The sequence below is a fragment of the Nocardia sp. CDC159 genome (assembly GCF_023740735.1).
GTDB lineage: Bacteria > Actinomycetota > Actinomycetes > Mycobacteriales > Mycobacteriaceae > Nocardia > Nocardia pulmonis.
Genome location: NZ_JAMRXH010000009.1, coordinates 35,470 through 150,466, shown reverse-complemented (window position 1 = coordinate 150,466; position 114,997 = coordinate 35,470). Strand labels below are relative to the sequence as shown.

Sequence of the window (114,997 nt, the reverse complement as noted above, 5' to 3'; positions counted from 1 at the left end):
GGCTGGACTCGCGCCGCTGCGCGGCGATCGCCTTGCGGGCCATCAGGAGATCTCGCATGTCGGCCTTCGCGATCTCTTCGGATGTCTGCCTTGCGCGGTCGGACGCGGAGGCCGCGGCCTGCACGTTCTTCCAGCGTTGTTCGCGTTCCTGTTCGCGAATCCGTTCGGCGAGTTCGCGTTCGGCCTTGAGCTCGTCTTCCGACAGCGCCTCGGTGAGCGCCGGGTCGAACTGGAACGCCATGCGACCACGGGCCTTCTCGACCCGCCTCGCCAGCTGCGTGACCTCGTCTCCCATAGGGTTTTCGATGGTCACCTCGACCACCGCCCGGTGAGATGCGGTGGCACACACGTGATCACGGGTGGAAACGACACAGGACATTAATAGTCGATTCGACCCGCAAGCGAAACTGTAGATTTGCCGAAATGCGTGTCGCGTCGGCGTGGCGTGCACGACACGCCGGCTGCGGCAACTCTAAATCGGCTGACCAGCAGGACAATTCGCCGGTTTTGCGACTTTCGGCTAAGCGGCCGCGGCCGAGACCAGTCTGCGCCGCACCGATTCCGGATCGGCCACGTCCACCACGAGCCGGGTGAAGTCGGATCCGGACAAATCGATGCGGACCGCGCGGCCGTCGAACAGGGTGTCCCAGAACTCCTTGCGCCCCTTGCCGCGGAAGGTGCCCGCGGCGATCACACCCGGGAAGAAGGTGCCGGGGGTCCGCAGCCACGGCGGACGCCGATCGACCTCGGCGGGCGCCACGGCGGTGACCTCGGACAGATCGAAGCTGAGCTGCTCGCGCAGCCCCAGGAACCGATGCGCGCCGAGTACGTGCACCGTCACGGTGGTCCCGGAGACCTCGAATTCGACCATCGTCCACACCTCACTACCGCCGAGAACGCGTACTCGATCAACAGTGCCGAGCGACCCTGGCCGCAGCCTGTGCCGTTCCTATGATTTCTCGCTGAGTTTTCACAGGTTGGCCTCGGCCCGCTCCGCTCGCGGCATGATCGTGTAGCTGAACGAGACCACGAAGTCGATGATCAGCACCACGGTCCACGGCCACATCACCCGCAGCAGCGGCGCGGCCCGATCGACATCGCCGACCAGCAGCGTGAACACGCCCAGCACACCGGCCGCGATGAGATACGCCGCCAGGTGGCGCACCCATTGGCGACGCTCGTGGGCGGCGTGGGCGCGTCCGGCCCGGGGCGGCCGCACCGGTTCCGGCCCACCGGCGAACCGGTGGGCGAAGCGCCGATCGGCCCAGGTGATCATCCGATGCCCGAAGGCGATCGAGATGCCCAGGTAGATGGCGGCCAGGCCGTGCGTGAACGAGGCGTGCCCACCCCCGCGCAGATCGATCACCGCCGCCGCCAGCAGCACCACGTCCACCAGGGGAACACTCACCAGCAGGGCCGCGCTCAGCGCGCGGGCCCGCGTCAGATAGCGCATGGCCAGCCCGGCCAGCAGCAGCACCCAGAAGCCGATCTCACACCCGATGATCAGGGCGATCATATGCCCACCTTCTTTTTAATACGACTGTGTTTAAACCAAACTAACACGAGTGTGCGAAAATAACCGCATGCCCAAGATCGTCGACCACGACGCCCGCCGCCGCGAGCTCGCCGAGGCGGTGTGGCGGGTCATCGCCCGCGACGGCGTCGATGCGGTGTCCATCCGGGCCGTCGCGGCCGCGGCCGGGTGGTCCACCGGAGCGCTGCGGTACTACTTCACGACCCGCGCCGAACTGCTGGCCTTCGCCTGCGAGCAGGTCATCGACCGGGTCACCGAGCGCATCGAGGGGATGGACCGGATCGACAACGTCCCCGAGTGGGTGCGGGCGGTGCTGCGCGAGACCATGCCGCTGGACGAGCGGCGTCATATCGAGGCCTCGATCGCGTTCTCGTTCGTGGCGCTGGGTCTGGCCGATCCGGAACTGGCGCGGGTGCAGCGGCGGCAGTTCACCTCCATGCGCGCGCTGTGCGAGCGGGTGGTCGAACTGCTGACCGGCCCCGACGCCGACCGTGAACGCCTCGCGGCGCGGCTGCACGCCCTGGTCGACGGCCTCAGTCTGCAGGGACTGGCGGGTTTCAGCACCCCCGAGCAGATGGGCGCCGAACTCGACGCCTACCTCGACGACATCACCGAATAGGATCTTCACCATGCGGCCAGGCCCACGGCTCTCCGGATTCCTCGCATTCACAATCCTTCTCGCGGTCGCGATCGGGACGGCCTGGGCCTTACAGCCGCACGGGCACCGACCGGAGTCCGCGCCGCGCGAGGTGTTCAGCGCCGCTCGCGCGCTGCGGGTGGTGGAAGCCATTGCCGCCCGGCCGCATCCGGTCGGGACGGCCGAACACGACCGGGTCCGCGACCATCTCGTCGCCGAGCTGCGAAAGCTGGGACTGGACACCGAGATTCGCTCGGGCGTGGGCACGTATCCGAGCGTCATCCAGCGGGAGGTGCTCGGCGTCGGCCGGGTCGACAATATCGTCGCCCGCATTCCCGGCACCGCGTCCACGGGCACGGTCTACCTTGCCGCGCACTACGATTCGGTGCCCTCGGGACCGGGCGCGAACGACGACGGTGTGGGTGTCGCGACCGTGCTGGAGGCGGTGCGCGCGCTGCGCGAGAGCGGACGAACCCTGCACAACGACGTCGTGGTGCTGCTCACCGACGGTGAGGAGATCGGCCTGCTCGGGGCCGAGGCGTTCGTCACCGCGGGCGGCTACGACCGGGCGGGCGTGGTGATCAATCACGAGGCGCGCGGAGCGGGCGGCCCACCGCTGCTGTGGCGCGTCAGCCATCCCGACGGTCCGCTGATCGACGCCGTCGCCGCCGCGCCGCATCCGAATACCGATTCGCTGTCGACCACCCTGGCCGGGGCCGGGACCGGGAGCAATACCGATTTCGCCGCGCTGGAACCGGGCGGGCTGCGGGTGCTGGACTGGGCCTATACCGGGCGAAGCGCCTACTACCACAACGTCTTCGACGATCCGGCCCATGTGGACCCGGCGACCGTGCAGCAGCTGGGCGCCAACACCCTGGCCCTGATCGGCGAGTTCGGCGACCGAGACCTGGCCGCGGGCGGCGGCGGCGACCGGGCGTACTTCCAGCTGCCGTTCGGGATGCTGGTGGTGCTGCCGGTCTGGGTGATGGCGGCGCTCGCGATCGTCGCCGTCATCGCCACGGGCTGGACGATTTTCCAGGTCCGCCGCAGCGGAGAGACCACCCTGGCTCGGGTCTTCGGCTCGGCCGCGACGGCTCTCGTCACCGTCCCGCTCGCGATGGCCGCGTGCTACGGGCTGTGGGAGGCGGTGCTGGTGGTCCGCCCGGAGTACCGCCCGCTGTTCGTCGACCCGTATCGGCCGCAGCTGTACTACGCGGCCGCGCTCGTGCTCTGCGCCGCCGTCACGGTGGCGTGGTACGCGCTGGCGCGCAGGCTGTTCGGCGCGACCGCCGCCGCGGTCGGGGCGCTGACCGGTGTGGTGCTGGCAGCCGCGCTGGCCGCGGCGCTCGCCCCGGCAGCGTCCCAGCTGCTGGTGATTCCCGCGGTCGCGGCGGCCCTGGGCGTGGCGCTCACCTTCGTGACTCCGACGCCGTGGCGGCTGCCGCTGCTGACCGTATCCCTGGTCCCCGCGGCGGTTTTCGCGGGCGCCAATATCTGGCCGATGCTGCAGGCCGGAATCGCGGGCGCACCCTTCGTGGTCGCCCCCGTAGTGGTGTTACTCGGCGCGCCGATCCTGACGACGCTCACCCACGCCTGGCCCCGCCGCCGCACCGCGCTGATCCCCCTGACCGGACTGGTCCTCACGATCGCGCTCGCCGCCGCCGGTACCGCCGTCGACCGCTTCGACGAGCACCACCCGCAGACGATCCAACTGGCCTACGCCCTGGACGCCGACCGCGGTGCCGCCCAGTGGATCTCCCGTACCCCACCCGACCGCTTCACCGACCCCCTCGTCCACCCCGGCCCCCTCGATCCCGCACTGACCACCCTGTGGCCCACCGCGACCGCCAACGGCCCCGCCCCCGCCGAGCGACTCACACCACCGACCGCCGAAATCCTCTCCGACACCACCGATTCCGGGAATCGGACCGTACGCCTGCGGCTGACCTCCCGACGCGGAGCCACCAGCATCGGCCTCTACTACGACACCCCGCCCACCGCCCTGCGCGCCGCGGGCCGCGACCTGACCCCCGTCCCCACCAAGGGCTTCCAATTCTCCGCTCCCCCACCCCAGGGCCTCGAGGTCGAAATCACCGCCCCCGCCGGCCCCCTCACCCTCCGCGTGGCCGACCACAGCTGGCTACTCGACTGCGACCTCCCCCCACTCCGAAACCGCCCCGCCGACATCTTCTTCCGCCAGGACAGCACCTGCGTGGTCCTCACCTCCGTCCGCGGGCTGTAGCGCGGCGGGCTCAGGCGGTGCGGCGGGCCGCGCGCAGGGCCGCCAGTTCGTCGGCGCGTGGGTTGTCGGCGTCGGTGGACGCGGGGAAATCGAAGATGTGGACGGTGTGGGTAGGGGCGGTGTAGCGGGGCCACCCCGGGGTGCCTTCGGTGGCGAAGCGGACCCAGGCGGCGTGGGTTTCGTCGGCCAGCGGCTGGGGTGGGGTGGGGCCGGTGAGGGTGTGGGCGGCGGCAATTTGGTCGAAGACGAAGGGGACTTCGATGACATGGCAGGCTCGGAGGCCGGGAATTGCCGAGGGCCAGGCGAATTCGTAGGCGTAGGCGGGGGTCGCGGCCGGGGCTTCGGCCAGGCGGGTCACGTCGTCGCGAAAGACCGCGTCGGTGACGACGGCGGCGAACAGGTCGGCCGCGGTGGCGTCGGGGCGGTTGGCGCGGTAGACGTCGAGGACCGCGGGGTGCAGGCCGAAGCGGGGCAGGATCACCGGCAGGCTGTCGTCGGTGACGGCGGCCGCGACTCCGGTGGGGACGGTGAAGAAGCGCCACTCGTCGGCCGTCCAGCCGACCAGCAGCGGGACCCGATCCGGCTGGGCGGCAACGACATCCACGGGACGGCCGGTGAGCAGCTCACCGTCGATCACCGGATAGAAGCTGAGCGTGCCCAGGCCGTTGCGTACCACCGACGCACCCCAGCGCTCGGGATCCGGTTTCATCATGAGCTTCAGCGCGATCGAGTTCTGGCCTGTCAGCAGCTCTTGCGCGCTCAGTCGACCGAACGCCTCGGCGGTGAACTCGATGCCGAGCCGCTGCGCCAGCGCCCCGCCGAGCCGCCGCGCGTCCACGGCATCACAGACCGCGGAACCATTGCCGCTCTGCACGATCGCCCGCGCGAACAACCCGCGCGCGGCCGGTGCGGCGAGCAGGTTCACCACGCTCATCCCGCCCGCCGACTCACCGAAGACCGTCACATTGTCCGGGTCCCCACCGAAGGCCGCGATGTTCTCCCGCACCCAACCCAGCGCGAAGATCTGGTCGTGCAGACCGCGATTGAGTGGCGCGCCCGGCACCGCGGCGAAACCCGCCGCACCGAGCCGATAGTTGATCGACACCACCACCACGCCATCGCGCGCGAAGGCCGTGCCGTCGTAGATCGCCCGCGCATTGGAGCCGCGGGTGAACGCCCCGCCGTGGATCCACACCATCACCGGCAACCCCGACCCACCCGGATCGGGCGTCCACACATTCACATTCAGATACTCGTCGCCGGGAATGCCGTCGCTGCCGATCAGCGCGTGGATGGGCGGCGGATAGGGCGCCTGCACACAGGTCGGCCCGTGCGCGTTCGCCTCGCGCACCCCGTCCCATTCCGGAGCGGGTCGCGGCAGCTCCCACCGCGCCGGGCCCACCGGGGCGGCCGCATAGGGGATGCCGAGAAAGACACCCACCCCATCCCGGACGAACCCACGGACCTTGCCACTCGTGACCGACACGATCGGTTCCATGCTCACTCCTCGATTATGCGGGGCGGCGCGCGGCGTACCAGTCGAGCAGTTCGGGATCGTCCACCGCGCCGCGCGCCACCACGGTCGCCGGATCGGCGCCCTGCAGCAGGCGTTTGATCGGCACCTCCAGCCGTTTGCCGGTGCGGGTGTGCGGAATTCCGGGCGCCGCGATGATCTCGTCGGGCACATGGCGCGGCGAGACCTGCGCCCGGATGGCCTCGGCAATGCGGTCCCGCAATTGCGCATCGAGTTCGACACCGTCGGCGAGCACGACGAACATCGGCATCCAGTACCCGCCGTCGGGCTGCTCGACGCCGACCACCAGCGCCTCGGCGATCTCGGGGAGCTGTTCCACCGCCTGATGAATATCGGCCGATCCCATCCGGATGCCGTGCCGGTTCAGCGTGGCGTCGGAGCGGCCGTGCACGACGATGCTCCCGCGCTCGGTGACCGTGATCCAGTCCCCGTGCCGCCAGATCCCGGGAAACATCTCGAAATACGCGGCGCGATATCGGCTTCCGTCCGGATCGTTCCAGAACCGCACCGGCATGGACGGCATCGGCCGGGTGATCACCAGTTCGCCCACCGCACCCCGCACGCCGTGCCCCGACTCGTCGAATGCCTCGACGGCGGCGCCCAGATACGGCACGGACAGCTCTCCCGGCCACACCGGCGCCGTCGGCGCGGCGCCCGCGAAGGCCGACACCACATCGGTACCACCGCTGATCGAGGCGACCTGAACGCGCTCACCCACATTGTCGGCCAACCACAGCGACGACGCGGCCGGCAGCGTCGATCCGGTGATGCCGACCGTCCGCAATCGGCTCAAATCGAACTCCTTGCGCGGCACAGTATTCGCCTTGATACAGCCCAGCACATACCCCGGGCTGGTCCCCAGCACAGTGGTTCCGGTGCGAGCCGCCAGTTCCCACAGCGCGTCCGGCCGCGGCCAGCCCGGACTGCCGTCGTAGCAGACGATGGTCGCCCCGGCCAGCAGGCCCGCGATCTGGAAGTTCCACATCATCCAGCTCGGGCTGGTGTACCAGAAGAACGTATCCGGCGGTCCGATATCCAACTGCAGCGCAACGGCTTTCAGATGCTCCAGCAGCACTCCGCCGTGCCCGTGCACGATGCCCTTGGGCAGCCCGGTGGTTCCGGAGGAGAACAGCACCCACAGCGGATGGTCGAAAACCACCGGCACACCGGTCGGCACACCGCCGCCCGCACTGGCCGTCTCCCAGGAGATGGCATCGGCGACCTCGGCACTGACCCGCGACACCACGACGGTGGCCCGCAGGCCCGGCAATCCGGCGCGCAGGGCCGCGATATCGCCACACCTGCCGTGCGTGCGCCCGCCGTAGCGGTAGCCGTCCGCGGTCACCAGCACCACCGGATCCAGCTGCCCCAGCCGATCCAGCGCCGCCCGCGCCGAATAGTCCTGCCCGCAGGCACTCCACACCGCACCCAGGCTCGCGGTGGCGAGGAAGGCGATCACCGCCTCCGGGATGTTCGGCAGATATCCCACCACCCGATCCCCCGGCCGCACCCCGAGTTCCCGCAGGGTCCGCGCGAAGGCGGCAACACGCCCGAGCAACTCCGTCCAGGACAGCTCGCCGAGGCCGCCGTCTTCGCTCGCGTACAGCACCGCGGGCCGGTCCGCGCGCGCCCGGCTCACCACCCGATCCACATAGTTCAGCCGCGCGTCGGGAAACCATTGCGCCCCGGGCATTTCGGCGCTCGCCAGCACCGGCCCCGGGATCGGGCCGAAGCCGAAGTACTCCCACAGCGCACCCCAGAATCCGGCCGAATCCGTGATCGACCACCGCCAGAGCTGATGGTAATCCGCGAATTCGCGCCCGGTCCGCGCCGTCACCGCCGCCGTGAAGGACGTCAGCTGCGCGTCGGCGATATCCTCGGCCGTGGGCTCCCATTGCGGTCGCGTCATCGGGCCGTCCAACCGCCGTCCATCACGTACGAGGCGCCGGTCACCATCGCGGCGGGCTCGGACACCAGCCAGCCGACCAGCGCCGCAACCTCTTCCGGCTCGATGAGCCGCTTGATGGCACTCTCGGTCAGCAGCACCTTCTCCACCACCTCCCGTTCGGGAATGCCGTGCGTGCGGGCCTGATCGGCGATCTGGCTGTCCACCAGCGGCGTTCGCACATAGCCCGGATTGACGCAGTTGCTGGTGACCCCATGCGGGGCGCCCTCGAGGGCGGTCACCTTCGAAAGCCCCTCCAGCGCATGCTTGGCCGTCACATACGCGACCTTGTACTGCGAGGCGCGCAGGCCGTGCACCGAGGAGATGTTGACGATCCGGCCGTATCCCCGCTCGTACATATGCGGTAGCGCCGCGCGCACCAGTAGGAACGGGGCCTCCACCATCAGCGCGAGCATGGTGCGGAACTGCTCCGGCGCGAAGGACTCGATCGGCGAAACGCTCTGCACCCCGGCGTTGTTCACCAGAATGTCGGCCTTGAGCCGCAACCCCTCCAGCGCCTCGACGTCGAGCAGATCCACCGCCCACGCCGTCGCGCCGATCTCCTCGGCCAGCGCCTTGGCGGCGACCTCGTCGATATCGGCCACGGTCACCGCCGCGCCCCGAGCGGCCAGTTCCCGGGCGCACGCCGCCCCGATACCGCTCGCCCCGCCGGTCACCAGCGCCGAACGTCCGGACAGTGCACTCACCGCGCGTTCACCTCCACCTGCTCCTCCCGCGCGCGCTCATCCGCGCGGTCCACCGAATCCAGTTCCAGCCCACGGGTTTCGCGGGCGAATGCGACCGCGATCGCGGTGACCACCGCGGCCGCGGCCAGGTACCACGCGATGGGCACCGACGACCCGTACGATTCCAGCAGCCGCACCGCGATGATCGGCGCCAGCGATCCGGCCACGATCGAGGTCACCTGATAGCCCAGTGACACACCGGAATACCGCATCCGGGTCGGGAACATCTCGGCCATGATGGCGGGCTGCGGCGCGTACATGAAGGCGTGGAACACCAGGCCGACGATGATCGCGAGCAGGATCACCACATTGTTGCGGCTGTCCATCATGGGGAAGGCGAAGAAGCCCCAGGACGCGGCCGCCACTGTGCCGACGAGATAGACCGGCCGCCGCCCGATGCGATCACTCAGCCGCCCGACCAGCGGAATCACCAGGAAGTGCACCGCATGCGCGATCAGCAGCCACCACAGGATGGACTTGGTGTCCATCTTCACGTGCACCTTCAGATAGGTGATGGAGAAGGTGACCACCAGGTAGTACATGATGTTCTCGGCGAACCGCAGCCCCATGGCGGTGAAAACCCCACGCGGATAACGCTTCAGCACCTCCACGACGCTGAACGAGGTCGCCGCGACCTGCTCGGCCTCGCGCTGGGCCGCGACGAAGATCGGCGCGTCGGTGACCTTGGTCCGCACGTAGTACCCCACCAGCACGACCACCGCCGAGAGCCAGAACGCCACGCGCCAGCCCCAACTCAGGAACGCCGCCTCCGGCAGCGTGGAGGTCAGCACCAGCAGCACCATGGTGGCGAGCAGATTGCCCATCGGCACCCCGGCCTGCGGCCAACTCGCCCAGAACGCCCGTCGTCGCGCGGGACTGTGCTCGGCCACCAGCAGCACCGCCCCGCCCCACTCGCCGCCGACGGCGAAGCCCTGGATGAAGCGCAGGATCACCAGCAGCGTCGGCGCCAAGTAGCCGACCTGCTGGAAGGTCGGCAGGCAGCCCATCAAAAACGTTGCGGCACCGACCAATACGAGACTGAACTGCAGCAGCTTCTTGCGGCCGTACTTGTCGCCGAAGTGCCCGAACACCACCCCACCCAGCGGGCGCGCGGCGAAGCCGACCGCATAGGTGACGAACGCGGCGAGAATCGCGTCCAGATCGCTGGATCCCTTGGCGAAGAACACCTTGCTGAACACCAGGGTGGCGGCGGTGCCGTAGAGGAAGAATTCGTACCACTCGACGACCGTCCCGGCCATGGAGGCCGCCACGACCCTGCGCAGGCCGCTCGGCACCCCCTCGGCAGCGCGATCGGTCGGCGGTACTGCACTGGACGCCATGGAAACTGCTCCTTTACGACCTCGGCCACATCGTCACGTCGACTGTGATGGCCAACACATCACACGGTCAGAACGAGTATTGATGCAGATACCAACGCCCGCAATGCCCAGATGCGCAGGGCATATCTGCAAGAATGCAGATGTGTCCGATCCGACCCGCCGACCCAGCGCGGACGATCTGCTCGTGCTGCTCGCGGTGGGCCGCTCGGGCCGATTCATCTCGGCGGCCGAGGAACTCGGCATCAACCACACCACCATCTCCCGGCGCATCGCCGCACTCGAACAGGCACTGGGCGGGCGCGTGCTCACCCGGGTCACCGGCGGCTGGGAGCTGACCGACCTGGGCCGCACGGCGCTGGCGGCCGCCGAGGCCGTCGAATCGGCGGTGCGCTCACTGGGCGGCGACACCGGCGGCGAGCGCACTCTCGAAGGCGTGGTGCGCATTTCGGCCACCGACGGCTTCAGCGCCTATATCGCCGCCCCGGCCGCCGCCCGGGTGCGGCGCCGCCATCCACGCATCGCGGTGGAGATCGTGGCGGCGACCCGGCGCGCCTCCACTCAGCGCTCCGGTGTGGATCTCGAGGTCGTGGTCGGCGAGCCGAAGGTGCTGCGGGCGCGGGCGATGCGGCTGGGCGACTACTGCCTGGGCCTGTACGGCTCCCGCGATTACCTTGCCGCGCATGGCATTCCGAGCGCGGTCGACGAGTTGGCGACTCACCCGCTGGTGTACTTCGTCGAATCGATGCTGCAGGTCGACGATCTGGACCTGGCCACGAACTTCGCGCCGATGATGCGCGAATCCGTCTCCTCCACCAATGTTTTCGTCCACGTCGAGGCGACCCGCGCCGCGGCCGGGCTGGGACTGCTGCCGTGCTTCATGGCCGACCGCCATGCCGATCTGGTCCGGGTGCTGCCGGACGAGGTGGCCGTCCGACTGACCTACTGGCTGGTGGCACGCGGTGAAACGCTGCGGCGACCGGAGGTGGCCACGGTGGTCGACGCCATCCAGGCCACGGTGCACGAACAGCGCGACGCCCTGCTGGGCAGCAGCCGCTAACGCAAAACAGTCAGCATAACCGCTGATCAAAGCCATGCGTGCCGCACATCACATGGACTTGGGCAAATTTCTAGCAACAATTATTCGACGCCGACCGATAGGCATTCCGAGCGCAGCAGCACGCGCTCGCCCTGCGGCTCCTGGCCGCTCGAGCGAAAGGTCGACAACATGCGAAGGATTCGGGGACTTTCCGTATTGGGCATCGCACTGGCGATTCTGGCCCCGCTGGGCATCTCCGTGCTCGGGTCCGGGGCGACGGCATCGGCCGCCTTCACCCCCGCGGCCTTCGACTTCTGGGTCGATTCCCCGAGCATGGGACCGATCAAGACCCGGATCCTGCGCGCCGCCGACGGCAATACCGATCGCGTCGTCTACGCCCTGGACGGTATGCGCGCCCGCCAGGATCTCAACGGCTGGGAGATCGAGACCAATGTGGCCGACGCCATGGCCGCGTGGAATATCAATGTCGTGATGCCGGTCGGCGGCCAGTCCAGCTTCTACGCCGACTGGAACGCCCCCAGCTCGTTCTTCGGCGAACCGGCCGGTTCGGGCTCCTCCAGCGGTTCGGCCGGACCGGGTAAGAGCTACCGCTACGACTGGGAGACCTTCCTGACCCGGGACCTGCGCTACGCCCTGCGCGACCGGCTCGGCTTCCGCGCCGACCGCAACGGCGTCTTCGGCCTGTCGATGGGCGGCAGCGCCGCGCTGACGCTGGCCGCCTACCACCCGGATCAGTTCAGCTTCGCCGGGTCCTACTCCGGCTACCTCAATATCTCCGCCCCCGCGATGCGCGAGGCCATACGCGCCGCGATGGTCGACGCGGGCGGCTACAACGTGGATTCCATGGCCCCGCCGTGGGGCCCGCAGTGGCTGCGCATGGACCCGTTCGTCTTCGCCCCGCAGCTGATCGCCAACAACACCCGCCTGTGGGTGTCCGCGGCCAGCGGCCGCCCCGGCGCGGGCGATCCGCCCTCGGGCGACACGGTCAACGGCATGGTCCTCGAGGCCCTGGCACTGGCCAACACTCGCGCCTTCCAGGCCCGCATGGCCAGTCTCGGCGGCGGCAATGTGGTCTACGACTTCCCCGAATACGGCATCCACGCCTGGAACACCTGGCAGGACGAGGCGTATCGGATGCTGCCGGATCTGTCGGCCAATATCGGCTGAGCCGCGGCGTGATTCGAGCGCGGCCGGGCTGCCTCACCCTCGCGGGCGAACCGGCAGCTCGGCCATTCCGCGGATGAGGAAGCTGGGCTGCCAGCGCGGGATGAAGTCCGAATCGGCCAGGGTCAGGTCCGGGAAGCGTTGCAGCAGAGCCGAAAACGCGATTTGGGCCTCCAACCGGGCCAGCGGCGCGCCCACGCAGAAGTGAATGCCGTGGCCGAAGGCCAGATGTCCGGTGGCATCGGCGGTGACGTCGAGGCGATCGGGCCTGGCGTAGCGGGATTCGTCGCGATTGGCGGCGGTCAGCACGACATAGACCAGTTCTCCGGCCGGGATCTCGGTGTCGCCGACGCGGGTCGGCTCGGTGGTGTAGCGCGCGGTGGCCCAGCCGACCGGCCCGACATAGCGCAGGAACTCCTCCACCGCCGCCGGGATCAGGTCCGGATCGGCGCGCAGGGTCTCCCATTGCGCTCGGTCGCTCAGCAATGCGTGCACGCCGTTGGCGATCAGATTCACCGTCGTCTCGTGCCCGGCGACCAGCAGCAGAAATGCCATGGCCACCAGTTCCTCGGCGGTGAGCTGATCGCCCTCGTCGCTGACCTGCACCAGGCCCGACAGCAGATCCTCGCCGGGCCGCATCCGCTTGTCCGCCACCAGATCTCGCAGATACCGCGACATCTCCGCCGAGGCTCGTTGACGCTGCGGGACATCGGCCGCACCGCCCAGCAGAATCTTGGTCCACGCCTGAAATTCGGCCCGGTCGGCGAACGGCACCCCGAGTAGTTCGCAGATGACCGTGACCGGCAGTGGGGTCGCGAACTCCGCCAACAGATCCACCACCTCGTGCCGCGCCATCTCGTCGAGCAGGCCCGCCGTGATCTGCTCGATTCGGGGCCGCAACGCCGCCACCCGGCGCGGGGTGAACGCCTTGTTGACCAGCTTGCGCAGCCGGGTGTGGTCGGGTGGATCGCTGTTGAGCATATGCGCGGCGAGCGTGTCGGCATTCGAGTCCTCGGTGAGATCCGGATTCTTGCGCCGGAAGACCTCGAACATCCCCTCGACATCCTTGTGCAGCCGCGGATCGGCCAGTGCCGCACGGGCTTCGGCGTATCCGATGACCACCCACGCCGAGACGGAATTCTTGAACCGGGCCGCCAGCACCGGCCCGCGGGCGCGCCAGCGTTCGTAGTAGCTGTCTGGATCGTCGTGAAAATCGTCGCCGACGAACTCGATTCGATCCACGGCCTCCGTCTCGACCAATGTCGCACCCCTTCACGGCCGCCCCGACGGCGAACCTCCGAGATCCACGCTACCGAAGCCGCCGACGGGCGGGAGTCCTCGTCGCGTGCTCGCGTGGATGCCGGTGAACATGGCGGGGACGAGGCGCTCGAGGCGTCGCCGCGCGACACGCTCGTCGGCGGCGGTGAGCGCCACATGATGAACCACCCCGACGAGTGCCTCCGCCAGGACCTCGGGTGCGGCCGCCGGTTCGATCCGGCCCAACGATCGTTCGGCGGAAAGGTATGCGGCCGCGGCACTTTCGAAGGCGTCCAGTCCCGCGGTCGCCTCCCCCAGCACCTCGCGCACGCGATCGGTGAGCTCCGGGCGGGCGACCAGCAGCCGGGTCGAGGCCATCACGGTCGTCAGGGGCACCGCCAGCACCGCGGCGAGCAATGTCTCGATCACCTCCCCCGTACCCGCCCGCTGCGGCAGGCCCGCGACCTCGGCCGAGATCACGAAGGCCCGATCGACGGCAAAGGCCGCCAGAAAGCCGTCGAGATCGGTGAAGTGGGCGTACAGCAGCCCCGTCGCCACCCCGGCCGCACCGGTGATCGCGCGGCCACCGAGCCGGCCGGGCCCGTCGCGCAGGATCACTCGCTCGGCGGCCGCGAACAGCTGCTGCCGGACCTCGGGGATCGCGACACCTCTGGGCATGGAGCGAGTTTAGCGGCCCCTATCGGGTCAACACGGGGTTGACGATAGTTTGAGCATGCGCTCATACTCGTTCTCGAGCAATCGCTCATACCGACAGGAGCTCAGATGAGGACCAAGCAGAGGCGTGCGATCGTCTCGGGTGCGGGGATTGCCGGGCTGGCGACCGCGCTGCGGCTGTACCGGGCCGGATGGGATGTGCTCGTGGTCGAGCGCGCATCATCCCGACGCAGCGGCGGATATCTGGTGAACATCAACGGGTTCGGCTACGATGCGGCCGAAAAGCTCTGCATCCTGCCGCATTTGGCCGCCCAAGACATCGGCTGGTTCACCACGATCCTGGTGCGGGCCGATGGGAGCGAGAAGTTCACCGTCCCGGTCGAAATCGCCCGGGCCGCCGTGGGCTCGCGGATGGTGTCGGTCTTTCGCGGCGACGTGGAAACGGCGCTATACGAGCAAGTTTCACCGCTGGTGCCGATCCGGTTCGGCACGGTGGTCGAGGCGGTCGAGCAGACTCCCGACGTCGTCCGCGTGCGGCTGAGCGACGGCGGCGACGAATACGCCGAGCTCCTGATCGGCGCGGACGGGTTGCACTCGGGGGTACGCAGGCTGGTGTTCGGGCCCGATGCCGGGCTACGAAAGGATCTGCGGCACATGGTCGGCGCGTTTCCGCTGCGGCGGGTGCCCGACGGCGTGCCGATGCTCGCGGGTACCACATTCATCGGTCCCGGACGCACTGCCGCGGTGATCAATGTGGGACCGGAGCGCTCCTCGGCCTTCTTCACCTATCGCACCACCGATCCCGCGGCGGAGCTGGCGCGCGGGCCGATCGCGGCACTCGGTGGGGTCTTCGGCGATCTGGGCGGCGGCGTGCGTGATGCGCTGGCCCAGCTCGCAATGGATTCCGGCGCGGCCTACTTCGACTCCGTATCCCAGATCGTGACGGACCGCTGGAGCGACGGACGGATCGTGCTGGTCGGCGACGCCGCGTGGTGTGTGACCCCCTTCGCCGGATATGGGGTCGCGCTGGCGTTGGCGGGCGCCGATCGGCTCGGCGACGCCCTCACCCGGCACGGCCACGATATCGCCGCCGCATTGGCGTCCTGGGAGTCCGCCCTGCGCCCGGAGGTTCGCAAGCGCCAGGCCGCCGCCCATCGGGGTGCGGCGCGCTTCGCCCCGGCCACCGAATTCCAGGTGCGGATGAACGAGCTGACGATGCGGGCGATCGGGCTGCCAATCCTGCGCGGTGCCGTGGGGTGGGCGATCGCGCGCGCGAACCGTTGACTGCGAAATGCGGCGCGGCCGAGGGTGAACCGAGCATGATGGCGCCGTGGCATCCTCTCCGAATCGCGTCGACCCCTCCCCCGCGCTGACCTACGGGTCCTACCTCGCCCTCGACGAGGTGCTCGGCGCCCAGCATCCCCGCTCGGACGAGCACGACGAGATGCTGTTCATCGTCATCCACCAGGTGTACGAACTGTGGTTCAAGCAGTTGCTGCACGAGGCGGGCCAGCTGCAGCGCGCACTCGAGGCCGGCGATACGCCCCATTCGCTGCACACGCTGCGCCGGATCCTGACCATTCTCAAGGTCGTGGTGGCCCAGATCGACGTCCTCGAGACCATGACCCCGCGCCAGTTCACCAGCTTCCGGGATCGGCTGGACGCGGCCAGCGGCTTCCAGTCCGCCCAGTTCCGGGAGCTCGAGGCCGTGCTCGGCCGCCGCGACGAGCGCGCGTACGCGCACTATCCGTCCGGCAGTGCGGGCCGCGAGCGGATCCGGGCGGCGATGGCTCGGCCCTCGCTGTACGACTCGTTCCTGCGGTATCTCGCCCTGCAGGGCTATCCGATTCCGGCCGATCGACTGGACCGGGACGTGCGGATCGCGAGCGAACCGTCGGTCGAGATTCAGGATGTGCTCCATACCGTCTACACCGACGACCGCGGCGCCGCCCAGGTCGCCGAGCGGCTGGTCGACCTCGACGAGGGGCTGCAGGAGTGGCGGTACCGCCACGTCATGATGGTGCGCCGCACCATCGGCGACAAGCCCGGAACCGGCGGCTCCTCCGGGGCGGAGTATCTGCGCGCCAGCCTGTTCCGCCCGGTGTTCGCCGATCTCTGGGCGCTCCGGAGCCGCCTGTGATCACCGTCGAGGACGTACGCGAACATCCGAACGCCCTGGCGCGGCACTACTCTCGCTTCCGGGTCGGCGAGCGGCTGCTGCTGACCGGGCATTCGCATCAGGCGTGGCCGGATGTGGCGCTGCGGGGTCAGCTCGCGGCCTTCGACGACGCGGCCGACGCGGTGGACGCGAAATGGGACCGCGCGCAGGCCCGCGCCGAGGCGGTACGGGCCGGATTCCGCGCGCTGCTGGGCGATCCCGGCGCGGAACTCGCCCTCGGCGCCAACACCCACGAATTGGTGGTGCGCTTTCTGTCCACCATCGATCTGCCGCATCGCCCGCGCCTGGTGACCACCGGCGGTGAATTCCACAGCATCCGAAGGCAATTGGACCGCCTCGCCGAGGAGGGCGTGGAGCTGGTGCGGGTGCCGCCGGAGCCGGTGGAGACCCTGGCCGCGCGACTGGGTGAGGCCGTCGACGGGCGTACCGGCGCGGTGCTGGTGTCGTCGGTGCTGTTCGAGACCGCGCGCATCGTGCCCGGCCTCGGCGATCTGGCCGCGGTATGCGCCTGGCGCGGAGTGGAGTTGCTGGTGGACGCCTATCACGCCCTCGGTGTCGTGCCGATGTCGGTGCCCGCCGAGGGGCTGGACGCGGCGTGGGTGGTCGGCGGCGGTTACAAGTATCTGCAACTGGGCGAGGGCAATTGCTTCCTGCGCATCCCGCCGCAGGCGCTCGAGGCGCGGCCGGTGATCACCGGTTGGTTCGCCGAATTCGGCGCACTGGCCGCCGAACGCGGTGACGAACGGGTGCGCTACGCGTCGGGAGCGGACCGATTCGCCGGCGCCACTTACGATCCCACGAGCCATTACCGGGCGAGCGAGGTGTTCCGGTTCTTCGAAGAACACCACCTCGCCCCCGAATTGCTGCGCCGAATTTCCCTGCACCAGAACGAATTACTGGCGCGGCTGTTCGACAAACTGGACGCACCGCCCGCACTGATCGATCGCGACCGGGCCGCGCCCCGCTCGGCCTTCGGCGGATTCCTCGCTCTACGTTCACCACTGGCCGCCGAGCTGTGCCGGGAATTGGCGGTGCGCGGTGTCGCCGCCGACAGCCGGGGCGAGTATTTACGGTTGGGGCCCGCGCCTTATTTGTCCGATTATCAATTGACGGCGGCGATGTCGGCCCTCGGCGAAATTGTTCATTCTCGGGACCATTCGCCGAAATCTGAGTAACGTCGGATCGGAAAGTATTACCGCCGAGAACAACCCGATTCGATCACCTGTTTCGAGGGAGACGCGTCATGCGGAAGTTCATCACCCGGTCGGCACTTGCCGCCGTCGCCGGATCATTGTTCGCCGCCGTCGCCGCCGGTTCCGGCCCCGCCGCCGCGGGCCCGGGCCCGGATGCGTTCGCCCCACTGATCACCGTCGGCGCCTACGAACGCGGCGGGGCGATCACCTGCGCCGGATATCTCGATGTCATCGGTGACGTATTTCCGGGCCAGCAGCCCGGTCCCGCGATGATCCTGCTGCAGAGCCATTTCGCCGGGATCAGCCCGCGCTGCCTGGTCAGCGGCACCGTCGCCTGGACCAATCTCGACACCGGCGCAACGGGTTCCAAGAGCTGGGACCTGTCCGGCTGGGACGGGCCCGCCGCGCCCACGGCGGTCTATTTCGATCCGGGCCGGGGCCGGATCAGCTTCACGGTCGACTCGGTGACATGGTGCGTACCGAGTCGCGGTGAGATGAAGGTGTGAGGCGGGATTCGAATTCGGCGAATGCCGGAATCGGCCCGGTCGCATCGAATGGCACGGCGAACGGCTTCATCGCATTGCCGAACAGGCAGCGATCGCCGCACAGATGAATCGGAATCGCCAGCAGCGCCCATTCGAATCCGAAGACCGCGATCCACAGGCCCGTCACCACGGCCTGGGTCACGAAGCTGTGCATCGCGTTGTAGAGCAGGTAACAGATCTTCGGCACCGCCGCGGTGCGGCGCTGGGCGATCATTCCGGGGAGGTAGCCCACGACGTCGATGTAGGCGAACAGGATCAGCGCCGGAACCCACCGCACCTGGTCGAGATGTACCACGAACAACGTCACGCACACCGCCAGCGCGACCGCGTATTCCAGGCGATACAGCCGGAAGGTGGCGGGAGTTTCGAAACGGTTGCAGGCGTCCATGACCGCCAGTGTCGACCCCGACGCTGACAACGCGCTGAAACGGGTGTGACGGCCGGTCCGGCCGCCACACCCGCGTCCGTCAGTGCTCGTGCAGCGGCGTGTTCTGCAGCCGGTCGAATTCCTCCTTCGTCATCTCCTCCGGCGACTGCTCGCGCGGCATGCGCAACTGGGGCGAGGCGGTGCCGATGTCACCGCCGTCGAATACCAGTGACGCCCAGTTGTTCTGGGCACGCAGCGTGCCGTAGCCGTCGTCGTTGTTGACGTCGGCGCGCACGGTACCGCTGTTGATGCCGCCGCTGCAGTTCCAGTCGATCGGCTTGTCGGCGCCGTTGGCGGTGCGCCTGCGCGAGTTGTCCGGGCAGAAGTACACCGTCTTCCACTTGGCCGCGGTCTGGCCGAGACCGCTGCCCTCGTTCAGCGCGGATTCGTTGAGGGCGGCCGGGTTCACGCTGGAATAGCCGAAGTCCGCACCACCGGCGGCGAGCGGCACACCCGAGAACTGGAAGCTGTAGTTCATCACGCTCAGGTAGTTCGGCTTGTAGTTCACGTGATCGGTGCCGCCGTGTCTCAGGCCCAGGTTGTGCCCGAGTTCGTGGATGAACGTGCCGACATTGTGGTCGTCACCGGCGTTCCACCCGCACTTCGGGCCGAGCGAGACCACGAAGGTGTCGGCCGGAATGCCCAGCGAGATACCGCTCGAGCAGCCGTTGTTGTAGGAATCCGCCCAGATCATGTAGTGGAAGATCCGCGACCGGTTGCGGTTGAAGTTGCTGCCCTTGATGCGGTCGACCTCGGTGTCCACCGGCGACAGGTTGTTGTCGTAGGGAACCTGATTGCCGCCGCCCAGGTTGTACTTCGCGCCGCGGGCGTTGCCCGCGTCCAGATGGATCGCGATGCCCTGCCTGCCATCCGGATTGGCGACCGGGGCCGCGGCGAAGACATCGACGATGCGGTCCAGGGCCGGCCCGCTCGGCAGACGTCCGTTCATGTAGTCCATCTCGACGAAGATGTCCTTGTGCCGCGGATTCGCGCCCATGGCGGGCAGATCCACATCGATCCTGCCGTCGCCGTTGGCGTCGTAGCCCTTCAGCTCCCAGTCGTCGGCCAGACCGTCCCCGTCGCTGTCGGCGAGGGCGGCGGGCTGCGGCTGCGGTTCGGCCACCGAGGTCGCGGGTGTGAGCGCCACCCCGAACCCGGACAGCAGCGCCACACAGGCGACGAGTGATTTTCGATACGTTGACACAGCGAACTCCTCCGGGCCGCAGGGATACACGGCCCTTCCAAGCGGAAAAAGTGGGTTGGGGCTGTCATTCAACAACAACCGACCGCCCGTTCGCTTGCGCTACACTCGCTGTTATGCGTTGCGCCCCAACGTATCCCGGCCGTGCCGTCGAAAACGTCACCCAGTAGGGGGATCAGCGAGGGTGAAGGACGCCCGCCGGGAACCCCCACCCCATAACCGTCGCCCCGAGAACTGCGGGCGGGTACGACGGCTAACGACCCTCGCGCGCAACCGATCTGGTGAACAGGAGCTCGGGAACGGGGACAGCTGTGGGTGGACGAACGACGCGTATCGCGGTGCTGGTGATCACGACGGTGATCGCCCTGCTCGGCCCCGCCGTCTCGGCGGCGCGGGCCGACTCCGGCGGCCTGAAACGCTGCGAGGTGAGCGACGGGCGGTCACCGCAGACCGCGACGCCGGAGGAGGTCGGGCTGGATTCGGCCGCACTGCGCCGGGCCATCGCCTTCGCCGCCGATCCGACCCGGTTGACCGTGCGGGTGTTCCGCAACAACTGCCTGATCGCCTCCGGCCCGGACAGCGACCGCTACGCCCGGCTGGCCTGGAACATGTGGAGCAGCACCAAGAGCGTGGTCTCGCTGCTGACCGGCATCGCGGCCGACGAGGGCAGGCTGCGCATCGACGATCCGATCGATGCCTATCTGCCGCCCGGACTCGGCGATGCGGCCCACCGCGCCATCACCGTGCGCAGCCTGCTCACCGAGACCTCGGGCATGCAGGTGGCGGTCGCCTCGGAGGGCATCACCGGTCTGGCGCAACTGGATCCGAATGTGGTGGCCCAGGCCATGGCCATGCCGATCCGGTATCCGCAGGGCACGGTCTGGCAGTACAGCCAGCGCGCGATCGATCTGCTCGCGGCCGTCGTGCAGCGCGCGGTGGGCGCCGACCTGCAGGACTACGCGCAGCGGAAACTCTTCGCGCCATTGGGAATTCCGCGCAGCGACTGGTACTGGGGTCGCGATCGCAGCGGAAACACCTACGGCTACGCCCATCTGATGCTGCCAGCCGACGACTTCGTCAAGCTCGGGCTGCTGATCGCCAATCGCGGCAGCTGGCATGGCATCCGGGTCGTCTCGGCCGAATATCTGGGCGAGGCGTCGCGCCCGACCGCGACCAACCCCTGCTACGGCTTCCTCCTCGTGGTCAACGGCCCCGGATGTGGCGTGCACTTTCCCGGACTACCGCCGGACGCGGTGCAGATGTCGGGCATGATGCGCCAGGACAATTTCATCGTGCCCAGCCTGGGCCTGCTGGTCAGCTGGACCGGCATCACCGTGCCTGGCAGTGCGCTCAGCTTCCCGCACGAGGTCCTGCGCGGCATCGAGGCGGCCTTCCTGGAACCGCGTCTGCCCGATCCGGGACCCTATGTGCAGCAACCGGACATCAGTCTGGCCGATCCGATGATCTCCAACCCGGACGCGACGCTAGCCGCCCTGGGCATCGGCCCCAACGCCTACCCCGGCTGCGGGCCGCTGACCTGCCTGGGCAAACCGCTCGCCCCGCCGTTCGGCGACTGGCCGCCCGGCTGCTTCATCGTCGGCTGCGTCGGTTCCGATCCGGCCACCCCCGGCATCCGGTAGGAACTCCGCCCGGATCCGGCGCCGGTACTCCGCGATGTACCCGCTGTAAGCCACCAGGACCGCCGCCGCGGGCAGGCCCAGTACGGCAGCGATCAGCGGCATCAACGATGCCAAGGGTCTCCTCCTAGTTCGAGTGGGCCTCACGGCTATAACCACGACCGCCCGCCGCAAACATGGGAAGTTCTACAGACCGAGGCAGAACAGCGCCGAACCGGTGCTCAACAGGCAGTTGAACGGGTTCGGCACCGCATCGAACGCAGAGAGGACCGGGGTTGCCGGGGCGGGCGCCTCGGCCCGCGCGGGCACGGCGGCCGTGCCGAGCAGGGCCACGCCCAGGGCGGTGCACATGCCGAAGGTGACGAGACGACGGGCGCCCATCGCGATCTCCTCTCCAGTTCGTACCGCGGACCGTGTCTCCGGATTACCCGGCCGGGCCGGGATCATTCACCGTGATCGCGGCGCACCCCCTACTGCTTCCGCACCGCTCGAGTGCGTGATCGTTCTCCGCTCGAATGCGCAGATTCGCTCAGCGCCGATCACCGTGCCGATTAATCGAGTTGCGATGTAATACAGACCTTTTCATGCCACTTGGGCATCGCTTCGGCTATCCAATCGCGCAATCGCTCGCCCGTTTTCCGCTCGTTTCCGCTACACCCCTTACCTGAAAGCCGCAGCACCGTAACGGAATTGATCCGAACAAACCCGAGCGGCTTGTAGTCTGATTCGCGCCCGACCCTCCTCGTCTCTCGGAGGTGCACCTTGCGAAAACTACTCTCTCCCTTCGTATTCGGCGCGATTGCGAGCATGGCCATCTTCGGCCTGCCCGGGACCGCCCTCGCCGACGACCCACCGGCCCTCGACCACGCCGTGGAGCGGACGGTCACCGATATCGTGCCGATACCGGTGGAGGCCAAGCCCGATCCGGGGGGCACCTTCGTCCTGCACCCGGGTGCGGTGATCCGCGCCGAACACCAGGCCAAGCAGGTCGCGGAATATCTGGCCGGACTGCTGCGCCCCGCCACCGGCTTCCGCATTCCGGTCGTGGACCGCCACGACCGGGGCAAGTCCGGTATCACCCTGCAGCTCGGCGACGCCGGTCCGCGCTTCGGCAACGAGGGCTACAAGCTCAGCGTGAATCGCAAGGAGATCACGCTGACGGCCAACACCACCGACGGCCTGTTCCTCGGCGTGCAGTCGCTGCGCCAGCTGTTCCCCGCGGCGATCAACAAGACCACCAAGCAGAATCAGAAGTGGGTCGTCGCGGGCGGCACGGTGATCGACAAGCCGCGCTACGCCCGGCGCGGCGCGATGCTCGACGTGGCCCGGCACTTCTTCAAACCCGACCAGGTCAAGCGCTATATCGATCAGATCGCCCAGTACAAGATCAATACGCTGCACCTGCACCTGACCGACGACCAGGGCTGGCGCATCGAGATCAAGAGCTGGCCGAAGCTGGCCGAGATCGGCGGCAAGACCGCGGTCGGCGGCGATCCGGGTGGCTACTACACCCAGGAGGAGTACCGCGACATCGTGAACTACGCGGCATCGCGGCACATCACGGTCGTGCCCGAGGTGGATATGCCCGGCCACGTCAACGCCGCCCAGGCTTCCTACGGCGAATTGAACTGCGACGGCATCCCCAAGCCGCCGCGCACCGATATCGAGGTGGGCTACAGCTCGCTGTGCATCTCGAGTCCGACCACCTACAAATTCGTCGAGGATGTGATCCGGGAGCTGGCGGCCCTGACCCCCGGACCGTATCTGAACATCGGCGGCGACGAGGCGCACGCCACCCCGCGCGAGGACTACATCGCCTTCTTCAAGAAGGTCATGCCGATGCTGCAAACCTACGACAAGAAGATGACCGGCTGGCACAACTTCGTGATCGCCGAACCGCCCGCCTCGGCCATTCCGCAGTATTGGGATCCCGCCCGCAGCAATGCGGACGTGGTCGCGGCCGCGCAGCGCGGTAACAAGATCCTGATGTCCCCGGCCAACAAGGCCTACCTGGACATGAAGTACAACCCCGAGACCCCGCTGGGCCTGAAGTGGGCCGGATATGTCGAGGTGAAGGATTCCTACGACTGGGACCCGGCCACCTTCCTGCAGGGCCTGTCGGAGAAGCACATCGCGGGCGTGGAGGCGCCCCTGTGGTCGGAAACCCTGCGCACCAGCGCGGATATCGAATTCATGGCATTCCCGCGGCTGCCGGGCATTGCCGAAATCGGGTGGTCCCCGGCATCGACCCACAATTGGGACAACTATCGGACGCGCCTGGCGAAGCAGAGTCCGATCTGGTCGGTGCAGGGCATCAATTTCTACCGCTCACCACAGGTGGACTGGAAGTAGTCCACCCCGCCCGGAGAAACGGCCAGCAAATGAGGGGCTGACCGACATTCCCTCGCCCCGGCGCACCGCGCCGGGGCGAGGGCCTGCCGGGGCGAGGGTCACGGATTGAACGTACAGACCAGTTCGGGCGAAGCGATCGGATCCAGCGCTCGCAACACGATCGAGGTCACCCGCGGCGAGTACCCCATGTCGTTGTGCGTGGAGACGTCGATCGGACAGCCGTCCTGCAGCAGGATGTTGTGCACGGTCGCGCCCGGTCCCGCGGTCAGATACGTCGCGTAGTACGGCGAACTCGTCTCGTCGTATTGGGTCGCGATGACCGTGTACTCGACCCCGGGAACGGTGTCGCCATCGGCGTTCAACGCCGTGAGATAGTCCGAGCCGGGGAGCTGTTCGAGACCGGCGGGGCCGATGAGCTCATCGATCAGCGGGATGACACCGGTACCGAGGTTCTGCTGGGCCACGAGGACGAGGCTGCCGATTCCGCTCAGCGTGGTGCCGTGATTGGTGGCGCCGAAGGTGATGATCTTCTCGACCTTGTTCTTCGCGGGATCGTTCGGATCGGCGCCACCACCGTCCTTCAGATACTGGCGCGCGAGCAGTCCGCCCTGCGAATGCCCGATCATGTCCACCTTGTCGGCGCCGGTCGCCGCGAGTACCCGCTCGACGAAGGCGCCCAGCTGGCGCGCGGATTCCGCGATCGGGCCGATCGCGCCGATCCAGGGCTTGACGAGCCCGGGACCGGGGACGTCCGGGCGGCCGTAGTTCAGGGCGAAGACACAGTAACCGGCCTGTGCCAGTTGCGGAGACAGGCGCGAGAAGCTGCCCAGGGAGCTGTTCCACGTGCCGTGCAACAGGATGACCGGTCGCGGGTGTGCCGCCGTCGGCTTGCAGGTCCAGTCGTTCGCCCCCTGCGGCGCGAGATCGGTATCCCGCAGCATTCCGTAGGTGATCCAGGCGGCGATCCCGTTGTCGAGGACCGGCCCGTAACCGACGGTGTCCGAGGCATGCGAGGCGATCGCCGGGACCGGCTCCGCCGCGGCGACCCCGCCGGACATCGAGCTCAGCGATACGAGGGCCGTCGCGACCAGCGTTGCGGATCCCCAGCGGACCATCGTCCACTCCCTTCGCAATGTCAGGTTGGCAACCAACGAGACATCGCCGCCGTCGGGGAAGCAACCAGGTCAACGCCGACTGTCTCGCCCTTACACAAGGTTCCGAACCGCACTAACCGAGATCTGGTTATCTTTCAGTAACCTACACCCGGCCGCGGTATCCGCAAGGGCGACATCCCCCCTCCTCGCCGGTCTCCGCCGGATCAGTCCTCGTCCAGCCAGGCGAGCAGTTCCGCGTCGTCGGCCCCGAGAGGCGGTGGGGCCGTGCGATATCGGGCGGGCGTCTCGGACAGGCCGATCGGATTGGCCACCAGATCGCCCGCGACCCGCGGCCGCAATCCGAGCCGGTCGGCCAGCGCGAACGCCCCGGCCAGATCGTTGACCGGACCGCAGGGCACACCCGCCGGGGTGAGCAGTTCATACCATTCGTCCGCGGTCCTGGTACCGAGCGCCTCGGTGAGCCGGGCCCGCAGCACGTCCGCGTGCGCGACCCGACTCGGATTGTCGGCGAACCGGTCGTCGTCCAGCAGATCGTCCGCCTCGAGCACCCGGCACAGCGCCGCGAATTGGCCGTCGGTGCCCACGGCCAGGGCCAGCGGACGGTCGGCGGTCTCGAACACCTCGTACGGTGCGATGGAGGGATGCCGATTGCCCATGATGCCGGGCACCACCCCCGCCATCGTGTAGCCCGCACTCTGATTCACCATGCCCGACAGCAGGCTCGACAGCAGATTCACCTCGACGTGCTGCCCGCGGCCGGTGGCCTCGCGGTATCGCAGCGCCGCCAGGATGCCGACCGACGCGTGCAGTCCGGCCAGCACGTCCACCACCGCGACGCCGACCTTGGTGGGTTCGCCGGGCCGTGGGCCGGTGATGCTCATCAGTCCGCCCACCGCCTGCAGCAGCAGGTCGTAACCCGGCAGCGCGGCGCCCGCCGCGGTGCCGAAGGCCGAGATCGAGCAGTACACCACGCCCGGATTGCCCGCCCGCACCTGCTCGTAGGACAGGCCGAATTTCGCCATGACCCCGGGTCGGAAGTTCTCGACCACGATATCGGCGCGCCGGGCCAGTTCCCGGGCCCGGCGCTGGTCCTCGACATCGCCCAGATCCAATGTCAGCGAGCGCTTGTTGCGATTGACCGATCGGAAATAGGTGGCCTGTCCGTCGGCGAACGGCGGGCCCCACGCTCGGGTGTCGTCCCCGCCGCCCGGCCGCTCGACCTTGATCACCCGCGCACCCAGATCGGCCAGCAGCATCGTGGCGTACGGCGCGGCCAGCACCCTGCTGAAATCGGCCACCAGCAGACCCGCCAGCGCCGATCCGCCATCGGGTTCGGTCACCGCACACCACCACCTTTTCCATCCGTAGGGAAATATTCGATGACAAACAGTCAACCAGCGTCTGCCCGAATGTCACGGGAGGTTTGCCACCACCCGGTAGACCTCAGGGTACGGCCGGACAGTCGGCTGTCCATGCGCGATGGTCCCGCACCCGGAGGACCATCGAAACAACTGTGTGCGTTGAGGATTGACCCCACACCCCGCGGGTATGGCCTCGGCGAAGGCAGCGTTCGCGCCTTCGATGCCCAGCACGGGCGAGAAGTAGCGGTTCAGGAGGACAGCGTGATCGACAACACCAACACCGCGCAGGAGTCGGGCAACACCCAGAATCCGGTCGTCTGGCCGGACCCCAGCCCGCTCAGCTCCTGGTGGGACGCCGTCATGCGCGGCGAGGGCGCGGCCAAACAGCGTGTGGCACAGACCACCCGATAATCATCGCCCCGGGCGGTCGGCTCGGTCCGCCTCGTCGAGTGCGGCCCGCACCAGAGACCTTGCCGCCCAGACCATCACCTCCGTCGCCGCCTCCGGCTCGAGCCCGGTCACATCGCGCGTGGTGACCATGGCCTCGACCCCACAGACCAGCACCACGGCATTGACGAGGCGGTCGAGTTCGGCGGGGGCGAGCCGATCCGACAGCGGGGCCAGCGCACGGCGTACCAACCGCAACCGGGTGGTACCGCGCACCGGTACCCGCTCCGGCTCGGCCTTGGCGGCCTGCTCGAACCAACGATCCAGGATGGCCCGCAGCGAGGCCCGCCACAGCGCCTCGTCGGCGAACTGGGTACGCGCCACGGAACGGATCACGGTCTCGAGCCGATCGAGCGGATCATCGGACAGGTGCAGCGCCGCCGGATCGAACTTCTCCCGAAACGCCTGCTCGCGGATGGCCACATCGCTGTAGAGCGACTGCGGATTCGGGAAATACCGATAGGCGGTGGCGGGCGATACTCGCGCCGCCTCGGCCACCTCGGCGATCGACGGGGACCGCCCGTCGCGCAGCAGCGCGATCGCCGCGTTGATCAATGCCTCTCGCGTGCGCTGCTTCTGATTCTGCCGCCCGCTGGTGAGGAATTCGTCGCGACGTGCCACGCTCATCGCACCAGGGTAGACAACTCCCGCCCCGCGCTACGGCCGCGGAATATTGCGCAGGTTGGTGCGCGCCAGCTCGATCATCTTGCCCACGCCGCCGTCGAGGACCGTGCGTCCCGCGGCCAGCGCGAAGCCGCGGACCTGGGCGGCGGTGATCTTGGGCGGGATGGACAGCGCGTTCGGATCGGTGATCAGCTCGATCAGCGCGGGTCCCGGACGGCCGAGGGCGGCGGTGAGCGCATCACGGATCTCGGTCGGCTTCTCCACCCGCACCGACGGGATGCCGCAGCCCGCGGCGATGGCGCTGAAATCCACTGCGGGATGGTCGGTTCCGAAGTCCGGGTAGCCGTCCACCAGCATCTCCAGCTTGACCATGCCCAGCGAGGCGTTGTTGAAGACCACGATCTTGACCGGCAGGTCGTAGAGCGCCACGGTCAGCAGATCACCCATCAGCATCGACAGACCGCCGTCGCCGGAGATGCTCACCACCTGGCGGTCGGGATGGGCCAGCTGCGCGCCGATCGCATGCGGCAGGGCGTTGGCCATACTGCCGTGCCGGAACGAACCGATCACGCGGCGGCGGCCGTTGGGCGTGAGATACCTTGCGGCCCAGACATTTCCCATGCCGGTGTCGACGGTGAAAATCGCATCCTCGGCGGCGACGTCGTCCAGGATCGCGGCCGCGTACTCCGGGTGGATGGGCGTGCGGTGCTCGATTTTGCTGGTGTAGGCGTCCACCACGCGCTGCAGGCCGCGCTCGTGCTCGCGCAGCATTCGGTCCAGGAACGAGCGGTCGGTGCGCTCGCGCAGGCGCGGCAGCAGCGCGCGCACGGTCGCGCCGACGTCGCCGTGCACGGCCAGGTCCAGCGGGGTGTGCCTGCCGAGCCGGGCCGGGTCGATATCGATCTGAACGGTGCGGGCCTGCGGCAGGAAGTCATCGTAGGGAAAGTCGGTGCCCAGCAGGACGATTCGATCCGCGTCCTGCATGGCGTCGTAGCAGGCGCCGTAGCCGAGCAGCCCGCTCATGCCCACGTCGAATGGATTGTCGTACTGGATCCACTCCTTACCACCCAGCGAATGGCCAACGGGCGCGGCCAATTTCGCGGCCAGCGCCATCACCTCGTCGTGTGCGTCGCGGCAGCCCGCCCCGCAGAACAGCATGACCTTCTCGGATGCGTCGAGCAGCCCGGCCAGTTCGGCGACGGTGTGCTCCGGCGGCACCACCGGCGAGGGCTGGGCGAGCGGCACCACGGCCGGTTCGGCATTGGGTGCGGTGCGCGCGGCGACGTCACCGGGCAGGGCCAGCACCGCCACCCCGCCGCGGCCGACCGCGGTCTGCATGGCGATGGTCAGCAGCCGCGGCATCTGCTCGGGCTGGGAGATCAGCTCGCAGTAATGGCTGCATTCGACGAACAGCCGCTCCGGGTGGGTCTCCTGGAAGTAGCCGGTGCCGATCTCCTTCGAGGGAATGTGCGAGGCGATGGCCAGCACCGGCGCGCCGCTGCGATGGGCGTCGTAGAGGCCGTTGATCAGATGCAGATTGCCGGGTCCGCAGCTGCCCGCGCAGACCGCGAGCCGCCCGCTGACCTGGGCCTCGGCCGCGGCGGCGAAGGCGGCGGTCTCCTCGTGCCGGACATGCACCCAGTCGATGCCGTCGGTGCGGCGGATGGCATCGACGATCGGATTGAGGCTGTCGCCCACCACGCCGTAGACCCGTCGCACCCCGGCCCGCTGTAAGGTCCGCACCAACTGCTCGGCAACCGTGGTCATATGCACTCCTTTCATCCAGAAACGATCTTGACCGATTCGGCGGGCCGGAAACGTGGCCTTCCTCGCCCGTTTGCCCAGGGGGCGCTCGGGTAGCCGATCTGCGACGCGTACATCTCGGAGGGAGGCATTCGTGCAGATCGGATACAAGCTCGCCGCGGAGGCGTTCGGGCCCGGCGACCTGATCCGGCAGGCCGAGCTGGCCGAGCGAGCCGGTTTCGACTTCGTGGAGATCAGCGACCACTATCACCCCTGGCTGGACAACCAGGGTCATTCGCCGTTCGCGTGGACGGTGCTGGGCGCGATCGCGGCCCGCACCGAACGCATCGGCTTGGCCACGGGCGTCACCTGCCCGACGGTCCGCTACCACCCGGCGATCATCGCGCAGGCGGCGGCGACGCTGGCGCTGATATCCGGGGGCCGCTTCACGCTGGGTGTCGGATCCGGTGAGCGGCTCAACGAGCATGTGGTCGGACCCGGATTCCCGGAGTCGGTGCAGGGCAGGCACGAACTGCTGCGTGAGGCCCTGGAGATCATCCGGCTGCTCTGGCAGGGCGGCTACCGATCGTACGAGGGCAAACATCTGAAGCTCTCCGATGCCCGGGTCTTCGACCTGCCCGATGAGCTCCCGGTGATCGCGGTAGCCGCGGGCGGGGAGCAAGCCGCGCGGCTGGCGGCCGAGTTGGGCGACGGCCTGTTCGCCACCGAACCACGCGCCGATCTGGTCGAGACCTATCAGCGGGGCGGCGGCAAGGGGCCGCGCTATGCCGAGGTGCCGGTGGCCTGGGCGCCGGACGAACACACCGCGGCGCGGGCCGCGCTCGAGACCTCCCGCTGGGCGCTGACCGGATGGAAGGTCATGAGCGAGCTACCGAATCCGGTGAACTTCGCCGCGGCCTCGAAGACCGTGCGGGAGGACGATATTCGCGAGCAGTTCACCTGCGGCAGCGATCCGTCCGCGTATGTCGAGGCGGTGCGCAAGTACACCGACGCGGGCTATGACCACGTGGTACTGCAGAACGCCGGGCCGGATCCGGAGGGGTTCATCGAGTTCTTCCGGAACGATCTCGCGGCTCGTCTGCGGCAGTGACCCCGGCGTCCGCGCGCCGCGCGGACAGGGTGAGCGCGCGAATCATGCCGAGGCCGAACACGATCGGCACCACGGCCAGCAGCAACACCGGCGCGATGCCGTCGCCGACGAGCTGAGTGAAGTTCCGCACGATCACGGCGAGCGCGCCGGTGAGCGCGATCAGCGCGCCGAGCGGGGCCAGGAGGGTGTGCCACAGCCGCCGATCGTGACCGGTCCGCCGGAAGAAGACCAGGACGGCCAGGCAGACCAGCAGCAGCATCGCGAGAATGCCGAGGGTGCCCGCCCAGGACAGCCACAGATACACATCCAGCGGGCCGATCCGCAGCACCGCGGCGCTCAGCAGGATGGCGGCGGTGAGCCCGGTCGTCACCAGCGACGCCCGCCCCGGCGAGCCGTGCCGGGGGTGCACGGCCGCCAGCGCCTCGGGCGCGACCGACTGTGCGCCGAGCGACCACAGATAACGCGCGACCACGTTGTGTACCGAGAGCACTCCGGCGAAATAGCTGGTGACCAGCAACACCTGCAGCACATCGCGCATCGCCGGGGCGACGAAGCCCGCCGCCAGATCCAGATACATGCCCGTCGGATCGGCCTCGGCGACCTCGAGCACCCGGTCGGTCCCCACCCCCACCGCCGTGGCCCAGGCGGAGAACGCGTACAGCGTGCCGATCAGACCCAACGCCAGGAAGGTGGCGCGCGGGATCGTGCGATCGGGATCGCGTGCCTCACCGCGGAATACGACCGTGGCTTCGAAGCCGGTGAAGGTGAGGAATGCGAGCATGAGCCCGAACCCCGGGGCGTGCGCGCCGGTGGTGGCCGCGAGCGGTGACAGCGACGCCAGGCTCAGCCCGTCGTGCCCGCCGCGCGCCACGATCGCCAGATCGACGAGCAGCACGCTCGCCGCCTCCACCACCAGGGCCACCCCGAGCACCCGACCGCCGATCTCGATATTGCGGTAGCCCAGCAGCCCCACGATGACGCCGAACGCGGACGCCCACAGCCAGGGCGAACCGCCGTGGCCGGTCCAGCGCTCGACCAGCTGCACCACGACCTGACCCACATAGCTGAGGGCGCTGCCGAGCATGGCGGTGTAGGCGACCACGGCCACGAACGCGGTCCCGATCCCGGGCAGCTCCCCCAGGCCCGCCCGGACATAGGAATAGAAGGCCCCGGCGTTCTCGACGTAGCGGGTCATCGTCGTGAACCCGACGGCGAACAGCATCAGTACGGCCCCCGCCACCAGGAAGTACAGCGGCGCCCCCACCGACCCGCTGCTCGAGAACAGCACCGGTGTCAACGCGACCACCGCACCCAACGGCGCCGCCGCCGCGGTCACCATGAAGACGATCGACCCGACACCCAGCGTCCCCCGTAACGCCTCCCCCGAAGAGCTGTTGCCACCCACGCTGTCACCTACTGCCCGGACCGACGAATCCCCTGGCAGAACCCTGCGCAGAGCGAGCATCAGCGTAACGACCCCAGCCGATGACGCAACCGGAAGGTCGGTTTGCCGGTCAGGGTCGCACGACCCGCCTCTCGTCCCACACCGGCTCCGACGACTCGTACACCGAGCCGTCGCCGCCGAAGACCAGGAACCGATCGAAGTCGCGGGCGAACCAGCGATCGTGGGTCACCGCGAGCACCGTGCCCTCGAATTCGGCGAGGGCGCGCTGCAGCGCCTCTGCCGAAACCAGATCGAGGTTGTCGGTCGGCTCGTCGAGCAGCAGCAGCGTCGCACCGCCGAGTTCGAGCAGCAGGATCTGGAAGCGGGCCTGCTGCCCGCCGGACAGCGAATCGAAGCTCTGCTCCGCCGCGCCCGCCAGCTCGTAGCGGGCCAGCACGCGCGAGGCCTCCTCGCGCGGCAGTCCCGATCGATGTTCGTCGCCGTGATGCAGGATCGACAGCAGGGTGCGACCCGCGAGATCCGGACGCCCGTGCGCCTGCGCGAACCACCCCGGCCGCACCCGCGCCCCCAATCGCGCCGTGCCCGAATGCGATACGGGCTCGACGGGCAGATCTCCGACCGGTTCGTGTTCCGGTTCCGGCGCGGTGCCGCCCGCGGCGAGCAACCGTAGGAAATGGGATTTGCCCGAGCCGTTGGAACCCAGCACGGCCACCCGGTCGCCGAACCACACCTCGAGATCGAACGGCCGCATCAGCCCGGTCAGTTCCACGCCCTCGCACACCACGGCCCGTTTACCAGTCCGCCCGCCGGGCAATCGCATCGATACCTGCTGCCGCAGCGGCTGCGCCTGCGGCGGTCCGGCCTGTTCGAACCGGTCCAGTCGGGTCTGGGCGGCGCGGTAGCGCGAGGCCATATCCGAGTTGTAGGCGGCCTTCTGTTTGTACATCAGGACCAGCGCACGCAGTTTGGCGCGCTCGTCGTCCCAGCGCCGCCGCAGTTCGTCGAGCCGCTCGAAGCGGTCGGCTCGCGCCCGATGGTAGGTGTCGAAGCCGCCCGCGTGCACCCAGGCGGTATTGCCCGCCGCGCCGCGTTCGATCGTGACGATGGCACGGGCGGTGCGCGCCAGCAGCTCGCGGTCGTGACTCACGTAGAGCACGCTCTTCGGCGTTTCGACCAGGCGATCCTCCAGCCAGCGCTTACCCGGCACATCGAGGAAGTTGTCCGGTTCGTCGAGCAGCAGCACCTGGTCGGGCCCGCGCAGCAGCGCCTCCAGCACCAGACGCTTCTGCTCCCCGCCCGACAGCGTTCGCACCGGCCGGTTCCGGCACCGATCGAAGGGCAGACCCAGCGCTTCCACGGCGCAGACGTCCCACAGCACCTCGGCCTCGTATCCCCCGGCGTCGCCCCATTCGGAAAGGGCTGTCGCATAGGCCATCTGGGCGGCGGTGTCGTCACGCTCGCGCAGGGCCGCCTGCGCCGCGTCCAGCGCCGCGGCGGCCCGGCGCACCCGCGGCGCAGCCACCGACAGCAGCAGATCCCGCACGTCGGCGCCCGCCCGGTCGATGAACTGCCGCATCACCCCCAGGCCGCCGCTGCGGGTCACCGCGCCCCCGTGCGGGTCGATCTCTCCCGCGATCATGCGCAACAGCGTCGTCTTACCCGATCCGTTGGCCCCGACGAGCGCGACCTTCGCCCCCTCACCCACCCGAAACGTGATCTCGTCCAACAGAACTCGACCGTCCGGAAGCACAAAGGAGACCGCGTTCAGATCGATGTGCCCCATGGGGCGAATGTATCCCCGCCGCGCCGGAGAAGTCTCGTCATTTTCCGGGGCCGTCGGTCACCGGACCTCGACGCCCTTCTCCCCGAAGGGCTGACAGCGATACGGAGGCGGCGCAGCCATAAAAAACCGCCCCCGTGGGAGCGGCTGTGCGAGGAACCTGTTGAAACTGTGGTCGGTCCGCATCTCCCTGATGCGGACCCGACGCGCCGAACTCCTCGAGCTCAGTGCACCTTGCGAGCGACCTTGCCCGCCTTCAGGCACGAGGTGCAGACCTGCAGCTTCTTCGGCGTCCCATCGACGACCGTGCGGATCGACTGGAGGTTCGGGTAGAACTTGCGAGACGTGCGGCCCTTGACGCGCCGGTGCTGCGCGCGGACACCCAGACGCGCCACCTGACGGCCGAAGCTGGGCCCCTTGCCGCATTGATCGCAGTGCTTAGACATCATCTCTCCGTATCGTGGTGAAAACTCTTACAAGCCCTCGGGCTCAGGAGGCGTCCGGCCGTCGACGTTCCTACCTCCAGCCTTACCGATCCTAACGTAGGACCATGGCCACCCCGACCACACCCCGGTCGAACAGCCAGCCGGAGGATCTTACTACGCGCCCGCCGGGCAACCTAAAGCGGCCCGCTGACCTGCGGCGATAGCGAGGGCGCCCGCTCGGCTAGGATCTCTGGCCGTGGCCGACGATCCGAGCAGAGTGCTGTTCTCCGCATCCCCCGATTACTTCCGAGCGGCGGAGCAGGACCTGCTCGAGCTCTTCGGCGCGGACCGGCGCCCCGAGATCCGCCGCCTCGCCCCGGACCTGGGCCGGGTGTCGGCCCCCGGCCTGCGCCTCGACGAGCTGGCACACGCCTGCCGGACCCGGCCGCTGCCGTTCATTCGGCATCTGACCACCGAGCGGGCCGAGTTGCCGGTCGCGATCGCCGCGGACCTCGACGCCGTCGGGGCGCACATCCGGCGGGTCGCCACCGAACTCGGCGTCGGCGAGCTGGCCGTCCAGGTGTGGACCACCGGCTCCAATCCGCTGCCCTACGGTACCGCGGATCTGGCTCGCCACAGCATGAAAGTCCTGGCGGAGCTGGGCATTTCGAGCGGCCGAGCGAATATGTCGCACACCCTGTCGCTGTGCGTGGTCGCCGACGGCCTGCTGATCGGGGCGGCCGCGACCGTCGATCAGCTCAGCGACTGGCCCGGCGGGCGGATCCGACTGGCCCGGCACGCGGATCAGATCTCGCGGGCGGAGTTCAAGCTGGAGGAGGCCTTCCAGATCTTGGACATCACCGCACCGGAGAACGGGACGGCCCTCGACCTCGGGGCGAGTCCGGGCGGCTGGACGAAGGTGCTGCGCCGGTACGGCCTCGAGGTGTGGGCCGTCGACCCGGCCGATCTGGACCCCCGGCTGGCCCGCGACCGCGGCGTGCGGCATCTGCGGATGACCGCGGGCGAGTTCTTCCGGCAGCACCGCCGGGAGTTCGATGTGGTGGTCGACGATATGAAGATGGCCCCCGAGCTGTCCTGCAAGATCATGAACGATGCCGCCCGCGCGCTGCGCCCCGGCGGGCTGGCCATCGTCACCCTGAAGCTGTCGCCCAACAAGCCCACCCGAACCGTCCGCCACTGTCTCGACCTGCTCGACGGCAAGTACCGGCTGATCGCCGCCCGACAGCTGCAGCACAACCGCCACGAGGTGACCGTGGTCGCGCAACGCCGCCGCCGCTCGAATTAGGCTGGCTCACCGCGGGTCTCCGATATGCGAGCGGAGGGTTTCACCCGTGCCGCCATGCGCACCCAAAACCGTCGGCGCGCGGCCGTAGTCAGAACTCGAAGACCGAAACGCTGCGATCCCCCATCGCGCAGGCATTGGGATAGGTCTGCCGATAGCGCACGCTCGTACCGTTCCAGGTGCCGTCCGCCGCAATGGTGACCGGGTTGTAGTCCTGCGTGCACACCCGCAACGGCGGCCCCTGCAATGTGGTGAAATCCCCACCCGCCGCGCCCAGTTCGTCACAGGCCGCCCCCGCCTTCGGATGCGTCCCCCAGACCACCGGCGCACACAGCAGCAACACCACCCGCTGACTGGCCGCGCTCTCCAGCGAATCCCCGCCCGCCACGGTCAACACCAGCACCGAGGGCCGCGCTCCGGGCTCCGCCCGTACCACCCCCGCCGACGCCGCCACCGCCGCCAGCACCACACCCACCACCCCCGCGACGCGAATTCGAACACCCATCCGTCGACCTCCTCGCCGATCGCCGTGGACAACGTTCTTCCGGTCCCGGTCGCCAAGTCGTTCTTCAGTCGTGCGTGAGTTCGACAATAGCCGCGCGGGTGGGCAGATCACGGTGGTTACCCCGGCAACACGAAGCTCGGCCCGGCAGCGGTGCGGCCAGGACTTCGGCCGCCTCTCGTTTCTCGTGCCTGACCATTCTGCTGGATGCGTTGACGATCACCCCCGCCGAGGGCATAGCGGGGTTGTACGCCCCGGCCGTGCCCGTTGCCGAGGATGCGCCCCTACTCGATCGGGTGCTGGCCCGCACCGGTCGCGATCCGGCCTGGACTCACTACTGACCCCGGCTCGACCCTCCGGACTTCGGGCGCGCGTCCTCGGGCAGGTCGATCCATTCCAGCGCCCATCGGTTCAGCTCGAGCAGCACCTCGCTCAGCGACGCGCCCTTGTCGGTGAGCCGGTACTCGACGCGGACCGGTGTGGTGGGGTGGACGAGGCGTTCGATCAGACCCTCGGCCTCGAGGTCCTTCAGTCGTTGCGACAGCAGTTTGTCGGTCATGCCCGGAACCGCCGCGGAGATGTCGCGAAACCGGGTCGCGCCCGCGCGGATCGAGCGCAGCACGACCGCCGCCCAGCGGCGGCTGAGCACGTCCGTCGCGGCCGCGTAGTACGGGCAGTACAGGTCCAGCTGTTCCTCGTCGGCGGGACGAGCGCTCGGCTCCACCTCGTCAGGATCCCGCAGTCGGTTTCGGCGGCTCACCACTTGACTCACTTCTTCCCGTCACGACGGAAGTTACTATCGACATGATAGCGCCAACGTGCCGCGGGACGGTGTGCCGGCTCAGCCGAGCAGCAGGTTCGCGGACAGCCAGACCGTGCCCGGGTTGAGCCGATCGGGATACCGGGCCAGCATGCTGTCGAAGAATTCTCGCGGGCCGGGCTTGTCGGCGAGCAGGCCGATGGCGTCGCGCAGGTAGCGCCGGGTGTCGTCGAGGGCGGTCGGGTCGTCGGGCAACGCCTTGTTCTTGTGGCCCGCGACCACGATCCGGGGCTCGAGTGCGGCGATCGTATCGATGGCGAGCAACCAGGCCTCGAGTCCGCCGTTGCCGCCTTCGGCAAGGTATTGATGCACGCCGTTGTAGGCGACGTCGCCCGCGACGACCAGGCCCATCGAGGGCACGTACAGCGCGGTGGAGTCGTCGGTGTCGCTGTGGCCCGCCCGCACCGCGTGCAGCCGGTGGCCCTCGAGTTCGAAACCGTCGGCGCCGACCGGTTGGGCGATCACCGGGGTTTCGGGGAGCTGGCCGGGAAACCACCTATCCCACATCTGTTCCCGGGCCGGGCCCGCCGCCGCGCGCATGCGGGCGATGGTTCCCTCGGTGGCGACGACCACGACGCCGGGGAAGCGTTCCACCAGGGTGGGTGCGGCGAACCAGTGATCGCCGTGACCGTGGGTGATGTAGATGTGGGTGAGTCGCTTTCCGGACTGCTCGATCCAGTCGCCGATTCGTTGCGCCTGATCGACGGTGAAGGGCGGGTCGACCAGAACGGCGTCGCGCTGTCCGGTGATGAGCGTGGTGGTCAACGGCGACCACATCATCGGGGTCCCGTCGGGCAAGTGCATGCCCGCGATCGGGATCGGATCGGAAACGACAGTCCGATAAGACAAACCGGTGGCCGCGTTCACGGGAGCGGATGTGGTCATGACCAATTCCTTTCCAGGCGTGTGGATTCAGGCTTCGGATGGGCGGAGGTGTTCGCGGAACCCCGTGGACCTCTGTTCGATCGGCCATAACGCTCCTCCTCCCTCGAATCCTCCGAACTACTATCCAATGGCTTGCTACTATCCTAAAGTTAGTAGCTTGAGGCCACCACAGACTGTGAAAGTGCACACAGCCCGCCCCGCCGGCGCGAGCGAGTGCATACTGAAACGATATCAACTATCTATTGGATAGCCTTCGCCCAGCGACCGAGTGTTCAGGAAGGTGGGAACGACATGGACCTAGGGCTGACGGGCAAGACCGCCGTTGTGGCCGACAAAGCCACCAATCTGCTCGGCGCCGACATCGTGCTCGACGGCGGCACCCTCAAATCCATCTGACCCCGGCCGATCCGCCGGACCAAGGAGTCTCCTCATGGCCACGAACACAGCCTTCGCCGATACGGTGACCCGATTTCGGGAGGCCTTCGCCGCACGCGACGTCGAAACGATGGTCGGCCTGCTGGCACCGGATTTCGAACTGTACTCACCGGTCGAGTCGAAGCCCTACCGCGGGCGAGCGGCCGCGGGAACGGTGTTCACCACGCTCATCGATACTTTCGACCACTACCACTACATGGGCGAATTATCCGGCGTCACCTGGGATTCCGGCCCGGCCACCGTGCGCGCCCTGCTCTTTCGAGCCCTGGTCGACAACTCGCCGACGCACGGGATTTCGCTGCTGCAACTCGACGACGACGATCGAATCGCCGTCATCACCATTATGAGTCGTCCGGGGAGCGCCGTCGCCGCCTTGGAACAGGTGCGCACTCGCATCCAGCCCCGGCTTCCGAGAAAACTGTGACAGCGCCCGCGGGCTGCGACACCCGCGACGTGCTGTCGCTGGCGCTTTCCGGTTGATCGAGGGCAGAAGGTCTACAGCTCGGCGAGAAATGCCACGGCGGACTTGGTTTCGGCGGCGCCGATGCGTTCGTAGAGCCGCACCGCCTCGCGCAGCTCGGCCATGGCGGTGCCGCGGTCGCCGAGGCCCACCCGACATCGCGCGGAGCCTTCCAGGGCTCGTGCCTGCTCGATCGAACTCCGCACGCGACGGGCCAACCGTAGCGCCTCGTGATAGGTGGACAGGGCTCGGCGGAGATCGCCGGAGGTCGTCAACAACGCACCGATGCGGTTGAGCGACTCGATCTCACCGGCTCGGTGGTCGATATCCCGGCACATCGTCAAAGCCCGCCGCAGCAGCGCTTCGGCGCCCGAGTGATCCCCGGTCAGATATCGCACCCAGCCGAGGTTGCCGACCGTCTCGGCCATACCGACGCGGTTGCCGATCGTGTCGTAGATCGTCTGCGCCTGCCGGATGAGGTCCTCCGCGGCCTCGAAGTCTCCCTCCAGATACCGCACCCTGCCCAGGTTGTTGAGCGTCGACGCCACGCCGAATCGGTTGATGCCGATCTCCCGGAAGATCGCCAATGCCTGCTGCATCAGCTCGGCGGCGGCCGGGTAATCGCCGGTCACGTGCCGAATCCAACCCAGGACATTCAGGATGAACGCCTCACCCGGACGGTTACCCATATCCAGATAGGTCGCCAGCACCGGCTGGAGAAGGTTGATTGCCGCCGGATAGTCGTCGGTCACGATGTGCAGCGCCGCCCAGAGGATGTGGACGACGGCCTCGTCGGATCGATGGCCCGTCTCCCGATGGATCGACGCCGCCCGCCGCAGCGCATCGGCCGCGGACGGGTACTGACCGCTGTGGGTGTATACCGTTCCCAGAACGCTGAGGGCGAAGGCTTCCCCGGCACGGTTGCCGATGTCCTGATAAATCGTCAGCGCCTGCTGCACGAGTTCGACCGCGACGGAGTCGTCGCCGGTGAGATGTCCGAGCCAGCCCAGCAGGTAGAGAGCGAAGGCCTCACCATGTCGGTCGCCGAGCGTCCGAAAGGTCGTCAGCGCCCGCTCCAGCACATCGGCCGCCAGCGTGTGATCACCGGAGAGGAAGCGTGTCCACACCAGGATGCGCAGGGCGAACGCGTGTGTGGCAGCGTCGATGTCGCCGTGCGTGTCCAGTACCTGCTGCAACAGGTCGGCCGCGACGGAGCAGTCGTCGGTGAGGTAATCCGCCGAGCCCAGATCCATCGGCATGAGTATCGTGTCGCTGGCGTCGCCGACGATCTCCCGGGTGTGTCGGCCACCGGCCCCGCGCCGAAGATAGGGGGCGGCGATCTGCCAGGGACCGTGCAGCTCCAGCTCACCGGTGAGCGCCTTGGTCAGATCGAGAACGCGGGACAGTTGATTGTCCGACGCGGCGAATTTCAGACAGGCCAGCAGATTGGCTCGCTCCGCGCGCATCCACGCGAGCGCGGAGGTCAGCGTCGAAACGTCCGGTGCCGCGGCGGGCAAGGCATCGGACTGTGCCGAACGCGTGGCGGCACGGGCGGTGCCCAGGTAGTAGTCGAAGAGCCGATCGACGGCCCGGGTGCGATCGTCGACCGGATCGCCCTCGGCCAGGGTGCGGGCGTATTCGCGCAGTAGATCGTGTAACCGGTAGCGGCCCTGCGTGGTTTCGTCGATCAGGTGGTCGGTGTAGAGGGCTTCCAGGGCTCGGCGTGCCTGGGAAAGCGGGATGTCGTTCAGGGCGGCAACGGCGTAGGCGTCGAGATCGGGGCCGGGATGCAGGCCCAATCGCCGGAACAGGATCTGCTGCTGTGCCGACAGGTTCTGGTAGGAGGTGGTGAACGCGGCGCGCACGGCGAGGGTGCCGATATCGAGTTCGGCGAGCCGATCGCGCGTGGTGGCGAAGTCGGTGGCCAGATCGGCGATGGTCCAGGCCGGGTGGTGAGCCAGCCGACCGGCCAGCAGCCCGATGGCCAACGGGAGGTATCCACAGTGCCGGACGATCTCGGCGACCGCGGCGATGTCGTCGCCGCTCGGATCGCGGTGGGCCAGGCGACAGAACAGATCGGCGGCGTGATCGGGCTCGAGGGTGTCCAGTGCCAGCGGTAGGGCGCCGTCGAGGGCGACCAGCCTGCGGCGGCTGGTGATCAACGTCAGGCAGCCGGGACCGGTCGGCAGCAGCGGCTCGATCTGAGCGTGGTCGCGGGCGTCGTCCAGCACCAGCAGCACTCGCTTGTCCGACACCCGATCTCGCCACAGATCCCGACGAGCGGCGAGGGTGCCGGGGATACGGCCGGGCGCGATTCCCAGATCGGTGAGCAGCGTCGCCAGGACGTCGAAGGGTTCGGCGGGGTGCTGTCCGGGCGTGTGGGCGTTGAGCTCGACGAAGAACCGGCCATCGGGGAACCGATCGGCCAGCAGATGCGCGGCCCGGGTGACCAGGGCGGTCTTGCCCACACCGGGCATACCGTCGATGGTGTGGATCGACACCACCCGGTTCGGTCCGGCCGCGGCGATGATTCGACGCACCTCGTCATCGCGACCGACGAACGTGTCGGTATCCCGGCGCAGCGCGGTCGTCACCGTCAAAGCCGGTGCCTCGGCCGCGGCAGCGGCTGTCGTATCGGGTTCGGCGGCGGCAGCCTTCCACAGCCGCTGCCACGACAACCGGTCCACCAGCACGTGCGACTCCGGACCGGATGCCGCCCTGGCCATGGTGATCAGCGTCAGCAGCACCGGTTCGAACGTTTCGAACCGGGACGGCACGTTACGGCCGGAGCGCCAGTCACTGATGCGCTGCACCGAAACCCCGCGCCCGCGACCCGGCGCCCGCGCCGCGCTCACTCGCGCGTCGGCCGCGGTCGCGACCTTCTGCAAGGTCGGATTACCCGCGGCCTTCCACAGCTCCATCAGCCTGGCCGCGAAAAGCGCTCGTGCCGAACCGCCCTGACCACCAGAAGGACCAAGATCAGCCATCAAACCCCCAGAGTACTGCCAATCAAACCCCAGAGTACTGACAATCCGGGCCGGTCGACTCGGACCTTCGGCCCGTCGACCGCACGGGGGTCGCGCGTCGGACCTGCTGGGGCCCCGGCGACAGCTCGGCGCCGACGAGCAGGTCAGACATTATGGGCAGGGACTCCCTGTGCCGGACGGTCCTCGGTGAACCCGAATCGGCTGTGCAACACCATCAGCCACCGGGGCGCCCACCAGTTGTAGGTGCTCAGCAATCGCATCAGCGTCGGCACGAGCAGCAACCGAATGATCGTCGCGTCGGCCAGCACCGCCAATGTCAGACCCAAGCCGAACAATTGCATGAACTGAACCTTCGATGTGGCGACCGCGGCGAGCACGATCGCCATCAATACGGCCGCGGCCGTGAAGATGCGGCCGGTACGGGCAACTCCCATGGCAACCGCGTGAATATTGGCCGCTGGCGTGCGATCCGATGCCAACCACTCCTCCCGCATGCGGGACAGCAGAAACAGTTCGTAGTCCATCGATACGCCGAAGGCCAGGCAGAACATGAGGATGGGAAGCGCCGGGGTCAGACTGCCCAACGGGGTGAAACCCAACAGCCCCGACAGATGCCCCTCCTGGAAGATCCACACCATCGCGCCGAACGTCGCCGACAACGACAGCACATTCAGTACGAGTGCCTTGGCGGGCAGCAGCAGGCTTCCGGTGAACAGGAACAGCAGGACATAGGTGGTGACCGCGATGAGCACGAGCGCCATCGGCAGCTTGGAAACGATGGCGCGCACGCTGTCCTCGTTGGTCGCCGCCGCTCCCGAAATGGTGACGGGGCCCGGACTCGGCACCTCGCGTATCGCGCGCAACTGCGCCGATCCGGCATCGGAGAACGGATCGATATCGGTGAACACCGAAACCACCGCGCCGGCCTCGTTCACCAAACCCGGTGGCGGCGCTGCCATTCGAAGGCCCTGCTGATACACGCCCGCCGGAGACAGCACCGCGGGTACCCCGTCGATCTTCGACAGCGCGGCCGCATAGCTGCCCACCTGGGACAGGTCGGCACCGCCGTCGCGCAACATCACCACGGTTCCGGATCCGACATGGGCGCCGAAATCCTGCCGCAGGATGTCGCCGACCTGCCGACTCGGTGAGCTGGTGGGCAGCACCCGGTCGTCCGCGAAACCGAAATGCAGCGACAACAGCGGTGACCCGAGCAGGACCAGCACTCCCACCGCGGCCAGCGCGACCGGGATCGGCCGTCTGATCACCGCGATCACCGCGCGGTACCAGCGGCTGTCCTGCGGCTGGACCGTCCCCGGCGGCGGGCGACGCAGCCAGCGACGGATCGGTGCGCGCAGGTCGAGCGCGTTGACCCTGGGGCCGAGCAGAACCAGACAGGCGGGCAGGATGACGATGGCCGCGGCGGCGGCCGCCACCACCACCGCGACGCCCGCATACGCGAACGAGCGCAGGAAGTACTGCGGGAACACGACCAGGACGGCCAAGGACAGCGCCACGGTGAGCGCCGAGAATACGACGGTCCGGCCCGCGGTCTGGGTGGCTCGCACCGCCGCGTCCGCATGATCGAGACCCCGCTCGAGCTCCTCACGATATCGGCTGACGATGAACAGGCTGTAGTCGACTGCCAGGGCGAAGCCCAGCGCCGTCGTCATATTCAACGAGAAGACGGAGACGTCCCCGAGCGCCGCGTAGATGCCGAGCACGGCCAGGGTGACCAGTATCGCGAACAACCCCACGATCAACGGCAGACCGGCGGCCACGATACTGCCGAAGACGAGCACGAGGACGATGCCGGTCAGCGGAATCGCCACGGCCTCGGATCTGATCAGATCGCGCGTGGACTGTTCGCTCATATCGGAGAAGACCGCGGCCAGGCCGCCGACCCGCACCTCGACGCCGCCGGATGTCTCGGTGAGCTCACGGGAGATCGACGCCGCGGATTTCTGCACGGCGGTGTCGTCGCCGACGATGGTGCCGAGCACGACGGCCTTCTTCCGATCCTTGTCGCGCAGCGCCGACGCGAGATCGGGGCGAGCCGTCCAATACGACTGGACCCCGGTGACATCCGAACGATGCGCCAACCGCTCCACAACCCGCCGTCCGGCCGATTCGGCCGCCGGGGAGTCCACATTGTCGGCGGCGAGGACCACCACCAGGTTCGGATTGATGCCGGGGAAGTTCTCGTCGAGGTATTGCCGTGCCGATTCGGTTTCGGGAGTGGTTTGGCCACCGGACTTCAGCTTGCCGGGAACGCTGGCCCCCAGCAGACCCCCGAGCAGTGCGATCAGCAGCGCCACGGCTACTACGACCCATGGTCGCCGCACCGCGGCACGCGCGATCGCCGTCAGCATCGGTCACGTCCTCTCACCGAACGACGGTCGGCACGATCGCTCGTCCATCGCTGTCCATCGGCAACACCGCCAGCGAACCCGCCCGATACCGGTCGGCGGTGGCGCTGCGCTGCAGCTTGCCGCTGGTCGTCTTCGGAAGTCCCCCATGCTCGATGAACAATACGTCGACCGGCATCGTCTCGTAGTGATTCGCGACGATCGTGCGCACGCGCCGCGCGAGATCGGGCAGCCGCACCGAGGGTGGGGTGTTCCGGTCGAGTTCACCGGCGATCACGACGCGTTCGCCCGATGCCCGGTCGATCGAGAATGCGACGACATGGCCCGGCCGGAACTGGGGAACCGACTCAATGACGGTGGCCTCGATATCGGCCGGATAGATGTTTCTGCCGTCGATGATGATCAGATCCTTCAGCCGGGCGACGACGAACAGATCGGCGTCCATCAGGAAGCCCAGATCACCGGTACGCAGCCAATCCGAAGGATGGTCTGCCCGCTGCGCCCGAAACACCTCCGCGGTGCTCTCCGGTCGCCCGTGGTACCCGGAGCACACATTGGGACCGGCGACCCACACCTCCCCCACCTGCCTTTCCCCGCACGGCTGGCGGGTCTCGGGATCGACGATCGCGACACTCTGCCCCACCGCGGTCCCGCAGCCGACCACCTCCACCGCCGCACCGGACGCGCGGCCGACCGGCACCACCCGCCCCTGTGCCAGCGCCTCTCGATCGGCCCGGATCGTCGTCGTGCCGCGCCCCTCGGCGTTCGCTGTGACCACCAACGTCGCCTCGGCCAGTCCGTACGCGCCGGAATGAGCCGCCGGATCGAAACGCGATGCGGCGAAGGCCGCCGTGAACGCGCGCAGCGACGCCGGGCGGATCGGTTCGGAACCGTTCATGAGCACCCGGACGGTGGACAGATCCAGCCGGGACCGCTCGTCCGGGGACGTGTCCCGAACGGCCATGTCCAGGCCGAAGTTCGGGCTCGCCGTGGCACCGGCGCGATAGTCCGACAGCGCCTGCGGCCAGCGTGCCGGACGCTTGACGAATTCGGTGGGGGCCATCGTCACCGCGTGGGTACCGGCATACAGCGGCAGACACAGCGAGAAGATCAGCCCCATATCGTGAAACAGCGGCAGCCAATTCACCATCGGCCGCTCCGACACCACCGGATAGACGGTCAGGAGCTGCTCGAAGTGGGCCACTATATTCCGGCCGGTCACCATGACGCCCGCCGGGGTACGGGTCGAGCCGGACGTGTACTGGAGATAGGCGAGGGCGTCCGGATCCGGCATGCGATCGATCCGGGAATCCGCCGCGGCGGTGGGTTTTCCGCCGTCCACCCGGATCAGGACGCCGAGCCGGTCGGCCATCGCGGTGCCGGTGGCGAGATCCTGGGGACTCAGCAGCGACGCGGCCGGAGCCGCATCGCGGAGCACGGCATGCAGCCGAGCCGCGCGGCTGGGCCGATCCGCCGGAAACAACGGCACCGCAACGCGTTGCGCGTACAGACACCCCAGAAAGGCGACGGCGTAATCCACTCCGTGATCGCACATCACCGTGACCCGATCGCCGGGCGCGGTGACGGCGATGAGTCTCGCCGCCAAGGCGTCTGCGCGATGATCGAGTTCCCGGTAGCTCAGACTGGTTTCGAGACGAATCGTGCCGCGGAACCTGAGATCGGTGACGGCCGGTAGATCCGGCGTCTGGTCGCTGTGCCATCGGACGGCGGCGGCGAGGGTGGCCATCGGCGGCATCGTCGCCGTCATCGCGGCACTGCCTTCGTCACGACGCGGCGGCCATAGGTACACACCGTCGATCCCCGCGGGCGCAGATTGATCAGCAGTTGCGGGTGCACCGGACCGTCGACGTGGAACTCCAGCCGACCCCGCGAAGCCAGCAGCGCCGTGAACATCTGCCCCTGCATGACCGCCAGCGACGATCCGAGGCATACATGCCGACCGGCGCCGAACGGCAGGTAGGCGTATCGGTCACGGGACTTCTCGAGGGCCGGGTCGAATCTTTCGGGCCGAAATTCCAAGGGATCCTCGTAGTATCGCGGGGATCTGTGCATGGCGAAGATCGCCAATAACATCAACGAACCTCTTTTGATCCGATAGCCGCCGATCTCGGTGTCGCGGACCGCCTCCCGTAGTAGCAGCGCGCTCGGCGGATACAGCCGGACGGCCTCCTTGAACACCTGCGCGGCATAGGGCAGCCGCGCGAGGTCGGCGATGCCCGGCGGCCGGTCGGCGCAGACGGCCTCGGCCTCCGCGCGCACTCGCTCGGCGATCTCCGGATGTCGCCACATCGAATACGCGGCCCAGAACTGCCCATCGGCATTCGTCTCGTACGAGGTGCCCCAGAGGTTGATCACCTCGTCGACGAGTTGCTCGTCGGACATCGGTCGGCCGTCGTCGTCCCGGGCGAGCAGCAGCGCGGTGACGAGGTCGTCGGGGGTGCCGCGACCCCGGCGCTCCGCGATGAAATCGCGTACCTTGCCGCGTATGTCGGCCAGGTCCGCGCGCAACCGGCGATTGTTGGGCGTCGGCAGCCACAGCGGCGGCGCGGCAACACTGAACAGCCGCTTCATCTCCCAGTCGAAGACCCTGGTGACCCCGGCGGCCAGCCGGTCCTCGTCGCCGGTCGGACCACCGATCAGCAGTTCCGCGATCGCATCGTGGGTGATCCGGTGCACCCGCTCGATCAGCTCGAAGCGGCCCAGTGATTCCCATTCGTCCAGGTGCCGAGCGATCACCCCGCCGATGCGATCGATATGCGGGCCCAGGCGCCGCGCCGCGAACAGCGGCGCCACCATTTTGCGCTGAACATCGTGCAGCCTGCCCTCGGAGATCAGCAGACCTCGCCCGAGCACCGGTGTGACCGCATTGCGTTGCAGGTCACCCTTGTCGAAATCCCCGGCCTTGGCCGCCAGCACGTCCCTGATCTGCCGCGCACCGCTGACCAGCACCGCGGGCTTGGCGCCGATCCGGAATTCGGCCACCTCACCATAGGCCTGACCGAACTCGGTCATGAAGGCCAGCGGATCGTCGCGGAACCGGATGGCATCCGACAGCGGCAGCACCGTTCGCGATCGCGGCGGAGCCGGTGCGGTCGAGAGCGTCGAGTCGTCGACGGTCATGATCTGTCTCCCCTCTCCAGTGCGTGCCGCGCCGAGCGGGAGTCACGGGCATGTCGCCACAACCGACGAATCGAACTCACCAATCCCCTGCTTTCGGTGAGGCGGTAGGCGCTGTCGGCGGGCAGCGCGGCGACGAGCCGCTCATGCGCCTCGGGTAGTGCGTGGTACGGCAGGTGCGGCAGCAGGTGGTGCAGCGCATGCAACCGTAATCCCAGTGGGCCCCACAGCATCCCGGCAATTCGCGAACGGGGATAGTTGACGGTGTCCAGCATCTGCCCGATCACAGACAGTTCGCCGTCGTCCCCGGCCAGATAGCGATGGGCCCCGAGCAACCGCATCGAGTTGACGACGACGATCCCCCCGACCAAGGCGGCCCACCACAGCACCAGCGCGACGGGCAGCGTGCCGGTGATCACACCCGCCGTGACGCCCCAGACCAGCAGCGTCGCACAGATCTCCTGCACCAGCCAGGCGCGCCGTTGCGCCCCGGGCCGTGGCGGCCTGCCCCGATGATCGAGATCGATCTTCAATGTCGACATCCGCGCGTAGACGTAGTCGCGGGCTCGCGGCACACACCACGAGATCGGGGCGAGCACACCGAAGCGCCACGGGCCGAACAGCGGCGCGACGATACCCGCGGCGGGCATGGCCACCATCTGCCAGGGGGACATTCGCGCGAATGCCAGGTACTCGCCGTCCTGCCCGGTCGCATAGAACCGTTTGGAGTGATGGTCGGAATGCCTCTCGTACAGGAACGACGGGGTCAGCAGTGGGAAGCCGACCGTCAGATTCCAGATCCGCCGGAACCAGCGGAAATTCGCCCGCTTTCCGAAATGCGCGAGCTCGTGAATGAATACCGCGGCGCGGTACAGCAGCAGCACCGCCACCGCGTAGAGCGCCAGCGATACGACGGTGATCCGGCCGATCAGCAGCGCCCCGGCGAACGACGCCCAACCCAGCCCGGCCGCGATCACCAGATCGGCCCAATATCGCCGCAGGTCGGGAGTCGCCAGGTCCCGGACCGCGGCCTTCGCCTCGGCGACGGAGAACCGGGGTGCGGCCGCCGCCCGCTGCTGTGGGGTGCTAGTCATGGTGGTCTCCGACGAGGTCGAGATCCGGTGAGCGCCACATCCGAGCCTCGGCCAGCTCGAAACCGTGCGCCGCGGCCAGTTCACCGAGCAGCCGAATATGCTTGTCCGACAACCGATTCCCGACACTGGCCGGATCGCTGTCGCCGGACAGGGCGAGCAGCATCGTCTCGGCCATGCACGCATAGGTCAGTCCGGGAGGCAGCCCGTAGCGCAGGTCGAAATCGGAGCCGGGCGGGTATCGCACGATGCCGCCGTCGAAGACGGTGACGTCCGGCCGCAGGGTCGCCACGTCGGCAGGCACGTTCGGGGGCTGAGCCACATCGCATACCACGGCATGGGGCGCGAAATCGGATGCGGCGACCAGGGGTTGCGGCGCCGACGTCGCGGCCACGACGATATCGGCCCCGGCGATATCGGCCGCCGGATTGTCACCCAGGCGCAGGATGCCCTCGGGCAGCGCGACATTCGGGCCTCGGCTCCGCACCGCGGCGGCCAACATACCGGCCCCGGAGCGCGCAACGGCCGCGATCTCCGCGGCCACCGCGCCGAGCGGGCCGTCCGGCGCCGCCGTTCCACGCCGCCCGCTCAGCACCATCGAACCCACGTCGGGGGCGAGCTGCCGGGCGATCGCACGACCGATCGCTCCGCCAGCGCCGATGATCGCCACTCGGCTGTCGGCCAGCGATCTTCCGCGGGCCCGATAGTACGACCGGATCGCCGCCACCGACGCGGCCGCGGTGAAGCCATTGCCGGTGGTGATCGGCACGGTCGTGGTTCCGAGATCGACACCGTTGGCGGTGACGATCGACGAGTAGGCGCCCAGCCCGATCAGCTCGGCGCCGCGCTCGACGCCCAGCTCGATCGCCTCACGGACGTAGCGGAGCGCGGCCGCGCGGGGGAGGTCGAGCAAATCCCTTGCGGTGTACGGCAATCCGATCAATTCGCCGTACGCCGAAGTGCCGGTGGCGGACCGTATGCGGCCGCTGCCCACCACGAACGGCACCGGATTGAGCACGGAACCGGCCCGCGCCAAGCGATCCAGCAGCTCCCGCCGCTGTGCGTGGCTGTACCCGGCGAGCGCGGGATCGAAGTCCTCGAACCGCCGTAGATCGAGCGGGTGCGCGACGAAACCGAACCGGCGATCGCCCGCGGCCGGGGCGATCAGCGGAGGCCGTGCGGGCCGGGGGGCCGCGACCGGTGCGGCCGACCGGTCCCGGGTACGACCGGCCAGGTGACCCAGGAGCCCATCGAAATCGCCCGCGGCCGCCAGGGCCAAGGCACGTTCCAGACCCAGTACGAAGCGCTCGCATTCCTGGGCCGTCACGGTCAGCGGGGGCTCGACCCGCAGAACGGTGGTACCGAACAGGGTGGGAGCGAGCCGAATGTGTTCGACGTCGAGCAGGTACGAGCAGATCATCATGGCCAGGTTCTCCTGGCGGGCAACCGATCCGAGCAATCCCTGGAAGCCAGCATAGTTGACGTCACTGGTGAGCTCCACACCCAGCAGCAGACCGCGACCCCGCACGTCGACGACGAGAGCGGGGAAGCGCCGCCGCAGCCTGCGCAGCTCGGTGAGCAGCCAGTCACCTCGTTCGACGGCGGCTCGCACCAGCGCTCGGTCGTGTCGAGTCAGCTCCTCGAGTACGGCGATACCGACCCGGGCCGCCAATGCGTTACCGGCGAATGTCGAGGTGTGCCGGAGCGCGAAGTTCTCGGTGATGTGTTCGGGTTTGGTGAGGACGGCCCCGATGGGCACGATTCCACCGCCGAGCGCCTTGGCCAGCGTCATGATGTCCGGGACGACGCCCTCGTGCTCGGCCGCGAACAGGCGGCCCGTCCGGCCCAATCCGGTCTGTACCTCGTCGAGCGCCAGCAGTACCCCGAATTCGTCGCAAATGGCGCGGATTTCGGTCAGGTAGGACGGCGGCGGGACGATCACTCCACCCTCGCCCTGAATCGGTTCCACCAGGAAGACCGCGAAGTGATCCGGCCGCGCGCGCAGGGTTTCGCGCAGCGCCGCCGCATCGCCGTACCGAATGCGTTCGAATCCGTTGGCCGGTGCCCCGAAACCGAGCTGATACGTGTCGCGCCCGGTCGCCGACAGCGCGCCCAGGGTCTTACCGTGAAAACCGTTGGCCGTACTGAGCACTCCGAGGCGGCCGGTCGCGGACCGCGCGATCTTGACAGCGGCCTCGATCGCCTCGGCGCCGCTGTTGACGAAGGTGACCCGGGTCAGCCCCGGGGGTGCCACCGCCGCCAGGCGCTCCGCCAGCGTGCCCGCCGCGGTGAGTACCGACGGCTGCGCGAAGATGGCCTCGCCCGAGCGTTCCACCGCACGGACCGCGTCCCAGATCCGTTCCGGGCCATGGCCGAACGGCAATGCCCCGTAGGCACCGGCGAAGTCCAGACACGTTCGGCCCTGGGCATCGGTCAACACGGTCCCCGCACCGCGGACGTACTCCCGGTCCATTTTCAGTGCGGTCAGAATCCGCGCCAGATGCGAATTCATATGCTCGGCGAAGCCGCGCCGTTCCGAAACAGTTTGTGCCGCTGCGGTAGTGGTATCGTCCCGCATCTGCGCGGGCGCGACTTCGGGCAACTCGGCGAGCACGGCTTCCGCGATGGCGTCGACGGTCGTGCCCGACAACAGCACCGACAACCGGACGTCGATCCCGAGTCGCGCACTCATCCGCGCCCTGATCCGCACGATGTGCAGCGACTCGATGTCCAGCTCCCACAGCGGCGTCGCCGCGGTCACCGTCGTATGCGGCCCGAGCACCTGGTTCAGCTCCGCGCAGAGGAGCTCGGCCACGTCTCGCCGCGAGGGTCGGGCCGCCGTTCGGGGCGATGCGTCGAAAGCCTGGTGATCGTGCGGTGTTTCGGGCCGGCTCGCGCGCCTGGCCCAGGGATACGACGGCAGCGGCAGTCGCCGGGTCGGCGATCCGATGATTCGGGGCCAGTCGAGGGACACGCCCGCATCGTGCAGACCGGCCATCGAATCGGCCATCGCCTCCGGGAACGGGCGACCTCGGATCATCGTCGACACCACGGTCGATCCGCTCGCCGTCGATTCACCGAGTGTCTCGGTGAGCGCGCCTGCCAGCACCGAGTGCGGTCCCACCTCGAGGAACAGGACCTGCTCGCCCAATGCCGCTCGCACGGCGCGGACGGCATCGGAAAACCGCACGGGCTCGCGGAGATTGCGCGTCCAATACTCGGCGTCGAAACGCTGCCGATACCGATCGCCGGTGACCGTGGAGAAGAAGGGCAGCGTCGATACCTTCTCCGCGTCCGGATTCCACCGCACCCGCGCGTCGGCCAGCAGCGGGCCGTGAAACGCGTACCCGACGCCCAGGTCACGGGTCCGTACTCCGGCGCGGCGCAGTCGTGCCGAGAGCGATTCGATGGCGGTTCGGATACCGGTGAACACCACCGCGTTCGGCGAATTGACGGCGGCGATCGCGACGTCCGTCCGGTCCTCGATCCAGCGCGCGGCCTGTTCGGGCGTGCATCGCGCCGCGATCATCGCGCCGCCCCCGGCCCGCGCATCGATCACCCGGCCTCGGTCGGCGAGCAGGGCGAACATATCGGATGCGTCGAAGACTCCGGCGGCCACGGCCGCGACCGCCTCTCCCATGCTGTGGCCGATCACCGCATCCGGCTCGGCCCCGGCCTGCCTCAGCAGCGCGGTCAGCGCGAGTTGCACCGCGGCCGTGCAGATTTGGGATGTCACCGTGGATTCGAATACGCCGGAGGCAGCCGAGGTCGCCGCGTCGATCAGGGACCAGCCGCACAGGCGGCGAACCGCGGCATCCCAGTCGGCGACCCGCGGCGCTATCGCCGGATGGTCGAACACACCGGCCGCCATCGTCGGCCACGCCGTCCCCTGACCCGAGTACACGAACACGAGGGGGCGGGCATCCGGCGGCCTCGCGGCCGCGTCCGGAAGCGGTCGGCGCAGCGCGTCGATCAACTCCGCGCGGTCGTGCGCGACCCACGCGCTCCGCGCCCGGCGATCACCATCGCGGACCGCGGCATTGCGGCAGAACTCCCGCAGCCACTCCGCCGGAGTATCGGTCACGGACTTCAGATATCGAATACGCAGCTGCTCGAGCGTCGCGAAATCGGCTGCGGCGAGCGGCAGCACGAGCGGGGCGTCCGGCAGAACCGGTGCGGCGGTGACGGTTTGGGATCGATCCGCGGTCACCCTGGGATCGTCCGGACCCGCCACGATCACGTGCACGTTGGTTCCGCCGAACCCGAAGGAACTGACGGCGGCCAAGGGGGCCGAGGAAGCGAGCGTGCCCTGCTCGATCGCGATGCGCAGACCGGTTCCGCTCAGCTCGATATCGGGATTGAGGTTGGCGAAATTCGGTTGTGCGGGAACGATTTTCGAGTCGGCGACGAGTAGGGCCTTGACCAGCCCGAGCAGCCCGGCAGCCGCCTCCGCGTGACCGAAGTTGGCCTTGAGCGAGCCGATCGCACCGTCGCGCTCGCCGCCGCCGTACACCTCCCGCAGCGCCATCATCTCAATCGGGTCGCCGAGCGCCGTGCCGGCGCCGTGTGCCTCGATGTAACCGACCTCGGCCGCCGATACCCCGGCATCGGCCAGCGCCGCGCGCAGGACCTGCTGCTGCGCGACCGGATTTGGTGCGGTGAGCCCGTTCGCCCGGCCACCGTGATTGATTCCGACGCCCAGAATGTGCCCCCTGGGTGGCATGGCGCCCGCGGTCGCGGCAGCGCCCTGCAGGACGACCGCGATACAGCCCTCCGCGCGGACGATGCCATCGGCCTCGGCATCGAACGACCGGCATCGCCGGGCGGCGGAGAACGGCAGGACCGAGCGCGTGAGCCGATCCACGAAATCCGACAGCACCACATGCACACCGATGACAACGGCGGTATCGCACTGTCCGGCGCGTATCGCGTGCACGGCCGCGGACAGCGCGGTCGCCCCGGACGAGCAGGCGGTGTCGACGGTCATGCTCGGGCCGTGCACATCGAGCGCGTACGACACCCGATTGGCCACCATGCTGTGCGCGCTACCGGGACCGGTGAACGCATCCATCGACTCCGGTGTCGTGGCTCGGATCAGCATCCAGTCGTTCGCATACGCGCCGACGAAGACCCCCGTGCCGGTGCCCGCCAACTCGACCGGATCAATACCGGCGTCCCGCAACGCCTCCCAGGTGGTCTCCAACGCGAGCCGCTGCTGGGGATCCATCTGTTCGGACTCGGTTGCCGAGATCCCGAAGAAGGCGTGATCGAAACCCGACACATCCAGCAGTGCGCCGAACCCCGCCGGCGGGGCGGTTGCGGTGGCAAGGGCGCGAGAGCCGTCGGCGGCGACAGCCACCCGGCCCACCGAATCGGCCCGATCGAGCAGGTGGGCCCAGAAGTCGTGCACCGTCCGGATGTCGGGGGGTACGCGCAGGCCGATCCCGCGGACGGCGACCGATCGGGTGCGGGTCCGTCGCGGCGCCTCGATCGCCGGCTCCGGATCGGCCGGACCGAGCTTGGCGAGCAGCGCCGTCGTCAGCCGGTCGACGGTCGGGTGGGCGAAGATCTCGGCGGTGGACAACCGGACCGACAGCGCACTTTCCAAACGCCGCCGGATCTCGATGGCGAGCAGGGAGTCGACCCCCAGGTCGGCGAATGTCGCCGTCCGGGAAACCGCGCGCACGTCGCGTCCGACGGCGGACGCGACCACGGCATGAACGGCCGCCGGCAGGTCCCGATCCGGGCCGTCGGCCGCATCGACGCGGGGCTCCATACATCGCGAGGAACCGAGGAGAGTGGCGACACGACCACCCAGGGCGTCGGATACCGCGGTGGGCGAATAGGCCACCGCGGTGAGATCGGTAGCGCCACATCGCCATGCCTGCCCCAGCAGCTGCCGCACCGCCGCGGGCTCGAGCGCAGGCATTCCGGCGCGCGCGAGATGCGCCGCGCCACCGCGACGGTAGGCCAGTCCCACACCGTCGACCGCACCCAGAGCCAGCGACACGATGCGCCGACCCGATCGGGCGCACTGCCGCGCGAACGCGTCCAGCGCCGCATTGACCAAGGCATACGCACTCTGGCCGGGTGAGCCTATGGTGCCGCTGGCCGATGACAGCACGACCATGATGTCGGGTGGATCGGCACGGGTGGCGAAGACAAGATTCGACGCAATGCCGAGTTTGGACTCCCACAGCTCCCGCACCATGGCGTGGGTAACCCGGGAGAACTCCGCATCGACCAGCGTCCCCGCCGCATGGACCACCGCCGTGATCCGGCCGTACCGATCCCGGACCCCGCCGAGTACGGCCTCGAGATCGGCTCGATCCCGGGCATCGCAACTGATCCGCACAATCCGCGGATCCGCGGCCGCGGCGACGGCGGATCGCTGCAACGAAATCACCTGCCGCGCGCCCTGTTCCAGCAGGTAGTCGATCACCACTGTGCCGAGTCCGCCGCCTCCTCCGACGACGACCACGCAACCGCCGATGCCCGGATCCGGACGCGGGTGCCGATCGGCGACGACCGGGCGTAGGCGCCGCACGGTCACGGCCCCATCGCACACGCGAATTTCGTTGTGCGCATCCGACATACAGTGCCGGACGGCGGAGCCGACCGCATGCCGTTCGGCGGGATCGCCGGTCCACCGCACGATGCCGACCGGCGCGGCGTACTCGAGGGCGACGGTTCGCAGCATTCCGATCAGCCCCGATCCGAGCATCGTATCGGCGGCGGCATCGGTGAGCGTCAATACCAGCGCCGCGGCCGAGCGATCCGCGAGCAGGGTACGGATGGTATCCATCGCGGTCGACAGCTCGGAGACCACCGGCGAGTCGGTGGTTTCCGCCGCATGCGGCGCGGCGAGCACCGCCACGACATGACTGCCCGCGGGAATCTCCGATGCCGCGGCCGGTGCGGTGCCGTCGGTGAGGGACACCGGAATCCGGTGGACCGCCGCACGTTCACCGGCCAGTCCGGCGGCGACGGCCTCGGCGTTCGGGCCCGCACCCACCACGTGCACCGCGCCGGTATGCCCGATCGCCGTGCCGGACAGCGGAATCCACTGTTCGCCGAACAGTGCCCCGGTCGGGTACCAGCCCGGGAGCGCGACCGCTCGGAGCCGGAGATCGCGCAGTGTCACGACCTGCGCGCCGGTCGCGTCGACGGCCCGAACCCGCGCCGTCGCCAGATCACCGTCGACGGCGGTCACCACGCCGTCCAGCGTCAGATCGCCGTGGAAATCCGCACCGAGCCGGATCTCGCCGACCGAGATCGGCACGACCGCTCGCCCCCGCACCCACGCCGGGTCGAGCGCGCCCAGCAGCGGCTGCATACAGGAATCGATGATCGCCACCCGGTCGAACCGGTTCTTCGCCGCGTCCTCGGTGTCGACCGTCGCAACGACACGACCGGCCCCGCAGGCGATCTGGCGAACCGCCCGGAAGCGGGGGCCGTAGTCCACCCCGGAGCGCCGCAGACGCTCGTACAACTCCTGCGGCGACATCGTGTCCCCCACCCCGCGACCCGCGATCGGTTCGGCGGATTCGACCGGCTGTCCCAGCGGGGCGATCGTCGCGGTCACGATTGTCGTACGCGCAGTGCCGCGCGCCAGAACGATATTCACGGTGCGCGGCCCACGATCACCCGCCGCGGGACGCAGCAGCACCTGTGCCGATCGCAGCGCTTCGGTCTCGAGCCGCTCGTGCACGACCAGATCCTGGACGACCATGCCCATCCCGGCCGCATGATCGTGCACCGCCAGCATCCACCGCGCCGCGGGCACCACGGATTCTCCGGCGACGACATGGTCGGCGAACAGGGTGATATCGCAGTCGATCTCGCGTTCGGGCCGATCGTCGGCGGCAGGGTCCCCGGCGCGCCGCCACGGTGAGACGAATCGCGTCGGCCGCCAGCGCCGCCGCGGTGGCGAGCCGAACCCACCCGGTCCGGCGGGCCATCGCACCGGGTACCCGGCGACGTCGAGTTCGGCGAGACACCGTGCCGCGGCGAGGGATTCGCCGCCCTTGGCCGAGAGCGCGAGCACGGACCGAAATTCGGCCGCCGATTCGAGCACCGCGTGTGCGAGGACGGGATGCGGCCCGATCTCGACCACCACATCACAGTCCTCCGCTACGGCCTGCTGAAGTGCCGCATGCAACTGCACGGTGTCGCAGGCGTTGTCCGCCCAGTATTCGGCACCCACGATCAGCTCGTCCGGATCGGCCCCGGGTCGGGTCGTCGACAACATCGGAACCTTCGGCGTGGCGCAGTTCAGCGCGCCGAACGCGGCGAGGAGTTCGCCGCGCCGCGCGGCCACCGCCGGGCTGTGTGCGGCGAAATCGACGGCGATCTCACGCGCGAAGACACCGTCGCTGGCCACCTCCGCCACCAGCTCTCGCACCGCGGCGCTCTGCCCGGAAACCACCACCGCGCGTGGGCTGTTCACCGCCGCGACGGCAACGCGGTCGGCGAACCGCCGCAACCGCCGGTGGGCGTCGTCGACGTCCAGTTCCAGCACGGCCATCGAGCCGGTGCCGTCGAGTCGGCCGAGGACGGTGCCGCGAGCCACCGCGACCTTCGCCGCATCGGTCAGGTCGAGCAGCCCTGCGGTGTGGGCGGCGGCAACCTCGCCGAGACTGTGGCCGACAACCGCACCGGGGTGGATTCCGAATCCGGCCAGCAGCGCGGCGCTCGCTACCTGGAAGGCGAACAACGCGGGTTGTACGACATGTGTGCCACCGAGTGCGAAGCCGTGGTCGGGGTTCCACACCTCGGGCCCACCGGCCGCGCGGACGGCCTCGGCCGCTTCCGCGGCCGCCTCGGCGAAACGCGGGAAGGCATCGGCCAATTCACGCCCCATTCCGGCGAACTGGCCGCCCTGCCCGGGGAAAAGAAACAGCGGCGCCACCGACCGCCGCGCCGTGCTCGGATCGGGACCGACGATCACGCGGGGGTCCGGCGCACCGGCCGCCAGTGCGGCCAGGGCATCGCGGGCCTGCACCCGATCCGTGGCGATCACCCCGGCGCGGACGCCATCGCGCGTTACCCGTCGCGATATCTCGACCGCGTCCGCGAGGTCGTGCCGCGGATGTTCGTCGAGCCAGCGCACCCAATCGCCCGCCGTGGCCCGCAGCAGGTCCCGATCCGCCGCCGAAATCACCATCCTCGGCGGGGCGGTCACGGCCCGGTCCGGTCGGGACGCAGGGTGCGAGCGCATCCCGCGGACCACGACGTGGGCATTGGTCCCGCCGAAACCGAACGAACTCACACCCACGATCCGATCGAGCGGGTCCGCCGCCATCGGCTCCCTGCCGGTGGCCACGCGAAATCCCCGCTCGCCCAGTCGAAGAAGCGGCGACGCGGCCACGAAGTTCGCGCTCGGCGGCAACGCCGCATGATGAATCATCAACGCGGCCTTGGCCAGTCCCGCCACTCCTGCCGCGGCCTCGAGGTGGCCGATATTCGATTTCACCGACCCCAACACCACGGGGGCCCGCGGCGAGGAGCCGCCGGGGTCGTCGGCGCCGAGCACACGCGCCAACGCCGACACCTCGATCGCGTCACCGAGACTGGTTCCGGTGCCGTGGCATTCGAAGTAGGACGCCGAACGCGGAGGACATCCGGCTGCCTGCCACGCCGCGGTGATCACGCGCTGTTGCGCGCTGCCGTTGGGGGCGTACAGTGCGCTCGAGCGCCCGTTGGAATTGACCGACGAGCCGACGATCTCGGCGTATACGCGGTCCCCCGCGGCCATCGCATCGGCACTTCGGCGCAGCACCAGCACCACGCACCCCTCCGCGCGGGCGTATCCGTCCGCCGCCGCGTCGAAGGTCTTGCAGCGCCCGTCCGCCGCCAGAAATCCGGCATCCAGGAACGACCGTGTCGTATGCGGGAGCAACAATGCGTTGACCCCGCCCACGACGACGAAGGGAATGTTCGGGTCGCACAGCAGCGAGCAGGCCAGATCCACCGCGCTCAACGACGCCGAGCAGGCCGAGTCGACGACCATGCTCGGGCCGTGCAAATCCAGCACGTAGGAAAGACGATTCGCGACGATGCTCAGATTCGCTCCGGTCACCGTGTACGGCCCGGTCCAACCCGGGCGGCCGAGGACGGCCGCGCCGTGGTCGAAGGTCGACACCCCCATCAGCACGGCCGCATCGGTGCCACGTCCGAATCCCGCAACACCGGCGTCGTCGAGCGCCTCGATCGCCACCGTCAACGCCAGGCGTTGCTGTGGGTCCATCATCTCCGCCTCCCGGACGGAGATGCCGAACCACTCGTTGTCGAACGACTCGATGTCGTCGAGATAACCGCCACGGGCAGGCAGAGTTCCGGCGGACTGCTCGGGCCAGCGGTCGCTCGGCGGCTCGGTGGTGGAGTCGGCGCCGGCGGATATCGCCTGCCACATTTCCTCCGGGCCCGCGGCACCCGGAATCCTCGACCCGATGCCTACGATCGCAACCGGAGGACGTGGCTTTCGTCCTGTCACGGAGTAGCCCCCGCTTCCTGTTCCAGCACGAATCCGGCCAGTGCGCCGATGCAGGGATGGTCGAATCCCGCGGTGGCGGGAACCTCGACGCCCCGACTGTCCTCGAGGAACGCGGACAACTGCACGATCTGGGCGGATGACAAGCCCAGTTCCAGAAATGGCGCGGTCGCGGAAACACTTCCCGGATCAACCGAGAGTACAACGGCAACATGCCCGACAAGCTGGTCGATCAATTCCCGTTCGCCCTTGCGTCGCTTCATGATCCCGCCCTCGCCGCCGCCACACTGCCGCAGCGCCCTATCCCACCGCCGCGCACCCGCGCGCAGCCGCGCTGCTCGAAAGCCATGCGTCGCAGGTCGATAGAGGCAGGTTCACGGGATGTCGCACCGACTGCACGCCTGGTTGACGGGACGCCCGTGCCACGGTCGCTGCTCCGCAGCCGTCACCTACGGCACCGGCGACGCACGGTTACGATGATACGGCGCAACGGCTTTGCTTGCGCGCCCGATTCGGACAATCGGCTCAGGGGGTCCGAACCAGGTCCTTCTCCATGAGCACCCAGTGTTTGTGATCACGGGAATCACCGAAGGCGCGCAGGCCGCGGTCGAAGCTGCGATTGCTTTCGTGTACCCAGGTCGTCTCGAGCGAGGTGTACTTGCTGTTCAGCAGGATTTCGGCGGCTTCCCAGAGCAGCCGGGCGGCCGTGCCGGGTGGCGCCTCCGGAACCACGCCCAGCACCAGCACCACGGCCGTATCGATGGACCGTCGGGCGCGCACGACCTTCGGGTAATCCCAGAGCCGCAACCGACCGTCGAGTGCCGCGATGATCCGGTTGAGGTCGGGTGCCATGAAAATCATGCCGAGTGGTTCGTCGCCGCGCTGAACGAAGAGCACCAGATCCGGATCGAGCAGCTTGCGGATCGGATGAACCAGGAACTCCCAGGTTTCGCGATCGTAGGCCACGATCTCGTGGTTGTCGGCGAAGGTTCGGTTGAACAGCAGCCGGACCAGCTCCAGATCTTCCACCACGGCGGAGCCGCGCATCCGCCGCACGGTCAGATCGGCCGCGCGGCCATCGGTTATGCGCGCCCCCAGGCGCTGGAGCCTCGACATCAGCTGCCGGATCGTCTCCCGGGAAATTCGGTAGCTGGTCAGGTCTGCCCGCTTCCGATATCCCAACTCCTCCAGCAGTTCCCGGTAACCCGGCGGATTCCAGGTCTGGAAGACCGTCGGCCGAGCGTCGAAACCCTTCGTGAGCAGACCCATCTCCTGGCCGCTCCAGTAGTTGTACGGTCCGGCGACCACGTCCATTCCCCTGTTCGCCAGCCAGTCCTCGGCGGTGCGGAGCAACGGCTCGAAATAGCGGCGTTCGACCGGTGCGTCGAGAAATCCGAAGTATCCGATGTTCTCGCCATGGCGCTCGATATAGGACCGATGCACCGTGGCAACCACTCGACCGACCGCACGGTCATCGTCCATCAGTACGAAATGCTCGAACCACGCCTGTCGCCGGAACGGATGCTGCTTCGACTTCAGCAGGGCGAGCGCATCGCTGCGAATCGGCTGCACCCAGGCGGGACTGTGGGCGTACAACCGCGCGGGCACTGCCGCCCAACTCGCAGGTGACACCTCACCACGTTCGATACTGAGTACCCGCACAGTAGTAGTGTGCCGCCGACGGTGTCGACCGCACCACCGACAAGCAAGATCGGCCCCGAACGCCCCCTCGAACCGGCTGTGGGAAAACGTCTTTCATCTGCCCGGACGGGTCTTGTCGAACGGGGACGGCCAGGCGTACTGTCGGCGGTGTCTACTGGAGTCCTTGCTCGGGGGGATGCATGACCACCGTAGAACTGCCCGACGGCCCGACCGCACCGGCCCTCGTACAAGGTTGCCAGCTCTGGGCGAACCGATACGAATACACCCGCCGTTGGCGCGACCGATACGGTCCGACATTCACCGTGCGGCTGCCGTGGTTCGGCACCGTGGTCGTGATCAGCGACCCGGACGATGTCAAGGCCGTGTTCGCGGCGAGCACCGACCACTTCGTCCAACACCCCAATTTCAGCCGGTTTTTCGGGCCCGATTCCCTACCGGTCCTGACCGGCGACAAGCACCGCAGGCACCGCAGATTGCTCGCTCCCCCCTTCCACCGGCGGCGCCTGGAGGTGTACGAATCGCTCGTAGAGGAAGAGGCGGTCCACGAAATGGCGACCTGGCCGACGGGCCGGGGGTTCACGACGCTGCCTTCGATGAAGCGGATCACGCTGAATGTGATCCTACGAGCCGTATTCGGCGCCGAGGGGGCCGAATTGGACGAGTTGCGCGAATTGCTGCCCAGGATGGCCTTTCTCGGCTCGGCCCTTTTCTCGCTGTCGGCTCCGAGGGGTCCCCTGAGCCGGGCCTCCTGGGCTCCGTTTCGAATATATCGTCGTCGATACGACACGATCATCGACCGCCTCGTCGAGCGGGCGCTCGCCGACCAGCGGCGCGGCGACCGCGACGACATCTTGGCGCTGATGCTGCGAGCCCGCTACGACGACGGATCGGCCATGACCCGCGGCGAGATCGCCGACGAGCTACTGTCGCTGCTCGGCGCGGGACACGAGACGACCGCGACGACCCTGGCCTGGACCGTCGAACGACTGCGCAGGCATCCCGAGGTGCTGCGGCGCCTGGTCGCGGAGGGAGACGCGGGCGGCTCGCAACTGCGAGAGGCCACCATTCTGGAGGTCCAGCGCGTCCGGCCCGTCATCGATATGCTGGTGCGATCGATCGACGCCGAGTCCATGCAGATCGGGTCGTGGGCGCTGCCCAGGGGGCAGACCATCATCGTCAACATTCAACTGGTCCACGAAAGCGAAGAGCTCTTCCCCAACGCGCACAAATTCGATCCCGACCGATTCGTCGGTGAGCGGCCCGACTCCTGCAACTGGATCCCCTTCGGCGGCGGCCCACGCCGGTGCATCGGCGCCGCGTTCGCCACCATGGAGATGAACCTCGTATTGCGCACGCTGCTACGGCATTTCACGCTGGAACCGACTGCCGCCCCAGACGAGCGCGTCCACTTCCGCGGCGTGGCCTGCGCCCCCGCCGAGAAGGGGTTCGCAGTGGTCCACCGCCGCGGGCCACGGCCCGCGGCATCGGATGGGACGCACACCGGCCGGGTGCTGGCATGACCAGCGCGGGCTGAGCATCCCGCTGCGGCGCAGGAGGTCCCCCGTCGGCCATCCCCGGGGAGGCGGATTCCGGCGAATGGGCCTTTCCGGTCCGGAAGAATCTTTCCGGCGATCTGACCTGCGAATTCGCCGAGAACAGCGACGGTACTTCGTGGACGCGTCTTCTATCCGCCCGTAGCTTGAACATTGCTCAGCCGATTGATCCGGCCTCGAGCGTCGGAGACCATCCACCGCGGCCGCGGTCGAGGGGTGCGCTGCCGCGTAGGAGGGGTCGCCGAGGCGGCCGGGTTCGGTGCGGTCAGAGGGGGCGGTAGAGCAGATCCTTCCGATCTTCTCTACCGACCGCACCCCGGCGGCCGCCGCTCTTCGACGAGCTCGTCCGCTCGCGAACATCTCGCACCTGTCGTCCTTCGACCGCGTCGCTCGCCCGGCGGTTCCGGGGCAAATTCCGGACCGGAATCCGGATCGACGCCGAGCCCCCGTCCGACACCCCAGCAGGATCCCGGCAATCCGATTGGCATGCCACCGGTTTCGGCAGGTCACGGCCCCGAGGGAAGGGGAGAACCGCTCGGCGCCCCAATCGTTGCCTTCTCCTCACACGAGGATGGCCGAACAGTCGGTTGTTCCGGCCGCGTGCCGAGAACAAGATGCTGGTGGACGAACGAGTGGCGCTGCGGGGAGGCGGCGCCGCCCGCGATTACACGGTTGTCAGAACGACACGCTACCCACGTCCGGGTACGCGAACGGCAACGGAGGGGCCAATGGTCGTGCTGTCCGTCATGCTCTCGGTACTACTCATCACAGCCGTGGCCGCGGCCTGCTGGTGGCTCGCCCAGAGCCCCGACTACTCCGATGAGATCGACCTACCCCCACAACGCCTCTGCGGCCACTGTCTCCTGAACGCCCTGGATCAGCCGGAACACAACGACCCGCCAACCTGCACACATCATCCGACGCTGCCCGACGCCAGAGCGGAGATCCGATCGCCGAGCCAGCCAGCCCGCCCCGAGAACGAAACCCCACCCGCACCGCCCGACGACACCTGGACTCCATCGAAACCCAGCGAAGACGTAACCCAGCGGCGTCGATGATGCCGAACCAAATCGAAGAGCTTGATCATCGCGCCGCGCAGTGCGGGGGTGGAGATGACGTAGTCGATCACGTTATGGGGTGTGAATCCGGCGTTCACGGCGTCAGGGAGATAGGCATCGTCGATCGCTTGTAATCTCGGCTTCCGACAACGCGCGTGGCGGCTCGGCGTGCTTCGCAGGGATCACCGCGGCCAACCAGTTCTCCCAGCGGCGCCGGGAAAGCGGCGAGGCCGCCGTCGCGAGTCTCGAGCTCGCGCGTCGGTCATGTATTGCCGGTGTGGTCTCGGGTATGGAGGTCCGCCGTCCACAGGGGTTGGAGCATGTGCCAGTCGGCGGGGTGGGCGGCTATCCCTGCGGCGAATCGGTCGGCGAGGGTTTGGGTGGTCTGCTGGATGCCTCGGGTGGTGTCGATCGGGGCGTCGATGTGGAAGCCCCAGCCGGTGGGGGTGAACCAGCAATGGACCGGCAGCAGTGGCGCGCCGGTGTCGATGGCCAGGCGTGCGGGGCCGGAGGGCATTCGGGCCGGTTCGCCGAAGAAGGTGACCGGTACGCCGGTGCCGGACAGGTCGCGTTCACCCAGCAGGCCCACCACCCGGCCCTGGCGAAGCCGGGCGGCCAGTTGCGCAAAGGGCGGGGTCTCGCCGCCGGTGAGTGGGATGATCTCGAAGCCGAGCCCCTCGCGGAAGCGGACGAAACGACGGTACAGCGACTCCGGCGCCAAGCGTTCGGCAACGACGGTGGGCTGCCCTATGCGCTGAACGACCCAGACTCCCGCGAGATCCCAGTTCCCGCTGTGCGGCAGCGCCAGCACCGCGCCGGTCCGCTGGTCGATCGCGCGATGGATGTGTTCGAGGCCGGTCGCCGAGGATTCGATGATGTCGGCCAGCCGGGCCGGATCCATCGTGGGTAGCCGGAACGCCTCGCGCCAGTAACGCGCGTAGGAGCGCAGGCTGGCTCGCACGAGTTCGGCCGGCACCTCGTCGGGGGAAATGCCGAGCACTCGAGACAGGTTGCGTCGCAACTGGATATGTTCCCCGCGCCGAGCCGCTCGGTCGGCCGCAGCGTCGAACAGGCGAACGGCCGACCGCTGCGGCAGGGCACGGATCAACCGCCACCCGGCCGCATAACCGAGATCCCAGGCGCGACCAGCCAGTTTCATCGGCCCGTACTGTCGCGGGTGGTCGAATCCCCGGCGGCCGAGCCGGAGGCACTGCGGAAACAGGGTTGGTGGGCGGGGCCGTCCGTGACGGGTGAGGTCTCGACCGGTTCGCTCGGGTGGCTGAACAGGATGGAGCGGGCGGGATCTTCAGGACTCATCCTTGAATCCTCCTCTGCTCGCGCGAAAATGACGAACGGGGCTCGGAGTCGGGCCGGGGTCGGTGCGTTCGCGGCGGTGGCTGCGGTCGATGTAGCCCGCCGCGGCGGCGGCGTGGCCGGTGTCGTGCGACGGGAGCTGAAAGCACGAAACCCGCGCCGTGGGCGCGGGTTTCGGTGCGGTTAGCTCTCAGATGGCGCGGACGCCCTGGGCCTGCGGGCCCTTCTGGCCCTGGCCGATCTCGAACTCGACGCGCTGGCCCTCGTCGAGGGTCTTGTAGCCGGAGCTGGAGATCTCGGAGTAGTGGACGAACACGTCAGGGCCGCCACCGTCTTGCGCGATGAATCCGAAGCCCTTTTCGCCGTTGAACCACTTCACGGTACCTTGCGACATATTTTTCTTTGTTACTTCCTGTAGAGAGCCGGGCGATCACTGCAACAACCCGTGCCCACCTAACAGCATGCCATGGATTGGGCCGCCGCCCCCAAACCGTGCCGCAGCCCACACCGGGGCCGCGCGGTCGCATGGCTAGCGGCGCAGCCTGCTGCCGGTCCGGTCGGACTGTCCAGGCCGCGCGGCGGTCTTCTGCCGGGATCGACTGCGGTAGCCTCACCGCCAGGGAGCTGGTGTGGTGTCAGTTCTGTTGCCGCAGTTGGGCATTGGCTTCGAGAGCTTCGGACAGTTGGTCTTCGAGAATGATGATGCGACAGGCCGCTTCGAGGGGTGTGCCGTGGTCGACCAGTTCGCGGGCGCGGGCGGCCAGGCGGAGCTGGCGGCGGGAGTAGCGGCGGTGCCCACCGGCCGAGCGTTGCGGGGTGATCAGTTTCGCGTCGTCGAGGCTGCGCAGGAACGCCGGGGTGGTGCCCAGCATGTCCGCGGCCCGCCCCATGGTGTAGGCGGGGTAGTCGTCGTCGTCGAACTTCTCGTTCGTGCTGGCAGGGTCGGGAATGTTCAACCTCCAAACGCCGAAGGCCCCGGTGCCGTACGGCACCGGGGCATCGAAGGGGAATTACTACCATCTTCCGACATGTAACCGAAACGTCGGCGACCACCCGCGTGACACATGTTCTCGGGTGATCCGACAGGCAACTCCTCCCTTCTCCTCACGGTGTTACTTCATCTTTCCGTGCAACTTCACCTTGCGTTCTCGACGGCCCGGGGACCAGCGAACGGTTCATCGCGCGGGCCGTCGTCCTACCAATCACGGGTAGTTCATAACCTCCCGTGCCTTCTGGACACTTCCTTCTCTCTTAACACGATCGAAACTACCCCACTCCGCAGCGAATGTCTACTGTCGCCGCTACAGATTTCCGCCAGGCGCGGTGTCGGTATTCCTGCGCGCCTTCTCGCGTGGGCCGCTGCGGCCGCTGCCCGATGGTGTCGGCGGCTCGCTGGCTCGGCTGGGAGACCACCGGCCACTCGGTGAAGTCAATCGGGTCCCCGCTGGGCCATGGAACACAGCGTCGAAACCCGCGGTGGCACCTACGAGCCAGCTGTCCGACAACGCTCGGAGAATGGAGTTGGGTGATGGCGAACACCGCCAACTAGCCGCTGGGCACGCGTTGGTCAACTGTCGAAAACCCGGCGCGGACCGATTGGGCGACACGGTCCTTTTGCCCAAACCACTGGGGCGCGGCAAGTTTCAGCCACAGGGCGCATCGAAACCGTGGGGTAAACGCGGGGTTGGGTCCAATAGAAAAGGTCGGGCCCGGCTATTCGCCGGGCCCGACCTGTGTCTATGTGGAGCTAAGGGGACTCGAACCCCTGACCCCCACACTGCCAGTGTGGTGCGCTACCAGCTGCGCCATAGCCCCGTGTTGTTTTCGCCTCCGGGGGCTCCCCGTCGGCCTGAATGAAGTTACACCACGGGCTGTTGCGCAGCCAAATCGGCTGGTCGGGAGGGGTGGTAGAACTGATGTTCGAAGAGTAATCTCGAACACATGTTCGACAGCGGAGAGCTTCAGGCGATGAGTGACGAGGGGCTGATCGATGCGCTGCGGCGGGCACATGGGGCGGCGGCGTACGCGCAGGCGGCGGAGGTGCTGGCGGTGCGCGAGCTGTATCGGCGGCGACGGGACCGGGCGGCGCAGGGGGCCGAGCCGGACGAGACGCGGGCCGGGGAATACGCGGCCAGTGAGGCGGCGGTGGCGGTACAGATCTCCGAACAGGTGGCGGCGGCGCTGATCGATATCGGGCTGGGGCTCGACGAGTTGCCGGATACGCGAGCGGCTTTCGCGTCGGGGCGGATCGATCTGGCGCGCACGCAGATCGTCGTCGATGCCGCTCGCGATCTACCCGCGGAGGTGCGGGCGGAACTGGAGCCCAAACTGATCGATGCCGCGGCGCGGACCGATCCGGTGCGGCTGCGCCAGACCGCGGGACGGTGGGTGGCCCGGCTGGATCCCGAGGGCGCGCAGCTGCGCCGCGAGCTGCGGGAGAACGAGCGCGACGTGCGGATCAGGGCGGTGCGGGACGGGATGGCGGTCTTCGACGGGCTGTTGCCCGCGGTCGGCGCCCAAACGGTAGCCATGCGGCTGCGGGAGATGAGTTCACAGGTCTGCCCGGAGGATCCGCGCACCCTGTCGCAGCGGCGGGCCGATGCCCTGGTCGCGCTTGCCGACGGGTCGGGGCGGCTGCGGTGTGCCTGCGGACGGGGAAAGCAGTGCCCCGCACCGACACCCACGGGTGTGGCGCGGCGGCCACTCGTCCAGATCGGGGTCTCGGCGGCGAGCCTGCTGGGGACCAGCGATGATCCGGCGCTGCTGTCGGGCCACGGGCCGGTCGACGCCGAACTGGTCCGGCGGATCGCCGAGGCGGCCGAATTCCAGGTGATTCCGGAGCGCACCGAGGATCCCAGCACGACCGAGGAGTCGATGCGCGCGGACCCGTCGCCGTGGCTGGAACGCGAGGTGCGTGCCGCGGACGGGCTGTGCCGGTTCCCGGGCTGCACCATGCCCGCGGCGCAGGCGCTCCTCGACCACATCGAGCCGTTCGACCGCGCCCATCCGGGACACGGCGGCGCGACGGTGCTGAGGAATCTGGCCGTGCTGTGTTCGCGCCATCACCGCCTGAAGCGGGCCGCGGACGCTGGCGAAACGAACTGGGAGACAAGGCGACTGGATATCGACAGGCTGCAGTGGACCAGCCCGGGCGGCGACGAGCTCGTCACCGTGCGCGAGGGCGCCCGCTATCTGTTCCCGCATACCGACATCGCGGCGCCTCGGCTGCCCTGGCCGATGCCGACCGATGCGCCGCGATCGCCGCATCCGGCGACGCTCGATCCGACCTATCCGCTCGAGCGAGAGGTACCCGTCCACCCCGGGCTGGCGACGGCGATACCGGAGGACGACCGCTCCTATGCCCTCGAAAACCCCGGCCGCTGACGACATCATGACCACGAGGACACGGCACAGCGATGGAACCCTCGGATCCTCCTCCGGCCCCGACGGTGATCGACGTAGGTGTGGAACGCGAGCGCATCGCGGGCCTGGAACAGATCCGCCTGCGATTGGAAGCCGAACTGGACCGCGCCGACGCGGGCTGCGGCTATGCGGCCATGGCAAAACAGCTGCGGGACACGATCAATGCGATCGCCGATGCCCGCAATCGAATCTACGAGGCGCTGCTCACAGACGAGCTCGACGATGAGTAGCCCAACGGTAGCTGCCTCGTGGGGGGTGAGCGCCCGGGCGGCTGGGGATGCCGCCCGGGTGCTCCGGCTACGGGGCGATCTTGTCGACCCAGCCGGATTCGTTGACATCGATGTCGGTGGTCCCGTCGAGCACCGTCGGGGTGCGTACCTGTCCCACGGCCGATTTCAGCGTGGCCATCGCGGACTGGGCATGGTTGCGGGCGGAATCGACGCGCTGTCCCTTGGCGATGCACTGCTGGGCCTCCGCCGAGACACCGGCGTCCTTGGCGATGGCGACCAATTCGTCATTGGTCCGATCGCCGCCGTTCTCGCTCGGCTGCTTCGTGGTGAGCACGGCCGTGTGGAACTTCGCGTACGCCGGTCCGTCACCGGCGTCGGCGACGCACTCGTTGGCGGCGACCGCGCGGGTGGAGTAGTCCTTGCTCGCGGACTTGGCGTCGAGGAAATTCACCAGCCGATAGCGCACCGCGAGCTTGCCCTGGTCGATCTTCTGCGCGAGCTGCTGGCCGAAGAGGTGTTCCAGCGAGCCGCAATTCGGGCACATCGGATCCTCGTACAGATCGATCGTCTTGGCCGCGTTCGGCTTTCCGAGCACGATCGCGCCATCGGAGTCCAGCAGGGCGCTGACCGCCGGATCGCGCACCGTGCCGTATCCGTCGCCCTGCACCTTCAGACTGTGGTCGCTGTTCCAACGCACGACGAGCACGACGATCAGCACGATCACCAGCACGGCGACGGCACCCAGGGCGTAGGTGGTGCGGCTGGACATGGGTCGCGGCGTGTACTTCGATCCGGAGGAGGAGTTCACGGCGTCCACTCTGCCAAAGCCCGTTCGCCGAGCCGCAGCCGACACGTCACGCGTCGACGACCGCGCGCCGCCGCATCGGCTCGGGCACCAGCACCCAGCACAGCGAGGCGGCCACCAGCAACGCACCGGTGACCCCGAGGGCGAAGCCGAACGAGAACCGCTGCGCGAGCGCGCCGACCGCGATCGGCCCGAGCACGGTTCCGAGGTCCGCGGCCATCTGATATCCGGCCAGCACCGGCCCACCGCGCGCCCGCGGTCCGATGATGTCGGCGACCGAGGCCTGCTGCGCGGGTGTGTACATCCCCGAACCGACCCCGGCGATGAACGAGGAGACCAGCAACCAGGCGAGATTTCCCGATGCCCCGAGCAGGATCGTCCCGATCGCGCACACCAGCGTGCCGAGCACGAGAAATGGCTTGCGCCCGAGCCGATCCGACAGCCGTCCGGAGACGAACAGCACCGCGGCATTGCCCGCCGCGAATACCGTCAGCGCGACCCCGGCCATCCCGGGCGACAGGCCGAGGACCGAAACCACCAGCAGCGGAACCAAGGCCATGCGGACCCCGAACACGGCCGCGCCGTTGGCGAAGTTGGACCACAGCACGGCCAGATAGCTGGGCCGGGCCAGGGCCTGCCGGAAGCTCATCACCGCCACGGTGCCGGGCGCCTCGGGCGCGGCCAATGTCGAATCACGCAGACTCCAGTACACGACGCCGGTCGCGGCCAGCAACGCCACGGCGTAGATGACGAACGGCGCGCGCAGGCCGAATCCGGCCAGCGCCCCACCGATCAGCGGGCCGCCCAGCGATCCGATCAGGAAGCTGCTCGACCATAATCCGGAGATGCGCCCACGCTCGCCCGGCGGCGACATCCGGATCACCAGCCCGAGCGACGAGACCGTGAACATGGTCGACCCGATCCCCCCGAGCGAACGCAGCACGATCAACTGCCAGTAGCTCTGCGCCAGCGCGCAGGCGCCCGTCGACAGCGCCACGATCAGCACCCCGCCCAGGTACACCGACCGCTCCCCCAGCCGCTGCACCAACCGCCCGCTCACCGGCGCGAACAGCAGGCGCATGAATGCGAAGGTGCTCACGATCGCCGAGGCCGCCGCCACCCCGACCCCGAAACTGAGCGCGTACTGCGGCAGCGTCGGCGCGATCAGCCCGAACCCCAGCGCAATGAGAAACGCCGCGCCGATCATGACCCAGATCTCGACCGGCAACCGCGTCCCCCGCCCTCCCCTCACCGCGTACACCATTCATCCACGCCACACCACAACCGCACGACCACAGCAATCCATTCCACCACCCCCACCACCGACGGCGAGCAAACGGTCGGCAGCGGCAACATCGGACGATCCCACACAGCTCACGAGGACGGCCACGCGGCCGACGATTCCCACCGGACCGAGCCGAGCCATCGCCCGTTGTCCAGCTCGCCCTTGTCGACCATGGCCGGCAACCGAGAGAGCCAGAGCTCAGCTCGAGTCCAACCACCGTCGCCCGGTTCCACAACGATGAACACCGCGACGCGCGAGCGGCGTCCCTCTGCAGAAGTCGTTGGACCAACTCGTACAGGACCTGTTGCGACGGTTCATCTTTCGGACCGCCAAACTTCCGCCGCTGCCGGTATGGTTCCGGCATGTCTCGATCGGTTGAGAGCAGTTCGGCCCGTCCCGAGGTCACCCCCGAGGATCTGCACCGGGCCGTGCGGGCGGCGGTGGAGGTGCTCCGGCACGCGCCGGAGGACGCGTGGAGCGAAAAGGCCGGGTCCCTGGAGTGGGACTGCTGGGAAACCGTCGAACATCTCAGCGATGACCTGTTCGCCTACGCGGCCCAAATGGGCCCCGCGACACCGCCTTCGACCGGTGAGGTCCCGTTCCTGTGGCAGAGCCGACGACCGGGCGGGCCCGCGAATGCCATTCACGCGGATCGGTCCGCAGGGCCAGCCGGACTGCTGCAGGTATTGGAGGCCAGCGGAGCTCTGCTGGTCGCAATGGTACGAACAATGCCGCCCCAGACCCGGGCCTACCACGGCTACGGCATCTCCGACCCCGAGGGCTTCGCCGCCATGGGGATCGTCGAGACCCTGGTCCACACCCACGACCTCGCACAGGGCCTCGACCTCCCCTGGACCCCACCCGCCAACCTGTGCGCCCGGGTACTCGCACGCCTGTTCCCCCACGCCCCACAGGACACGCCCCCGTGGCCCACCCTGCTCTGGGCCACCGGCCGCACCGAACTCCCCGACCACCCCCGACTCACCACGTGGCGCTGGGACAGCACCCCGCGCGACTGACATATCACTCGCGCGTACCGTACGCCGCGCCCGTCGAACCGCGCCCGGCGACCTGATTACCCCACCCCCAGCTGACTCATCAACCCCATCCCGTCCGACATCACCCAGTACTCGACGAACCGCCCCTGTCCGACCCGGAAAATATCGTGCCCGCTGAACGCGACCCGAGTTCCCACCGGCGCCGTCGCACCGGGGATGCCTCCGCGATAGGACCCATGAAATGTCCAACGCGCCGCGCAGAATTCACCGGCGACGATTGGACCGACATCGAGGATGTTCTCGATATCGGAGAACAGGGCATGGGACTGCCGCACCTGATCGGCCGCCTCGTGCGGGCCATGCACCTCCCGAGACGGCCAGTGGCCGACGAAATCGGGTGTGCAGATGTCCGTAGCGATGTCGAAATCGCCGGACCACAGGTCGAACAGCCAGCGGCGATAGAGGGTGTCGATCTCCGATGTCATGGGGACCAGACTGCCGCGGCCGCGGGCGAATGGCTTGGATCGATGGGAAATCGGAGCCGGAGTGTCGGCCGCCGTTTCGACGCGAAACCGGCGCGCCGCCATCGAAAGGCGAGGACGCTTGGAGCATGAACACCAGCGTCACCGACCCGACGGCATTCGGGCTGGATTGGCTGGTCCACCCGGTGTCCACGACGACGTTCCTCGAATCGCACTGGGAAACCGAACCGATGCTCGTCCAGCGTGACGACCCTGGCTACTACCGCGAGCTGCCGGGACTGGATGCGATCGACGAGTTGATCACCGCGACCGTACCGGGACGCGCGCGCACCGACGACGACGGCCGGCTCGCCCGCACCGATCCGGGCGGCCCACTGCACAATCGGCGATTCCGGCTGCACGGCAATGGAATTCCCGATCTGCAATACATCCACCGTTCCTACGCCGACGGCTATTCGGTGGTGCTCAATTCGCTGCACATGCGCTCGGCGCCCATCGGGCGGCTGTGCCATGCCCTGGAGGCGACGCTGCATCACCGGGTCAGCACGAATCTGTATCTGACCCCGCGGCACAATCAGGCCTTCCAGCCGCACGCCGACACCCACGACGTCTTCATCCTGCAACTGCACGGGGTCAAGCAGTGGCATGTGGGCAAGGTCATGGACCGGCTGCCGCTGCATGGGCGGCAGTATCCCGCGAACGAATCGTTCGCCCGGTTCCGCACGCATACGCTGACGCCCGGGGATCTGCTCTACCTGCCCCGCGGCTTCCCGCACGAGGCGGTGACGGTGTCGTCCTCGTCGCTGCACCTGACCGTGGGCATCCACGTCTACGGCTGGCTCGACCTGCTGGCCTCGGCCCTGCGCCTGTTCGCCGAGGACGATGTGCGGCTGCGTCGCGCGCTGCCACCGGGATTCATCGGGCGCACGGTCGATGCCGAATACGCCGCGGAGCTGGCCGAGGCGTTCGCCGCGGCGCTGCGCTCGGGAGCACTGGCCGACACCGCCGCGCAGCAGATCGCCACCCATCTGCTGGCCACCGGAAAGCTCGGCCACCGCGGCCGTTTCGCGATCCTGGACCGAATTCCGGAGCTGAAGCCCGACAGCGTCCTGATTCGCGATCCGGCCGTGCTGTGCCGGGTGCGAACCGCCGCCGAGCAGTCCCGCATCGACTTCGCCGGGAATTTCGTCGCCGGGCCGACGACCCTGGCCCCGGCATTCCATTTCGTGGCCGAACACGACCGCTTCCGCGTCGCGGACCTGCCCGGCGATCTGACCCACGACGACCGGATCGAACTCGCGGCCCGGCTGGTCGCCGAGGGCCTGCTCGACATCGAGGAGTAGCACGATGACCTACCCCGACGACTACAGCTCGGACCCGTCCGCCGTGCGCGGCACACCCGAGCCCTTCCCGACGAATCGGCTCGGCCCAGAGGACGAACAGGCATTCTCCCTGTGGCAGCACAACCTGGCGATGCACGATCCGCGCGCGAACAACAAGGGCCTCGCGCTGCTGGTGCGCGCCGCCATGAACGACGAGACCCTGCGCTCGGCACTGCTGCACGACACCGCCGCCGTCCTGCGGCGGATCGGTGCCAAATACGAACTGCCCGGGGGCCTTACGCTGCACTTCCACGAGAACACCCCGGATACGCTGCACGTCGTGCTGCCACCGCGGGCGGGTGAGATCGCCCGGCGGGCCGAAGGGTTGAGCAACGTGCTGCGAATATCCTCCTCGACGGACGAATCCACGCTGGCGCCCTGGTTCGACAATTTCAACCGCGGCAATCTGTTCGACCCGCAGGACAGCACCGACGAGGGCGACCGGCACAGCATCGACGGCTGAGGCGTCAGCCCAGCGCTCGCCCCACGACCTCTTCCGCCGCGGCCTGCACCTGCGCGAGATGGTCGGGGCCGTGGAACGATTCGGCGTAGATCTTGTACTTGTCCTCGGTGCCCGAGGGCCGCGCCGCGAACCACGCGTTCTCGGTGGTGACCTTCACCCCGCCCAGCGCGGCCCCATTACCTCGCGCTCGGGTCTGCACGGCGATGATCGACTCCCCCGCGACCTCGGTGGCGGTGATGTCGTCGGGGGTCAGCGCCGCCAGCCGCGCCTTCTGCTCGGTGGTGGCCGCGGCGTCGATGCGAGCGTAGGCCGGACTGCCGTAACGCTTTTCGAGCTCGGCGTAGCGGGCCGACGGGCTCTGCCCGGTGACCGCGGTGATCTCGGCGGCCAGCAGGGCCAGCAGGATGCCGTCCTTGTCGGTGGTCCAGACCGTCCCGTCCATGCGCAGGAACGACGCGCCCGCGCTCTCCTCCCCGCCGAAGGCCAGCGAACCGGAGAACAATCCGGGGACGAACCACTTGAAGCCGACCGGCACCTCGTGCACCTGCCTGCCCAGCACGCTCACCACCCGGTCGATCATCGAGGAGGTGACCGCGGTCTTGCCGATCTTGGTCAGCGCGTCCCAGCCCATCCGGTTGGCGATCAGATATTCGATCGCCACGGCCAGGAAGTGGTTCGGATTCATCAGGCCCGCATCGGGAGTCACCACGCCGTGGCGGTCGGCGTCGGCGTCGTTGCCGGTGGAGATGTCGTAGTCGTCGCGGATGGCGACCAGCGAGGCCATGGCGTAGCGCGAGGAGGGGTCCATCCGAATCTTGCCGTCGCTGTCGAGGGTCATGAACCGCCAGGTCGGATCGACGAACGGATTGACCACCTCGAGTTCGAGGTCGTAGCGCTGGCCGATCTCCTCCCAGTAGTCGACGCTGGCCCCGCCCATCGGATCCGCGCCCAGTCGAATGCCCGCCCCGCGAATCGCGTCCAGGTTCAACACGTTCGGCAGGTCGCCGATGTAGTGGTCGAGATAGTCGTAGCGCTCGACGCTGGTGGCCAGCGCGTGCTGCAGGGTGGTGCGCTTGACCCCGGCCAACCCGCCGCGCAGCAGTTCGTTGGCCCGCTCGGCGATGGCGTCGGTGGCGACCGTATCGGCCGGGCCGCCGTGCGGGGGGTTGTATTTGAAGCCGCCGTCACGGGGCGGATTGTGCGAGGGCGTGACCACGATGCCGTCGGCCTGATGCCGGGTGCCGCCCCGATTGTGGCGCAGTACAGCGTGACTCAGGACGGGGGTGGGAGTGTAGCGGTCGCGCGCGTCGATGATCGCGGTGACGTCGTTGGCGGCCAGCACCTCGAGCGCGGTGGTCCACGCGGGCTCGGACAGGGCGTGGGTGTCGCGGGCCAGGTAGACCGGCCCGGTAATGCCCCGGGTGGCACGGTATTCCACGATGGCCTGGGTGATGGCCAGAATGTGCGCCTCGTTGAATGCGCAGTCCAGGCTGGACCCGCGATGGCCCGAGGTGCCGAACGCTACCAGCTGCGCCGGATCCGAGGGATCCGGGATACGGCTGTAGTACGCCGTCACCAGATGCGGCAGATCCTCCAGGTCGGTGGCCCGTGCCGGTCGTCCGGCTCGATCATGGGCCATGCTCGGGCCTCCTTTCCTTCCCCGGCTCGTCATCGAGATCACGGCCCCACCAACCGTGGCGAACCCAGGGGGAATACCGTATCGAATCCCACCGACAGACCACGATCGGCCGGAATTCGAGTAGGGGATCCGCCGCTCATTCGCGGGCCCCGGTGCCCGGATTCCAGACCTGGACGGCCGACAGCGCGACCGTGCCGGTGTCGAACAGTTCGGCATTGGATGCCACGAAATCGCGCAGCAGTTCGGCGTCGTCGACGATCATCACCAGGACGGGCAGATTCTCGGCCAGATCGAGCATCCGGGTGGTGTGGATGCGCGAGGACACCCCGTAACCCTCCACGCCGCGCCACACGCTCGCCCCGGCCAGACCCGCGTCGCGGGCGCGGCGCACGATCTCGTGATAGCGCGGGCGGCGCTGCCAGTGGTCGTCCTCGCCGAGCAGCACGGTCAGCCGGGCGGCCGGGCGCCAGCGCGGATCCGGCTGCCACGCATCGGCTTCGGTCTCGATCTGTACGACCGGCTCCGCCGCCGCCTCACTCATGCCTGCCCCCAATCGTCGTGCCGTTCCCGTTGCCCATCCGCCGACGGCCAGGTCGGCCGATCCGGTCCGCGAACGTGGATTCGCTTGCGGCAGCCACGAACTCGTGCCGGGCTCGGCGACCGTATCGAGCGGTCCGCTCCGCCCGGGCGCCGACCGGCGAAACCACCTGGACAACCTCCTACCCGTGACCGGAACCTATCGAGTCATGCTAACTGCCAGCGACCGCGGACCGACCGGCATGCGGCTGTGAATCGGCGGGCGAACGCCGCGTACCGCCTCTTACCGGGGCACCGTCCACCACCCTTACCCGCGGACGGCGCGTCGCGGCCGACCGGTCCGCCCATTCGGCGCGGCGGGCGGTGACCGGGCTGCCAGACTGCTGTAATAGCCTTTACCGATAATCCCTGCCGGTCGGTTCGCAGGGTGGTTCGGTATCCGGCTTCACCCCACTACACGGATGGTTTCGCCGGGCGCGGGCGCGGTGCGCCCGGCCCCTTCGGGACACAGGAGTGACGATGGCGGTAGATCGGTTTCTACACCGGGCGCGTCGGATCGGCCGACGACACGCCGTGACGGTGCTGTCGAGTGCGCTGCTGGCCGCCGCGGCGGGCGGACTGGGTGCGACCCCGGCGCAGGCGGCGATATTCCCGCTGCCCGATCCGGACGGGTTCTATTCCACCCCGGCGAATATCGGCGACTATCGACCAGGCGATGTCGTGCGCAGCCGCTCCGTGCCCGCGACCGGATTCCCGGGCGCGACGGCCTGGCAGCTGGCCTACCGCTCGACCAACTCGGCCGGTGACCCGATCGCCGCGGTGACCACACTGCTGCTGCCCGGCGGGGGCGGCGGGCGGCCCCTGGTGTCGTATCAGCCGTTCGTCAATTCCCTTGGCCTGCAATGCGCCCCGTCGCACACCCTGTTCAACGGCGGACTGCAGGAGGCCCCGGCGCTGAACGCGCTGCTGGCGCGGGGCTGGGCGGTGGCGGTGCCGGATCATCTCGGACCCACCAGCGCCTACGGCGCCGCCAAACTCGGCGGGCGGCTCACCCTCGACGGCGTGCGCGCGGCCAAGCGCTTCGCCCCGGCCGGGCTGGGTGACGCGCCGGTCGGGCTGGCCGGATACTCCGGCGGCGGCATGGCCACCGGCTTCGCGGCCGCCATGGCCCCGGAGTACGCGCCCGAACTGCCGATCGTCGGCGTGGCGATGGGCGGGGTTCCGGTGAACATCGGCAAGCTCGCACTCGATGTGGGCGGGGCGCCCAATCCGCTGTTCGGCCTGGGCTTCGCGGCCGCGGTCGGGCTGGAGCGGGAGTATCCCTCGGTGATGTCGCTGGACGACAAGCTGAATCCGGCCGGGATCGAGCTGCGCAATCGGATCGCCAACTCCTGCACCAACGAGATCATCAATGCCGCGGCCAACCGGAGCTTCACCGATTACTTCCACGGCGGCGTGCGCGATGTCACCGACGATCAGATCCACGTGCTGCACGAGAACAGCACCGAGATCTATCCGGGCGTGCCGCGGGCACCGGTCTATCAGTGGGCCGGCGGCAACGACGAGGTGAATCCGTGGCTGGCCCGCGATGTGGCCGGACGCTACTGCGCCGCGGGCGATCCGGTGCTGTTCGAGATCATCCCGGGCGCCGACCACGGCACCGCGATCGCGCCGGGGGCCGCGAGGGCCTTCGGCTATCTGGGCGACCGCTTCGCGAATCTGCCCGCGCCCAGCAACTGCTGAGCGGCGAAACGACTACGCCCCCGTCCGATACATTCGGGCGGGGGCGCGTCTTTTCGGCGGGCTCAGTGCACGAGGACCGGCTCGCCCTCGGCGGGCGCGGGCACCGCGCGTGGCATCAGCACGGCCGTGACCACGGCGCCGACCGCGAAGATCGCGGTGGCCCACCAGAAGCTGGTGGTGTAGCTCTCGATCGCCGACTCCGCCATGGTGAGCGGGGAGGGCTGGTGGCTGCTCAGATAGTTCGACGCGGCCGAGGAGGCGATGGTGCTCAGCAGCGCGGTACCGATCGAACCGCCGACCTGCTGGCTGGTATTGACCATGGCCGAGGCCACGCCCGCATCCTCGTGATGGACCCCGGCGGTGGAGCCCTGGAACGCCGGGGCCAGCGCGCTACCGAGGCCCAGACCCAGCAGGATCAGCGACGGCAGGATATGGCTGGCATATCCGGTGTGCAGGTCGATGCGGGTCAGCAGTGCCATGCCGATCGCGGCGACGACGAATCCGCCGCTGACGGTCGCCTTGAGGCCGAGCCGGGGCAGCACCACCGACGGCACGGTCGTGGTGGACACGATCATGCCCGCCACCATCGGCAGGAACGCCACGCCGGTGACAATCGGCGAATAACCCAGCGTCAGCTGCATGTAGTAGGTCAGGAACAGGAAGATCGCGAACATCCCGATACCCATGACGAACACCGTGAGATACGAGGTGCCGCGGGTGCGGTCGAGCACGATGCGCAGCGGCAGCAGCGGATGCGCGACCCGGGTCTCGATCCAGGCGAACACGCCGAGCAGTACGACGCCGCCGATCAGGAAGGCCAGGGTCACATCGTTGGTCCAGCCGTGCGATTCGGCGTGGGAGAAGCCGTAGACGATGCCGAACAGCGCGGCGGTCACCGCGATCGTGCCCGGAATATCGAGCTTGGGCCGGTGCTCGCTGACGTGCTTGGCCAGCAGCAGCGCACCGCCGATGAACGCGACCGCGGCGAAGACCAGGTTGACGTACATCACCCAGCGCCAGGACGCCCACTCGGTGAGCGCACCACCCAGCAGCAGGCCGAGCGCGCCGCCCGCACCGGCGACCGCGCCGAAGATGCCGAAGGCCTTGGCGCGCTCGGACGGTTCGGTGAACGTCACCGTCAGCAGCGACAGCGCGGCGGGCGCCAGCAGCGCGCCGAAGACGCCCTGCGCCACGCGCGCGGCGACCAGCATCTCGAAGCCGTTGGCGGCGCCGCCGACGGCCGAGGCGATCGCGAAGCCGACCAGGCCGATGAGGAAGGTGTTGCGGCGACCGAACAGGTCGCTGAGCCGCCCGCCGAGCAGCAGCAGGCTGCCGAAGGCCAGCGCGTAGCCGGTGACCACCCACTGCCGGTCACCGTTGGAGAAGCCGAGGTCGCGCTGCGCCTCGGGCAGCGCGATATTCACCACGGTCGCGTCGAGCACGACCATCAACTGGGCGACGCCGAGCACGGCGAGAACCCACCAGCGCAGTGCGTGCGAGCCGCGGCGGCCCGCTCCCGACGACATATCCGCCGTCTGTCTCTCACGGTCGATCGCGGTAGTCATGAATCTCCTTGGGGGAGAGGAGTGATAGCCGACACACATACGGAGGAGATCCCTCCGCTTACCTGAAGAAGCTATCACCATAACGGAGAGAAATCCTCCAGTTAATCCCCGCACTTGTTAGCATGAAGGTGTGAATCGCACCACTTCCCCGCCCCCACCTCGGCATATGCCGCCGCCCCGGCGGCTGCGCGCCGACGCCGCCCGCAATCAGCAGCGCATCATCGCGGCCGCCCGCGAACTGTTCGCGGAGCGCGGCCTGGATGTGACCCTCGACGATGTCGCCGAGGCCGCGCGGGTGGGCGTGGGGACGGTGTACCGGCGATTCGCCAACAAGCGCGAGCTGATCGAGGAGGTCTTCGATCAGCACGTCGCGCAGATGGCCGAGGCCACCGAGCGCGCAAACCACCACCCGGACCCCTGGGTGGGCCTGACCGATCTGTTCGAATGGGCCTGCCAGCACATGGCGGGTAATCGTGGGTTCAGCGAGGTGATGCTGGAGCTGCCCGATGCCATGGAGCGATTCGCCTCGGTGCGCAGCCGCATCAAGCCCGCGCTGGAACAGCTGATGAACCGGGCCCATGCCGCGGGTGTGCTGCGCGAGGGCATCACGGGCACGGACTTCTTCGCCATGGTCAACATGGTCGAGTCGATGGCCGCGTTCTCCCGGCCGATCAATCCGGACACCTGGCGGCGTTATATGGCGATCGTGCTCGACGGCGTGCGCGCCGACGATATGCCTCGCCTGCCGCTGACCGTCCCGCCGCTCACCGACGACGAGGTCGACCGGGCCAAGGCGCTGTGCACGCGCAAGCGGTGATGCTCACATTCGGCGAACGGTAGCGCGGCTCACACCCATACCCTAGAGTTGGTCATATGACCAATTCGTGGGTGAACTGGGCCGGGGATCAGAAGTGCGCACCGGCCGAGATCGCCTCCCCGCGAACGCCGGACGAGGTAGCCGAGCTGCTCGCGCGGGCCGAGAGCGCGGGGCAGACCGTGCGCGTGGCCGGTGCGGGCCACTCCTTCACCGATACCGTGCTCACCGACGGCATGCTGCTGCGCCTGTCGGAGCTGAACCGGATCCTGCAAGTGGATCGCGCCAGCGGCCTGGTGCGGGTCGAGGCGGGCGCCACCCTCAACGAGTTGAGCAATGCGCTGCACCCCATGGGCCTGGCGTTCGAGAATCTGGGCGATATCGATGTGCAGACCATCGCCGGGGCCACCGCCACCGGTACGCACGGCACCGGCTCGAAACTCCAGAACCTCTCCGCGGCACTGCATTCGGTGGAACTCATGCTCGCCGACGGCAGCCGGGTCGAACTGAACGAGTCGTCCGATCCGGACGGCTGGCGCGCGGCGCGGGTGAGCGTGGGCGCGCTCGGCGTGGTCACCGCGGTCACCCTGAAACTGGTCCCTTCCTTCGTGCTCGAGGGCATCGAACGGCCGGTGCCGGTCGAGGAGGTGCTCACCGATCTGGACTCCTATGTCGAGGACAACGAGCATTTCGAGTTCTACATGTTCGCCCACAGCCCGCTGGCGATGACCAAGCGCAACAACCGGGTCGGTCTGCCCGAGCAGCCGCGCGGCAAGGCGGTCGACTGGTTCGCCGACATCCTGATGTCGAACCACACCTTCGACGCGCTGTGCCGGTTGAGCCGCCGTCGCCCGAACCTCATCCCCTGGATTCACCGCGGCGCGGCGTATGCGGGCAGCTATCGGCGCCAGGTCGACCGGTCGTATCGAGTCTTCGCCTCCCCCAGGCTGCTTCGCTTCACCGAGATGGAATACGCCATCCCGCGCGAACACGCCGTCGAGGCGATCCGCGCCATCAAGGAGATCGGGCAGCGGTTCGATTCGCCGATGCCGACCGAGGTGCGCTTCGTCGCCTCGGACGACGCCTTCCTCTCCCCGGCGGGCGGGCGTGAGACCTGCTACATCGCCGTGCACCAGTACCGCGGCATGGACTACGAACCGTATTTCCGGGCCTGCGAGGCGATCTTCGATCGCTTCGACGGCCGCCCGCACTGGGGCAAACGGCATTTCCAGACCGCCGCGACGCTGCGCGGGCGCTATCCGCAGTGGGACCGCTTCCACGAAGTGCGGCGGCGCTTCGATCCCAAGGGCCGCTTCGCCAATCCCTATGTCGAGCGGGTGCTCGGCCCGCTGGACTGATCAGCGGTCCGGCTCACCGGCCAGGTGCAGTTCCATCGTCACCGGCACCGCCTCGACCTCGAGCGCCTGGCGCAGGCGCGGCAGCGCGTGAGTGAGGATGCGGCGGCGCAGCGCGAGCACATCGGCATCGGGTGTGGTCGTGACCATCAGATGCAGTTCGGGTGCGATGCCCGGACCCAGCAGCCACGCCGAGGCGGTGCGCACACCGGCGTAGGTCTCGATATCGGCGACGACGGGCCTGGCGGCGGTGGCCGAATCCAGTGTGATGGTGTCCTCGCCGGTCGGGCGGGCCCGCCACCGCGATGCGGCCGGGAGCCGGTTGCCCTGCAGGCTTAGCCAGCGAATACAGGCCAGCCCCATGACGATCGCGAATACGACGATGGTCCACAGCCCCCAGACCGGCGGCGTCCCGAGGCTCAGCAGCGGGCCGTCGGCGTCCACCCAGCCGAGGCGGCCGTAGTGGGCGGCCAGCGCGTAGCCGCCCCCGATCAGCAGCAGCGCACCGAGCACGCCCAGCGTGACGCGGTTGAGCCGGGCGGGCCGATTGCGATCGGTCGCCGACTCCGCCGCGAAGCCGTGCACCAGCGTGGCCAGCCGCGAACTCGCGCACGGGCCGATACTGCCGATTCGCTCGTCGACGGCCGCCCGGACCGCGTCGGGAAGTTCGGGCGGATGCGCGTGCGACGCCTTGGCGGTGATGCGAACCCGCTTGCGGCGCAACCGCACCCGCGCCGATCGCACCCCCTCCACCGACTGCGCGGCCGCGCGCAGCGCCGCGTCCAGGCCGCGGCGGCCCACCCCGGCCGCGATCTCGTCGTCGGCCACCAGCGGCACCAAAATCGACCGGCCGGGCAGCAGCGCCAGCGCCAGCAACGCCACCCCGGCCACGCCCGCGATCAGGCCCGCGGCGAGTCCCCGCGAATCGGCCCAGGTGATCTCGTGCAGCCGGTTCGCCACACCGTCGTAGGAGACGAATTCGCCTGCGCCCGTGAGCCGTTGGAGTAGCGAGAGCACCACCACCGCACAGCAGGCCAGACCGATCAGCGCGACCAGCACCGCGGGCGCCACGCGCCGGGGCGAACGCCTCATCGACGTCCCCGCGCGGCGGGCGTCACGGTAAGGGCGGTCACCTCGATATCCATCTTGCGGACGGCCAATCCGGCACGCTGGCGCACCCGTTCGGTGATGTGCCGACGGCAGACGGCGGCCACCTGCCAGACCGGCATGGGATAGCGGATCGGCAACTGGACCGTCAGGTCGACGCTGTTGCCGCGGATTCGCGCGAACGCCATGGCATCGGCCATGACACCGGTGATCTCCCGGGCGGCCGCCACCGCGAGCGCGGCCACCGTCACGTCGTCGACCGTGCGCAGTCTCGGCGGCTCGAACGCGGATTCGGCGGTCGCAGAGGCGATATCGGTCACCGTGCTCGTCAACGAATCCTCCTGGTAATCCCGCGAACGCGACAGTTGGGCATACCAACCCCGCCCCCTTGGTAGCGAAACACTAGCTGTCAATCCCGATTATCACCCTCGACACGCCCGGTGTGGGTTGGTTCAAATTCGGGTAATCGTCCGAATTGGCAGGTCTCGATTAGTAGCTATTCCGTCACCAACGCGGTGGCAAGCCCAGGTCAATGGGCATTCGGCCGGTCGCAACGTCATTTCCACCAATTCGTTGACACGCCCGAACGCGCGCGACCAGGATAGGAATTGGCAGTTTCCTGAGCGGTTGCTATCCATTCGATACGGAGGTTTCGATGGGCACCAAGATGGACCAGAATGCCGACAAGTCCCGCAACAAGGGCATGAACGACCAGCAGCGCGGCCAGCAGCAGCGCGGCCAGCAGGCGCAGGGCCAGCAGCGGGGCCAGCAGGCGCAGGGCATGAATCGCGACAACATGAACCGGCGCGACGATATGGATCGCGATCGCGACCGCGACGATATGAATCGAGGCAGCCAGAACATCCGCCGGGACGACGACGCGTCCCGCAGGAACAAGGACAGGCTCGCCCACTAAGCGCCTGCCCAGAACCGGCTCGCGGCTCCTGTCCACCCCGGAGCCGCGAGCCGATTTCATTTCCGGGCCAGGCGCATTTCCATCGTGACCGGGATGATTTCCACCTCCAGGGCCTGCCGCAGGCGCGGCACCGCGTGGCCCAGGATGCGCCTGCGCACCTCGGTGAGGTCGGCATCCGGTTCGGTGGTCACCACCAGGTGCAGTTCCGGGGCGCGACCGGAGCCGGTCAGGCGCGCCGTCACATCGCGCACGTCGGCGTAGGACTCGATATCGGCGACCAGCGGCGTCGCGGCGGTATCGGAGCCGACGACGGTGACGCCGGTCGGCTCGGGCGCACCGATCTGCCATCGCGTCGGGCGCGGCAGGCGGGTCACCTGGGCGGCGAGCCAGCGCAGGCTGGCCAGCCCCAGCACGATGGCGAGCACGATCGCCAGATAGAGCACCCAGTGCGGCGGGGCCGCGGTGCCCGGTACCAGCGACGAGCCGGAATCAACCCAGCGCAACCGGCCCAGATGCGCGGCGATCGCACCCGCCCCGGCCGCGGCGATCAGCAGACCGAGCAGGCCCAGCAGGCCGCGGTTGAGCCGGGCCGGTCGATTGATCGAGCCGCTCATCGCTCACCTCCCGCCCGGACCGGGCGCAGCGCGGTCTCGATGCGCGGGAACGCCCGCGGCGCGATGCGCAGCAGCCGCTGTTCGACCGCCGCGCGCACGGTCTCGGGCAGGCCCGCGTCCCCGGCCGCGCGGCCGCGGACCCGGACCTTCCGGCGACCCAGCCGCACGCGCGGGGAGTGCACGCCGTCGACCGCGGCCGCGGCATCGCCGATCGCGGCCCGCAGGCTGCGCCGGGCGATTCCGGCGGTGACCCCGTCCTCGGACTCGAGCGGCACCACCACCGCGCGCCCCGGCCACAGCGCCACGCCCAGCAGGATCAGCCCGACCACCACGGCCCCGATCCCGACGCCGAGCACCCAGCCGCTGGCCCAGGTGGTGTCGTGCAGCCTGCTGGCCACCGCGTCGTAGGAGACGAATTCCTTTGCGCCGCTAAGGCGTTGGATCAGCGATACGGCCACGGCCACCGATCCGGCCAGTAGTGCCAGGGCCACGATGACGGCCGGGACGATGCGGCGCGGTCTGCGAATCATCGAACTCTCCTCTCCACCACCGCGATCGGCAGCGCCGACACCTCGATGTCGACCCGCGGCACCGTCAGACCCGCCAGCTCGCGGGTGCGCTCGATCAGATGGGCGCGGCAGCGCGCGGCCACCTGGCCGATCGGCATCGGATAGCGGATCGGCAGTGCGACGTTCAGGGTCGCGGTGTCCCCGTCGACCCGGGCGCTCACCCGCACGTCCGGGCCGACCCCGTCCACCTCGCGGGCGGCGCGGGCGGCGATCCGCCGCACCGCGCGCTCGCCGACCGTGGTCCGCCCCGGCAGTTCGGCCGCGGCGACGGTGGTCATCGCCGGCTCCGATTGCGGTCGGAGCGCACCAGTCCGGACAGGTCCACCTCGCCGTCGAGCCAGCGGCCGACCAGCAGGCCCAGCCCGCCGAAGATCAGCACGATGGCGAAGGCGCCGAAGCCGCCGAAGGCGGCGGCGAAACCGAAAGCCAGCCCCAGCACCAGGCAGATCGTGGTGGCGTTCATCTCACTGCACCCGGTCCCGGCTCGGCTGCTGATCCTCGTCGTCGTCCTCGATGTAGACGTCGTTGACGTTGATGTTGACCTCGACGACCTCGAGGCCGGTCATCTGCTCGATCGCGGTGATCACATTGCGGCGCACCATCCGGGCCAGTTCGGCGATCGCGACGCCGTATTCGACGACGATCTCCAGGTCCACCGCGGCCTGCTTCTCTCCGACCTCGACCGAGACGCCCTGGCCCACACTGGCCGACGCCCCCGGAATCCGGTCGCGCAGCGCGCCGAAGGCTCGCGCCGCACCGCCCCCGAGCGCGTGCACCCCGCGCACCTCGCGCGCGGCCAGCCCGGCGATCTTCTGTACCACGGTGTCGGCGATGGTGGTGGTGCCCTGCTCGGTGATCAGGGCGCTGTTCTTTGCCGAGGTGTCGCGGGCGGCCTTGTCCTGCTCTGCGGCCTTCGCGTTGCCGCTGGCCTTGGCGTTCTCGGCGGCCTTGTCGGTCGTCGTGCTCGTCATGGTGAGTCCTCCCGATTCCCTTGCGGTACAGCGGATAACGAACGTTCACTGAATCGACACGACCGCGATGAAATCGTCACGGCCCCAGCGCGTGATCTAGGTAACTGTGCGATTGCCAGTATCGGCCTCGCGAAACGCTCCCGCGTCCAGGTCGGTGACGACGACGCGGAGCGGAATATCCGCCCGGTCGGTCTGCTCCAGCACCTCCCGGACCAGCTCGGTCAGCTGCCGCAACAGCGGCGGCAGCGGCAGCGCGGTCGCCACCACCCGGATCTCGATCGACTCCGAGCCCACGTCCACCGCATCGCGCGCGCGGTCCCACGGCAGCCATTGCGAATCCAGCGGCGCCGCGGGCCGCAGCCCGTCCACCGTCTCGATACATGCCACCAACTTGTCGATCAGAGCCTCGGCTGTCACAACGTCCCCGGTTCGATATCGAGCACGGTCACCGAGACGGCATCCACGTCCACCCCGGTCTGTTCGGCGACCGCGCGGGCCACCTCCTGCTGCACGGCCGTCCCGACCTCGCCGACCCGTCCGCCCGCGGTCATCGACAGATCGATCTGAATGCTCAGCCAGCCGCCGGCGCGCCGCACCCGCACCCCCGCCGAGGGCGCCGACTCCTGCCCGGACCACAGCTGCCGGCCGGAACGGGCCAGATGCCCGACCAGCCCGAGCACTCCGGGCTCGAGCCGCAGCACCCCGGGCACCGCGGCCGCGGCCCGCGCCGCGACACCGGCGATCACCGCATCGGTGACGACGAATTCCGTATTGGCGACGACGGTCACCGATCCTCCTCGTAGATGTCGACCACGGTGAGGTCGACGCGCTCGAGCAGCAGGCCGATGCGGGCCGATGCCGCGGCGCGCACCCGCTCGCGCACCAGGGGAACCAACTCACCCACGGGCCGCCCGCCCATGCGCACCGCGATCGTCATCTCGACATCGATGGCCTGCCGCCCGTCCGCTCCCGGGCCGCGCCCGTGCACCTGGCAGCCGCGGGCGCGCACGCCGTCGACGGTGTCGGCGGCGTATCTCAGCACGACCGCGATGGCCTGCTCGCTCACCTCGAGTGCGCCCGGATGCGGGGTGGTCAGCGGCATGGTGCGGCCGCGGCGCACCTCGGTGCGAACCGCGGACATGATGCGGCCGAACAGATCCGGGGGCGGTGGATCGGGCTCGTCGACCAGCTCGCGGGTCGCCGTGCGCAGGGTGTGCAGGCTCTCCCGCGCGGCCGCGCAGTGCGGGCAACTCGCCTCGTGCTCGTCGGCCAATCCCGATTCGACGGCGTCGAGCCGTTCCCACACCTGCTCCAGGCCGCGACCGCACGGCAGCAGATAGTCACTGTCGGTCGCGTTCTTCACCGCCATGGCTGCATCACCTCCGCCAATTGCGCCCGGGCTCGCGCGATCCGACCGCGCACGGCGGTGGTGTTGGTGCCGACGATCTCGGCGATCTCCTCGTAGGAGCGCCCGTGCACCTCGCGCAGCAGCCAGCAGGCTCGCTGTTCCGGAGTCAGCAGCCGCAGGGCGTCCGTGAGGGCCGCCAGTTGGCTGCTGACCTGCACCGCATGCTCAGGCCGGGTATCGGTGCGCTCCGTTGCCATCGAATCCGGGTCCACATCGGCGGGAACCCGCCGCGACCTGAGCACATTGAGGCAGCGGTTGGTGGTCATCCGGTAGAGCCAGCCCGCGAATGCCGCCTCGTCGTGGAGCTGGCCGATGCGCCGCCACGCGGTCAGGAAGACCTCCTGGGTGACGTCCTCGGCCTCGCCCCGGTCGGCCAGCATCTTGGCGGCCAGCCGGAACATCGGCCCCTGGTAGCGCAGCACGAGCTGCTCGTACGCCCGGACATCGCCGTCGCGCGCACGACCGGCCAGGGTCGCGTCGTCCAGCGCTGCCTCGGGTGCCGTCGTCGTGGTCACTCGGGCACCTCCTCTGCTCGTCCGATCGACACCGGGGAGCGGGAATTGTCATGCAGAATTATCCGTGATCGTTGTCTCAATGGTTGCTGCGTGACTTTTCCGAGTGTCGTGATGTCCTGAAGACGTGCACGCGCCGATCGACGCGTGCGGTACTCGATACGGAGGTTCCCATGTCTCTGAGCGACAAGATCAGCAACAAGGCCGACGAACTGGGCGGTAAGGCCAAGGAGGCCGCGGGTGCCGCGACCGGCGATGACCAGCTGCGGAACGAGGGGAAGGCCGATCAGCTGGAGGCCGGGGTGAAGAAGGCCGCCGAGGATGTCAAGGATGCCGCGCGCGATGTCGCGGACAAGGTGAAGAACGCCTTCAAGAAGTAGTACGCACAGTTCGCTCGCGGTTCGCTTCGGCGGACCGCGAGCGTTCTCATGACGCGGCGGGCGCGGCGCTCACCGGACCCCCGGCCGCCTCCAGCTTGCGGCCCTTGGTCTCCGGCGCGCCCCAGACGCAGATGCCCAGGCCGACCGCGGTCAGTGCCGCCGCGTAGAGCATCGTCGCGCCCAGCCCCTGATGGTCCAGCGACCACGGCAGCAGATAGGTGCCCAGCGCCGCGCCGATCCGGCTGGCGGAGGTGGCGATGCCGACGGCGGTGGCGCGAATGTGGGTGGGGAACAACTCGTTCGGATAGGTCCAATCCAGCACGTTGGGACCGCCGCAGAAGAACGCGTACAGGCACAGCAGGCCGAAGGCCAGCGCGGTCGGCATGCCCGGCCAGATCCCGATGAACAGCACGGGCAATACCATCAGACCGAAGGACCAGATGATGGTCGGCCGCCGCCCGATGGTGTCGATCAGCCGCATCGCGGGCAGACAGCCGATCAGGAAGACCAGGCTGATCAGTGCCGTGCCGAGGGTGTCCATCCAGGTGCCCTCGGGCAGTCCGAAGGCGGCCAGGATCTGCGGTCCGAAGGTGAGCATGGCGAACAGCACCGCCACCTGGCACAGGAAGAAGCCGCAGCAGAACAGCATCCGCTTGCGGTAGAGCGGCCCGAACAGCTCCCGGATGGAACCGTGCTTGCGGGCCTCGTCGGCATTCCCCTCGATCAGCTCCTGCGGCTCGATCCGCACCCGCAGGAACTTCTCGACCATCTCCGCGGCCTCGGCCGCCTTGCCGTGCTGGGCCAGCCAGCGCGGCGACTCCGGGGCGGTGTTCTGCCGGATCACCAGGAAGAACACGCACAGCAGCGCCGAACTGGCCAGCTGCCAGCGCCAGCTGCCCGCGCCGCCGAAGGTCAGGGCGAGATAGCCGACGACATAGGCGAGCACGGCCCCGGCGTACCAGGCCACGATCTGCAGGCCCAGCAGTTTGCCGCGCTGTTTGACCGGAAGCCATTCCGCCAGCAGCGAGGTCGCGATCGGATAGTCCGCGGCCACGGCCATGCCGAGGATGAAGCGCAGCACGACCAGCATCCAGGTGGCCTCCACCCAGAACGACGCCACCGAGCACACCGCCATCACGACCAGATCCGCGGTGTACATCACCTCGCGACCGATCTTGTCGGTGAGCACCCCGAACAGCGCCCCGCCCACGAACATCCCGAGCAGCGCCGCGGCCCCGATGAGCTGGATCTCCGAGGTGCTCAGAGCCAGTTCGGACTTCATCCCGATGAGCGCGGTGCCGACGATACTGAGGATGTAGCCGTCCAGCAGCGGCCCGCCCGAGCAGGCCACGGTCAGCCACCTGTGGAAGGACGTGAAGGGTGCGTCGTCGATCACGGTGCTCATATCCGTCCTTCCGTCCGAATGCCGAAAGTTTGCGGATATGACGCTACCGTGCCGGTCCCGCCTACCCAAAAGTTTCCGATCGAAACCGTGAGCCGGACAGCGACTATTCGTTGACCAGCCGCAGGCTCGGCGCATGGGAGCGACGGCGATCGACGAACCAGATCTGCACGCTCTGATCGGCGGCGGGATCGAGGGTTTCGAACTCCACCTCCACGCGCCCGCGCAGCGGATGGTCCAGACGCAGTGTCCCCGACCGGAAGTCGTTCATCCGATGCTCGCTCCATCGACACGCGAACTCCGGATACCGTTGCAGCGCGGCGACCATCGCGCCGAGATCGTCGTCGTCGGGCCAGATCGAGCGGGCCACCCGCAGCCGCGAGGTGACCATGTCCGCGGCGGCCGCCCAGTCGCTCCAGCGCTGCGCCGCGGGATGTGCGAAGAAATAGCGGGCGAGATTCGCGTCGACCTCGTCATCGAAAACGCCCAGCGGCTCGACGAAATCGCGCCAGGCGGCGTTGCAGGCGAGCACATTGAGCCAGCGCCCGGCCACGAACGCCGGGGTCGGATGCAGCGCGTCGAGTACCGCCCGCAGCGTCTCCGGGACCTGTTCGGGCGCGCGGCCGCCGGTGCTCGGACAGCCGCCGCCGTGCTCGCCGCCCAGGGCCAGCTTGGCGAAGTGGTGCCGCTCGACCTCGTTGAGCCGCAGCGCATCCGCGAGCGCTCCCAGGACCGCGGTCGAGGGGTTGGTATCCCGGCCCTGTTCGAGCCGGGCCAGATAGTCGACGCTCACCCCGGCCAGCGCGGCCACCTCCTCGCGGCGCAGACCGGGTGTGCGGCGTCGCCGCCCCGCGGGCAGGCCCACGTCGCGGGGCTGTAGTCGCGCGCGGCGGGCGATGAGGAATTCGGCGAATTCGGATCGTGCCACCAGACCATCCTGTCCCATCCGGGGTCTGTTAGCCGCGCCCTGGCAGTGCCCGGATAACTACGGTGTGGATATGCGGACCGCGGTCCGCAAATCTGGTCGTATGACGACTTCCGAACAGACTCTGAAGGCCGGGTCCTGGCCGCTGGACACCGCCCACTCCGCGGTCAACTTCACCGTGCGCCACCTGGGCATCTCCAAGGTGCGCGGCCGCTTCAACCGCTTCGAGACCAGCTTCGTCGTCGACGATTCCGGCGCGGCCCGGATCTCGGCCACGATCCACCTGGACTCCTTCGACACCGGCAACGCCGACCGCGACGCCCATGTCCGCAGCGCCGATCTGCTGCATGTGGAGCAGCGCCCGACCCTGACCTTCACCGCGACCGAGCCGGTGCGCGTCGCCGAGGACTTCCAGGTGGTGGGCGAGGTCGCGATCGGCGAGCACCGGCATCCGATCACCCTCGACGTGGAATGGGGTGGCCTGCAGGTGTTCCCGGCCACCGGCGACCGCCACATCGGCTTCACCGCCACCGGCTCGCTGAAGCGCACCGACTTCGGGGTGGGCGCGGGCATTCCGTCGGCCATGCTCAGCGACAAGATCGCCATCGAGCTCGATATCCAGCTGATCGAGCCGAAGGACTAGGGCAGCAGGCCCGCTCGGCGCGCCCGCACCACCGCCTCGTGGCGGGTGTGGGCGCCGAGCTTGGTCATGGCGCTGCGCAGGTAGCTCTTGACGGTTTCCGGGCGCAGCGAGAGCCGCTGGGCGGCTTCGGCATTGGTGCAGCCGAGGGCGACGTGCGCGAGCACGTCCAGCTCGCGGGGCGCCAATGCCGGTGTCTCGCCGGGAATCTCCGGCCCCGCCATCAGTCGCGCGAGCCGCTGCGACACCTCACGCAGCCGGGTACGCGCCCCCTCGTCCGTCACGGTTTGCGCGATGCCGCGCACCTCGGCGTGAATATCGCGAAGCTGTTCGGCCACAACGGCATCCGGACGCACCGGAGCCGCCGCCTCGCGCAGCCACAGCCGCCGATCCACCTCGTCGCGCACGGCGATCTCGACCGCCAGTCGCCGACCGGCCCGCAACACCAGCTCGGCGGCGCGATCCCCGATCGGCCCGGCGTCGCGGCTGGCGATGTACAGCACCGCCCGCGACTGCCCGCTTACCACGACCGGCACCCCGACCACCGCCCGCAGCCCCTCGGTCAGCACCGGGGCGTCGTAGTGATGGGTGATGGTGGAGGCGAGCCGATAGTCCGACACCGAGGCCGGACGCTTGGTCGCGACCGCGGCGCCGCCCACCCCCGAGGCGGGCGTCACGGCCAGTCCACGCATGGCATTGGTGCGGGTGCCGAAGAACTCGCTGAGGATCAACGTCCCGGCGTGCACCTGGCCGCCGAATACCACCGGCATCCCGGAAACGCTCGCCACCTGCCGCAATTCGGCCCGCAACGCGTCGGCGTCGCGCGGTCGCAACAGGTCGGCGCTGCTCATCTCGGTACCCCTTTCCGGGGGTGGCGGACAGAAAATGTGACCTGGATCCTATATCCGTGAGTTCGACCATGGGCCGGTCTCGTCCGGCCAGTTATACGCACGGAGTATGGGACGCACCGCTACTGGGCGAAACGATCGGCGCGAATCTGGCCCGCACCGTCGCCGCGCACGGCGACCGGGAGGCGCTCGTCGACCGGGTCACCGGAACGCGGTGGACGTATCGGGAATTCGCCGCCGAGGTCGACGCCGTGGCGCTCGGACTGCTCGCCGCGGGCATCGACAAGGGCGACCGGGTCGGCATCTGGTCGCCCAATCGCGCGGAGTGGACCGTGGTGCAGTACGCCACGGCCGAGATCGGCGCGATCCTGGTGAACATCAATCCGGCCTACCGCGCCCACGAGCTGCGATATGTGCTGGGGCAGGCCGGAATTCGACTGCTGATCGCCGCGCGGGAGTTCAAGACCTCCGACTACGCGGCGATGATCGAGCAGGTGCGGCCGGAGTGCCCGGAGCTGGAGCGGGTCGTCCTGCTCGACACCGAGGACTGGGCCGCGCTGCTCGCGGCCGGGCGCGCGGGCGATCCGGCGGAGCTGGCCGCCGCCCGGGCGCGGCTGTCCCCCGACGATCCGATCAATATCCAATACACCTCGGGCACCACGGGTTTCCCCAAGGGCGCCACGCTGTCGCACCACAACATCCTCAACAACGGCTATTTCGTCGGCGAGCTGTGCGGCTACACCGAGGCCGACCGGATCTGCCTGCCGGTCCCCTTCTACCACTGCTTCGGCATGGTGATGGGCAATCTGGCCGCCACCAGTCACGGCGCGGCCATGGTGATCCCGGCGCCCGCCTTCGACCCGCGGGCCACCCTGGAAACCGTTGCCGCCGAACGCTGTACCTCGCTCTACGGCGTGCCGACCATGTTCATCGCCGAACTGGCCGAGCCGAACTTCGGGACCTACGATCTGTCCTCGCTGCGCACCGGCATCATGGCGGGCTCGCCGTGCCCGGTGGAGGTGATGAAGCAGGTGATCGAGCGGATGGGCATGGCCGAGGTGTGCATCTGCTACGGCATGACCGAGACCTCCCCGGTGTCCACCCAGACCCGCCGCGACGATTCGCTGGCCCAGCGCACCGCCACCGTCGGGCGCGTGGGCCCGCATCTGGAGGTCAAGATCGTCGATCCCGCGACGGGTCTCACCGTGCCGCGCGGGGAGCCCGGCGAATTGTGCACGCGCGGTTACTCGGTCATGCTCGGCTACTGGAACGAGCCAGCCAAGACCGCCGAGGCCATCGATGCCGCGCGCTGGATGCACACCGGCGACCTGGCGACCATGGACGATGCGGGCTATATCGCCATCACCGGGCGCATCAAGGACATGGTGATCCGCGGCGGGGAGAACATCTATCCGCGCGAGATCGAAGAATTCCTCTACACCCATCCCGACATCCTCGACGCCCAGGTGGTCGGCGTGCCCGACCCGAAGTACGGCGAGGAACTGGTGGCGTGGCTCCGCATGCGCGAGGGCGCGGCGGCATTGGACGCGGCCGCGCTGCGCGAGTTCTGCGCGGGCAAGCTGGCCCACTTCAAGATTCCCCGGTACGTGCACGTCGTCGAGGAGTTCCCGATGACGGTGACGGGCAAGATCCGCAAGGTCGAGATGCGCGAGATCTCGGCGCAGCTGTTTCCGACAGGAGGGTCGCTGTGACCTCGAATACCGAGCTCTACCGCGCGGCGCGTGACCAACTGATCGCCCGCGCAACCGATTACGAGGCCGCGGCACGTGAGTTCACCTGGCCGACCCTGACCGGCCGATTCAACTGGGCCACCGACTGGTTCGACGTGATCGCCCGGGACAACGATCGCACGGCGCTGTGGATCGTCGAGGAGGACGGCCGCGAGCAGCGGATCGGCTTCGACGAGATGGCCCGCCGCTCCGATCGGGTCGCCACCTGGCTGGCCGAAATCGGTGTGCGCAAGGGCGATCACGTCCTGCTCATGCTCGGCAATCAGGTGGAGCTGTGGGAGTCGATGCTGGCGATCGCCAAACTCGGCGCGGTCGTCATGCCCACCACCGCCGCCCTCGGCCCGGCCGACCTGAGCGACCGGATTCACCGGGGCGCGGCACGTTTCGTCATCGCCAATACCGCCGACACCGCGAAGTTCGTTGCCGTACCGGGCGCCTACACCCGCATCGTGGTGGGTGCGCCGGTCGCGGGCTGGCACAGCTATGCCGATGCCGCCCGCGCCGAGGCGCACCCCCGCACGGCGATCACCGATATCGACGATCCGCTGCTGGTGTACTTCACCTCCGGCACCACCAGTAGGCCGAAGATGGTGCAGCACAACCAGATCAGCTATCCGCTCGGCCATCTGAGCACCATGTACTGGCTCGGCGTGCGCCCGGGCGACGTGCACCTGGCCATCAGCGCGCCCGGATGGGCCAAACATGCCTGGAGCTGCTTCTTCGCGCCCTGGATCGCCGAGGCCACCATTTTCGTCCACAACTACACCCGCTTCGACGCCGCGGCCCTGCTGCACCAGCTGCGCCGGGCCCGGGTGAACACCTTCTGCGCGCCACCGACGGTGTGGCGCATGCTGATCCAGTCCGAGCTCGGCACCCGGCCGGAGGGGCTGCGCGAAATCCTCGGCGCGGGTGAGCCACTCAACCCGGACGTCATCGCGCGCGTCGAACGGGCCTGGGGCCTGACCATCCGCGACGGCTTCGGCCAGACCGAGACCACCCTGCAGGTGGGCAATACGCCCGGCCAGCCCGTCAAGCCGGGGTCCATGGGCCGCCCCGCGCCGGGCGTGCCGGTGGTGCTGGTCGATCCGATCACCGGCGCACTCGCCGACGAGGGCGAGATCTGCCTCGACCTGAGCGCGCGCCCGGTCAATCTCATGACCGGATACCTGCGAGACCCCGAACGCGATTCGGCGGTCATGTCCGGCGGTTACTACCACACCGGCGACGTCGCGGCGCGCGACCGCGACGGCTACATCACCTATATCGGCCGGACCGACGACGTGTTCAAATGCTCGGACTACAAGGTGTCGCCGTTCGAAGTGGAGAGCGTGCTCATCGAGCATCCGGCCGTGGTGGAGGCCGCGGTCGTCCCGCAGCCCGACCGGACCCGGCTGGCCGTGCCCAAGGCCTATATCGCCCTGGCCGAGGGCTGGTCTCCCGACGCCGAGACCGCCCGCGCCATCCTCGAATACGCCCGCGACCATCTGGCGCCCTATCTGCGGGTGCGGCGGGTGGAGTTCTACGACCTGCCCAAGACCATCTCCGGCAAGATCCGGCGGGTCGAACTGCGCCGTCGCGAGGAGCGGGCCCATGCCGCGGGAACGCCCATCAGCACCGAATACCGCTACGAGGAGTTGCTCCCCCGAACCACCGCCTAGCGGGTTGCCCGGTCATTGCGCCGAAACCGGATAGCGGTGCCGTAGCCTGACGGATGATCTTCGCACCGCGGCGGGCCGGAACTTGGCGCGTTTGCCCGAATGTGGCGCGTTCGGCGCTGGCCTGCCGGTGACCGAGCTACAAGACTGGCTTTCGTGCCCGCCGCGAGGCACCGACCCGTCGTCCTCCGGATCCGTCTCCCCTCCACCTGACGGATTCGCCTCCCGGGACGACGGGACGCCCGCGGTGTCGGCTCGCATGCGTTTTGCCCCCCGGTTGAGCAAACATGCCGGAGCGGGGAGCGCGCGAGTCGTGATCGACCGTACGTCCCTACGACCGATTGGAGAACACCGTGTCGAACACCTGCGAGAGCGCGACCGCCTATGTGATCGCCGAATTGGAGGCGAAGGGCACCGCGACGCGGGACGACTTCGACGTACCGGCGATCGTCGCGGCCTCGCACGCGATCGTCGAGAGCTGGGATTTCACTGAGATCGATCGCGGCACGTTCTGGAGCATCGCCGCCAGCAACCTGCGGATCTAGGGCAGGCGGTCCAACTCGCCGGACCGGTGCGACCGCGCGACCACCGACCAGCGCAGCGCCGCCCGCCGCACCGAGGCGGGATCGGCGTAGCCGAGCAGTTCGGCCTGTCGTTCGCGGCTCACCGGTCCCGCGGCGGCGGCGCGCGCGAGCCGGGCCCGATCCAGTTCCCGCCGCCAGGTGGTACCGGCCTCGGCCAGCCGCCGCTGCAGCGTCCGCGGGCTGGTGGCCAGGCGGCGGGCCACCCGTTCCAGCGATACCTCGCCATCGTCGAGAGCCTCGGCCAGGACCGCGGCGACCCGCTCGGGCCAGGCCGTGGCCAGCGGCGGCGGGGGCGGCAGCGCCGCGGCCAATGGCTGCAGCACCTCGGCCAGCGCCGGATCGGCGGTGGTGAGCGGTAAGTCCATATCGGCGGCCCGGAAGGTCATCGCATCGACCGGGGCGCCGAATTCGATGGCGGTGGTACCGAATACGGCGACGAAGGCGTGCCGATCGCGCGGGGCGCGCTGGCGCAGTGAGACCCGGATCGGATCGAGCGGTGCGGCGACGCAGGCCCGGGCCCGGGTCAGCACGGCGACCAGCCCCCACAGCTGGGTGTGATCGCGGCCGCGGCCGTCACCGGAGATCATGTCCAGATACAGCGTGGTCTCGCCGTCGTTCTCGGCCACCAGATCGAAGCGATGATTGGTGGTGACCGCGGTGACGTACGGACCGCAGGTCGCCAGGCCCGCACCGACCGTGGCCGCGGTGGAGAACAGATAGTCGTAGAGCCGGGTGGCGGTCAGCTGGTACCGGCTGGCCACGTGTAACGCCACGTTCGGATCGTCCAACCGGCGCTCGCCGACCTCCCACAGCCGCGCGAAGGTCTCGCTCGGCACATGCACGCCGGGCCCGCCCATGGCCCACTCCGGCAGCCCGCACTCGCGCAGCAGCAGATCCCGGTCCAGCCCGGCCGCGCCGAGCTGGGCGATGACGAAGCGGTGCAACAGCGTTTGATCGGTCCCCATAGCCCTCCTGCCTTCGGCACTGCGAACTATCCTCGTGGCGAAATCCGTGCAGAACGCTAACCGTCGACAGCCGTGCCCGAACCGTAATCGTGGTACCTGTGGTCACTGACACTTTTTCGGGCATCGGCGTCCGATTCGTTCAAGACGCGTGCGACCGCGCGGCCTAGCGTTGCGCGCATGACAGCACGATTGGACGTGATCGGCGTGGTCGTCGCCGACCTGACCGCCGCCCAGGACTTCTATCGCCGACTGGGCGTGGAATTCGGTACGGACCTGGGCGGACATGTGGAGGCCGACCTGCCGGGCGGATTCCGACTGGTCCTCGATACCGAGGACAACATTCGCTCGTTCCATCCCGAATGGCAGGGCGGGCCCGGACGCATCGGGCTGGCCTTCCGGTGCGACTCCCCGGCCGAGGTGGACGCGCGCTACACCGAACTGACCGAGGCCGGATATCACGGCGAGCTGAAACCGTTCGACGCTCCGTGGGGCCAGCGCTATGCCACCGTGCAGGATCCCGACGGCAACGGCGTCGACCTCTACGCTCCGCTGAGCTGACCGGCGATCAGCCGCCCCAGCGGACGCCCGGCCAGGCTCCGCACCTCGCGCGCCAGATGCGCCTGATCGGCGTATCCGGCGCGAACAGCGGTCTCGGCGAAGGGAATTCCATCGCGGGCCAGCGCCAGGGCGCGCTGCATGCGCAGCACCCGGGCCAGCATCTTGGGCCCGTATCCGAAGGCCGCCAGCGACATTCGATGCAGCCGCCGCGCGCCCAGGCCCACCTCGTCGGCGGTCTCGGCCACCGACGCACCCTCCGACAGCCGCCGCACGATCCGGCGCAACCGGGCATCGACGGGATCGGTGTCGGCGGCGACGCGGCGAGCCGCCTCCTCCAGCCCGCGCATCGGATCGGCCGCGCCCGCGACGATCCCCGCCAGCGGCCGCACCCGCGTCACCGACCACAGTTCGGTCAGTTCGGTTCGGGTGTTGAGCAATTCGTGCGCGGGCACGCCGAGCAGCGCGGGCGCGGTCCCGGGAAAGAACCGAATACCGGAGATCACCGACCCCGCCGCGGCCGCGGTGAGGTGGCCCCGGGTATCGGGCCCCGCCACGAACAGCCGCTCGCCGCGCCACAGCAGATCCATGCAGCCGTCGGGCAGCACGGGTGCGTCGTCGCCCGCCGCGATCGCACGGGTCCACACCACCGCGCCCGGCAGGCCGCGCGCGGGCCGCTCTCGGTACCCGGGCACCGCATCCATCGACACGATTTCGAGACTAGCGCGGCGGCACGGCCACGCCCTCGCCCGAGAATGTGGCAATCCCTCTAGGCTGAGGAAGACGGCCCTACCGGCTCGTTTGGCAACTGCTCAGCATCAGTCGAGGGAGGACGCGCGCCCATGGACACCGCGGCCCAGCGGGACCTCATCCCCGATCGCCGCGAGCGCCGCAGGCAGAGCGCCGCGCACCGGTTCACCGCGCTCGGCGGGGTGGCCGCGCTCTCGCTCAATGCCCTGTCCAGCCTGGCCTACGGTCCGGAGCTGCTGCTGGCGACGCTGGTCACCGTGGGGGCCTCGGCCGCGCGCTACACCACGGCCGTCGCGATCGCGGTGACCGCGCTGCTGATCATCCTGGTGTGGTCGCATCGGCGCGCCATCGCGACATTCCCCGAGGGCGGCGGCTCGTATGTCATCGCGACTCGCGAACTCGGCCGCGGCTCCAGTCTGATCGCGGCGGCCGCGGCCGTCATCGATCAGGTGCTGACGGTGGCGATCGGTCTCGCGGCCGGAACCGCCGTGCTGGGCAGCGTCTTTCCCCTCGTCGCCGACCATCCGCTGGCGACCGCGCTCATCGCGCTGGCCGCGCTGACCCTGCTGAATCTGTTCGGTATCGCGGAATCGGCGGCGGTGCTGCTGGTTCCGACGCTGCTGTATGTCGTGGTGATCGCGGCCGTCGTCGTGGTGGGGCTGCTGCGCGGCGAACCGGTCGCCGAGATCGGCACGCCCGCCGATCTATACGATCTGCCCGGGGTGATCGGGCCCTGGGTGGCGCTGCGGGCCTTCGCCCTCGGCAGCGCCTCGCTGACCGGACTCGAGGTGGTCGCCGACAATGCCGCCGCCTTCCGCGCCCCGGCCGCCCGCCGCGCCCAGCGCACCGAGCTGATGCTCGGGCTGCTGCTCGCGGTGCTACTGCTGGGCATCGCGAAAGATATTGCGGCGCTTGACATTCTGCCGCGCGACGGGGTGACGGTGCTCGCGCAGCTGGTCGCCGCGGCCTGCGGCACCGGAATCCTGTTCCACGCCGCCGGTCTGGTGATCGCCGGAACGCTCGGCCTGGCCGCCAACACCGGATTCGCCGGGCTGCCCATGCTGTTGAGCAGGCTCGCGCGCGATCGGCGGATGCCGTATCTGTTCGCGCTGCGGGCCGAGCGCCCGGTGTTCCGGTACGCGGTCGCCGGGCTGGCGGCGCTCGCGGCGCTGGCGCTGATCTGCGCGCGGGCCCGGGTGGAACTGCTGGTGCCGATCTACGCCGTCGCGGTATTCGTGGGATTCACCGTCACGCAGGTGGGCCTGGTGCGGCACTGGGTCGACGGACACGGGCCGCGCTGGCGGTGGCAGGTGCTGGTCGGCACGATCGGAGCGGCGGCGACGGCCGTGATCGCGATCGTGGTGTTTCTCGCCGAATTCGCCGAGGCGACCTGGGTGCTGCTGTTCGCCGTCCCCGCGCTGATGCTGCTGTTCGACCGCACCGAGCACTACTACCGGGAGGTGGCCGACCATCTGGGTCTGGGCACCGAAATACCGGTGCCGCAATGGGATTCGACAAAGAAGACGATCGTGGTCGTCCCCGTGGCGACAGTCGGCTGGCTCACCCGCCGCGCCCTCGAGGCCGCCCGCCGGATGGGCGATGAGGTGCATCCGATCGCGGTCGACGTCGACGCGCGGCTCACCGCCGCACTGGTCGAGCGCTGGCGGGCCTGGGATCCGGGGCTCGAACTGCGCGTCCTGCCCAGCCCCTGCGAGCGGCTGGTGGAGCCGATCGCCGACTACGCCGATTCGCTCACCGCACCGGACACCCTGGTGATCGTGTTGCTGCCGCGCATCGAATCCCGACGCCGCCGCTATCGGCTGCTGCACAATCAGCGCGCGCCGCTGATCATGAGCACGCTGACCGGCCGGACCGACACCATCGCGGCGACGATCACATTTCACGTCGACTGAGAGCTGCGCCGAGTTGTCGTCATGCTGTCCGATGCGCGTAACACGGCGTCACTAGACTGCCTCGTCATGCTCAAAGGGTTCAAAGACTTCCTCATGCGCGGAAACGTCATCGACCTGAGTGTCGCGGTCGTCATGGGTACCGCGTTCACCGCGGTGGTCACCTCCGTGACCAAGGGCGTCGTCGAACCCCTGCTCGCGGTGCTGGGCACCAGCGGCGAGTTCGGCCTCGGCGTCCAGCTCGTCTCCGGCAAGCCCGCGACCTTCATCTCGCTCGGCGCGATCATCACCGCCGCGGTCAACTTCATCATGGTGGCCGCCGTGCTGTACTTCGTGCTCATCCTGCCGATGAAGACCGTGCAGAAACGCTTCGGCGGCAAGAAGAAGACCGTGGCCGAACCCACCCAGACCGAGCTGCTGCTGGAGATCCGCGATCTGCTGGCCGCCCAGGCCGCGCGCGAGGCGGCGCGCGAGGGACGGCACGCACAGCGCCTGGAACCCGACACCAAGCGCCAGATCGGCGCGGCCGAACGCAACTGAGCTCACGGCGCGGTGGGGATCACCACCTGCGCGCCACGGTGCCACACCGCCCAGGTGAGCGGCACGCCCGGACGATAGGCCAGATGCACCGCCGCGGGTGCGTCGAGCACGTGCACATCGGCCCGCGCACCCGGCCGCAGCACCCCGACCGCCCCGTCGGCCGCCAGATCGCGGCCCAGCGCCAGCGCGCCACCGGCCGTCGCCGCCCAGATCGCCTCCTCGATCGACAGCCGCATCTGCAGTACCGCGGTCGCCACGCAGTAGGCCATGGCCGTGGTGTAGGAGCTGCCCGGATTGGCATTGGTGGCCAGGGCGATCCGCGCACCCGCGTCGAGCAGCTGTCGCGCTGGGGCGAGCGGCTGGCGGGTCGACAGATCGCATGCCGGGAGCAGGGTGGCGACGGTGGCCGAGGCCGCGAGCGCCTCGATATCGGCATCGGTCAAATGAGTGCAGTGGTCCACGCTGGCCGCACCGTGCTCGACGGCCAGGCGCACCCCCGGCCCGGGTGCGAGTTGATTGCCGTGCACCCGCAGCCCGAGTCCGCGCGCGCGTCCGGCCGCCAGTACCCGCGCCGACTGCTCGGCGTCGAAAGCGCCGGTCTCGCAGAACACATCGACCCAGCCGACGTGGTCGGCGACGGCATCCAGCATCGGCCCGCACACCAGGTCCACGTACTCGTCGGGGGTGACCGTATCGGGTACGACGTGCGCACCGAGGAAGGTGACCTCGTCGGCCACCTCGGCGGCCAGTGCGGCACAGCGCTTCTCGTCGGCCACGGTCAGCCCGTAACCGGTCTTGGTCTCCAGGCAGGTGGTGCCCTGTCGCAGCGCCTCCTGCCGCAGCCGGTGCAGATTCAGCGCCAGCACCTCGTCGGAGGCCGCCCGGGTAGCCGCCACGGTGGTGCGAATTCCCCCGGCAGAGTAGGGCTTTCCCGCCATACGCGCCTCGAATTCGGCGGTGCGGTCGCCCGCGAAGACCAGATGGGTGTGGCTGTCCACCCAGCCCGGCAGCACCGCCCGCCCGGCGGCGTCGACCCGCTGATCGGCGTCGGGGGCGCGGTCGGCCGGACCCACCCAGGCCACCCGCTCGCCCTCGAGCACGACGGCGGCGTCGCGCAGAGTGCCGAATTCCTCGGTGTTGGTGACGAGTTCCCCGATGCCGGTGATTACCGTGGTGTCGGTCATGGCCGTCGTCCGCTCCGATCTGTAGGCACAGTGGGTACTACCCGCGGCAGGCGAAGGTAAAAACGGGAATCCCGACTCACGACCACAGTGCCCCGATCTCCCGATCGAGCTCCCGCGCCACGTCGGGGACGGTCTGATGCACGCCGTCGCGCACCACCCAGCGGCCCGCCACCATGACATCGGCGACGTCCGCGGCCGTTGCGGCGTAAAGGATTCCGGGCCCGCCCGCACCCGCCGTGCGCACGGATCCGGTGCCCACGTGTACCAGATCGGCGGCCCGGCCGGGCGCCAAAGCGCCGACCTCGGGCCAGCCGGAGGCGGCATGTGCGGTGCCCGCGCGCAGCAACTCGGTGACATCGAAGCGGCCGCGGTGACCGCTGGCCAGGCGTTCGTGCAGCTCGAGCGCCCGGACCTCGAACCAGGGGTCGATGATCGTCTGTCCGTCGCTGCCCAGGCAAAGCCGCGTGCCCGCATCGGCCAGACGGCGGGCGGGGCCGATGCCGTCGGCGAGATCGGCCTCGGTGCTCGGGCACAGGCAGGCCCAGCAGCCCGACAGCGCGGTGATATCGCCGTCGGTGAGGTGGGTGGCGTGCACGGCGACCGTATTCGGCGTCAAAGCTCCTGCGGCGGCCAGCAATTCGGTCGGGGTGCGGCCGGTGGCGGCACGGCACTCCTCGTTCTCGCGCGGCTGCTCCGACAGGTGCACGTGCAGGGGACGGTCGGCCGCGGCCCGCACCACGGTCGGGATCTGCTCGGCGGGCACCGCGCGCACCGAATGGATCGCCGCGCCGATCCGCACGAGATCGCCGACCGGCCGGAATGATTCGAACCGCACGGCCCACGCCTCGGCGTCGCCGTCGTCGAAGCGCCGCTGCACGCCCTCCACGGGCTTACCGAAACCTCCTGCCACATAACAGGTGTCGAGCAGGGTGAGCCGAATCCCGGCGTCGGCGGCCGCGGCCACCAGCGCGTAGGAGAAGGCATTGGGGGCGTCGTAGCGCCCGCCCCGGGCCGGGTGGTGCAGATAGTGGAACTCGGCCACGCTGGTGTATCCGGCCGCCACCATCTCCGCGTACACCGCCCGCGCCAGCCGGTAGTAGCTGTCCGGTTCGAGCCGGTGGGCCACGGCGTACATCCGCTCCCGCCAGGTCCAGAAGCTGCCCCGGTCGTCGGTCGTGCGCCCGCGCAGCGCCCGATGGAAGGCATGCGAGTGGGTGTTGGCGAAGCCGGGCACCACTATTCCGGAGAGCAAGTTGCCGCTGGGTTTTTCGCCGACAGCCACGGCTCCGATGAGCCCGTCTTCGACATCGATCCGCACCCCTTCGGCCACCCCGTCCGGCAACCACGCCGCACGACACCAGTAGGTGATCATCCACACCCCCCGCCCACGAGAACGACGGCCTCGGCGCACCGAGTCGCCCCCGCACCTGCGCCCGCTGCCGAACGCCCGGGGCGGGCATCCCTCCGGCCCGGCCTCATCCCGCCAGCCTCTTCAGAACGCGCGCCAATTCCCTTGCGCCGTGGTCGATATCGCCGGGCTCGGCGTATTCCTCGGGCGAGTGACTGATCCCCGATGGGTTGCGCACATAGAGCATCGCCGTCGGCACATGCGGCGCCAGCACGGCGGCATCGTGGCCCGCACCCGTGGGCAGGACCGGCGCGTCGTCGAGCAGCTGCACCAACTCGTCGCGCAGGGCCGGATCGAAGGCCGCGGTACCCTCGAACGATTCCTCGCGGACCTCGACCGTGCACCCCTCGGCCTCGGCGGCCGCCCCGGCCTGCTCGGCGATCTCGCGCACCAGCTCGTGCACATCGCCCGGCTCCGGCACCCGGGCGTCGAGCCAGACGTCGACGCGCGAGGCGATCACGTTCGTGCCGCCCGGGGTCGGCACGATCCGCCCCACCGTCGCGCGGGCGTCGGGCACGCTCGCCGCCAGTCGTCGTGCGGCCGCGACCAATTCGGCCGCGGGCAGCATCGGATCGCGGCGGTCGGCCAGCAGTGTCGTCCCGGCGTGGTTGCCCTGTCCGGAGAAGCTGAACCGCCAGCGGCCGTGCGCGATGATCGCGCTGCCGACCGCGATCGGCGAATCCAGGTGGATCAGTCCCCTGCCCTGCTCCACATGGAGTTCGACGAATGTGCCGATGCACCTCAGGGTTTCGGCATCGGGCCCGAAGTACTGCGGATCGAATCCGGCCGCCTGCGCGGCATCGGCGAAGGTGTCGCCCGCGCCGTCGCGCAGCGCCAGCACCCGTTCGGGCGAGATCGCCCCCGTCAGCAACCGCGAGCCCAGGCAGGGCACGCCGTAGCGTCCGCCTTCCTCCTCCGCGAACACCACCACCGCCAGCGGCCGCCGCGGCGAAAACCCGTGTGCGCGTAGCTCGTCCACCGCGGCCAGGGCGCTCACCACCCCGAGCGGCCCATCGAAGGCCCCGCCGCCCGGCACCGAATCCAGGTGACTGCCCGTGACCACCGCATTCGGCCCCGGTTCTCCCAGCCACGCCCAGATATTGGCGTTGCGGTCGGTGTGCACGCTCAGCCCGCGCTCGCGCGCGGCCGCGACGAACCACTCCCGCAGCTCGAGCTCGGCCGGCGCGAACACGTGCCGCGAATAGCCGCCGCGCGCCGGATCCGCACCCACCCGCGCGATCTCGGCGAGCAGCCCGTTGGCGCCGCTCACTTGTCCCACACCGGAATTCGCACATCGCGCTCGCGCGCGACCGACTCGGCCTCGGTATATCCGGCGTCGACGTGGCGCAGCACGCCCATACCGGGATCGTTGGTCAGCACCCGCTCGATCTTCTGCGCCGCCAGCTCGGTGCCGTCGGCCACGGTGACCTGCCCCGCGTGGATGGACCGCCCGATGCCCACGCCGCCGCCGTGGTGAATCGACACCCAGCTGGCCCCCGACGCCGTATTCACCAGCGCGTTGAGCAGCGGCCAGTCGGCGATGGCGTCCGAACCGTCGGCCATCCCCTCGGTCTCGCGATACGGCGAGGCCACCGACCCGCAGTCCAGATGATCGCGGCCGATCACCACCGGCGCCGACAGCTCCCCGCTCGCGACCATCTCGTTGAATCGCAGCCCGGCCCGGTCGCGTTCGCCGTAGCCCAGCCAGCAGATCCGCGCGGGCAGGCCCTGGAACGCCACCCGCTCCCCGGCCATCCGGATCCAGCGCGCCAGCGATTCGTTCTCCGGGAACAGCTCCAGGATGGCGCGATCGGTGGCCGCGATATCGGCCGGATCGCCCGATAGCGCCGCCCAGCGGAACGGCCCCTTTCCCTCGCAGAACAGCGGACGGATGTAGGCGGGTACGAAGCCGGGGAAGTCGAAGGCCCGCTCGTATCCGCCGAGCTGCGCCTCGCCGCGAATGGAGTTGCCGTAGTCGAACACCTCCGCGCCGCGATCGAGGAAGCCGACCATCGCCTCGACATGGGTGGCCATGGATTCCCGTGCGCGGCGGGTGAATTCGTCGGGTTTCTTGGCGGCGTAGTCGTCCCACTCCTCCGGTGCGACGCCGATCGGCAGATAGGCCAGCGGATCGTGAGCGGAGGTCTGATCGGTGACGATGTCGACCGGAACCTCGCGGCGCAGCAGCTCCGGCAGCACCTCGGCGGCATTGCCGATCAGGCCCACCGACAGCGGCTTGCGCTGCTGTTTGGCCGCGAGCACCCGGCGCAGCGCATCGTCGAGATCGTCGGCGATCTCGTCCAGGTAGCGGGTCTGCACCCGGCGCTCTGCGCGCTCGGCACTGCAGTCGATGCACAGCGCCACACCGTCGTTCATGGTGACCGCCAGCGGCTGCGCACCGCCCATGCCGCCCAGACCCGCGGTGACGGTGAGGGTTCCGGCCAGCGTGCCACCGAAGCGCTTGGCCGCCACCGCGGCGAAGGTCTCGTAGGTGCCCTGCAGGATGCCCTGGGTGCCGATGTAGATCCACGAGCCCGCGGTCATCTGGCCGTACATGGTCAGCCCCGCCGCCTCCAAGCGCCGGAACTCCGGCCAATTCGCCCAGTCCGGAACGAGATTGGAGTTGGCGATCAGCACCCGTGGCGCCCACTCGTGGGTCCGCAGCACGCCGACCGGCTTACCCGACTGCACCAGCATGGTCTCATCGGCGCGCAGATCGGTGAGCGTGCGGGTGAGCGCGTCGAAGCTGGCCCAGTCGCGCGCCGCCTTGCCGCGGCCGCCGTAGACGACCAGATCCTCGGGGCGTTCGGCCACCTCGGGATCGAGGTTGTTGTGCAGCATGCGCAGGGCGGCCTCGCTCTGCCAGTTGCGAGCGGTCAGCTCGGATCCCCGTGCGGCACGGACGGTTCGGGTCATGACAGGTTCACCTCTCGATCGAGCACCTCGTTGACGGCACCGGAGCGGATCAGCTCGGTGACCGCGGCGATCTCGACCGCCACGTGCCGGTCCGGGCCGGGCCCGGCCACCGCGGTGCGCACCAGATCCCGCACCGCGCCGGTCACCGGCGCGGGGGTCAGCGGCGCACGCAGATCCAAAGCCCGTGTTGCCGTGAGCAATTCGATAGCAAGCACGGTGGTCAGCCCGTCCACCGCGCGGCGCAGCTTGCGCGCCGCCGACCAGCCCATGGACACATGGTCCTCCTGCATGGCGCTGGACGGGATGGAATCCACCGAGGCGGGCACCGCGAGCCGCTTGAGCTCCGACACCACACCCGCCTGGGTGTACTGGGCGATCATGTAGCCCGAGTCCACGCCCGGATCGTCGGCCAGGAAGGCCGGAAGGCCATGGGAGCGGTGCACATCCAGCATCCGGTCGGTGCGGCGCTCGGCGATATTGGCCACATCCGCGGTGGCGATGGCCAGGAAGTCGAGCACGTAGGCCACGGGCGCGCCGTGGAAATTGCCGTTGGATTCCACCCGCCCGTCGGCGAGGACCACGGGATTGTCGATGGCCGCGGCCAATTCGCGGTCGGCGACGGTCGCGGCGTGGTCGAGCGTGTCGCGGGCCGCACCGTGCACCTGCGGGGCGCAGCGCAGCGAATAGGCGTCCTGTACGCGCGGGCAGTCGTCCCCGCGATGGCTGGCCACGATCGGCGAATCGGCCAGTGCCGCGAGCATTCTCGATGCCGATACCGCCTGGCCCGGATGCGGCCGCAGGGCGTGCAGGTCGGCGGCGAACACCCGGTCGGTGCCCAGCAGCGCCTCCACGCTCATGGCCGCGGTGAGGTCGGCCAGATCCAGCAGCTGGCGCAGATCCGCCAGCGCCAGCAGCAGCATGCCGAGCATGCCGTCGGTGCCGTTGGTCAGTGCCAGCCCCTCCTTCTCGGCCAGCACCAGCGGTTCGATGCCCGCCGCCGCCAGGGCCGCCCCCGCGGCGACCAGCGCGCCGCCGGGGCCGAACACCTCGCCCTCGCCCATCATCGCCAGCCCGACCGCCGCCAGCGGCGCCAGATCGCCCGAGCAGCCCAGCGATCCGTACTCGGGCACGACCGGGACCAGGCCGCTGTTGAGCAGCCGGGCCAGGGTGAGCGCGGTCTGCGGCCGCACGCCGGTATGCCCGCTCATCAGCGTGCGCAGCCGCAGCAACATCATCGCGCGCACCACCTCCGGCTCCACCGGCGTCCCGGCCCCGGCCGCATGCGAGCGCATGAACGAGCGCTGCAGATCGATGCGGCGCTCGGGGGCGATATGCCGCAGTGCGAGCGCGCCGAAGCCGGTCGAGATGCCGTAGGCCGGGCGGGCGCTGTGCGCGAGTTCGTCGATATGCCCGCGCACCGCGGCCAGGCGGTCCAGGGCGTCATCGGCGAGGGAGACCTCGCTGCCCTCGCGGGCCACCGCGACCACCTGCCGCGCGGTCAACGGCGTCGTGCCGACCAGCACCCGGTCGATTCCGATTCGCGTCATGCTCAACATTCCAGTCGGTCGGCGGGCCCGGATCGAGCAACCGCGAGGGGAATGTGTCTGGTATTTCAGACAGCCGCTAAGCTTCCGCCCGTGGGGACCAGCAGTGATGTTCCGGGTTTGCGGCGCGGCTTGCAGGTACTCGGCGTGCTCGCCCGCCGCGCCGGGCCGGTGCCCGCCGCCGTGGTCGCGCGCGAGCTGGACCTGCCTCGATCCACGACATATCACCTGCTCAACGAGTTGCAGGCGGCCGGATACGTCGCGCATCTGCCCGCCGAGCGCAAATACGGGCTGGGCATCGCGGCCTTCGAACTCGGCTCGGCCTATCTGCGCCACGATCCGCTGGAACGGGTGGCCGCCCCGCTGCTGCGCGGCCTGGTCGACACCGTCGGCTACACCGCGCATCTGGGCATCCTGCACGGCAACGAATCGCTGTATCTGATCGAGCAGCGTCCGTCCCGGCCGCAGACCCTGGTCACCGATGTCGGTGTGCGACTGCCCGCCCATCTCACCGCGACCGGCCGGGCCATGCTCGCCCACCTGACCCGCCCGCACGTGCGCGCGCTGTTCCCCGGCCCGGCCGCCTTCCCCATGCGCACCGAGCGCGGCCCCCGCGCCCTCGCCCAGCTGCGTCAGCTGCTGCGTGCCGAGGCCGAGCGCGGCTGGGCGGTCGAGGACGGTTATGTCACACCGGGTTTCGCCACCGTCGCCGACGCGGTCTTCGATCACGGCGGGCGGCCCATCGCCGCGGTCGGGGTCACCGTGCGACACCACTGCCCCGACGAGACGGTCGTGTGCGGCGAGACGTGGCCGGTGCTCGCCGCACAGGTCAAGGCCACCGCCGCCGCTCTGACCGCCGCCCTGGACGGTCGGCTCCGCGTGCGACAGCGCTAGCGGCGCCCGCCGTCGTGCGGAATCGAGTACCGCACTACTCGCGATCGAGGTGGGGGTTCGGGCGCACGCTCGAAACGTGGCTCAGCACAAACTCTTCTGCGTCCCTGGCACCTGGGAGGCCGTCGCGGCGGCCGAGCGGCTCGGGCGGATCGAGCCCGGCAGCGAGATCGGCATGCTCACCGGGGTCACCGATCTGCTCGACCACACCGTCTTCGATGTGGTGTATGTGAACTATCCGGCGAGCTTCGGCCCGATTCCGGGTGGCGGCGAAGGCGTGCTGGCAGCGCTCGGTCGCCCGTCCTACCGCGCCTCGCGGGATATGGGCATCGCCGAGTTGATCCGGCTGATCCGCGCGCACGAGGGCAGCTTCGGCATTCTCGGCTACAGCCAGGGCGGCGCGGTCGCCTCGCTGGTGGGTCGCGAACTGGTATCCGGCTCGCTGCGCGACCGCGCCGGGGACTGCCGCTGGCTGCATGCCTTCGCCTCGCCGCACCGGGCGCCCGGGCGCACCTTCCCGCTCGGCAATCAGCTGGTCGGACAGGGGATTTCGGGCGATCCGGTGGTGGACACCGGGGCCATCGACTGGTTCGACTACTGCCTGCCCGGCGACAGCTACGGTGACGCCGATCCGTCCAACACCTACCTGCGGCTGGGCTATGAGCTGGCCATCGATCTGTCGCTGGTCGATCCGTTCACCATGATCGCCGGTATCGCCGACAGCCTGCTGTCCGGCCGGTTACGCGACGCCATTGCCGAACTCGGCGAGGATCCGCTGCGAATGATCCACAAGGTGGCGGTCACCGCGGCCACGGTGGTCACCTTCCTGCAGGGCTTTCCGCACGACAAATACGGTGTGCGCGAGATCGTTCCGGGCCTGACGGCGCTGCGGCACTCGGCGAACCACCTCAACTTCTGGGGTCCGCGCGCGACCGTCACCGAGCAGCTGCGCCCGCCGGTGACGGCACTGCTCTACCGCTGATCGGCGGTGCCGCCGAATTCGACCGCGGCGACCATGCGCCGCGCCAGCTCCTCCGGATCGTCGCCGCCGAGCGTCGAATTCACCAGTGCGCCCGCACGCCACAGCGCGCAGAATCCGTGCACCAGCGACCAGGCCGCCAGTTCGGTCGCGGTCCGGTCCTGTTGTGCCACACCCAGTTCGGCCACGCCCGAGCGCAGCGACCGACCCGCCCGCTCGCGCGCCGCGAGCAGCCGCTCGTCGTCCGCGCGCAGCAGGTCGCGGCGGAACATGATGTCGAAGTGCCCCGGATGGGTCCGCGCGAAGCGGATGTAGGCCAGCGCGACATCCCGAAAATCTCCTGCCGCCGAACGCATTTCCGCACCCAGTAACTCGAAGCCCTCGATCGCCAACGCCGTCAGCAGACCCTGCCGGTTGCCGAAGTGATGCGCGGGCGCGGCATGCGAGACCCCCGCCCGCTGCGCCAATGCCCGCAGCGATATCGCGTCGACTCCCTCGGCGGCGATCTGGTCGGCCGCCGCCCGCAGCAGCGTGGCACGCAGATCCCCATGGTGGTAGGCGCTCTTCGTCACCCCTCGATGGTCGCCCATAATCTAGACATTGACAAGTTCCCCGCTCGCTCATAATCTAGCCAATGTCAAGATTCGCTCTTCCCCAGGAGCCCCCGATGGCACCGCTCATCGTCCTCGTCGTCGTCACCGGACTGTCCCGCCTCACCGGCTGGCTGCTGATCGACTGGCTCGACTCGTGGCCGCACGCCGCCCGCCTCGGCCTGGCGGCCATGTTCGTCCTCACCGCCTCCGCCCACTTCCTGCCGCCGCGCCGCGGCGCCCTGATCGCCATGGTCCCGCCGCGATTGCCCGCCCCGGCCGCCCTGGTCACACTCACCGGCGTACTCGAATTGGCCGGTGCGGCGGGGCTTTTGATCCCACCCGTCGCACCGGTGGCCGCGCTGTGTCTGGCCGCGCTGCTGGTCGTGATGTTCCCCGCCAATGTGCGCGCCGCCCGCGCCGGAATCGGGGTCAAGACCATGCCGTTATCCGCCCGCACCGTCGTACAGACGGTGTTCATCGGGGCCTGTGTGCTGGCGGCATTCTGACCGAATCCCGTTGCGCCGCCGCGGCGCAACGGGATTCGTCGCGTCAGTGACAGGCGGCCAGGCTCAGCAACAGGGGCAGGTCGATGGACTCGGCCTCGCGCTGCGAGCCCAGATCGCTGGGGTGCACGTTGTCGTTCGCGGGCGACAGCCCCGGCAGCCAGTGATCGGGCCGCGCGGGATCGGCGACGGCGGCATCGAAATCGAAGACCGCGTCGAATTGCCCGCTGTTGCGGATGAAGTCGTTCACCTGATGCCGGTTGGCCATGACCCCCGGCAATCCGTACATGGTGGCCGGGAACAGCGGGTCCGCGCTGGGGGTGAGGGTGGCTCCGATGATCTTCAATCCGCTGCGGTGCGCCTTATCGATGATGAGCCGATAGGCCGCGATGACATCGCCGGGCGACGTGCCGAAGGCGAGATCGTTCATGCCGAGCATGAGGATCACCGCACGCACGCCGGGCACCGCGGCGATATCGGTCTCGAAGCGGTACAGCCCGGCGGGGCCGCCGATGCTCACCAGATCGGGGCCGACCAGGTTCGGATGACCGACGCCGGTGAGATTGAAGCTGAGCGCGGCGTTGACCACCGACAGCCTGCTCCCGTCCGGGGTGGATTGCAGTCGGCGGCTGAGGAAGTCGGGCCAGCGGCTGTCGGTGTCGAAGGTGGTCGCGGGGCTGTTGGTGAACGAGTCCCCGAGCACGGCCACCGCCGCGGTGCCCGCGGGGGCGTAGACGTCGACACCGGCCACGTAATAGACCGAGTTGGTCTGTTCGCCGAAGCTCGCGGCCGACTCCTCGGCGGCATGGTCGCCGCTGAAGGGCGGCGAGAGGTATGAGGTGTGGTTGGTCTGCCAGTGGTAGGTCGGCTCGGGGTCGGGCGCGTTCGGTACGTGGAAGCTCACGGCGAGATGGTCGAACGGCCGCACCGGCAGTGCCGCCGCATCGCTCACGACGTCCTGCCCCGGCGCGACGGTCACCTCATCGGCCCCGGAAAAGGTGAGCGGGATATTCGAGCCCGCCACCACCTCGGCCCCACCCGATTGGCGTCCGACGTGGGCATGCCGAAAGGTCACGGGCACCACGCCGTAACGATTGCTGAAATGAATACGCACGGCCGAACCCGCGGTTTCCGGCACCACGATCATGCGCAGGGTCTCGTCGGCGATTACCCGCGGCACGGTCAGCGGATAACTGTCGGCGACGATCGCGGGGTGGTGCGCATCGATTTGAATGAACCGCTGCGCGCCGCCCGGCGGCGCGGCCCAGGCACCCACCCAGCCGGGAGACGAGCAGGTCACCGGGTCGGCCCCGGGACCCGCGTCCGCACCGGCCGTGGGCGAGGCCACCACCGCACAGGCCACTCCGACGGCGAATATTCTGCCGATTCGCCCGCCCGGGAAAAACGTGCGCACAGACCGCGTCATCACAATCCTTTCATTGGAAAACTACTCGGATTCGAAAGCCTGTAACTCCACGTCACGCGACATCGGCAGACGCTATCAGGTCAGTGGAAGACCGGCAGCACTTCCTTCTCGTAGGTCTGGAAGAAGCCGTCCATATCGGGGCCGATCTGCTGGACGTAGATTTCGTCGATTCCGGCGTCGGCGAACTGCCGCACCTGCCGGATGTGCCGCTCGGGATCCGGACCGACGGCGAACCGCGCGCGGGTCCGCTCCTTGGGCACCAGCGACATGGCGTCCTGGAAATCCTTCGGGCGCGGCAGGGTCTGGCCCAGCTGGCCGGGCAGCAGTTCGTTGGCCCACAACCGATGTGCGGTGTCGAGTGCGGTGTCCTCGTCGCGGTCCCAGCAGACCTTCGTCCCGGCCTGCACCGGCTTGTCGCCGCCGCCGGAGTCCCGGAACAGCCGCACCAGATCGGCATCGGGCATGGCCGTGCAGTAGCCGTCGCCGATCCGGCCCGCGAGTTCGGTCGCCACCGGCCCGAAGCCCGACACGTAGATCGGCACTGGCTCGTCGGGGCAGGTGTAGATCCGGGCCTGCTGTACCTCGTAGTACTTGCCGTCGTGGTCGACGGTCTTACCACCCAGCAACTTCCGGATCAGCCCGACCGCCTCCTCCAGCATCTCCAGCCGGATCGGCGCGGGCGGCCACGGATCGCCGAAGATGTGTTCGTTGAGCGCCTCGCCGCTGCCCACGCCGAGGCAGAACCGCCCCTCGGTCTGTAGGAAGGCCGTCGCCGCGGCCTGGGCGATGATCGCCGGATGTATGCGCATGATGGGACAGGTCACGGCCGTCGTGATGGGCAGGCTCACGGCCTGCGACAGCGCCCCGATCACACCCCAGACGAAGGGGCTGTTGCCCTGCGCGTCGTTCCAGGGATGAAAGTGGTCGGAGATCCACAGCCGCTGAAATCCGGCCTGCTCGGCCCGTTTCGCCTGCTCCACCAGCTCGTTCGGTCCGAACTGCTCACTGGCCAGGAAATATCCGATACTCGTCACAGCCGCCGATTACCCGCCGCATCCGGCCCTACACGATTACTTCCGCGAACGATCGGCATCCTCGTGGCCGAGCGCTAGCTCGGCAGCGGGACCAATCGCTGCGCCGGGTCGAACAGCTCCCGCTCGGCGACGCGGGCGGCGGCGAGTGCGGCCAGGGCGGTCGCCGCGAGCAACATGTACATGACCACGATCTGATAGCGGATGGCCGTCAGCGGGTCCACGCCCGCGAGGATCAGGCCGGTCATGGCCCCCGGCAAACTGATCAGCCCGACCACCTTGGTCGAGTCGACGGCGGGCACGAGTGCGGTGCGCAGCGCCGAGCGGCGGAACGGGAGGAAGGCCTCGCGCGCGGACAGTCCCAGGCACAGCCGCGCCTCCACCGCGGGCCGGGCCTGGCGAGCGTCCTCGTGCAACCGCCGCAGCGCGATCCCGGTCGCCTGCATGGCCCCGGATACGACCATGCCGCCCACCGGCACCACCACCCGCGCCTGGGTGCTGATGATGCCCAGCCCGATCAGCACCCCGAGGGTGAGCACCGACCCGAACGCCACCCCGATGGTCGCCGACCGGATCGCATGCGGCAGCCCGGCCCCGCGCCGACCGGCGACCTGTCCGGCGATGACGATCATCAGCACCACCCAGCCCAGCGCACCCGGTAATCCGGTGTGCCGGAACAGGATCAGCAGCACCGCACCGACCGCGACCAGTTGCACCCCCGCCCGCACGGCCGCGATCACCAGCTCGCGGGTCAGCTGCAGGCGCTGGCGATAGGCGATGACCGCGGCCAGTGCGACCAGCACCAGCGAGGCCGCCACCCCACCCCAGCCGGGTACCGAAAGATCCTGTGTCACTGCGAGTTCCGTCCGTCCGTCGCGCCCAGGGGCGACAGCCGCCCGCCCTCGAGCATCCAGATGTCATCGGCCACCGTGCCCACGAACCCGCTGTCGTGGCTGACCAGCACCGCCGCCCCGCCCGCGCGACAGTGCCCGCGAATCAGCTCCGCGATCACCGCGGCCGCCTCCTCGTCCAGCGCCGAGGTCGGCTCGTCGAGCACCAGCACCTCCGGCTCCACGGCCAGCGCCCGGGCCAGGCACACTCGTTGCGCCTCCCCGCCGGACAGTTCGGCGCAGCGGCGATGGGCGAAGGCCTCGGGTAACCCCACCCGAGTGAGCAGCCCGGCCACCTGCGGCTCGGCGAGTTCGGGTCGCCCCACCCGCACCTCGTCGATCACGAGGTCGGTCAGCAGCACCGCATGCTGTGGCACCAGCCCGACCCGGCGGCGCAGCTGCAGCACATCGATCTCGGTGATCGGCACCCCGTCGAGCAGGATCCGCCCGGAGCTCGGCTCGCCGAGCCGATTCAACAGCCGCAGCAGCGTCGTCTTGCCCACCCCGCTCGGCCCGACCACCGCCGTACATCTGCCGCCCGGCACGGTCGCGTCGATCTCGGCGAACACCGGAACCGACCCGTGGCTCACCCCGACCCGCTCCAGAACGATGCTGTGCACGGGGCCCACCCTGCCGCACATCTGGCGGCGGCGCATCACGGACGCGCCGCCGCTAGCATGCAGGCGTGGCAAAACTGAAGGTCTCCGTGGACGTTCCGATCTCCCCCGACCAGGCGTGGTCGCACGCGTCGAATCTGCGCGAACTCGACAAGTGGCTCGTCATGCACGAGGCCTGGCGCGGCACCGTGCCCGAGGATCTCACCCCCGGCACCGAGTTGGTCGGCATCGCCTCGGTGAAGGGGCTGCGCAACCGGGTGCGTTGGACGGTCGATACCGCCGAGCCCCCGAAGCGACTGGTGCTCAGCGGTAAGGGCAAGGGCGGCACCAAGTTCGGGCTGCAACTGTCGGTCGCCCCGCAGGGCGACGGCTCGAAGGTGACCGTGGACATCGATCTCGGCGGGCGGCCGCTGTTCGGGCCCATCGGCGCGACGGTTGCCCATGCCCTGAAGGGCGACATCAATCGTTCCCTGGAGCGCTTCGTCGAGCTGTACTCCTGATCTCTTCGGCCTGCGAACAGACGGCAAACCTGGCGAAACTTTTGGCTACCGTCGCGGAACACGCACGCCGCGCGCACCTGGGCGAATGATCCACAGGACTCGCACCACCGACGATTCCCACTGCTCCAGCCAAGGCGAATCGCTATTTACTTAGCGCCGTCGAAGCCGCTAACGTCGAGCCGACGCAGAGCAAGAAGGGAACGTCACATGCAGATCGACAACGCCGTTGCCGTGGTGACCGGCGGCGCCTCCGGACTGGGCTTGGCGACCGTGCGCGAACTGCACGGCCAGGGCGCCAAGGTGGTCATCCTCGACCTGCCCTCGTCCGATGGCGAGGCCGTCGCCAAGGAGCTGGGCGCGGGCGCCGTCTTCGCCCCCGCCGACGTGACCGACGAGGAGCAGGTCACCGCCGCCCTGGACGCCGCGGCGGACCTCGGTGCGCTGCGCATCGCGGTGAACTGCGCGGGCATCGGCAATGCGATCAAGACGGTGAGCAAGAAGGGCGCGTTCCCGCTGGCCGACTTCACCAAGATCGTGAACGTCAACCTGATCGGCACTTTCAACGTCATCCGCCTTGCGGCCGAACGCATCTCGGCCACTGAACCGGTCGGCGAGGAGCGCGGCGTCATCATCAACACCGCCTCGGTCGCGGCCTTCGACGGCCAGATCGGTCAGGCCGCCTACTCCGCCTCCAAGGGCGGCATCGTCGGCATGACCCTCCCCATCGCCCGCGATCTGGCGAGCCTGAAGATCCGCGTGGTCACCATCGCCCCCGGCCTGTTCCACACCCCGCTGTTCGCCACCCTCCCCGACGAGGCCATCGCCTCCCTCGGCGCCCAGGTCCCCCACCCCTCGCGCCTCGGCGACCCCGCCGAATACGCCGCACTGGCCCGCCACATCGTCGAGAACCCAATGCTCAACGGCGAAACCATCCGCCTCGACGGCGCGATTCGCATGGCGCCCCGCTGAATTCGTCCGGGCCGCTCGATTCCGCCGCGGCGGAAAAGGGCGGGCCGCGGCGGTTGAAATAACCAACACGGGAGTGTT

General features: G+C 69.0%; 104 protein-coding genes and 1 tRNA gene (1 of these 105 cut by a window edge). 38 read left to right on the top strand and 67 right to left on the bottom strand.

Features of this window, described 5'->3' with window-relative positions:
• From NDR87_RS20930 to NDR87_RS20920, 3 genes are all read right to left on the bottom strand, one after another.
• Nucleotides 1-313, bottom strand: partial view of a hypothetical protein gene (locus NDR87_RS20930; RefSeq protein ID WP_251914712.1) — the start only. It extends 920 nt beyond the left edge of the window; only the first 313 of its 1,233 coding nucleotides appear in the window; it begins with the start codon at nt 311-313; its stop codon lies beyond the left edge, outside the window.
• A 207-nt stretch (nt 314-520) separates the two neighbouring features.
• Nucleotides 521-871 (bottom strand): hypothetical protein, encoded by a 351-nt coding sequence (locus NDR87_RS20925; protein ID WP_251914711.1) that lies wholly within the window; start codon nt 869-871, stop codon nt 521-523.
• 99 nt (nt 872-970) lie between these two features.
• A complete protein-coding gene (locus NDR87_RS20920) occupies nt 971-1,516 on the bottom strand; it encodes a hypothetical protein (RefSeq protein WP_251914710.1) in 546 nt (181 codons plus the stop codon).
• A gap of 67 nt (nt 1,517-1,583) precedes the next feature.
• On the opposite strand from NDR87_RS20920, the gene NDR87_RS20915 reads away from it, so the two are divergent.
• Nucleotides 1,584-2,153 (top strand): TetR/AcrR family transcriptional regulator, encoded by a 570-nt coding sequence (locus tag NDR87_RS20915; protein ID WP_251914709.1) that lies wholly within the window; start codon nt 1,584-1,586, stop codon nt 2,151-2,153.
• A gap of 10 nt (nt 2,154-2,163) precedes the next feature.
• A complete protein-coding gene (locus NDR87_RS20910) occupies nt 2,164-4,413 on the top strand; it encodes a M20/M25/M40 family metallo-hydrolase (RefSeq protein WP_251914708.1) in 2,250 nt (749 codons plus the stop codon).
• 10 nt (nt 4,414-4,423) lie between these two features.
• Here NDR87_RS20910 and NDR87_RS20905 read toward each other — a convergent pair whose 3' ends face one another.
• The 4 genes from NDR87_RS20905 to NDR87_RS20890 are packed head-to-tail and all read right to left on the bottom strand — an operon-like array spanning nt 4,424 to nt 9,978.
• Nucleotides 4,424-5,911, bottom strand: coding sequence for a carboxylesterase/lipase family protein (locus tag NDR87_RS20905; RefSeq protein WP_251914707.1), 1,488 nt, complete (start codon nt 5,909-5,911; stop codon nt 4,424-4,426).
• A gap of 13 nt (nt 5,912-5,924) precedes the next feature.
• The gene (locus tag NDR87_RS20900) at nt 5,925-7,856 is read right to left on the bottom strand and encodes an acetoacetate--CoA ligase (RefSeq protein WP_251914706.1); all 1,932 of its coding nucleotides are present in this window, start codon (nt 7,854-7,856) and stop codon (nt 5,925-5,927) included.
• Complete coding sequence (locus NDR87_RS20895; protein WP_251914705.1) at nt 7,853-8,599, bottom strand: 3-hydroxybutyrate dehydrogenase; 747 nt, start codon at nt 8,597-8,599, stop codon at nt 7,853-7,855. Before NDR87_RS20895 ends, NDR87_RS20900 begins: the two co-directional genes overlap by 4 nt.
• On the bottom strand, nt 8,596-9,978 hold the full coding sequence (locus NDR87_RS20890) for an MFS transporter (protein WP_286013818.1): 1,383 nt from the start codon (nt 9,976-9,978) through the stop codon (nt 8,596-8,598). The genes NDR87_RS20895 and NDR87_RS20890 overlap by 4 nt, the downstream gene beginning before the upstream one ends.
• An 82-nt stretch (nt 9,979-10,060) precedes the next feature.
• Between NDR87_RS20890 and NDR87_RS20885 the strand changes: the two genes are divergently transcribed.
• Both NDR87_RS20885 and NDR87_RS20880 read left to right on the top strand, forming a co-directional pair.
• Nucleotides 10,061-11,035 (top strand): LysR family transcriptional regulator, encoded by a 975-nt coding sequence (locus NDR87_RS20885; protein WP_251914704.1) that lies wholly within the window; start codon nt 10,061-10,063, stop codon nt 11,033-11,035.
• A 168-nt stretch (nt 11,036-11,203) separates the two neighbouring features.
• Complete coding sequence (locus NDR87_RS20880) at nt 11,204-12,202, top strand: alpha/beta hydrolase family protein (RefSeq protein WP_251914703.1); 999 nt, start codon at nt 11,204-11,206, stop codon at nt 12,200-12,202.
• A 33-nt stretch (nt 12,203-12,235) separates the two neighbouring features.
• Here NDR87_RS20880 and NDR87_RS20875 read toward each other — a convergent pair whose 3' ends face one another.
• Nucleotides 12,236-13,459 (bottom strand): cytochrome P450, encoded by a 1,224-nt coding sequence (locus tag NDR87_RS20875; RefSeq protein WP_251914702.1) that lies wholly within the window; start codon nt 13,457-13,459, stop codon nt 12,236-12,238.
• Nucleotides 13,460-13,471: 12 nt separating this feature from the next.
• A complete protein-coding gene (locus NDR87_RS20870) occupies nt 13,472-14,134 on the bottom strand; it encodes a TetR/AcrR family transcriptional regulator (protein ID WP_251914701.1) in 663 nt (220 codons plus the stop codon).
• Nucleotides 14,135-14,239: 105 nt separating this feature from the next.
• Between NDR87_RS20870 and NDR87_RS20865 the strand changes: the two genes are divergently transcribed.
• The 4 genes from NDR87_RS20865 (at nt 14,240) to NDR87_RS20850 (ending at nt 18,009) form a co-directional block, all read left to right on the top strand.
• Nucleotides 14,240-15,415, top strand: a complete 1,176-nt coding sequence (locus NDR87_RS20865) for an FAD-dependent oxidoreductase (protein WP_251914700.1) — start codon at nt 14,240-14,242, stop codon at nt 15,413-15,415.
• A gap of 46 nt (nt 15,416-15,461) precedes the next feature.
• Nucleotides 15,462-16,271, top strand: a complete 810-nt coding sequence (locus NDR87_RS37775; RefSeq protein WP_251914699.1) for a tryptophan 2,3-dioxygenase family protein — start codon at nt 15,462-15,464, stop codon at nt 16,269-16,271.
• Nucleotides 16,268-17,485 carry a hypothetical protein gene (locus NDR87_RS20855; protein ID WP_251914698.1) on the top strand — a complete coding sequence of 406 codons (1,218 nt, stop codon included), beginning with the start codon at nt 16,268-16,270 and terminating at the stop codon, nt 17,483-17,485. Before NDR87_RS37775 ends, NDR87_RS20855 begins: the two co-directional genes overlap by 4 nt.
• Nucleotides 17,486-17,553: 68 nt before the next feature.
• A complete protein-coding gene (locus NDR87_RS20850) occupies nt 17,554-18,009 on the top strand; it encodes a hypothetical protein (protein WP_251914697.1) in 456 nt (151 codons plus the stop codon).
• Here NDR87_RS20850 and NDR87_RS20845 read toward each other — a convergent pair.
• Both NDR87_RS20845 and NDR87_RS20840 read right to left on the bottom strand, forming a co-directional pair.
• On the bottom strand, nt 17,954-18,436 hold the full coding sequence (locus NDR87_RS20845) for a hypothetical protein (RefSeq protein WP_251914696.1): 483 nt from the start codon (nt 18,434-18,436) through the stop codon (nt 17,954-17,956). The genes NDR87_RS20850 and NDR87_RS20845 overlap by 56 nt on opposite strands.
• A gap of 79 nt (nt 18,437-18,515) precedes the next feature.
• The gene (locus NDR87_RS20840) at nt 18,516-19,679 is read right to left on the bottom strand and encodes a M66 family metalloprotease (RefSeq protein ID WP_251914695.1); all 1,164 of its coding nucleotides are present in this window, start codon (nt 19,677-19,679) and stop codon (nt 18,516-18,518) included.
• A 308-nt stretch (nt 19,680-19,987) separates the two neighbouring features.
• Here NDR87_RS20840 and NDR87_RS20835 point away from each other — a divergent pair, with 308 nt between their 5' ends.
• Nucleotides 19,988-21,316 carry a serine hydrolase gene (locus tag NDR87_RS20835; protein WP_251914694.1) on the top strand — a complete coding sequence of 443 codons (1,329 nt, stop codon included), beginning with the start codon at nt 19,988-19,990 and terminating at the stop codon, nt 21,314-21,316.
• Nucleotides 21,317-21,499: 183 nt separating this feature from the next.
• Here the strand turns inward: NDR87_RS20835 and NDR87_RS20830 are convergent, their stop codons facing one another.
• Entirely contained in the window at nt 21,500-21,694 is a 195-nt protein-coding gene (locus NDR87_RS20830) for a hypothetical protein (RefSeq protein ID WP_251914693.1), read from the bottom strand.
• Between the two features lie 426 nt (nt 21,695-22,120).
• Between NDR87_RS20830 and NDR87_RS20825 the strand changes: the two genes are divergently transcribed.
• Complete coding sequence (locus NDR87_RS20825) at nt 22,121-23,665, top strand: beta-N-acetylhexosaminidase (protein ID WP_251914692.1); 1,545 nt, start codon at nt 22,121-22,123, stop codon at nt 23,663-23,665.
• Nucleotides 23,666-23,763: 98 nt separating this feature from the next.
• Here the strand turns inward: NDR87_RS20825 and NDR87_RS20820 are convergent, their stop codons facing one another.
• Both NDR87_RS20820 and NDR87_RS20815 read right to left on the bottom strand, forming a co-directional pair.
• Nucleotides 23,764-24,780 (bottom strand): triacylglycerol lipase, encoded by a 1,017-nt coding sequence (locus tag NDR87_RS20820; protein WP_286013817.1) that lies wholly within the window; start codon nt 24,778-24,780, stop codon nt 23,764-23,766.
• Nucleotides 24,781-24,983: 203 nt separating this feature from the next.
• Complete coding sequence (locus NDR87_RS20815) at nt 24,984-26,120, bottom strand: CoA transferase (protein ID WP_251914691.1); 1,137 nt, start codon at nt 26,118-26,120, stop codon at nt 24,984-24,986.
• Between the two features lie 282 nt (nt 26,121-26,402).
• On the opposite strand from NDR87_RS20815, the gene NDR87_RS20810 reads away from it, so the two are divergent.
• Complete coding sequence (locus NDR87_RS20810) at nt 26,403-26,552, top strand: hypothetical protein (protein WP_251914690.1); 150 nt, start codon at nt 26,403-26,405, stop codon at nt 26,550-26,552.
• On the opposite strand, the gene NDR87_RS20805 is transcribed toward NDR87_RS20810, so the two are convergent.
• The gene (locus NDR87_RS20805; RefSeq protein WP_251914689.1) at nt 26,553-27,215 is read right to left on the bottom strand and encodes a TetR/AcrR family transcriptional regulator; all 663 of its coding nucleotides are present in this window, start codon (nt 27,213-27,215) and stop codon (nt 26,553-26,555) included.
• 30 nt (nt 27,216-27,245) lie between these two features.
• On the bottom strand, nt 27,246-28,985 hold the full coding sequence (locus NDR87_RS20800; RefSeq protein ID WP_251914891.1) for a pyruvate dehydrogenase: 1,740 nt from the start codon (nt 28,983-28,985) through the stop codon (nt 27,246-27,248).
• Nucleotides 28,986-29,109: 124 nt separating this feature from the next.
• On the opposite strand from NDR87_RS20800, the gene NDR87_RS20795 reads away from it, so the two are divergent.
• Nucleotides 29,110-30,066 carry an LLM class F420-dependent oxidoreductase gene (locus NDR87_RS20795; protein ID WP_251914688.1) on the top strand — a complete coding sequence of 319 codons (957 nt, stop codon included), beginning with the start codon at nt 29,110-29,112 and terminating at the stop codon, nt 30,064-30,066.
• Here the strand turns inward: NDR87_RS20795 and NDR87_RS20790 are convergent.
• From NDR87_RS20790 to rpmB, 3 genes are all read right to left on the bottom strand, one after another.
• Nucleotides 30,020-31,471 (bottom strand): APC family permease, encoded by a 1,452-nt coding sequence (locus NDR87_RS20790; RefSeq protein WP_251914687.1) that lies wholly within the window; start codon nt 31,469-31,471, stop codon nt 30,020-30,022. The genes NDR87_RS20795 and NDR87_RS20790 overlap by 47 nt on opposite strands.
• A 109-nt stretch (nt 31,472-31,580) precedes the next feature.
• Nucleotides 31,581-33,254: an ABC-F family ATP-binding cassette domain-containing protein gene (locus NDR87_RS20785; RefSeq protein WP_251914686.1), complete on the bottom strand. Its 1,674-nt coding sequence runs from the start codon at nt 33,252-33,254 to the stop codon at nt 31,581-31,583.
• A 221-nt stretch (nt 33,255-33,475) separates the two neighbouring features.
• Complete coding sequence (gene rpmB, locus NDR87_RS20780) at nt 33,476-33,697, bottom strand: 50S ribosomal protein L28 (RefSeq protein ID WP_251914890.1); 222 nt, start codon at nt 33,695-33,697, stop codon at nt 33,476-33,478.
• Nucleotides 33,698-33,932: 235 nt separating this feature from the next.
• On the opposite strand from rpmB, the gene NDR87_RS37770 reads away from it, so the two are divergent.
• Entirely contained in the window at nt 33,933-34,982 is a 1,050-nt protein-coding gene (locus NDR87_RS37770) for an SAM-dependent methyltransferase (protein WP_251914685.1), read from the top strand.
• Nucleotides 34,983-35,070: 88 nt separating this feature from the next.
• On the opposite strand, the gene NDR87_RS20770 is transcribed toward NDR87_RS37770, so the two are convergent.
• Nucleotides 35,071-35,484, bottom strand: coding sequence for a subtilase-type protease inhibitor (locus NDR87_RS20770; RefSeq protein WP_251914684.1), 414 nt, complete (start codon nt 35,482-35,484; stop codon nt 35,071-35,073).
• A gap of 209 nt (nt 35,485-35,693) precedes the next feature.
• Between NDR87_RS20770 and NDR87_RS37400 the strand changes: the two genes are divergently transcribed.
• On the top strand, nt 35,694-35,822 hold the full coding sequence (locus NDR87_RS37400) for a hypothetical protein (RefSeq protein WP_286013815.1): 129 nt from the start codon (nt 35,694-35,696) through the stop codon (nt 35,820-35,822).
• Here the strand turns inward: NDR87_RS37400 and NDR87_RS20765 are convergent.
• Both NDR87_RS20765 and NDR87_RS20760 read right to left on the bottom strand, forming a co-directional pair.
• Nucleotides 35,816-36,205: a helix-turn-helix domain-containing protein gene (locus NDR87_RS20765; RefSeq protein WP_251914683.1), complete on the bottom strand. Its 390-nt coding sequence runs from the start codon at nt 36,203-36,205 to the stop codon at nt 35,816-35,818. The two genes, NDR87_RS37400 and NDR87_RS20765, sit on opposite strands and share 7 nt — an antisense overlap.
• Before the next feature lie 117 nt (nt 36,206-36,322).
• Nucleotides 36,323-37,186, bottom strand: a complete 864-nt coding sequence (locus tag NDR87_RS20760) for an MBL fold metallo-hydrolase (RefSeq protein WP_251914682.1) — start codon at nt 37,184-37,186, stop codon at nt 36,323-36,325.
• Between the two features lie 430 nt (nt 37,187-37,616).
• Here NDR87_RS20760 and NDR87_RS20755 point away from each other — a divergent pair, with 430 nt between their 5' ends.
• A complete protein-coding gene (locus NDR87_RS20755) occupies nt 37,617-38,045 on the top strand; it encodes a nuclear transport factor 2 family protein (protein ID WP_251914681.1) in 429 nt (142 codons plus the stop codon).
• Between the two features lie 71 nt (nt 38,046-38,116).
• Here the strand turns inward: NDR87_RS20755 and NDR87_RS20750 are convergent, their stop codons facing one another.
• The 8 genes from NDR87_RS20750 to NDR87_RS20715 all read right to left on the bottom strand — a co-directional run bounded on the left by NDR87_RS20750 (nt 38,117) and on the right by NDR87_RS20715 (nt 59,790).
• The gene (locus tag NDR87_RS20750; RefSeq protein ID WP_251914680.1) at nt 38,117-41,068 is read right to left on the bottom strand and encodes a tetratricopeptide repeat protein; all 2,952 of its coding nucleotides are present in this window, start codon (nt 41,066-41,068) and stop codon (nt 38,117-38,119) included.
• Between the two features lie 143 nt (nt 41,069-41,211).
• Nucleotides 41,212-43,440, bottom strand: coding sequence for an MMPL family transporter (locus tag NDR87_RS20745; RefSeq protein ID WP_251914679.1), 2,229 nt, complete (start codon nt 43,438-43,440; stop codon nt 41,212-41,214).
• Nucleotides 43,441-43,453: 13 nt separating this feature from the next.
• The gene (locus NDR87_RS20740; RefSeq protein ID WP_251914678.1) at nt 43,454-45,205 is read right to left on the bottom strand and encodes a fatty acyl-AMP ligase; all 1,752 of its coding nucleotides are present in this window, start codon (nt 45,203-45,205) and stop codon (nt 43,454-43,456) included.
• Nucleotides 45,202-46,578, bottom strand: a complete 1,377-nt coding sequence (locus NDR87_RS20735; protein ID WP_251914677.1) for a cytochrome P450 — start codon at nt 46,576-46,578, stop codon at nt 45,202-45,204. Before NDR87_RS20735 ends, NDR87_RS20740 begins: the two co-directional genes overlap by 4 nt.
• Nucleotides 46,575-47,669, bottom strand: coding sequence for a fatty acid desaturase (locus NDR87_RS20730; RefSeq protein ID WP_251914676.1), 1,095 nt, complete (start codon nt 47,667-47,669; stop codon nt 46,575-46,577). Before NDR87_RS20730 ends, NDR87_RS20735 begins: the two co-directional genes overlap by 4 nt.
• On the bottom strand, nt 47,662-58,161 hold the full coding sequence (locus tag NDR87_RS20725) for an aminotransferase class III-fold pyridoxal phosphate-dependent enzyme (RefSeq protein ID WP_308212120.1): 10,500 nt from the start codon (nt 58,159-58,161) through the stop codon (nt 47,662-47,664). Before NDR87_RS20725 ends, NDR87_RS20730 begins: the two co-directional genes overlap by 8 nt.
• Entirely contained in the window at nt 58,158-58,421 is a 264-nt protein-coding gene (locus tag NDR87_RS20720) for an acyl carrier protein (protein WP_251914674.1), read from the bottom strand. Before NDR87_RS20720 ends, NDR87_RS20725 begins: the two co-directional genes overlap by 4 nt.
• Nucleotides 58,422-58,683: 262 nt before the next feature.
• Entirely contained in the window at nt 58,684-59,790 is a 1,107-nt protein-coding gene (locus NDR87_RS20715; protein ID WP_251914673.1) for a hypothetical protein, read from the bottom strand.
• Between the two features lie 209 nt (nt 59,791-59,999).
• Between NDR87_RS20715 and NDR87_RS20710 the strand changes: the two genes are divergently transcribed.
• Nucleotides 60,000-61,340: a cytochrome P450 gene (locus NDR87_RS20710; RefSeq protein ID WP_251914672.1), complete on the top strand. Its 1,341-nt coding sequence runs from the start codon at nt 60,000-60,002 to the stop codon at nt 61,338-61,340.
• A gap of 946 nt (nt 61,341-62,286) precedes the next feature.
• Here the strand turns inward: NDR87_RS20710 and NDR87_RS20705 are convergent.
• From NDR87_RS20705 to NDR87_RS20685, 5 genes are all read right to left on the bottom strand, one after another.
• The gene (locus NDR87_RS20705) at nt 62,287-62,502 is read right to left on the bottom strand and encodes a hypothetical protein (RefSeq protein ID WP_251941192.1); all 216 of its coding nucleotides are present in this window, start codon (nt 62,500-62,502) and stop codon (nt 62,287-62,289) included.
• A 191-nt stretch (nt 62,503-62,693) separates the two neighbouring features.
• Nucleotides 62,694-63,590, bottom strand: a complete 897-nt coding sequence (locus tag NDR87_RS20700) for a phosphatidylinositol mannoside acyltransferase (RefSeq protein WP_251914670.1) — start codon at nt 63,588-63,590, stop codon at nt 62,694-62,696.
• Nucleotides 63,591-63,935: 345 nt separating this feature from the next.
• Nucleotides 63,936-64,139: a cold-shock protein gene (locus tag NDR87_RS20695; RefSeq protein WP_251914669.1), complete on the bottom strand. Its 204-nt coding sequence runs from the start codon at nt 64,137-64,139 to the stop codon at nt 63,936-63,938.
• Nucleotides 64,140-64,380: 241 nt separating this feature from the next.
• A complete protein-coding gene (locus tag NDR87_RS20690) occupies nt 64,381-64,737 on the bottom strand; it encodes a MerR family transcriptional regulator (RefSeq protein WP_372494244.1) in 357 nt (118 codons plus the stop codon).
• Nucleotides 64,738-65,487: 750 nt separating this feature from the next.
• Nucleotides 65,488-65,560, bottom strand: a tRNA-Ala gene (locus NDR87_RS20685).
• Between the two features lie 126 nt (nt 65,561-65,686).
• On the opposite strand from NDR87_RS20685, the gene NDR87_RS20680 reads away from it, so the two are divergent.
• Nucleotides 65,687-67,129 (top strand): HNH endonuclease signature motif containing protein, encoded by a 1,443-nt coding sequence (locus tag NDR87_RS20680; protein ID WP_251914668.1) that lies wholly within the window; start codon nt 65,687-65,689, stop codon nt 67,127-67,129.
• 32 nt (nt 67,130-67,161) lie between these two features.
• A complete protein-coding gene (locus tag NDR87_RS20675) occupies nt 67,162-67,398 on the top strand; it encodes a hypothetical protein (RefSeq protein WP_251914667.1) in 237 nt (78 codons plus the stop codon).
• Nucleotides 67,399-67,465: 67 nt separating this feature from the next.
• On the opposite strand, the gene NDR87_RS20670 is transcribed toward NDR87_RS20675, so the two are convergent.
• Together NDR87_RS20670 and NDR87_RS20665 are read right to left on the bottom strand one after the other, a co-directional pair.
• Complete coding sequence (locus NDR87_RS20670; protein WP_286013848.1) at nt 67,466-68,167, bottom strand: thioredoxin domain-containing protein; 702 nt, start codon at nt 68,165-68,167, stop codon at nt 67,466-67,468.
• An 85-nt stretch (nt 68,168-68,252) separates the two neighbouring features.
• A complete protein-coding gene (locus NDR87_RS20665; RefSeq protein WP_251914888.1) occupies nt 68,253-69,410 on the bottom strand; it encodes an MFS transporter in 1,158 nt (385 codons plus the stop codon).
• Between the two features lie 440 nt (nt 69,411-69,850).
• Between NDR87_RS20665 and NDR87_RS20660 the strand changes: the two genes are divergently transcribed.
• Nucleotides 69,851-70,507 (top strand): maleylpyruvate isomerase N-terminal domain-containing protein, encoded by a 657-nt coding sequence (locus NDR87_RS20660; RefSeq protein WP_251914665.1) that lies wholly within the window; start codon nt 69,851-69,853, stop codon nt 70,505-70,507.
• A 56-nt stretch (nt 70,508-70,563) separates the two neighbouring features.
• Here NDR87_RS20660 and NDR87_RS20655 read toward each other — a convergent pair whose 3' ends face one another.
• Entirely contained in the window at nt 70,564-70,971 is a 408-nt protein-coding gene (locus NDR87_RS20655) for an ester cyclase (protein WP_251914664.1), read from the bottom strand.
• Nucleotides 70,972-71,096: 125 nt separating this feature from the next.
• Here NDR87_RS20655 and NDR87_RS20650 point away from each other — a divergent pair, with 125 nt between their 5' ends.
• Both NDR87_RS20650 and NDR87_RS20645 read left to right on the top strand, forming a co-directional pair.
• Nucleotides 71,097-72,311: a cupin domain-containing protein gene (locus NDR87_RS20650; protein WP_251914663.1), complete on the top strand. Its 1,215-nt coding sequence runs from the start codon at nt 71,097-71,099 to the stop codon at nt 72,309-72,311.
• Between the two features lie 4 nt (nt 72,312-72,315).
• Complete coding sequence (locus tag NDR87_RS20645; RefSeq protein ID WP_251914662.1) at nt 72,316-72,813, top strand: hypothetical protein; 498 nt, start codon at nt 72,316-72,318, stop codon at nt 72,811-72,813.
• Nucleotides 72,814-72,817: 4 nt separating this feature from the next.
• Here the strand turns inward: NDR87_RS20645 and pgm are convergent, their stop codons facing one another.
• Together pgm and NDR87_RS20635 are read right to left on the bottom strand one after the other, a co-directional pair.
• Nucleotides 72,818-74,452 (bottom strand): phosphoglucomutase (alpha-D-glucose-1,6-bisphosphate-dependent), encoded by a 1,635-nt coding sequence (pgm, locus tag NDR87_RS20640; RefSeq protein WP_251914661.1) that lies wholly within the window; start codon nt 74,450-74,452, stop codon nt 72,818-72,820.
• A 136-nt stretch (nt 74,453-74,588) separates the two neighbouring features.
• Entirely contained in the window at nt 74,589-74,993 is a 405-nt protein-coding gene (locus NDR87_RS20635; protein ID WP_251914660.1) for a DUF190 domain-containing protein, read from the bottom strand.
• Nucleotides 74,994-75,508: 515 nt separating this feature from the next.
• On the opposite strand from NDR87_RS20635, the gene NDR87_RS20630 reads away from it, so the two are divergent.
• Nucleotides 75,509-76,732 (top strand): lipase family protein, encoded by a 1,224-nt coding sequence (locus NDR87_RS20630; RefSeq protein WP_251914659.1) that lies wholly within the window; start codon nt 75,509-75,511, stop codon nt 76,730-76,732.
• 62 nt (nt 76,733-76,794) lie between these two features.
• Here NDR87_RS20630 and NDR87_RS20625 read toward each other — a convergent pair whose 3' ends face one another.
• Nucleotides 76,795-78,297 (bottom strand): MFS transporter, encoded by a 1,503-nt coding sequence (locus NDR87_RS20625; protein WP_372494242.1) that lies wholly within the window; start codon nt 78,295-78,297, stop codon nt 76,795-76,797.
• A 166-nt stretch (nt 78,298-78,463) separates the two neighbouring features.
• Here NDR87_RS20625 and NDR87_RS20620 point away from each other — a divergent pair, with 166 nt between their 5' ends.
• Together NDR87_RS20620 and NDR87_RS20615 are read left to right on the top strand one after the other, a co-directional pair.
• Entirely contained in the window at nt 78,464-79,114 is a 651-nt protein-coding gene (locus tag NDR87_RS20620; protein WP_251914886.1) for a TetR/AcrR family transcriptional regulator, read from the top strand.
• A gap of 56 nt (nt 79,115-79,170) precedes the next feature.
• Nucleotides 79,171-80,469, top strand: coding sequence for a D-arabinono-1,4-lactone oxidase (locus NDR87_RS20615; protein WP_251914658.1), 1,299 nt, complete (start codon nt 79,171-79,173; stop codon nt 80,467-80,469).
• On the opposite strand, the gene NDR87_RS20610 is transcribed toward NDR87_RS20615, so the two are convergent.
• Both NDR87_RS20610 and NDR87_RS20605 read right to left on the bottom strand, forming a co-directional pair.
• A complete protein-coding gene (locus NDR87_RS20610; RefSeq protein WP_251914657.1) occupies nt 80,470-81,558 on the bottom strand; it encodes a DUF6286 domain-containing protein in 1,089 nt (362 codons plus the stop codon).
• Nucleotides 81,555-81,905, bottom strand: coding sequence for an Asp23/Gls24 family envelope stress response protein (locus NDR87_RS20605; protein WP_251914656.1), 351 nt, complete (start codon nt 81,903-81,905; stop codon nt 81,555-81,557). The genes NDR87_RS20610 and NDR87_RS20605 overlap by 4 nt, the downstream gene beginning before the upstream one ends.
• A gap of 323 nt (nt 81,906-82,228) precedes the next feature.
• Between NDR87_RS20605 and NDR87_RS20600 the strand changes: the two genes are divergently transcribed.
• Entirely contained in the window at nt 82,229-82,489 is a 261-nt protein-coding gene (locus NDR87_RS20600) for a hypothetical protein (RefSeq protein WP_251914655.1), read from the top strand.
• A 56-nt stretch (nt 82,490-82,545) separates the two neighbouring features.
• Here NDR87_RS20600 and NDR87_RS20595 read toward each other — a convergent pair whose 3' ends face one another.
• The 9 genes from NDR87_RS20595 to NDR87_RS20555 form a co-directional block, all read right to left on the bottom strand.
• Nucleotides 82,546-83,103 carry an alkaline shock response membrane anchor protein AmaP gene (locus NDR87_RS20595; protein ID WP_251914654.1) on the bottom strand — a complete coding sequence of 186 codons (558 nt, stop codon included), beginning with the start codon at nt 83,101-83,103 and terminating at the stop codon, nt 82,546-82,548.
• The gene (locus tag NDR87_RS20590; protein ID WP_251914653.1) at nt 83,100-83,633 is read right to left on the bottom strand and encodes a DUF6286 domain-containing protein; all 534 of its coding nucleotides are present in this window, start codon (nt 83,631-83,633) and stop codon (nt 83,100-83,102) included. The genes NDR87_RS20595 and NDR87_RS20590 overlap by 4 nt, the downstream gene beginning before the upstream one ends.
• The gene (locus NDR87_RS20585) at nt 83,630-83,950 is read right to left on the bottom strand and encodes an Asp23/Gls24 family envelope stress response protein (protein ID WP_251914652.1); all 321 of its coding nucleotides are present in this window, start codon (nt 83,948-83,950) and stop codon (nt 83,630-83,632) included. The genes NDR87_RS20590 and NDR87_RS20585 overlap by 4 nt, the downstream gene beginning before the upstream one ends.
• A complete protein-coding gene (locus tag NDR87_RS20580; RefSeq protein WP_251914651.1) occupies nt 83,947-84,135 on the bottom strand; it encodes a hypothetical protein in 189 nt (62 codons plus the stop codon). Before NDR87_RS20580 ends, NDR87_RS20585 begins: the two co-directional genes overlap by 4 nt.
• A 1-nt stretch (nt 84,136) precedes the next feature.
• On the bottom strand, nt 84,137-84,643 hold the full coding sequence (locus NDR87_RS20575; RefSeq protein WP_251914650.1) for an Asp23/Gls24 family envelope stress response protein: 507 nt from the start codon (nt 84,641-84,643) through the stop codon (nt 84,137-84,139).
• Nucleotides 84,644-84,739: 96 nt separating this feature from the next.
• Complete coding sequence (locus NDR87_RS20570) at nt 84,740-85,060, bottom strand: hypothetical protein (protein WP_251914649.1); 321 nt, start codon at nt 85,058-85,060, stop codon at nt 84,740-84,742.
• Nucleotides 85,057-85,431 (bottom strand): Asp23/Gls24 family envelope stress response protein, encoded by a 375-nt coding sequence (locus NDR87_RS20565; protein WP_251914648.1) that lies wholly within the window; start codon nt 85,429-85,431, stop codon nt 85,057-85,059. Before NDR87_RS20565 ends, NDR87_RS20570 begins: the two co-directional genes overlap by 4 nt.
• Nucleotides 85,428-86,012: an Asp23/Gls24 family envelope stress response protein gene (locus NDR87_RS20560; protein WP_251914647.1), complete on the bottom strand. Its 585-nt coding sequence runs from the start codon at nt 86,010-86,012 to the stop codon at nt 85,428-85,430. The genes NDR87_RS20565 and NDR87_RS20560 overlap by 4 nt, the downstream gene beginning before the upstream one ends.
• The gene (locus tag NDR87_RS20555) at nt 86,003-86,566 is read right to left on the bottom strand and encodes a sigma-70 family RNA polymerase sigma factor (RefSeq protein ID WP_251914646.1); all 564 of its coding nucleotides are present in this window, start codon (nt 86,564-86,566) and stop codon (nt 86,003-86,005) included. The genes NDR87_RS20560 and NDR87_RS20555 overlap by 10 nt, the downstream gene beginning before the upstream one ends.
• Before the next feature lie 170 nt (nt 86,567-86,736).
• On the opposite strand from NDR87_RS20555, the gene NDR87_RS20550 reads away from it, so the two are divergent.
• On the top strand, nt 86,737-86,943 hold the full coding sequence (locus NDR87_RS20550) for a CsbD family protein (protein ID WP_251914645.1): 207 nt from the start codon (nt 86,737-86,739) through the stop codon (nt 86,941-86,943).
• 46 nt (nt 86,944-86,989) lie between these two features.
• Here the strand turns inward: NDR87_RS20550 and NDR87_RS20545 are convergent, their stop codons facing one another.
• Nucleotides 86,990-88,348: an MFS transporter gene (locus NDR87_RS20545; RefSeq protein ID WP_251914644.1), complete on the bottom strand. Its 1,359-nt coding sequence runs from the start codon at nt 88,346-88,348 to the stop codon at nt 86,990-86,992.
• Between the two features lie 103 nt (nt 88,349-88,451).
• Nucleotides 88,452-89,273 (bottom strand): helix-turn-helix transcriptional regulator, encoded by an 822-nt coding sequence (locus tag NDR87_RS20540; RefSeq protein ID WP_251914643.1) that lies wholly within the window; start codon nt 89,271-89,273, stop codon nt 88,452-88,454.
• 100 nt (nt 89,274-89,373) lie between these two features.
• On the opposite strand from NDR87_RS20540, the gene NDR87_RS20535 reads away from it, so the two are divergent.
• Complete coding sequence (locus NDR87_RS20535) at nt 89,374-89,913, top strand: YceI family protein (protein ID WP_251914642.1); 540 nt, start codon at nt 89,374-89,376, stop codon at nt 89,911-89,913.
• On the opposite strand, the gene NDR87_RS20530 is transcribed toward NDR87_RS20535, so the two are convergent.
• Nucleotides 89,910-90,761: a LuxR C-terminal-related transcriptional regulator gene (locus NDR87_RS20530; RefSeq protein ID WP_251914641.1), complete on the bottom strand. Its 852-nt coding sequence runs from the start codon at nt 90,759-90,761 to the stop codon at nt 89,910-89,912. The genes NDR87_RS20535 and NDR87_RS20530 overlap by 4 nt on opposite strands.
• 68 nt (nt 90,762-90,829) lie before the next feature.
• On the opposite strand from NDR87_RS20530, the gene NDR87_RS20525 reads away from it, so the two are divergent.
• The 3 genes from NDR87_RS20525 to NDR87_RS20515 all read left to right on the top strand — a co-directional run bounded on the left by NDR87_RS20525 (nt 90,830) and on the right by NDR87_RS20515 (nt 94,709).
• Entirely contained in the window at nt 90,830-92,470 is a 1,641-nt protein-coding gene (locus NDR87_RS20525) for an AMP-binding protein (protein ID WP_251914885.1), read from the top strand.
• Nucleotides 92,467-94,167, top strand: a complete 1,701-nt coding sequence (locus NDR87_RS20520) for an AMP-binding protein (protein ID WP_251914640.1) — start codon at nt 92,467-92,469, stop codon at nt 94,165-94,167. Before NDR87_RS20525 ends, NDR87_RS20520 begins: the two co-directional genes overlap by 4 nt.
• 350 nt (nt 94,168-94,517) lie before the next feature.
• The gene (locus NDR87_RS20515) at nt 94,518-94,709 is read left to right on the top strand and encodes a hypothetical protein (RefSeq protein ID WP_251914639.1); all 192 of its coding nucleotides are present in this window, start codon (nt 94,518-94,520) and stop codon (nt 94,707-94,709) included.
• On the opposite strand, the gene NDR87_RS20510 is transcribed toward NDR87_RS20515, so the two are convergent.
• Nucleotides 94,706-95,713: an AraC family transcriptional regulator ligand-binding domain-containing protein gene (locus NDR87_RS20510; protein WP_251914638.1), complete on the bottom strand. Its 1,008-nt coding sequence runs from the start codon at nt 95,711-95,713 to the stop codon at nt 94,706-94,708. The genes NDR87_RS20515 and NDR87_RS20510 overlap by 4 nt on opposite strands.
• A gap of 177 nt (nt 95,714-95,890) precedes the next feature.
• Between NDR87_RS20510 and NDR87_RS20505 the strand changes: the two genes are divergently transcribed.
• Nucleotides 95,891-96,271 carry a VOC family protein gene (locus NDR87_RS20505; RefSeq protein WP_251914637.1) on the top strand — a complete coding sequence of 127 codons (381 nt, stop codon included), beginning with the start codon at nt 95,891-95,893 and terminating at the stop codon, nt 96,269-96,271.
• On the opposite strand, the gene NDR87_RS20500 is transcribed toward NDR87_RS20505, so the two are convergent.
• Complete coding sequence (locus tag NDR87_RS20500; protein WP_251914884.1) at nt 96,253-96,972, bottom strand: helix-turn-helix domain-containing protein; 720 nt, start codon at nt 96,970-96,972, stop codon at nt 96,253-96,255. The genes NDR87_RS20505 and NDR87_RS20500 overlap by 19 nt on opposite strands.
• Before the next feature lie 138 nt (nt 96,973-97,110).
• On the opposite strand from NDR87_RS20500, the gene NDR87_RS20495 reads away from it, so the two are divergent.
• A complete protein-coding gene (locus tag NDR87_RS20495; protein WP_251914636.1) occupies nt 97,111-98,931 on the top strand; it encodes an amino acid permease in 1,821 nt (606 codons plus the stop codon).
• A 66-nt stretch (nt 98,932-98,997) separates the two neighbouring features.
• Nucleotides 98,998-99,468 (top strand): large conductance mechanosensitive channel protein MscL, encoded by a 471-nt coding sequence (mscL, locus tag NDR87_RS20490; RefSeq protein WP_251914635.1) that lies wholly within the window; start codon nt 98,998-99,000, stop codon nt 99,466-99,468.
• Between the two features lie 2 nt (nt 99,469-99,470).
• On the opposite strand, the gene hutI is transcribed toward mscL, so the two are convergent.
• The 5 genes from hutI to hutH form a co-directional block, all read right to left on the bottom strand.
• On the bottom strand, nt 99,471-100,652 hold the full coding sequence (hutI, locus tag NDR87_RS20485; protein WP_251914634.1) for an imidazolonepropionase: 1,182 nt from the start codon (nt 100,650-100,652) through the stop codon (nt 99,471-99,473).
• A gap of 76 nt (nt 100,653-100,728) precedes the next feature.
• On the bottom strand, nt 100,729-102,024 hold the full coding sequence (locus tag NDR87_RS20480; RefSeq protein ID WP_251914633.1) for a formimidoylglutamate deiminase: 1,296 nt from the start codon (nt 102,022-102,024) through the stop codon (nt 100,729-100,731).
• A 103-nt stretch (nt 102,025-102,127) separates the two neighbouring features.
• Nucleotides 102,128-103,330 (bottom strand): allantoate amidohydrolase, encoded by a 1,203-nt coding sequence (locus NDR87_RS20475; RefSeq protein WP_251914632.1) that lies wholly within the window; start codon nt 103,328-103,330, stop codon nt 102,128-102,130.
• Nucleotides 103,327-104,976, bottom strand: a complete 1,650-nt coding sequence (gene hutU, locus NDR87_RS20470; protein ID WP_251914631.1) for a urocanate hydratase — start codon at nt 104,974-104,976, stop codon at nt 103,327-103,329. The genes NDR87_RS20475 and hutU overlap by 4 nt, the downstream gene beginning before the upstream one ends.
• Nucleotides 104,973-106,523 carry a histidine ammonia-lyase gene (hutH, locus tag NDR87_RS20465; protein ID WP_251914630.1) on the bottom strand — a complete coding sequence of 517 codons (1,551 nt, stop codon included), beginning with the start codon at nt 106,521-106,523 and terminating at the stop codon, nt 104,973-104,975. Before hutH ends, hutU begins: the two co-directional genes overlap by 4 nt.
• Before the next feature lie 90 nt (nt 106,524-106,613).
• On the opposite strand from hutH, the gene NDR87_RS20460 reads away from it, so the two are divergent.
• Together NDR87_RS20460 and NDR87_RS20455 are read left to right on the top strand one after the other, a co-directional pair.
• A complete protein-coding gene (locus tag NDR87_RS20460; protein WP_251914629.1) occupies nt 106,614-107,414 on the top strand; it encodes an IclR family transcriptional regulator in 801 nt (266 codons plus the stop codon).
• A 76-nt stretch (nt 107,415-107,490) separates the two neighbouring features.
• A complete protein-coding gene (locus NDR87_RS20455; RefSeq protein WP_251914628.1) occupies nt 107,491-108,393 on the top strand; it encodes a PE-PPE domain-containing protein in 903 nt (300 codons plus the stop codon).
• Here NDR87_RS20455 and NDR87_RS20450 read toward each other — a convergent pair.
• Complete coding sequence (locus NDR87_RS20450) at nt 108,384-108,962, bottom strand: TetR/AcrR family transcriptional regulator (RefSeq protein ID WP_251914627.1); 579 nt, start codon at nt 108,960-108,962, stop codon at nt 108,384-108,386. The genes NDR87_RS20455 and NDR87_RS20450 overlap by 10 nt on opposite strands.
• Before the next feature lie 95 nt (nt 108,963-109,057).
• Between NDR87_RS20450 and NDR87_RS20445 the strand changes: the two genes are divergently transcribed.
• Nucleotides 109,058-109,489, top strand: coding sequence for a DoxX family protein (locus NDR87_RS20445; RefSeq protein ID WP_251914626.1), 432 nt, complete (start codon nt 109,058-109,060; stop codon nt 109,487-109,489).
• 43 nt (nt 109,490-109,532) lie between these two features.
• On the opposite strand, the gene NDR87_RS20440 is transcribed toward NDR87_RS20445, so the two are convergent.
• The 4 genes from NDR87_RS20440 to NDR87_RS20425 form a co-directional block, all read right to left on the bottom strand.
• Nucleotides 109,533-110,912, bottom strand: coding sequence for a GDSL-type esterase/lipase family protein (locus NDR87_RS20440; RefSeq protein WP_251914625.1), 1,380 nt, complete (start codon nt 110,910-110,912; stop codon nt 109,533-109,535).
• Between the two features lie 80 nt (nt 110,913-110,992).
• Nucleotides 110,993-111,946 carry a TIGR03557 family F420-dependent LLM class oxidoreductase gene (locus tag NDR87_RS20435; protein WP_251914624.1) on the bottom strand — a complete coding sequence of 318 codons (954 nt, stop codon included), beginning with the start codon at nt 111,944-111,946 and terminating at the stop codon, nt 110,993-110,995.
• A 74-nt stretch (nt 111,947-112,020) separates the two neighbouring features.
• On the bottom strand, nt 112,021-112,797 hold the full coding sequence (gene fetB / locus NDR87_RS20430; RefSeq protein ID WP_251914623.1) for an iron export ABC transporter permease subunit FetB: 777 nt from the start codon (nt 112,795-112,797) through the stop codon (nt 112,021-112,023).
• On the bottom strand, nt 112,794-113,453 hold the full coding sequence (locus NDR87_RS20425; RefSeq protein WP_251914622.1) for an ATP-binding cassette domain-containing protein: 660 nt from the start codon (nt 113,451-113,453) through the stop codon (nt 112,794-112,796). Before NDR87_RS20425 ends, fetB begins: the two co-directional genes overlap by 4 nt.
• Before the next feature lie 65 nt (nt 113,454-113,518).
• Between NDR87_RS20425 and NDR87_RS20420 the strand changes: the two genes are divergently transcribed.
• Together NDR87_RS20420 and NDR87_RS20415 are read left to right on the top strand one after the other, a co-directional pair.
• Nucleotides 113,519-113,950 (top strand): SRPBCC family protein, encoded by a 432-nt coding sequence (locus tag NDR87_RS20420; protein WP_251914621.1) that lies wholly within the window; start codon nt 113,519-113,521, stop codon nt 113,948-113,950.
• Nucleotides 113,951-114,157: 207 nt separating this feature from the next.
• Entirely contained in the window at nt 114,158-114,919 is a 762-nt protein-coding gene (locus tag NDR87_RS20415) for a 3-hydroxyacyl-CoA dehydrogenase (protein WP_251914620.1), read from the top strand.
• Nucleotides 114,920-114,997: the final 78 nt, after the last annotated feature.

Excerpts from the sequence above, each read along its gene's own strand:
- NDR87_RS20925 (WP_251914711.1), bottom strand. The coding sequence starts at position 871 with ATGGTCGAATTCGAGGTCTCCGGGACCACCGTGACGGTGCACGTACTC.
- NDR87_RS20920 (WP_251914710.1), bottom strand. The coding sequence starts at position 1,516 with ATGATCGCCCTGATCATCGGGTGTGAGATCGGCTTCTGGGTGCTGCTG.
- NDR87_RS20915 (WP_251914709.1), top strand. The coding sequence starts at position 1,584 with ATGCCCAAGATCGTCGACCACGACGCCCGCCGCCGCGAGCTCGCCGAG.
- NDR87_RS20910 (WP_251914708.1), top strand. The coding sequence starts at position 2,164 with ATGCGGCCAGGCCCACGGCTCTCCGGATTCCTCGCATTCACAATCCTT.
- NDR87_RS20905 (WP_251914707.1), bottom strand. The coding sequence starts at position 5,911 with ATGGAACCGATCGTGTCGGTCACGAGTGGCAAGGTCCGTGGGTTCGTC.
- NDR87_RS20900 (WP_251914706.1), bottom strand. The coding sequence starts at position 7,856 with ATGACGCGACCGCAATGGGAGCCCACGGCCGAGGATATCGCCGACGCG.
- NDR87_RS20890 (WP_286013818.1), bottom strand. The coding sequence starts at position 9,978 with ATGGCGTCCAGTGCAGTACCGCCGACCGATCGCGCTGCCGAGGGGGTG.
- NDR87_RS20885 (WP_251914704.1), top strand. The coding sequence starts at position 10,061 with ATGCAGATACCAACGCCCGCAATGCCCAGATGCGCAGGGCATATCTGC.
- NDR87_RS20880 (WP_251914703.1), top strand. The coding sequence starts at position 11,204 with ATGCGAAGGATTCGGGGACTTTCCGTATTGGGCATCGCACTGGCGATT.
- NDR87_RS20870 (WP_251914701.1), bottom strand. The coding sequence starts at position 14,134 with ATGCCCAGAGGTGTCGCGATCCCCGAGGTCCGGCAGCAGCTGTTCGCG.
- NDR87_RS20865 (WP_251914700.1), top strand. The coding sequence starts at position 14,240 with ATGAGGACCAAGCAGAGGCGTGCGATCGTCTCGGGTGCGGGGATTGCC.
- NDR87_RS20850 (WP_251914697.1), top strand. The coding sequence starts at position 17,554 with ATGCGGAAGTTCATCACCCGGTCGGCACTTGCCGCCGTCGCCGGATCA.
- NDR87_RS20845 (WP_251914696.1), bottom strand. The coding sequence starts at position 18,436 with ATGGACGCCTGCAACCGTTTCGAAACTCCCGCCACCTTCCGGCTGTAT.
- NDR87_RS20830 (WP_251914693.1), bottom strand. The coding sequence starts at position 21,694 with ATGGGCGCCCGTCGTCTCGTCACCTTCGGCATGTGCACCGCCCTGGGC.
- NDR87_RS20825 (WP_251914692.1), top strand. The coding sequence starts at position 22,121 with ATGGCCATCTTCGGCCTGCCCGGGACCGCCCTCGCCGACGACCCACCG.
- NDR87_RS20820 (WP_286013817.1), bottom strand. The coding sequence starts at position 24,780 with ATGGTCCGCTGGGGATCCGCAACGCTGGTCGCGACGGCCCTCGTATCG.
- NDR87_RS20805 (WP_251914689.1), bottom strand. The coding sequence starts at position 27,215 with ATGAGCGTGGCACGTCGCGACGAATTCCTCACCAGCGGGCGGCAGAAT.
- NDR87_RS20785 (WP_251914686.1), bottom strand. The coding sequence starts at position 33,254 with ATGGGGCACATCGATCTGAACGCGGTCTCCTTTGTGCTTCCGGACGGT.
- rpmB (WP_251914890.1), bottom strand. The coding sequence starts at position 33,697 with ATGTCTAAGCACTGCGATCAATGCGGCAAGGGGCCCAGCTTCGGCCGT.
- NDR87_RS20770 (WP_251914684.1), bottom strand. The coding sequence starts at position 35,484 with ATGGGTGTTCGAATTCGCGTCGCGGGGGTGGTGGGTGTGGTGCTGGCG.
- NDR87_RS20760 (WP_251914682.1), bottom strand. The coding sequence starts at position 37,186 with ATGACCACATCCGCTCCCGTGAACGCGGCCACCGGTTTGTCTTATCGG.
- NDR87_RS20755 (WP_251914681.1), top strand. The coding sequence starts at position 37,617 with ATGGCCACGAACACAGCCTTCGCCGATACGGTGACCCGATTTCGGGAG.
- NDR87_RS20750 (WP_251914680.1), bottom strand. The coding sequence starts at position 41,068 with ATGGCTGATCTTGGTCCTTCTGGTGGTCAGGGCGGTTCGGCACGAGCG.
- NDR87_RS20745 (WP_251914679.1), bottom strand. The coding sequence starts at position 43,440 with ATGCTGACGGCGATCGCGCGTGCCGCGGTGCGGCGACCATGGGTCGTA.
- NDR87_RS20740 (WP_251914678.1), bottom strand. The coding sequence starts at position 45,205 with ATGACGGCGACGATGCCGCCGATGGCCACCCTCGCCGCCGCCGTCCGA.
- NDR87_RS20735 (WP_251914677.1), bottom strand. The coding sequence starts at position 46,578 with ATGACCGTCGACGACTCGACGCTCTCGACCGCACCGGCTCCGCCGCGA.
- NDR87_RS20730 (WP_251914676.1), bottom strand. The coding sequence starts at position 47,669 with ATGACTAGCACCCCACAGCAGCGGGCGGCGGCCGCACCCCGGTTCTCC.
- NDR87_RS20720 (WP_251914674.1), bottom strand. The coding sequence starts at position 58,421 with ATGAAGCGACGCAAGGGCGAACGGGAATTGATCGACCAGCTTGTCGGG.
- NDR87_RS20710 (WP_251914672.1), top strand. The coding sequence starts at position 60,000 with ATGACCACCGTAGAACTGCCCGACGGCCCGACCGCACCGGCCCTCGTA.
- NDR87_RS20700 (WP_251914670.1), bottom strand. The coding sequence starts at position 63,590 with ATGAAACTGGCTGGTCGCGCCTGGGATCTCGGTTATGCGGCCGGGTGG.
- NDR87_RS20695 (WP_251914669.1), bottom strand. The coding sequence starts at position 64,139 with ATGTCGCAAGGTACCGTGAAGTGGTTCAACGGCGAAAAGGGCTTCGGA.
- NDR87_RS20680 (WP_251914668.1), top strand. The coding sequence starts at position 65,687 with ATGTTCGACAGCGGAGAGCTTCAGGCGATGAGTGACGAGGGGCTGATC.
- NDR87_RS20675 (WP_251914667.1), top strand. The coding sequence starts at position 67,162 with ATGGAACCCTCGGATCCTCCTCCGGCCCCGACGGTGATCGACGTAGGT.
- NDR87_RS20670 (WP_286013848.1), bottom strand. The coding sequence starts at position 68,167 with ATGTCCAGCCGCACCACCTACGCCCTGGGTGCCGTCGCCGTGCTGGTG.
- NDR87_RS20665 (WP_251914888.1), bottom strand. The coding sequence starts at position 69,410 with ATGATCGGCGCGGCGTTTCTCATTGCGCTGGGGTTCGGGCTGATCGCG.
- NDR87_RS20660 (WP_251914665.1), top strand. The coding sequence starts at position 69,851 with ATGTCTCGATCGGTTGAGAGCAGTTCGGCCCGTCCCGAGGTCACCCCC.
- NDR87_RS20655 (WP_251914664.1), bottom strand. The coding sequence starts at position 70,971 with ATGACATCGGAGATCGACACCCTCTATCGCCGCTGGCTGTTCGACCTG.
- NDR87_RS20650 (WP_251914663.1), top strand. The coding sequence starts at position 71,097 with ATGAACACCAGCGTCACCGACCCGACGGCATTCGGGCTGGATTGGCTG.
- NDR87_RS20645 (WP_251914662.1), top strand. The coding sequence starts at position 72,316 with ATGACCTACCCCGACGACTACAGCTCGGACCCGTCCGCCGTGCGCGGC.
- pgm (WP_251914661.1), bottom strand. The coding sequence starts at position 74,452 with ATGGCCCATGATCGAGCCGGACGACCGGCACGGGCCACCGACCTGGAG.
- NDR87_RS20635 (WP_251914660.1), bottom strand. The coding sequence starts at position 74,993 with ATGAGTGAGGCGGCGGCGGAGCCGGTCGTACAGATCGAGACCGAAGCC.
- NDR87_RS20630 (WP_251914659.1), top strand. The coding sequence starts at position 75,509 with ATGGCGGTAGATCGGTTTCTACACCGGGCGCGTCGGATCGGCCGACGA.
- NDR87_RS20625 (WP_372494242.1), bottom strand. The coding sequence starts at position 78,297 with ATGACTACCGCGATCGACCGTGAGAGACAGACGGCGGATATGTCGTCG.
- NDR87_RS20620 (WP_251914886.1), top strand. The coding sequence starts at position 78,464 with ATGCCGCCGCCCCGGCGGCTGCGCGCCGACGCCGCCCGCAATCAGCAG.
- NDR87_RS20615 (WP_251914658.1), top strand. The coding sequence starts at position 79,171 with ATGACCAATTCGTGGGTGAACTGGGCCGGGGATCAGAAGTGCGCACCG.
- NDR87_RS20610 (WP_251914657.1), bottom strand. The coding sequence starts at position 81,558 with ATGAGGCGTTCGCCCCGGCGCGTGGCGCCCGCGGTGCTGGTCGCGCTG.
- NDR87_RS20600 (WP_251914655.1), top strand. The coding sequence starts at position 82,229 with ATGGGCACCAAGATGGACCAGAATGCCGACAAGTCCCGCAACAAGGGC.
- NDR87_RS20595 (WP_251914654.1), bottom strand. The coding sequence starts at position 83,103 with ATGAGCGGCTCGATCAATCGACCGGCCCGGCTCAACCGCGGCCTGCTG.
- NDR87_RS20590 (WP_251914653.1), bottom strand. The coding sequence starts at position 83,633 with ATGATTCGCAGACCGCGCCGCATCGTCCCGGCCGTCATCGTGGCCCTG.
- NDR87_RS20585 (WP_251914652.1), bottom strand. The coding sequence starts at position 83,950 with ATGACCACCGTCGCCGCGGCCGAACTGCCGGGGCGGACCACGGTCGGC.
- NDR87_RS20580 (WP_251914651.1), bottom strand. The coding sequence starts at position 84,135 with ATGAACGCCACCACGATCTGCCTGGTGCTGGGGCTGGCTTTCGGTTTC.
- NDR87_RS20575 (WP_251914650.1), bottom strand. The coding sequence starts at position 84,643 with ATGACGAGCACGACGACCGACAAGGCCGCCGAGAACGCCAAGGCCAGC.
- NDR87_RS20560 (WP_251914647.1), bottom strand. The coding sequence starts at position 86,012 with ATGGCGGTGAAGAACGCGACCGACAGTGACTATCTGCTGCCGTGCGGT.
- NDR87_RS20550 (WP_251914645.1), top strand. The coding sequence starts at position 86,737 with ATGTCTCTGAGCGACAAGATCAGCAACAAGGCCGACGAACTGGGCGGT.
- NDR87_RS20545 (WP_251914644.1), bottom strand. The coding sequence starts at position 88,348 with ATGAGCACCGTGATCGACGACGCACCCTTCACGTCCTTCCACAGGTGG.
- NDR87_RS20535 (WP_251914642.1), top strand. The coding sequence starts at position 89,374 with ATGACGACTTCCGAACAGACTCTGAAGGCCGGGTCCTGGCCGCTGGAC.
- NDR87_RS20530 (WP_251914641.1), bottom strand. The coding sequence starts at position 90,761 with ATGAGCAGCGCCGACCTGTTGCGACCGCGCGACGCCGACGCGTTGCGG.
- NDR87_RS20525 (WP_251914885.1), top strand. The coding sequence starts at position 90,830 with ATGGGCCGGTCTCGTCCGGCCAGTTATACGCACGGAGTATGGGACGCA.
- NDR87_RS20510 (WP_251914638.1), bottom strand. The coding sequence starts at position 95,713 with ATGGGGACCGATCAAACGCTGTTGCACCGCTTCGTCATCGCCCAGCTC.
- NDR87_RS20505 (WP_251914637.1), top strand. The coding sequence starts at position 95,891 with ATGACAGCACGATTGGACGTGATCGGCGTGGTCGTCGCCGACCTGACC.
- NDR87_RS20500 (WP_251914884.1), bottom strand. The coding sequence starts at position 96,972 with ATGGATGCGGTGCCCGGGTACCGAGAGCGGCCCGCGCGCGGCCTGCCG.
- NDR87_RS20495 (WP_251914636.1), top strand. The coding sequence starts at position 97,111 with ATGGACACCGCGGCCCAGCGGGACCTCATCCCCGATCGCCGCGAGCGC.
- mscL (WP_251914635.1), top strand. The coding sequence starts at position 98,998 with ATGCTCAAAGGGTTCAAAGACTTCCTCATGCGCGGAAACGTCATCGAC.
- hutI (WP_251914634.1), bottom strand. The coding sequence starts at position 100,652 with ATGACCGACACCACGGTAATCACCGGCATCGGGGAACTCGTCACCAAC.
- NDR87_RS20480 (WP_251914633.1), bottom strand. The coding sequence starts at position 102,024 with ATGATCACCTACTGGTGTCGTGCGGCGTGGTTGCCGGACGGGGTGGCC.
- hutU (WP_251914631.1), bottom strand. The coding sequence starts at position 104,976 with ATGACCCGAACCGTCCGTGCCGCACGGGGATCCGAGCTGACCGCTCGC.
- hutH (WP_251914630.1), bottom strand. The coding sequence starts at position 106,523 with ATGACGCGAATCGGAATCGACCGGGTGCTGGTCGGCACGACGCCGTTG.
- NDR87_RS20445 (WP_251914626.1), top strand. The coding sequence starts at position 109,058 with ATGGCACCGCTCATCGTCCTCGTCGTCGTCACCGGACTGTCCCGCCTC.
- NDR87_RS20440 (WP_251914625.1), bottom strand. The coding sequence starts at position 110,912 with ATGACGCGGTCTGTGCGCACGTTTTTCCCGGGCGGGCGAATCGGCAGA.
- NDR87_RS20415 (WP_251914620.1), top strand. The coding sequence starts at position 114,158 with ATGCAGATCGACAACGCCGTTGCCGTGGTGACCGGCGGCGCCTCCGGA.